This window comes from Paenibacillus pabuli NBRC 13638, assembly GCF_001514495.1.
Classification (GTDB): Bacteria; Bacillota; Bacilli; order Paenibacillales; family Paenibacillaceae; genus Paenibacillus; species Paenibacillus pabuli.
This window is the reverse complement of the sequence record NZ_BCNM01000015.1, coordinates 57,672-173,014: the sequence shown is the minus strand read 5'-3', so window position 1 is coordinate 173,014 and position 115,343 is coordinate 57,672. Positions and strand designations below refer to the sequence as shown.

The following is a 115,343-nucleotide window of genomic DNA, read 5'->3' as shown; positions in this document are numbered from 1 at the left end:
CTGTTTTTCAGCTTGCGATTAAACCAACCGCTTCAGCGCCTCATTGCAGCCCTTGACCGAACCACGGACGGTGGACCGGACAAATGGAGCAGTGTAAAGGAATTTGCCATGATTGGCGACCGTTTCAGCTCTATTCTGGAGAATAACCGCTACATTCAAAGTGATCTCGCACAGAAAAACTCTCTTGTACGCCAGTATGCCTATACCCATAAAGTGAAGAACATCCCGCTCAGCTCTTATCTTGCGGAGCTTGAGGAGGTTCGGCAGCCCGAGCAGCCCTACGTCTCCATCTTGTTCAAGGTTGGCTTCAAATCCCTGTCGGATGAATTCGGTCAGCATACCTTGTTATTATGGAAACTGATTCAGAGTCTGTTCACCAGCAGCCAAAACAACAGTGTTGCCCTTCAGCCCGAGCAGGATCAGCTGCTCCTGCTGCTATTCGATCCCGGTCCGCAGAGTGGTATACTGCAGGCGCTGGATACACTGAAAGAATTGCTCGCTACCGAAGAATCCCTCTACCTAACCATCGCAGTGAGTCCAGTATATTCCGGAGAAATCCCGTTTACCGATGCGTACAGAAATCTGTCCATTCTGTTGAAAGAGCGGAGACTCAATGGGGAAACGCAGATTATTGTAGAGCCGCGCGCTTCCTCCTCTAATGCCTTCCATGTGAAGGTAACCTATGGGGAGGAGCTGCACAATCTGCTGCAATCCGGTAATGAGGAGGCTGTTCTCGCTTGGCTGGATCGCCAGTTGGAACAACTGCTGCACAAGGATGCGGCCGCGGAAGACTTCCGCACATTTGCAATCGGCGCAGTCGAACAAATTGGCAAGACGGTGATGAAGCTGAATTTGACACACATCGAATCCGAGCTTCGCTCTTCTCCTCCGGGAGAGGCTTTTGCTGGTTTTCATTCCATGCAGCAGTACAGGGAATGGCTTCAGGCGTTGGCTCAACCGGTACTTGCGGCAGTACGCAGCCAGTTGGAAACGCGCGATCCGGTTATCACCTTTGTGCTGGACTACCTGGATCATCATTATGGGGAAGATATTAATTTGAATATTGTTGCCGACAAGTTGAATTTAACTTCGGGGTACCTTTCGAGTATTTTCAAAGAAAAGACCAGCATCAACTTCAGTGAATATCTGAATAATCTGCGGACGGAGCGAGCCAAGGAGCTGCTTGTGAATGTCGATCTGCGAATTCAGGATATCGCCACACAGGTTGGCTATCAGAATGTCAACTCGTTTATCCGCATGTTCAAGCGTCGGTACGGGATGACCCCCGGAGAATACCGCAAGCGTCATGCAGGTGATGAGCCATTCATCTCCTCCAGTCATGGCTAGAAGGCGTGAGCAGGTATTAAGCAAAGATGTTGTAAATACACAAACGCCCGCTCGGAAGCGGGCATTGTGTATGATCTACATTAGAATTTTGGACAGGTGCACATGAGCCATCGAAGGGATTCGTTGTTCTTGAGGAATATTCTCATAGAGAAGATGTCCTTTCCCTGCTTCAACCATTCGTTCTCGCATGGCAGCAATACGACCTTTACTCTGATCGATAAAACGGAAATCGACCTGTTGCAAACCTGGCATTTCAGTCAATCTTTCAAAAGCTTCTGCCTTGATTCCCTTATGTATCTCTTTGAATTCCAGCACCTCTAGTTGATCCGCTGTCCACAGATTGTCCAGCTCCTGTAACGATTTCATAAAATCCAGTTCAAGCTGCCTAAGATTCTTCATGAGTGAGAAGTCGCACAGACGCTCAATTTTGGGCAGGGACAGATGCAGAAAGACTAGATGATGTAACTTCCCCAATGCCTCGATCTCGGTCAGATTCTTTACGGACGACAACCTCAGCATGCGGATATTGGATTCAGCCAGTACTTCGAGTGAACCAGCCAATGTACAATGATCGATAGCCAAATACTCAATAAATGGCAGGTCTACAACAAAATCAAGCTGATCAATGTCACAGTTCAGGACGAGGGTACTCAATCGAATGCAGTCCTCAATCGGCGAGAGATCGGGAAATTTCCCACTAAGTGCGAGGTAATTCAAGTATTTGTAACTCCGAATGAAGTCCAAATTTTGCTTTTTGGGTGAGCGAATGTTTAGAAACTCCATCTTTTGCAGCGCACCTAATACACTCAAATCCTGTGGCTGCTTGATATCCAGCTGTAAAGCAGTGACATACTTTAAACCTGCCACTATCCCCAGAAACTCTTCTGAATACCGCCCCTTCACATCTATGTTGGATACATTTAAAATCAAATCTGGTCGTTTGGCAAACACATGTTCATCCAGTTTTCGCAGATCATGCATTTCGTCCAGCCCGACAACATAATCAATTGCAGCCCGATTCCGCAGCTGGTTGATCGCCTTGTCCATTTTGTCCTCATTCCAAGGAACTCCACCCATCGAAGCAGCCCACGGTTCGTTCATTATGGATCACCCTCCCTTTCTGTGATACTGATTCATGACTAGAATTCCTTTAATTGTAAATCATGAAGAGCACATTGAGAAGTCCGACGTTCTAATCGGCTTATTGCCCTCAAGAACGGATAACAGATACAGGTAACCCCTCTCCGCTTCTCCCTTCGAAAAGTAAACTCCCCCCACATGGCTTCATGCGGGGGTTCAGCATTTCAAGAAGAAGGCGCTTCATGCTTCATCTACTCTACATGGAAATAGTCGAAATCGACATAGTCTTCTCAACATCGCATTGCCTCCTGATCTTTCGGATCTAACCATAGATCACAAGGAATATTCCATATAATCTACATACGCATCCCATGTCCCATTATCCGTGGTTACAACCAGTTTGACCTCCTGCGGTCCAGTTGCATGGGTGATGTTGGACAAGGTTTGAACGGTTGGCTGAGTTCCTGTGAAATAAAAGGAACCATGTGTGACGCCGCCAATAACCAGATCCACTCTTGCTGTACTGCTGTTGTTGGAGGCACCCCGCACCGAGAATTGATGGGTTGGATTTCCAAAATACTGGTTATACGCCACAGCATCCTGATTGGCATATAAGGCTACTCCGTTGAAGGGGGAACTGATCGTTCCCGCATATGAACCACTTAGGGTCATACTCTCAGCTTCAACCTTGGTCACCGGGTTGCTGGATGTGTTGCTGCCAAACTGCCAATAATCCAGATTGAACAAGTTACTGCTGCCTGAGCCCGTGAACACCAGATATAACCGATGGACACCTGTCGCATTATTCACAGTGGTCTGGATTTCCTTCCAGTTCTGAGCCCCACTTGTCGAAGTCACATTAAGCGTACCAACAAGCGGACCTGTAGCGCTGTCGAGACATATTTCAATGTTGCCGCCCACCGTCGAGGCAACATTGGCTTTAAAGGTACTCGCACCTGCGGAACCAAAGTCCACGTTCCCCAAAGCAATCCAGTCGCCATTATGAATATTCGTGACATTCTGGTTGCTGTAAGGGCCACCGCCAGCCTGAGTCGGCTCGGTTGTGATGCCCGCTTGCCAACCAATCGTCTCCGCTTCCACCCGGTTGTACGGGTTCAGATTGGCGATCTGCGAGATGCCTGCCAGGTTCCCCTGCACTTCCTGAATCGTGCCATCAGCATTATGCACCAGCCTGTTAATATGCGGCGAACGGTATCCCTTGCCATCGCCTAGCTGAGCTTTACTTACCGTTTGAGCATGATACACGGTATACCATTGGTTGTTGAAATTAAATACAGCATGGTGATTGTTGCCACCGACACCGAAGAAGGCATAAGGATTTTTCAGAAAATGACCTTTGTACGTGAACGGACCCATCGGATTGTCACTTACCATGTAACCAATCTCTCCTGCCGGATAGGCAGCAGGGTGTGTGCCGGAAAAGTTAATGCAATATGAGTAATAGTACTTCCCATTGTACTTATGAATGCCCGAATCCTCGAACAAATAAGGCGCATCAATCATGGCTGCACTTCCGACAATGCTCGTCATATTGTCCCCCAGTCTGAGAACCCGGGCCGTTTTGGGATTCGCAATGGACGCCGGATCGGAATTATTCGGAATGCCTCCACCAACATACAGGTATCCTGTGCCGTTATCATCAACCAGCACAGCCGGGTCAAAAAGCCATGTCACGCCTGACATGCCAGGCGTACTGAGCGTTACCAGCGCCTTGCCGAGCGGGTCGCTCCAAGGTCCAATTGGTGAATCCGCCGTAAGCACACCAATGCCTGATGCACTGTTCGCAAAATAAAGGAAGAACTTGTCCTTTCCGGCTATGCTTTTTTTGGTAGCGACTGGAGCCCAGGACCCCCACGCCCACTTGGCAATGCCCTGACCGTTATTGGCATTATTGCTGCCTGCTACCGGAATGGCCCCGTGGTCTGTCCAGTTCACCATATCGGCAGAGGATATAACATGAACTTTGTTCAGCATGCTAAAGTCGTTCTCTTTAACCGTACCATTACCGTTGTAGGCATAAGCATCACTTGACATATAAACGTAAACTCTGCCGTTGTGCACCAGCACACTGGGGTCGGCTCCCAATTTATGATCCATGAGCGGGTTCGCGTTTCCAGGAAGCTTCGCGAGAGGCTGATTGGCAGCATGAGTGAATCCCATAGGCAAACCACTGAATAACAGAACAATTACCAGCAAAAATACCAATCGTTTTCGAATCATTCACTTTTCCTCCAATTTGATTTGAATTTGTGAAACATGAATCTGAATCACTCACCTCTTTTCTGTGCAGATTGCCTCCCGGAAAAGCGCTAGCATATATGGTTTCAGCCGAGCCACTTACAACCTGCTTTTGCGAGGTCAACATAGCTCGGACACCAACCCTAGATTGAACAGAAGTTAAGATTCAGACCAAGTCATATAATTACTCCGGTTGTTTATTGGAAACGCTTTCAATATGATGAACCAAGAAGTGTTCAGCCTGAAGCAGAGAGTATTTTATGTAATTATTTTCTATATATAGCATTATTTTCTTTATTTAAAGACATCATATCATACTTTATTCAATATTCAACTCATTTCTAGCTTTATCCTCAAATTTTGGATGTGTGTCAATGAAGATCCTCTCGCTCTCTTCTCATTTGTCCCTCCTCCATTTATGATAGAAAGAGACTACTGGCGAATCAGTTACGGAGGTTGTGTCACGATGAAATCTGCTAAACGTATGAATTATTTTAAAGAGGGGATTTTCACCCGCTTGCTGGAGATAAAGCGACAACGACTGGAGAATGGCGAGCCTGTCATTGATCTTAGTGTGGGCACACCCAATATTCCTCCAGCACAACATATTATTGACGCTTTGGTTGAAGCCGCAGTGGACACCCGGAACTATATTTACGCCATCAATGATCAAAGTGAGCTGCTGCAGGCGGTTAGCGAGTGGTACCAAACAAGGTACCAGGTGCAGCTGAACCCCATGACCGAAATCTGCTCCTTGCTCGGCTCCCAGGAAGGTTTGGCGCATATTTCGCTGTCCATTGTGGATGAAGGGGATATCGTTCTCGTTCCCGACCCCTGTTATCCGATTTTCGCGGATGGGCCCTTACTGGCGGGAGCTGAATTATACTACATGTCGCAAAAGGAAGAACATGGATATGTCATTCAACTTCAAGATATCCCTGAGGATGTCGCACAACGTGCCAAATTCATGCTGGTGTCCTATCCCAACAATCCCACGACCGCGATGGCACCGGACCAGTTCTACCTCGATCTGATTGCTTTTGCCAAGAAATATGATATTATCGTTCTCCATGACAATGCCTATAGTGAGCTTGTGTTTGATGGACGAGCGTGTGGAAGCTTCCTTTCGTTTCCCGGGGCGATGGATGTGGGCGTAGAATTCAACTCCTTGTCGAAAACCTACGGGCTCGCCGGCGCGCGGATCGGCTTCTGTGTGGGTAACCCGGATATTGTAGCGATGCTGAAAAAATTAAAGTCCAATATGGACTATGGGATGTTCCTGCCACTCCAAAAGGCTGCTATTGCTGCAATTACCGGAGATCAGACGGACGTTGATCGGGTGAGGGCCATCTACGAGGAGCGCAGAAACATTCTGTGCGAGGGTTTTAGCCGATTGGGATGGGAGATTGCCAAACCTGAAGCTACGATGTTCATCTGGACGCGAATTCCTGCTCATTATGACACATCCGAACAATTTGCCATGGATCTGGTCACCCAGGCAGGGATTATCGTAACCCCAGGAAGTGCCTTTGGACCTTCAGGCGAAGGATATGTACGATTGGCATTAGTTCAGGATGTTGAGATGCTCCACCGGGCTTTAACGTTTGTGGAAGACGCTGGTATTCTAAATTAGCAATTTATACAAACAAAATAACCTTATCATTACAATTTATTATACCGTTATAAAGGGAGCTATTAGGCTCTCTTCTTTTTTCGTGCCTTTATGCACTATAGTTTGAATTGTTCATTCTATCCTGCCCTCTCCATCTATCGAAAAGCAGCCCAAATTCCGACATATTACATAAGAGCTAATCAGCTCATTCATTACAGATTTCGGGGGGAGATGGCAACATGTCACAGCTTTCAAAAAAGAGGGGCTTCAGATTGTCAAGCATCGCCAACACTTTGTCCATGGTGTTGTTAGTCATTATCGTTGTCGTCTTTTCTATTCTGGGAACGTTTATGTTCTCCAGCACCCGAAGCATCCTGATCAAGCAGCAGGAATCTATGCTTCAGACCAAGACACAAGCCATCGTCAGTGAATTCGATGCACTATTTAAGGAAAAAGGTTCACTTGTTAAACAGATGTCTACAAATAATCTATTCAAACAATATATTGAAACGACGGAGCCTGGGACGGTAAAAACGTCAGAATATGCAGCAGAGACACAAGCCACGCTGGCAGCCATTGTTGCGGCCGAACCTTCCTTTGCAGATGCGTGGGTAGCCGGTGTATCCGGCAAAGGATTCTGGTTTCAGAATGACGGTGCATCTTCCGATTCCGCGTTTGTTATCCAGGATCGTCCGTATTACAAACCGGCTGTTGCAGCAAACGGCTTGTATTACTCCGATCCGTATGCAGATATTGCTTCGGGAAATGTACTCATGGGTATCTTCTATCCGGTTAAGAATGACAGCGGGGAGTTAATCGGATTTGTCGTGGCTGATATCGCCTTTAAAGACATTCCTGCCATTATGAAAAGCTACACGCTCGGAAGCACAGGTTATTCTATCCTCGCCTCCAAAACCGGAGAGTTGTTGTACCATCCGGATCAGAGTAAAGTGCTCAAAGGAAAAATAAATGAGAGTGCTGGGGACCTCGGCGACATCGGTAAAAAAATGATTGCCGGCCAATCAGGAGTACAGCTGATTAATGATAATGGAGAACGCCGCTATATCGGGTATGCCACCAGCAAGGATACCGGATGGTCGGTAGGCTTAACCATTTCGGAGAAAGAAGTCCTGGATGAATTAAAGACCTTTACCACGATTACACTTGGCGGCTTTATTATTGCGGCGATTGTGCTCGTTGTCATGGCGTATATCACCCTTCGTTACCTGCTAAGATCCATACCGAAGCTGCTGGAGAAAATCAAGTTGATTGAAAACGGGGATTTGACGGTTCCCTTTGATACGAAATCCAATAATGAAATCGGGCAAATTTCTCAGGGGATTCACCATATGGTGCAAAATATCCAGCGAATGCTGCAGATGGTTGGCAGCTCCGCTCAGGTCTTGAATCAGTCTTCTGACGACCTGCAATCGATATCTTCCAGAACGGCTATAACGATGAATGATACAGCAACCGCCGTCAATGAAATCGCTAATGCAACCAACTATCAGTCCATCGAAACCGAAAACATTTTACGCAAAACCGGAAACTTGTCTGGACAAATTGATGAAATCGCCAGCGATGCCCAAGCCATCGAGACAATGGTGCAGACTTCTGCCGAACAAAGCGGAATGGGGCTTCATGTAGTGGAACAGCTGTCTAGATGGGCCGCTGAAAATCATCATTCCACACAGACCATGTCCTCCATTATTCAGGATATTGATCTGAGCCGCAATGAAATATCCAGCTTTGTAGACACCGTGAAACAAATTGCTTCACAGACCAATCTGCTGGCGTTGAATGCCTCCATTGAAGCTGCACGTGCCGGTGAACATGGCAGAGGTTTCGCTGTTGTCGCCGAGGAGGTACGCAAGCTTGCTGAGCAGACTGCACAGGCGACTGAAGAAATTAACAAAAAGGTACATGTGATTGAAGAAAAGACTAACATATCCGTAGAGCATACCGCCCGCAGTTTGAACATTGCTGAAGAAAATGCCAAGTCTGTAGAGAACACCAAACAGGTCTTCTTTAACATTAACAAGGACTTGGAACATTTGAAATTGCGCATGATTCAAATCAGCAGCAACACCGCCAATATTCACAAGCATAAAGATGAGATTTTGCAGGCACTGGAGATCATTTCCTCCACAACAGAGCAGAACTCCGCTTCAACCGAAGAGGTAAGCGCGAGTACACAGGAGCAACTGGATAGCATCGAACAGGTTGCAGATCTCTCGAAACAATTGAATCAGTTGTCCACGAAGCTGCAGGACGAACTAAACGAATTCAAGGTCGAATAAAACCGTTGGTCAGACCTGCGCGTACGCCCGTTTGCCATTAATGGAGGACGAGAGCTGCTCCGCCAAGCGTTACTCATCACAATATATCCCCCAAGGTACAGTGCATGTGAGCTTCACGTTTATGAACGTGAACTTCACACACTGTAGCCCTTGGGGTTTTTAGTATGTTCCGACTACGTATTCGATGGTTTGACCTCACATACTCAGACATGCAAACAGGCAAAAACATAAAAAAGAGGGCTGTTCCCACGTCATAAGCATGACGGGGAACGCCCTTTGTTAGCAGTAATTTGATCTAATGAATCTGGCACACGTTATTTGCTGCCATTTGCACAGTGCTGAGATGTAACGAATCACTGAGACGTTATTTCGTCCATTTGGTCGCTTTATAGGCCCTGACAACCGTTTTGCACCGAAATAACGTCACTGAAGTTCGTTAGAAACTGCAATCCTTAAAACTCCACCCATCAGAGTACGGTAGATTCGTTAGCGCTTTGAAGCGAGAGGGAATCCCTTTGAAACAGCCCCCTGAATTAACATCGTTATACAGACTTGCGCCAGTTGGAACGATACATCAGATACAGGAAGTACGGCGTTCCAATAAGTGCAATGAGTATGCCGGATGGGATCTCTGTTGGCGCCATGACCGTTCTGCCGATCGTATCGGCCAATACCAGCATGACTGCCCCCGCCAATGCGGATAAAAACATGGATCGTCTTAATTTATGTCCGGTCAACAATCGAACCATATGTGGTGCAATCAGACCAATAAAACCAACAGTCCCTACACAAGCGACAGCACCTGCTGCCAGCAGCACACCCGTCGTCATGGCCAATAATCGTGTACGGCGCACATTCAGTCCAAGTCCTGATGCACTATTGTCATCGAATACCAACAGTTCGAATCTGCGAGCGAGCCACCAAGCCACCGGAACCAGGATAACTAAAAAGATACCGATTGTCCTCACCTGATCCCAGGTACGGGCATAGGTACTTCCGGTCAGCCAGATATATCCGCTGCTGCCATATACCGCACCACGTACAATCAGAATCTGAATACCTGCTCCAGCGATGGCAGACATCGCGATCCCCAGCAGCACAACCGCAGAAGGGTTCAGACCTTTCTTCCAAGAGAGGGAGAATACAACCACTGCGGCGATGGCTGCACCGATGATTGCCGCTATGGGCAGCAAATATATCGGAAGACCGGGCAGCAAGATGAGGACCATCATCGCTCCAAGCCCAGCGCCAGAGGACACACCTACGATTGAAGCATCCGCCAGCGGATTACGCACTGCCATCTGGATTAACACACCGCTGATCGCCAGTGCAGCACCTGCACCTGCAGCAACAAGCGTGCGCGGAATCCGAAGCTGAATCAGCGCAGAGAACAATCCATCCGATTGGAACAGACTCGGAAACAGATCCGCGAACGGAATTCGCATGCCGCCAAACATCGTACTGAGCAAAATCAGCATCACGGTTATGACCGAAAATAATACGGCCATCGGACCGAATGCCAAACGACGTGAAGGTGCCCCTGTACTCATTGAAGCGGACATGCCCGACCCGTTCGCTGCCTTCATGCGTGTCAGTACAAGCCAGATCAGCCACGGCGCACCAATGATCGCCATTACAGCCCCTGTTGGCAGCTCCATGCTGGAGTTATGCACCATCTTGGCAAGCACGTCTGCACCAACTAAGAGCGCCGCTCCCCATATAAAAACACCGGGTAACAGTAATCGATTGGAACGTACACCACTCAATCGAACCAGATGCGGTGCCACGAGTCCCACGAAGCCAATGGGCCCGATCACACTGACGATCACCGCTGCCAGCAATACCGCGATAATCAAACCACCGGCACGAGCGAGTCCAACCTTTTGACCCAAAGAGGAAGCCGTGGATTCATCCAGTTCCAGCATATCCCACTGTCTGGACAAGATCAGCGCGAGAATGGTAATACCAACCACCCAAGGCCAAGCATAAGTTACACCACTCCAGTCATTCTGGACAAGGGTTCCTGAACCCCAAAGAAACAGCCCCTGCGTTTCCATGGAGAAAAAAATATGCAGTGCGCTTGTAAATGAACCAAGCACCATCGATATAATCATACCGGATAACGCCAGTCGAACGGGGCTAGATCTTCGTCCACCGCCCATGAAATAAGCTGCGAATGCTGCAAGCAATCCCCCAAGAGCTGCGAATAGAAAAGGCGACTGACTGAGTACGCCCGGAAAGAGAATGGCTCCCAGCACCACGATAAAATATGCTCCTGCATTAATGCCCAGTGTGTCTGACGCAGCGAGTGGATTACGAGTAATCGTCTGCAGCAGCGCTCCCGCAACAGCGAGCCCCCCTCCTGCGATAATACCGATCACCGTACGTGGCATACGCAAATCCCAGATCATATTGTGTTCCAATGTATTCTGTTTTTCAGTAAGTGCGTCCCAAACGGTGTGTAATGAAATGGCTGCCTCTCCATAACAAAGGCTTACAAAAAAAAGCACGATGAGAGCGGAAAGACCGCCCCCATATATGCTTATTGTACGCCAGTTCATAGCTGGCCTAGTTCCCTGAACCGAACTCATTTGGTAATCGCCTCAACAACCCCGTCAACCAATACTTTGGAGGAGATCGGTCCACCAAATGTCCATGTTGTGCTATCGAGTTGATAAATACGTTTATCCTTCACAAAGTTCAGCCCGTTCCAAACCGAATTATCTTTCATCGCTGTTCCAAAAACATCATCGTCCGGCTGTGTAATATAAATGAAATTACTGTCCTGTACAGTCGACAGAGATTCAATGCCTACAGTGGAGAAGCCATACCCTTCAACCTTGTCCGGCTGCCAATCATTAATCATGCCGATCTTGTCCAATGTGCCAATGACAACCGAATTATCGGTAAACATACGCAGACTAGCTGCATTTTGATACGTGAATGCCTGTGTCAGTGCAAAGTGGAATTGATCTTTCCCTGCAGCAGCAAGCTTTTCTTTGGCTTCTACATAATGCTGATCCAGTTCATCCAGTACTTGCTTCGCTTTGTCCTCTTTACCAAGAGCGGTGGCAATGCTATTAAATATTTCTGTCATTTTGTCATAATTATAGCCATCACCATCATACGGATCGAATTCAATCGTTGGTGCAATCGCATTAAGCTGATCGTAAACGGCATTATTATTATCCGCATTAGCAATGATAAGATCTGGTTTCAATGCAGCAATAGCTTCCAGATTCGGCTCACTACGCGTTCCGATATCTGTCACACTGTCATCCAGCGCTGCTTCAGATGTTACATAGACTTTATAGTTAGCGTTGTCCGCATTACCTACTGGCTGAACACCCAGTGCAACCACGTCCTCCGTGTAGGTCCATTCCAGGGTAACCACTCGCTCTGCCGGCTTGTCCAGCTTAAGCTCCCCGCGTTTGTGCTTCACCGTTACAGGACCAGCTGTCTCTTCAGCCGGAGCACCGCCGGAATCGGCATCCTGACTTGGTTCTGTAGTACTATTGGTTTTACCGCAACCTGCCAGAACCAACACAAACGCCAGCATGATTAGAAGTCCGTTCAAGCTTTTTCTCATATCTCTTTTCTCCCCTGTTTATATGTATTTATATGATAACAATTATCATTATCACTTATGGATTATCCCGTAGGAATGCAATTTTGTCAATGCAAATTGCCTTTTGATTTAGATTTTTCGTTTGGAGGCAGTAATATAACGTTTGCCCGTAGATACAAGCCCAGCAGTCAAGAGAGGATCAATGCATTGACATGATTCTAAATAAAGTGAACGGGACTGCCTTCAGGCAATCCCGTTCACACACTGGCAAATCAAATCTACGTTTTAACCAAGCTGCATTGTTGTAATGCATGTATCATCATTGTTATATGTAGATAGCTGTGTCTCTGCGACCTTTCCATCATGCACCACACGAATGAGGTATGACTTATCTCTGGCTAACCAGAAATCCATAAAGCCGTTAGAACCGGCCTTTATCTCAGCATCCTTCATGAGCGTATTGCCTTCGGAGTCATGGATCGTCACCATGAACTTCTTATTTTTCATTTCGCCCTGACATCCGGTCAGGCTGTGAATTGCACAGGGATGAGTCTGTTCCACGTAAGGCGCAATGGAAAGGAAAAACTCATTTTCAGGTAAGTCGTAGGTTGTCGTTTGGTTCCCTTTATCCGTGACAATTAACTGGGTGGCATTAATGGAGGCTGATTCCGGTGTCTCCTTGCGTGTACTGATATCTTCTACCATTTTTTTGATATTGGGTGCTTCGGCATTACCTGCTTCTTCCTTCCCTACATTGCTTGCAATCAGATAGGCTCCCAACACGATTACAACGACAAAGCCGGCAATGATCCACATTGGTTTTTTCATCTGGAGTTCATCTCCTCGTCCGTTTTGGTTTATTATAATGGAGAACGAACCATTATGGACTTAAACCACATGGAATTCACCAGATATTCACATATTTGTATGATCCATTGACATCATGTTACTTGTATCATTGATAAGCAAAGGAGGATGTGTTTAATGCAAAAATCCCTATTCGTTTCTGACACGGATCGCAGAGTCTATAGATCCAAACAAGCCTTAAAGACCTCATTGTTAGAATGGATGTCGCGCAAGCCGTTTGAGAGTATTACCATCACCGATATCGTGAAATTGGCCGATGTGAACCGCAGTACCTTTTACAAACATTATGTATACAGAGAAGACTTGCTCAATGAAATTTTGAAAGACGTGATGGCAGATCTAATCTTCGCCTACCGTGCCCCTTACCAACACTACCGGGATTTCGGAATCATGGACCTGAGCGCTTCGGCTATCAAAATTTTTGACCATGTTCTTGGCTATGCCACCTTCTATGCCTTGCTGGTTAACACAAACATGCTTTCGGGTTTTCGGGATACACTCTATGAGACGCTCAAAACTCTGTATCTGGAGGATGTAACCGATATGTCGCCGGACCCCCGAGTGAACAAGGAGCTTCTTGCCTGTTATCAGGCTAATGCTGTTCTCGGATTAATTACAGACTGGGTGCAAAGCAACTTCAAATACAGTGCCTCCTATATGGCGGGGCAACTGTTGGAATTCACACGCATGAATCGGTCCAATGAAGTTTACCGTTCGAATCTGAATCCATCTTTGGATGAAACGGAAAGAGGCACCGTCTCTCATGACAATGAGAAACCAGTACCTCTTTGAATGTTTCCATCACTCTGCTGTTAGTTGCTGATCCAGCCACCATCCACTGGCAGCTCCACACCCGTGATGAATTTGGATTCATCGGAAGCTAAGAACAAGTAGGCATAAGCAATATCCATGGACTCTCCGGCATGCGGAGGCAGTGGGGCGAGATTTTTGTAATGCTCTCCCATCTCCACTTGGGATTTGATGCCCGCTTTTTCCACCATGCCGGTAAACACAGCCCCTGGATGTACAGAGTTCACACGGATGTTATCTTTGGCGAACCACTGTGCACCATGTTTGGTCAGTGAACGTACTGATCCCTTGGAAGCACTGTATGCTGCACCCTGAGCATCGGCAATTCCGCCAATGATGGCAGCGATGGAGGACGTATTTACGATGGAGCCTTTTCCATTTTTCTGCATATAAGGGATAACCGCCTTCATTCCCAACCATACACCTGTACCGTTAATCGACATGACCTTGTCCCAATCTTCCAATTCTGCTTCCAGAATGCCTTTGGCGATGTGAATGCCGGCATTGTTGACCAGAATATCAATTTTGCCATAGTTCGCAATGGTTTCTTCCACAACAGCATTCCATGATTCCGGACTGGATACATCCAGCCTTAACGCAATCGCTTCGCCTCCGTCAGCTACGATCTGTTTCACCTGTTCCTCCAAAGCTTCAACCGCTACATCGGTAGCAACAACCCTTGCTCCTTCTCTGGCAAACAATTGAGCCCCTGCTAATCCCATGCCGCTTGCCGCTCCAGTTATAATTGCAACTTTTCCAGTTAATCTACCCATGTCCAATCATCCTTTCCAAATGAAGATGGATGCCCCATAAAGACACATCCGACCTTGTTGACACCTTTAGTATACGGATCAAATGAAAGCTCTTACAATCAGCAAATGGGCAGGCTTTTGTGGGATAACCGATAGTTGAGCACAGCTCTGTTCATTATCTTCAAGTTATCCCACAGATGAAGGGTTATTTGTTGTTTTACATCGAGGAGCTAATTCTGCACGATGGTGACATTGTAAGCCTATCATGGCTTTGCCCTGTCCAATCCTATATAATCATTATAAATTCTGGAAATCTTTTTGAACAGTTAACACAACGATATGTGTAACCCATTCTAGCTTGAGGAACAGGAGGAATTTTCATGAAGCGGCACCGTGTACATAAAGAAAAAACGAATATTGAACATTCCATTGACTGGAACGGCTTGGTCCCGAAACATATCGCGATTATGATGGATGGAAACGGAAGATGGGCGACGAGACGAGGGTTGCCCCGAAGTGCCGGTCACTATGCAGGAATGCAGACGATGCGGGAAACCATAAGCATGTGCCACAAAAACGGGATCACCTCTCTCACGCTGTACGCCTTCTCTACGGAAAATTGGAAAAGGCCCAAGGAAGAGGTCGACTACATCATTAGTCTGGTGGTTGAATTTGTACAGGATGCGACAGTGCAGGAATTGAATCAAAATAATATCAAAGTTAATTTTATTGGTGATATCTCGAAATTTCCCGAAGAAACACAGGAAGCGATGCGTAAAGTGGTGGAACTAACCCAACCGAACAGCGGGATGGCTGTTTACTTTGCAATGAATTATGGAGGAAAGAACGATATTGTGCAAGCCATCAAATCGTACATCGAAGTAAACATCGAAGAAAACAAAGAAACCTCGGAAATCTCCGAGGCAGAATTTGAAACGTTTTTGTATACAGGATTAAATCCTGCCCCTGATTTGCTGATCCGAACAAGTGGAGAGAAGCGGTTAAGCAATTTTCTGTTATGGCAAGCCGCCTATTCGGAGCTATGGTTTACGGATGTGATGTGGCCTGATTTCAACGAACAGTTGTTATATGAATCCATCTGGGATTATCAGCAGCGAAAGCAAAGAGCATTAGACGATATAACAACATAAATCAACTTTGGTCCTGTCCTCGCCATTTTCAACTTAGATGAGCTTTTAACCAGGGTTGAATTAAAGGGAGAACGATACTGGGAAGCATGGCTTTGGTGTGATCCATATCCTCTCCCTGGATGATTTCGACGGTCCAACCGAAGTTTTCAAGCCTTTGTTTATTCTTTTGCAACCGTCCGGCGATATCCACTGTCACATCCCCAAACTTTTCACCATATACAATTGTATCTTTCTCACCTGCAAAAGTTAATCTCGGGATACTCAGCTGATTCTGAATGAGTTGGTCATCAAAATCCAATAAACTTTGGTACATGGTGACAAATTGTTTGGTTTGAGCTGGATCAATTTGGATCTGAATGTTGTCCCAATCCACTTCATCCGGGCACATCTGCTCCGAATTCATAGATGCTTGTCCTTTTTGTTCATGTTCCAATTTCCCATGCTGCTTCAATGCTGCTTCATACGTCCTTGCAGTAACTACGCGCATTTCTTCATACGGCCCCTCGTATGGCGGGAATCCTCCCATAATGAGACTTTCCATACGATCAGTCCGAATTGCGAGCTGCAATCCGACAAGGGCCAGCCAGGAGTATCCGTAATAACTGAATCGATTCACATTCATTTGATCCGCAATCCTTAATAAATCCTGGGTTATATACTCGAACGTAAAATGTTCCGGATGGGGATGTGCCATATAGTGGCCCTCATAATCAAAATGCAAGATCTGAAATCCATCCGAAAGTCCAGCAATAAACTTTGCACCCAGTTCAGGATCAACACCCCATAACTTTAGGGTTTCGGCTTCTTGTCCGGTTACGGACTTTTTGGCGATCGGCAGCATAATGACTTTGCGATCTGGATTTCCGGTTAATCCGACTTCCAGCTCTGAACCGTTTTTCATTTTAATCATTTTTTTCAACTGCACCACTCCTTTGGCAAGTAAAACATTCATAATATCGTTTTATTAGACTCTTCATCTTATAGCAACGACTTCCTCGTGCAAAAATATCTTGTCCAGCTTGAACGTGACGTAGGGCGTAATCTCAGTGATCTTCATACCTCCGGTAGATACCAGCACCGTGACCCTCTTACCAGACTTTGGGGGCTTGGCTTCGGAAACGAAAGAGAGCAGCGGCGATGTCTCTTAGCTTCATCGCCCCGCCGCTCTCCAGCCCCCGATAATTCAGTCTATCTTTTAGAATAAATAGACTTATTGACTGGATAAAAGACATAAACTTTTATTTTTATGCTGACATAAACTGTATTGAGAATCGGAATTAAGGAGTCAGTTTTAGAATTGTCACAGTGGTATTTAGATTGTTATGCAACTGTGCAGGAGTTGCATTCGCATTTACCAGTTGGATCGTCGTCGGAACTGTTGTGACCGTAATAATAACTTCAGCGGATATGGGCCCTCCTCCATTACCCGTGAAAGGCACTGGTGTTATGGGCGTTCCATTCACCGTAAGGTTGAAATCAGCATTGCCCTGATTATGAATGGTGAAAGAGATAAAGTAACTTCCTGTTTCATTAATGGTTATCGTCGAAGATGGAGGCACGAAGGTGAATGCTCCGCCTACATTAGCCAAAACTCCGGTTAAAGTTATTGGTGAGTTTCCTGGAACGGTATCAGTACCTGTACCGGGATCTGCTCGAAAAACACTCAGGAAATCGGATATCCCAGCCCCGGCCGGACCTGCTGGACCCGTTGCTCCGGCAGGGCCGGTTGCACCAACAGCACCTGCTGCACCTACTGGGCCGGCAGGGCCAACAGGACCCACTGGGCCAGCAGGGCCGACAGGTCCCACTGGGCCAGCAGGGCCAACTGCTCCGATCGCGCCAGCCGGACCTGCTGGTCCCGGTATACCAGGTACCCCTTGCAGTCCGGCTGGTCCCGGTATCCCCTGAGCTCCAGTCGCTCCTTTGGGACCTATCGGTCCAAGTGGGCCAGGAATCCCTGGAGCGCCTTGCGGTGCATTAACAACAACTTTAGGTCTAATCTTCAGCACCTTAACCTTAACTCCACAATGCACATGTTTTTTGAATTTACGTCTACAAATACGTTTCCCATGACGATTTATCAATTAACTCACCTCCGTGATATTTCTCCACATACTATGTGTAATGATCACGGGGGGCATAGACAATCAACTATAATTCAGAAAATTATAGTGCCTATTATGAGATAAGTTGTCTATTAAAACGATTAATTCACATCACATCCTTCTTCAGTTCAATGTCCAACTCCCCACCATTTCCGTTTTTTTGCATTTTAATTATTTTCTTTTTAGTGACTACTCCTTTGCTGTTTATACATTCAGTCTATAACATTGATGCAATATTCCGGTTTTTATTATAAAATGCGGATCAAATATGAACTTTGGCGCGTTATATGTTAGTGTAGCACTTGAAGGTTTTACTTGAAACATGAGGAGTAGAAGCAAATGAACTTTACATATACACCTGGACAGATTGCAACTGAACTGGCTATTAGTACAACCACGCTGAGACGCTATGAAAAGGAAGGCTTGATTCCCCATGTTCCACGGACCACAAGCAATCACAGGTACTACACGTCCATTCACTTCCAAGCATTCATCGCGATTCGTTCGTTATTAAAGGGTTATGAGATTCCGGCTGTATATGAAGTCATGAGGAAAGTTAAACGTGGTGAAGTCAACGACGCACTTTGGCTCGTGAACCAGCAGTTGTATAACAGCCAACTGGAGAAACAACGGGTTGATGAGATATGGGGCATGATTCAACAGACCGATTTTTCAGAATATAGGAATGTTAAAATTACGAATACCTTGACGATTGGGAAAGTCGCTGAAGTAGCGGGGGTCAACACCTCTGCCATCAGGCATTGGGAAAAAGAAGGGTTAATTCGTTCGGAACGGGACAAGCACAATGGTTATCGAATGTACACCAGAACTGAGCTGAGAAAGATATTGATCATTAGCAGTTTGCGAAAATCCGTCTACTATATTGAACATATGAAAGAACTTCTAAACACTGTCGGCACACAGGATTACACACAGATTAACAACGCATTCCAACTAGCCATGCACAAGCTGAACAACCAACTAACCCTGCAATTTGCAGGAATCAAGGAACTTATGAAATATATCGAATTACATCAGGAATTATAGGCAGCGCCTCACGTCAATGCTTATTCTATATTTCACTACCGACGCATTGGCTTGTTTGGAAAGATCCAAGATTAGTCTTCAAAAAAAGAGAACATGCAACAGCGTACACCAGGACTAGACGGTGCACGCTGTTAAATCACACAGATAAGTGTTCATATTTTCGAATCTGAATAGTATTGCTTTTATACATGTCCTAACAGCGTCAACCGTCTGATGTCTATAGTCCAGTTTAATTGTAGCAATGACTCGATCATGCTCCAAAACCTCAATCAGCATCCAGACTAGCCCATACTTGACTTTCTTTTAGATTGTCCGTGGAATGACGCTATAAGCTTACATGCTTTTGCGGTTGGCTGTTCTTCCTGCCATCCAGTATGCAAGTCCCCCGGATATCACAAAAGCAATACATACACCAATACAAGTATGCAACATATTGGAGGTCCCCTCTTCGATGTAGAACGGAATGTCAAACAGGCTGCCGGAACCACCTATGACCAATGTCTTTACAGATAGAAGACCGAAATACAATCCTCCAGCCGCACCACCCAGCATGGCTGCATAAAAAGACGCCCTCCTTCTTATATTGACTGCAAACATTGCAGGCTCTGTCACTCCGAATAATGCCGTTCCGCTTGCCCAGAATGCCAGTTTCCGGAACTCCGGCTGCTCGCTTCGCAGACCTGCAGCGAGTGCGGCACCCGCCTGCGCAACAAAGGCAACAAGCATGGCCGGAAGTACAATGGTGAAGCCATTCGTCATAAGCTCATTCATCAGGATGGGGAACAGCCAGTAATGTAGCCCCATGATCATAAGTAGCGACATGCTCGCTCCCAGCAGCATAATCAAAACAACGGGAGCATCATTCAGCAGCGATTCAATAACGCCAGACAGATGCTCGTCAACCCATGTACCTACTGGACCAAGCACCAACAGCACCATTGGTGCAATGACCATCAACGTTAACGCCGGAGCAAGAATTCCTTTCAGTGCGCCGGGGCTGATTCGCTCAACCCGCTTTTCAAGCCAGGAAGCTGCGCCTATTGCTGCAATTACCCAAAGGGCTGCCGAAAAAAAGGGCGCTTGTGATACGACGGGTACCCCCATAAAATGTACATCTTCTCCACTAGACATTAACGTAATCATTTGTGGGTATAACATCAATCCGCCAATGGCAGCTGCCACATACAGATTGCCTTTTAAGCGATAAGCTGTACTGATGGCGACCAGAATGGGCAGCAGATAAAATGCGCTGTCGCCGATCGACTTCCAGATCATCCAGGTTGGACTGTTGATCAGCGAAGCATCTTCCGAGCTGAGCGAGTTAATCACTGTAATCATACCGAGTATGATTTTGAGTATTGCTGCTCCCAGAAGGACGGGCATCAACGGCCTGAACACATCGGAAATAAAATACAGGGCGGAGCATGTCTTTTTACCTTTGATCGTTGTTTCCTGCATCGAATCTCCGTTCTGTTGCTCCACACCCATACCAAGCAGCGTATTGTAAATGAAGGCGTCTTCATCTCTAAACTTCATGCAATACGTGCCATGGGTTATGCAAATGTCAGTATCGAGGGCCGTTTCCGTTGGAACGGACAGATCCATATGGCTATGGTCATACAATGTCAGCGTTGTTATACTCCTGTCATGCTGCACATGACGAATATTCTCCTTTCCACCTGCGAGCTTTAATCGTTGTTCGATGAACCTGTCTTTCATATGTATCTTCTCCTTATGCTGCGGTAAACCCGAGTTTTGTGAATGTGCCTTTATCTATATAGCCATTTCCATAGAAAAACTTCAATAGGATAAAAAAACGATTTCTCCTTTTATTTCATGTTTTTTGCGTAAGGTATAATGACCTAGTAAAAGGAAAAGAAAAGGGGCATCCCCCAAAGTCATAAGCATGACAGAGGACGCCCCTTGTTCGTCTTTTTTAATTCTAAGGAACCTGGCACACGCATTTGCTCCGATTTGCACAGGTTTAAGATGTAACGAATCACAGAGACGTTATTTCGTCAATGGGGTCAATGTTATAGGTCCTGACGCCATGTTATGACGGAATAACGTTACTAAGGTTCTTTAAACGTTACAATCCTAGATTATCCACCTATTAGGATGCAGTAGGTTCGTTAGCGCTTGGAACGGAAGAACATGTCTTTCGGTACAGGACCTTCATCACGATCTTACGATAACGCCAGCATCGCGTTCATGTCTTCTTCTGCCGTTGTGATCAGCTTCAGACCAAACATGTCCACAAGTACATCCAACACACCAGCTGATATAAACTCTGGCGGTTTGGGCCCAATACGAATGTCCTGAATGCCGAGACTAAACAGGCCAAGCAGGATGGCGACTGCCTTTTGCTCAAACCAGGACAGGACAATGCTGACAGGCAGCTCGTTCACCGTACAGCCAAAAGCATCCGCCAAGGCCATCGCAATTTTTACCGTAGAACCGGAGTTGTTGCATTGCCCCAGATCGATATAACGCGGAATGCCTGTATCCCCAACTGTGCCATAATCCACATCATTGAAGCGGAATTTACCGCAGGATGTGGTCAGAATAACCGTGTCATTGGGCAGCGATGTAGCCAATTCACGATAGTAGTTCCCCCCTTTACCCGGTGCATCACAGCCTGCAATGACGAAGAAACGACGGATATGTCCATCCTTTACCGCCTGAATAATTTCTGGAGCGAGTCCAATAACCGTCTCATGATGATACCCTGTCGTTAACACTTTCTCAGACTGAATATTGGCCGCAGGCAGGGACAACGCACGCTCAATGAGAGGCGAGAAGTCATCATCCATAATCTTGGCAACCCCCTCCAAACCAGCCACTTCGTACGAGAAAAAGCGATCTGCATACGTTCCCTTAATCGGCATGACACAGTTGGTCGTTGCAAGAATGGCACCTGGAAACTGCTCGAACAGTCTGCGTTGATCGTACCAGGCTTTACCGATATTGCCTTTCAAATGAGCATATTTCTTCAGGGCCGGATATCCATGGGCGGGTAACATTTCCGAATGAGTATAAACGTTGATGCCCTTTCCTTCCGTTTGGCGTAACAGTTCTTCCAGTGCATAGAGATTATGTCCTGTTACCACAATGCACTGTCCTTCGATCCGGTTCTGGCTAACCGTTATCGGCTGAGGAATACCAAAACGGTCTGTATGCGCACGATCCAGTACATCCATAATACGAATCGCTGCATTCCCTACTTTCATAGCCATATCCAGATGTTCCTGCACATTAAAGTTGGAATTGGTTAACGTCATATACAAAGCCTCATGTGTAATGCGATCGACCTCAGGATCGTGATAGCCGAGCTGCCGCGCATGTGTTGCATAGGCAGCGATTCCTTTTAGCGCAAAAATCATCGTATCCTGCAAGCTGGCGATCGTTTCATTTTTGCCGCATACGCCAACTACGGTACACCCGCCGCTGGGCGTCTGTTCACACTGATAACAAAACATATGATTCCCCTCCTATTCGGATTAAACGATGTTCGTTATCAAATAGCGTAGCAGACCCATAAGTGACCAAGTGTGATGACGCACACAGTTTTCGATATCCTTTCAATATCTATTTCCATTCCTAAAAAGTGCAACCCACAGAAGATACAACTCGTAATCATAGCAAACGAATGAGATTCACCAGACACGGAGATTCTACCTATGAAGTTCATCAAAATGATGAAAATTCACTGATTCTTATACGTCTGCAAGGTTATATACACAAAGAAATATAATATCCGAAATCTATTATCCAAGGAGCTGTTCAACCATTGCAACATTACAGACACAGTGCAGAGGAAACACTTCAGGACGTACAGAGTTCCAATAACGGACTCACAACCTCTGAAGCTGAGAAGAGACTGGAGACAGAAGGATATAACGAGTTAAAAGGAAAAGCTGCAACACCCATCTGGAAGCTGTTTCTTGAAAATTTTAAAGATCCCATGGTCATCGTGCTGCTTATTGCTGCCGCTGTTCAAATTGTGCTTGGACACCTGATCGAATCGCTAATCATTTTTCTCGTCATTCTGTTAAATGCGGTAATCAGTGTTGTACAGACCAAAAAGGCCGAAAGTTCTCTGGATGCACTCCGGCAAATGTCTGCTCCCGAAGCCAAAGTCATTCGTGACGGACAGAAAAAAACGATTCCCGCGCGGAATCTCGTTCCAGGCGACATTGTCCTGCTCGATGCAGGTGATTATGTCCCGGCAGATGGCCGCATTTTGGAATCAGGCAGCTTGCGAATCAACGAGGGCATGCTGACAGGAGAATCCGAAGCAGCGGAGAAACACGCAGATGCCATCCCGGAAGAAGCTCCGATCGGCGATCGGCGCAATATGGCATTCAGTGGATCACTGGTGGTGTATGGTCGGGGTACGCTCGTCATTACGGGTACAGCACTGAAAACGGAAATCGGCAAGATTGCCGAATTGATTGAAAATGCAGAAGCAAAGGAAACCCCGCTGCAGCGCAAATTGGAATCGTTTAGCAAGAAGCTGGGCTTCTTTATCCTGGGCTTGTCGATTCTTATTTTCGCCATCGAAGCAGGACGTGTCTGGCTAACCGAAGGAACGGAAAATATCGGGCCATCCATTGTGAATGCCCTCATGTTCGCAGTTGCCGTCGCTGTCGCCGCCATTCCTGAAGCCCTTTCCTCGATTGTGACCATTGTATTGTCTCTGGGAACGAATAAAATGGCCAAGCAGCACGCCATCATCAGACGTCTTCCTGCCGTGGAAGCCTTGGGTTCTGCCAGCATTATCTGTACAGACAAAACAGGAACGCTTACTCAAAACAAGATGACTGTGGTTGACTATTATATTCCCCATGGCACCAAAGACCAATTCCCGGATGATCCCAAACAGTGGTCTGAAGAGGAGCGCCGTTTGTTACATATTGCAGTACTCTGCAATGATTCCAATATTAATCAGGAAGGCAAGGAGCTCGGTGACCCAACTGAGGTGGCGCTCATTGCTTTCAGCAACCGGGTGAACAAGGATTACAATGAAATCCGTGACCAGTTTCCGCGTGAAGCCGAGCTTCCTTTTGACTCGGATCGGAAACTGATGAGTACAGTGCACACATTTGAGGGACAGACGGCTTTGCTGACCAAAGGTGGCCCAGATGTTCTGTTCAGTCGCTGCAGTCATGTATTTATGAACGGAGAAGTCCAGCCATTGACGCCTGAGATTCGCACACAGTTTGAAGAGAAAAACGAAGCGTTCTCCAAACGCGCATTTCGTGTGCTGGCTTACGCCTACAAAAAGTTTGATGACAAAAATCAGGTCACGATAGAGGACGAACATGATCTAACGCTTGTTGGTCTGACCGCCATGATCGATCCACCGCGTGAAGCGGTATATGGTTCCATCGAAGAGTCCAAGAAGGCGGGCATTCGCACCATCATGATCACCGGCGACCACAAAACAACAGCCCAAGCGATCGGTATGGATATCGGACTTGCAGGTCCAGACGACCTGGCCCTCACTGGAGCAGAGCTGGACAAACTGTCGGATGAAGAACTCGATCAGCAGCTCGAACATATCTCGGTGTATGCACGCGTATCTCCTGAAAATAAAATCCGCATCGTGCGTGCATGGCAGCGCAAAGGCAAGATTGCAGCGATGACCGGAGACGGTGTCAACGACGCACCCGCATTGAAACAGGCCGACATCGGCGTAGCAATGGGCAGCGGGACAGATGTCGCCAAAGATGCGGCAGCCATGATTTTGACGGATGATAACTTTGTGTCTATCGTAAATGCCGTCAGTGTCGGGCGTATGGTATTTGACAATATCAAAAAAGCCATTGCATACCTGTTTGCAGGAAACCTCGGGGCGATTATCGCCATTTTGTTTGCACTTGTGGTCGGTTGGGTGAACCCTTTTACAGCCCTCCAACTGCTTTTCATCAATCTGGTGAATGACTCCCTGCCTGCCATTGCACTGGGTACCGAAAAAGCTGAACCGGACGTCATGCGGCGCAAACCGCGGGATATTAACGAAGGTATCTTTGCCGGCGGTACATTGCAGGCTGTCATTACGCGTGGTGTTCTAATCGGGGTGGCTGTCATCGTGTCCCAATATATTGGACTTGGGATCTCGGAGGAAATGAGTGTGGCGATGGCCTTCACAACCCTGATTCTGGCACGGAGTCTGCAAACTTTTGCAGCACGCTCCAACACACAGACGATTCTCCAGGTCGGCTTCACCACCAACAAATATGTTCTCGGCTCCATCCTGGTTTGTCTCTGCCTGTATGGAATCACGCTGATTCCAGGGGTTCGGAGCATCTTTGCCATCCCAGCAGCCTTCGGCTGGAATGAATTCCTCATCGCAGGGGGACTCGCTCTCGCCGCGGTCATTCTGATGGATGTCATCAAGTGGATTCGCAATCGCGGCTCACAAACCAGCGCAGCCTGACTGTAATAGGTGCCCTTAAAATTTAGGGCGCCTATTTTTTTATAACATCCATACAACACTTGACGATCCAGACCAAGGAAAAGGGAGTCACATTTTTCAAACCCACTGCAATTATGACATTATTGCCATATATGAAGATTGAGCGTAAAATGGTTTATTGATTCTGATATATTACCCTGTTTGAATCAAAAAACAGGTACATTTATCATTAGCTCCATTGAATTCATAGACAGGAATGGTTACGTGAAAGATAAAATTGTAATGCCTCTCTGGACTTGCTGCCTGTTCATCGTTGTGATGAATACCACCATGTTTAACGTCTCTTTACCCGTTATTATTCATGATCTTCAGATTACATCTGACCTGGGGTCCTGGGTCATCTCAAGCTACTCCATTGGTTATGCCTTGTCGACGGTGATTTACAGTCGATTGTCTGACCGTATTCCGGTACGCAAACTGCTGACGGTGGGATTGCTGATTCTGGGCTTATCTTCATTGCTGGGATTATTTGCGCATAGCTTTGCGATCCTTTTGCTAACACGCATTCTCCAATCTGCGGGTGCAGGGGTCATGGCCGGGCTTGGGCTTGTCATCGCGAGCCGCTATATCCCAGTGGAGCGACGTGGAGCTGCCATCGCACTGATCTCATCAGGCAGTGCCATGGCATTTGGACTTGGCCCCATTGTGGGTGGACTCATTAGTGAGTACTGGGGCTGGAATGGACTTTTTGCCATAACGGTGCTTGTCCTGCTTGCCCTGCCCGTACTGCTCTATTTTCTCCCGCGTGAAATGGCCAAACCGGAGAATCCTTTTGATATGATCGGTGCAGCATTAACCGTGATTAATGCAACCACCCTTCTGGTTGCCATCACCCAGCAGTCATGGTTATGGCTAGCCATCGGTGTCATTTCACTTGTTGTGCACATCGTGTATATTCGCAGGGCGAGCCTTCCTTTTGTGAATCCACATGTATTCCGAACACCCGGGTTTACCCGACTACTGATCATCGGCTTCTGTGTTCTGGTCGTAAATCTGGGCAATCTGTTCCTGATGCCGTTAGTACTCGCGGACCTGTATGGACGTTCGTCGCTGGCTATTGGTTTGCTGATTGCTCCTGGAGCCATCGTCTCGGCATTCTGTACCCGTTTTGTCGGTCGCTGGATCGACCGTTATGGCAATATGCGTTTTCTGATGATCGGACACGTATTGCTTGCCTCAGTACTTGCTCTGTTTGTGCTGGGGCTGGATCAGTCAGCCTTGATCATTACCGGCGGATATCTCTTTTTCTCCCCGGCACTCTCTGCCTCCATTGCTTCACTGAATAACGAAGCATCTCGGGTACTGCCCAGAGCGGAGATCGGTTCCGGTATGGGCCTTCTACAGCTGATCCAGTTTTTTGGCGGTTCGGTATCCGTAGCTATCTGCGGGTTACTGCTGCATGGCATTCCGGGCGTTCCAGTAGAGGATGCCTATCATGTTGTATATGGATGTCTGCTGCTGGTCTGTCTGGCATCGCTTGTGATCGTAGTCTGGCATAGCAAAGCTGCACGATCAACTTCCACGGTTACGATGACTGAGACTGGATAAGTGCAAGTTACAATGCGAGCTACATCGTTCAAAAAGCACTAAAAAAGCACTTATGTATTCGTTTGAGTAAAAGGCCCGCGCATCGCGCGAGCCTTTTGTCGTTCACTTCGTTTTTCAAACGATGAATCACTCCACTGGATCACTCAGTCTGACTTTTAAACAACATTTGAATGCATTGAAGATGGCAGCGATCTCTCGGACATTCTCCTCCAGCAGTTGCTGGGCTTCCTCCAGCGTCTCTGATTCACTCTCGGCATCTTCGCGCACCATCGCCTCTTCATGATCCATAACCAGTATGGCAGGAGATTCCGAATTCTCTCGGTAATCCAATAAGTAGTTGTTGCCGCTGCTGACACTCCAGGCAAATGGAATAATCCGGCCTGGATCAGGATTCACATCGTCTATCAGATTGATGTTGTTCGCAATGAACTGATCATCGAGAGCAAAGAACCGAATTTCCCAATCGATGACCTCACCATGTTCAATCACATCAAATGCTTGACCCCCAGCCTCCTGCTGAAACTCCAGATATGCGTGCGGAAATACGATACCGTAATAATTCTGAATGTTCTCGATTTGCATATTACTCATGCACACCCTCCCCATACAGTCCTGTCATAGCACTTCATTTCCCAGTCAATGCTGCCTTCCAGGCTTCCTCCAGTGCTACAGGGGCTTTGCTGCTGCTCTCGCCGCCGCCCTCCTCCGTCCAAAGTGGTGGATAATACGCAAATACCTGTCCTGTCTGAAGCTGTCCCATGTCGTTTTGCCAGCCTTTCCAGCGAAAGGTCTGATAGTACTGCTCCAGATCACCATTGGCTAACCAATTGATGAAACCTGAATAAGCCAGTTCTGTCGATTCCCATTCCAGCGTGTCGGGGGCAAAATAGTATACATGTCCTGTACGTCCATATTTGCCCATATCCATTCCGAAGAATCCACCTGCTGCATCGTAGGCGACAACCATCATTCCTTCCAGTTCCGGTACACACGGCTGCTCAGCCACGCCGTTCCAACTAGTCAGACTCCCGAAAATGTGGTCACCGCCCGATCCAAGCAGCGTAACCCAGCCATCATCCAGCAGGATGCCCGCCGTCTCATAAGCAACGGTTCCCAAATACGATTTGGTACTTACCTGAAGACGATAGAGTGCATCCTCTCCGATCTCCCGCTGTGCAGGAATGTAGGTGTATTTATTTTGTCCATGGTCCAACAGCTCCTTAAGCTCCTCCCAAGCGTGATGTTCCCGATCCACTAATTCGTTTGCGGATAGTTTATGCATGATCACTCGCCCCTCTCCAACTTTCAACATTACATATCGTTCATTTCCAATGGGTACTCGTGTTTATTCCGACTTGGCGAAACCCATCAACACTTCTGGGTTCATAATAACTATTTTTTGATTTTGCATTTGGATAACATCCTGCTGCTGCAAATCCTTTAACAATATGCTTACCGTTTCCCTCAGAGTTCCAACCATATCTGCCAGGTCCTGATGAGTCAGTCTCAAATTAATGATGCTCCTTTCCTCTTCCTGTGCACCGAATTTGGAATACAGTTTTTGCAGCGTCAGCATTAATCGTGTCTTGGCATCATTGATTTTCATCTCATGCAACTTCTCATTAGCCAGGATCAGACGATCAATCTGAAGCTGTAGCAAACGGTCTTTAACACCTGGATATTGGGCAATCAACTGTTTGAATACCTTACCGTCAATGGTACAGACCACACTGTCACGATGGGAAACCACGGATAACAGCCTCTCCTTGATGGGATCGACAAGTTCCATATCTCCAAAGACATCGCCCTGTCCCAGCAAATCGACTGTATGCTCTCTCCCCTGTGTCGTTCTATACACTTTGATGACTCCCGATAACACAATATAAGCATGATGGCTCGGTTCACCTTCATTAAAAATCCGCTTGCCTTTGGGGTAAGATATCGTTCGAAATAAAGGACGGATTCCTTCAAGTTCTTCCGGATACAAGTCTCTAAACAACGGAATATCTTGCCATAATGTCATGTTGTCCATAAGCTTCCTTTCTGTACCTCGGATGATCGTATGCTGGCATACAGCACCTCTTCACCAGCACTGTTATAGTAGGTTACAGCACACGATGCCACGATCAAACCACCTATTTTCCACAACCAGTATGTCCATTATTTTGTAAAACGAGGAGAGAATATCATGAGAATTAATCTGGATGGGCTGGGTTTAACCGAGACACCGGAACATGTATGGGATGCTGAAAATCTGCTTGAACTAAGCCTCTATAACAACCGGATCAACACAATTCCCGATCGGCTGTTCCAACATACTGAAATTGAAGTTTTAAATTATGCAGGTAATGAGATTGAGATTTTGCCAAGCCTTATCGGCCACCTTGCTCACTTGAGAATGCTGGATCTTGGGCATAATCGTCTGGAACAGTTGCCCAAAGAAATTGGACAATTAAGCTCGCTGGATACGTTCCTCTACCTGAGCAATAATCGATTTACAAGTCTTCCTGCAGAGCTGTGTAACCTCAAGTCACTTCGATATCTGAATGTTACAGACAATCAGCTTCGGGAGCTCCCAGCAGAACTAGGCAATCTGAAGAGCCTCATTGAACTTCGTTTATATTATAACAAACTGGAATTACTTCCTGAATCGCTCACCGAACTAAGCCAATTGAGAGAACTTCACGTATACGGTAATCTGCTTACTCACCTGCCTCAGGGACTAGGCCACCTTACTGAACTTCGCATATTGGATTGTAACAACAATCGGATTAATGAATTGCCTCACTCTATTCAGGACATGAAAAAATTGAGAAAGCTAAGCCTCAGAACAAACAGAATAACCCATTTGCCTTCAGAAATCGGTGCACTTAGCAGCCTGATTGAGCTTGATCTGAGAGATAACGATATTTCGGAGATTCCAGAATCGATCCTGGAGCTGGAGCATCTGGAGAAGCTTGATCTCAGGTGGAATAGCAATCTGAGACCTACTTCCTGCTTAACTACCCTCGAGCAAAGAGGCTGTGTGGTTTATAAATAAGCATTATAGCCTTCTGCATGAAAAGGTCGAATGAAGGATAGTACCATCCTGGGTTTCTCGATGTTACACTTCCTCGACATGCTTCATCCAGATATGCTTGTAGTCAATTTTCCCCCATGCATTTAAGGCAATGCCCTCAAGCATGGGGTGATGCTGGGCTCTCTGAAGACTGTGATACAGGAAGATGACATTCGATGAACTCTTGATCTTTTCCTGAATGTCCAATAGCTGCCTCATTCGCTCATCCGAGCTTGGTTCTCCCATGCATTGGGTTAACTTTTCATCCACATATGCGGTCAATTCCGGGCTGAGATGATTGCGCAGGAAACTGAAACGGGATTGATACAGCTCAAGCAAGGTCAGGTCTGGCTGCTCGCCAAGCACTTCTCCAGCCAAGACCAGATCCGCCTGTGCCAACACTTTCGGGTCAGCCAGATGTTCAATCGTGAGCTTCACCACATTCAGCCGAATCCCCATCTCCGTGCATTGTCTGCTAATCCATGCGGCCGTTTTTTCATTTTCCAACCATTCATACGTATACAAGTTCAGAGATTGCCCTTCATAACCGGATGCCTGTATCCGTCGTTTTGCTTCATCCAGATCGAAGCTCGGTGTGTAATCCTGCTCCGCTCCACTGAGCACAAAACCTTTTGATGCATACTGCCTGAGACCGCCCAGCTCCTTAATCATTCGTTCTCGATCCAATCCCAGATCCAGAGCCTGACGAAATAGAATATTGTGCTGAATCCCTGCTTTGTTCAGGTTAAAAGTCATATAGGTGCTGCCATTCTCCAACTGACTGAGAGAAGGTTCACTCGTTGCCTCCCTGCTCGCACCCGAATATAACAGCTGCATGTCCCTGCCTGTCCAATGTGATCCAGGCTGTCCTTCATAGTCCGGCCACACCCACATCTCAATCCGATCCAAATGAGGACGCCCTTCAAAATAATGATCATTCGCTTCCAACACAAGCAGGGATTCATTATTTTTGATCATACGGAAAGGACCCGTGCCAATCGGCAGTGCTGAGAAACAGGCTTTTTTGTCGGGTCCACCCCAATGTTCAGGCACGATCGAACAGCGATCCGTACAGAGAAAGGCAGGAAACACCGCATTGGGCTGGGCAAAATAAAAATCAATACAATATCTCCCATGCGTCTGTATATCTGTGATTAGAGAAAACATCCATTCCGAGGATGTCCTTCCTGACATGCGTGTAAATGTAAATCTCACATCCTGTGCAGTCATTTCCTGACCGTGGTGGAACCGTACCCCCTTACGTAAATAGAATCGCCAGCGGGATGATGATTCGTCCCATTCCCAATGGTGGGCTAGTCCCGGAAGAATGCGTTTTTCCTCCGGATCGAAGATCAGGAGTGTATCAAAGATCTGTCTTACCCAATGAGATTCCGTACGCCGCTGAACCCACGCCGGGTCCAGATGAAGGACGGGTCTATAAAAGGGGAAACGCAGCACTTCCCGTTCCCCCCCCTCGGTGCGCAAGATGCCCAGCTGTCGTTCCAGCCAATCGGCGAAATCGTCCTTCAATCGCTGCGTACCGGAAGATTCAATCAGACGCCATGCTTCATTCAGCTGCTCATTCTCCACAAGCTGCTTCGCTTTGGCTGCAAGCAGATCCGACACCGATGCGAGAAAAGTGATGCGGGATAGGTTCCCCCGTCCACGACCGGGTGTCCATGTCAAATAACCGGATTCCATCAATTTATTCAGCACAAGCTGTGCATTGCGCCTTGAACAATCCAGCAGTTGAGTGATCTGATCCATCGTGACTTCAATCATTTCCTGCACAGGCACCGCCTCAAAGTGGGTGCGCAAGATCAGGTAATGCTCTTCTGCGTCCATGTTCACTCTCCTAAAAGGCGAAGTCGAATTCCTGAATGCTTCGCTTTTTCTTCCTCTTTTGCAAAAGTATAATGGACCTCATTACCACACGTAAAGAGGAGATTGTTATCCATGTCTGAAATCAACGTACACGCCACTTCTGTCACCACGCCCGCCCCATCGGTATGGAGAAATCTAAATTTCATCATTCTGTTTGCTGCCAGCGGCATCATTGCACTGGGTAACCAAATCTATGAATTGGCCCTGCCCCTAATCTTATATGAACTCACAAAGTCTCCTGTAGCAATGTCAACCATGCGTGGCATTGAATTTCTGCCCAATCTGTTTCTTGCCATGTTTATCGGTGTACTGATGGATCGGGTTCATAAGAAATGGTGGTCTATTGGCTCCATCGTCTTACAGGTTTTCCTTCTGCTCGCGCTGTTTCTGTTTTTTCAATACGGTCAACCTTCCATTTATGTACTCTACGGATGCGGCTTTATTCTGATGACTCTGAGTTATGCCTTTCGTAATGCTTCAGCTGGCATGATCAAACAATCGGTTCCTACGCCACTGCTAACGTCAGCCAACGCGGCGCTGGGCTTCACTACCACATTCATTTCCATTATGGGTGCCGCCCTATCCGGAATGCTGTTGATGTTATCCAGCCTGTACACGGGTCTCTTGATCACTGCCATTCTGCTTGCAGTCTCCTGTATCATTCTTCTACCACTGCATTCTGCACCTGTAGCCAGAGAAACATCCCCTCAGGGCTTCTGGCTAGACTTTAAAGAAGGCTGGATCGAGCTGCGTCGCAATCATATGTTACTGGTCATCAGCATTACGGTCATTTTTCTCAATGCCACCTCGGGTATGGTGGATGCAACCGTCATCTTTTATGCCAAAGATACATTGCAGCTCCGCAATCTGGAACTTGGACTTGTATTATCTGCTGCTGGAGTAGGTGGTTTGATTGGCAGTCTGGTGGTTAGTCCTCTGCGCCGCAAATATTCAGCTGGCGTGCTCATTGTGGTGACCACACTGCTCCAAGGCTTCGCCTTCCTAATGCTTTACTTGTTCCACTCTGCTTACGGCCTCGCTGCGGGTCTATTTTTATCGGGTATTTTCCAAACCATCAGTACGATCTGCATCTGGACATTCCGCCAGGAGTCCACACCACATCACATGATTGGCCGAATCAGCGGGATTACCGGATCTCTGTTTAAGCTCGGCATGCCCCTGGCTATATGGGGGAGCGGCTGGATCTCTAAGCTGTCTAACCCTGCGTTGGTGTTCGGCATAGCCGCAGCAGCCAATGTCCTCATTTTTGTCTGCTGCCGCTATAGTGTGCTCTGGGAAAGAGAACGAAAATAACTGTCAGCATATACAAACAGGTGGAGAGATTACACTCACACCTGTTTCGCTGTTTCTGAGTACCCCTCCCCATTCTGAAATTCGATGGGCTCTCGTTCCTTATTTCACCATTCAAATCTGCTATAATCAAACTTTATAGCAAATTCATAAGGAGGAATCATCATCTTGTATCGTATAGCTGCCATTGCCCTCCTGGCCCTGATTTTGTTCGCAACCGGTTGTCAGAAGGATGAGGCCTCATCCGTTCATTCTCCCGATGCTGTGCAGGTACCGGATACCCAGAAGATGTATTACATATCACCACAAGGAAACGATTCGAACAAAGGAACCATTCAATCTCCCTGGAAAACGTTGCAGCATGCTGCCGACCATGCCACTCCGGGAAGCACTGTTTATTTGCGGGAAGGTGTCTATCACCAAAAGGTCAAAATCACTCGGAGCGGTAATTCCTCGGGCAATCCAACCCTGTTTTCCAGCTATCCACAAGAGAAGGCCATCATTGATGGTGAAGGTCTGTCGGTACGCGGCATAGAGGGCTTGATTGAAGTCGAACATGCCAGCTATATTACGATTCAAAATCTCGAAATCCGCAACTTTACAACCTCACTTCGGGGACAAGTGCCTACTGGAATATATGTTCACGGGGCAGGAGAGCATATTCAAATCCTGGGCAACACCGTTCATTCCATTTCAAATGATACCAAGCCTTCAGGACCTGATTTACAGGGTAGAGATGCCCATGGAATCGCGATTTATGGGACGGAGCATCCACAAGCATTGCGGGATATCATCATCAAGGATAATGAACTATATAATCTCGTGCTCGGTTCAAGTGAGTCACTCGCCGTCAACGGGAATGTGGATACGTTTGCCATACTGGATAATACGATCCATGATACGGACAACATCGGCATTGATCTGATTGGGTATGAAGGAACTTCGGAGGACGACACTTACGATCAGGCACGAAACGGGATTGTACGGGGAAATGAGGTCTATAATATCTCTTCCAATCTTAATCCGTCCTATGGAACGAATCTCCCCAATGACAGCAATTCAGCAGGAGGAATCTACGTGGATGGAGGCAAAAATCATATCATCGACCACAATCGAGTATATCGCAGCGATATTGGGATTGAGATTGCTTCGGAGCATTCTGGACGTTCGACGAGCAACATTACGTTGCAGGATAATCTGATTTTTCATAACAGGCTTACAGGCATCGCCATGGGCGGATATGATGAGGGACGCGGCTCCACCGAGGACAGTACGATCATGTACAATACGTTAGTCCAGAATGACAGCCTGGGTACAGGCAATGGGCAGCTCTTCATGCAAGCCAGAACGAAGAACAATACATTTAAGCGAAACATTCTCGTATCGGGCAGCTCTAACGTGCTCATTTACAATGAATACACCAGTAATTCAGAGAATGTGTTTGATCATAACGTATACTACTCCCCTTCACCAGAAGATGCGCTGTGGGTCTGGAAGGACATGGAGTATTCAGGCTTCACCTCCTACATGGAGGGATCAGGAAATGACGAACATTCATTGGTTGTGAACCCCCAATTTGTGAATGAGGCCAACGAAGACTTCACTCTCCAAGCTGGTTCTTTCTCCGAAGGATACGGCTACCTTGCACCGCGATAATGAATACGGAGGAAGAACAACCAATTCAAGTCAGCTTGTCCCGTTTCACAAAATAAAAGAGCTTGCGCCTAAGGGCATTTCCCTTATGATGCAGTCTCCTTAATGTTTTCCTGTTTAACTGTTTAACCCAGCCTTTAATTTCTTACAAGCTCTGCTGCATGGGTCACCCGATTTCGCCCACCCGTTTTCGAGGCATAGAGCGCCTTGTCCGCTTTTTGAAACAAAGACTGATCTGTATCCTCCTGCGAAACCGTAGCCGCGCCAATGCTCACTGTAATGTTATACTCGCCCCAATCGGCAGAGGCGACCTGTAAACGATATCTCTCCGCTGTAGCCGCAGCTTGCTCTCGATCACAATCCGTAAGAATAATGACAAATTCCTCGCCGCCATAACGCGCCACCACGTCCATGCTCCGTGACACCGATTGCAGCAGGCCTGCCAGATTGCCCAGTACCAGATCTCCAATCGGATGTCCATACGTATCATTAATATTCTTGAAATGATCAATATCAACGACGAGAAGGGAGAAAACACACTGAGTGTCCCGGAAGAGTGCCAGACTTTCCTGCATTTTTTCCTGAAAAAACCTGCGGTTCTTGAGTCCGGTAAGCAGATCCGTCGAAGCCATCGTCTCCAACTGATCATTCACTTTGATTAGCGCCTGCTGCTTCACCTTGTATTCCTCGTGCAGTCGTTCAAGCTCTTTGTTCGCCTCATTTGTAGCTTGATACAGTTCCTGAAGTTTGGTTTTGGTATTCATAATATCCTTTTCATGCTCAATTCGTTTGCGCATCACAACCACGACACAGTCGATGACACTTTCTCCATTGCGAGTCTGGCGAACCCCGTTCAGAAGTACCGGAACATCCTGCTGATCACTGGTGCGGAATGAGAAGTACATCTCGTCCACATGTCCATATAACTGAATGTAGGGGTAGAAATACGTATGAAAAAACAGCTTGTTGGTCACCGACATGGTGGACTCGATATGCCGCCCCAACATCTCATTACGTTCATACCCCAGCATGGTCAGCAGGGTTTGATTAACCGTTTTTATGATGCCCGAGTCAGAAATGGAGAAGTATCCACAGGGTGCCATATCTAATTGTATATCCATGGATGAACTGCCTTTCTTCCGAGTTTTATGCAATCGTTAAATAATTCTTGATTAATCGGATCGTTTCTTCCGGTTGACTCAAATGCGGGTAATGCCCTTTCGCGGTCATCTGCTGAAGCCTGCTGTTTTTCAGATGAGCATGCAGGTAATTTCCCACTTCAACTGGAGCAATGCTATCATCGGAGCACTGCAGAATCAATGTGGGTACCGATGCCTCATCCAGATCAACACGACAGTCGGATAAAAACGTTACTTCTGCAAATTGTCTCGCAATGTGCGGATCTCTCGAACAGAAGCTCTTTTCCAACTCTTCCGTCAGATCTTTCCGTTCCGGATTCTGCATAACAATTGGAGCAAGATAACTCGCCCAACCAATAAAGTTCATCTGCATCATCTCCAGCAACTCATCAATGTCACGTCGATCGAAACCGCCATAATAACTCGGTAAATCATTTACATAACGCGGCGAAGGCCCCAGCATGACGATTTGCTTGAAATATGTGGGTTCATGAATGGAGGCAAGCATGCCAATCATGCTGCTGACCGAGTGTCCAACAAATATGACATCTCTCAAGTTGAGCGCTTCCATAATCTCCAGTACATCCTGGGCATATCCTTGAAGATTACTGTATTTGTCTGCATCATAATAGTTAATTTGAGATTCACCCGAGCCTACATAATCAAATAAAATAACCCGGTAGCTCTCCGTAAAACTCGGAACAATATAGCGCCACATATCCTGATCACACCCAAACCCATGTGCAAACATAATCGTTTGGCTGCCTGTTCCCAACACATTCACATTGTTACGCACGAGGACGTCAATCGTCATCCAAATCACCTCTCTGAGGTAGTATCCTTTTGCTTTGATCCATCTGGTTATTATATCGGAAATTTTTGGGTTATGGATAGGAAATATTAATTTTCATTACTTTGGATACATAAATAATCATCCATGCAATATGCCAAAAGGCCCTCTCATCACGAAAGGGCTCTTTGTTCTTATTTTATTCATCCTTAGCTATTTTACAGTGAGAATCACACGTTGATAATGCTTCAACTGATGCTCTCCATCATCCTGTACTTCGGCTACGATATGAATTGTATCACCGGATTTGGCATCATCAGGCACGGTGAACGTTACAGCATCGGTGTCGCTGCCCGCTAATTGAATTGTATCCAGCTTCTCACCCTTCGCCAGTTCACGATGCAATCCAAGCTGCAGGTCACCCGCCATCTCAGGCTGGACCTTCTCCTCCTGGACATTGGAATCTTTGTACGTATCTGCTTCAAAATATCTCCACCATTTGTAGGTCAGTTGATCCCCATCCGGGTCCTGGCCTTCTGCATGAAGGGTTACTTTCTCGCCCGGGCTGACGGCAAGGTCTAATCCTTCCTTAATGGTGAGTGTCGGATTATGGTTGGCTCCTTCAAAGGTATCCGCGACGGCCCAATCGGCACGAGCCGCAAAATCATTCTGAATATCGTCAAACCATCTCATCAGAGAGTATTCAGCCTCATATCGTTTGGTATACGGATCGTAGTCAAGAACGTTGTTCCTGAACAGCTTGTCATTTACCACACCGAAGCGCCCACCCCATCCACCGTAGGAAGGGTCTTCCATACTGCGCAGGCCATTGTCGATTAGATAGAAGAAGGATGGCGAATCACCCTCGGATATAAAATCGTATTTGTCATATTGCGGATTTTTCTTCAGATATTCAGCACTACCGCGCTGTTCTTCGTCCAGCTCGCCTTCAATCATTTTGCCATCACCCATGGATGCATACATATCCAACAACTTGCCATGACCATCTAGAATGTTTTTGATCATCCAGTCGCCATGCAGCTTGCTGTTGACTTCCTCTGTATGAAATTTCCACGCATAGGCAAAATGCCAGAAGTTCGATTGGTCGTTCAGAATGCGAATGTCTGGCCAATTTTTTGCAATATAGTCGTTATAGCTGTCATCCTGATCGAGGATGATGTATAGCACCAGTTTATCACTGACCTTTTTGCGAATCGTTTCCCACTCCGCCGTGTCCTTGTACTGTTCTTCAATCGATTTCAGTGCTCTGGCTGTTGTATTCGTACCGCCCCAGGTCTGCACAATCAAATCTCTGGAATCATCGTCGAGGAAAAGCGTTTGGAGAAATTTGGAACCTTCCGTTTCTTTCACCATCTCCCCTTTGTCGGAGATATTACCGATTTTGGTCATCTTGCGAAGCTGTTCAGGCTCCGGATATCCCTCTGCATGTTTGGACAAGTTGGGATAGATCTCACCATAGGCATCAATCATATCGTACACCCACTGTGTACCTGTCCAGCGGAAAGGTTTGATTCCTGCTTCCTCGTCGCCTGCATAATGATACACTGAACTGGTCAGCACGATGCCCGCCAGATCCATTTCATTGGAATATAACAGAAAACGAATGACCGAGTTCATATCATCCACTTCACCATCAGTTGTAATTACTGTTCTGGCTTTGGTTGCGGAATGATCTGCCGTTTCTGCAGGTTCATGTTGTTCCTGTTCTGTCGTCTTGTTCGACGTTTCAGTAGCCGTTTGCGGAGTTTTGGATGCGCATCCACTGACAATCAGAACCATACTGAGGCAGCCAGCCGCCAAAACGTTTAACCATTTTCCTGTACTCATGTTCGTGATGCTCCCCTTTCTTGTGTTCCACGCGATGTGTTTTGGGAATGTCTGCGATGTCGGCCTGCTGCTTAATATGGACCGTAAAATGCAAAAAAACCCAAACATCAATATGAGCTGGACGGAGTCCACGCATATTGACATTCAGGTTTTGCCTGCCAAAGCAGTAACAATCCTCATTTGAGAAAAAGTATAGCATGTTCACAGTTTAATGTAAACGTATTCAATACTATATAACTACAGGGTGTAAGCTTTTCCCATTTTGATATATGATAATGCTTATGGCCATGAATGAATGTAACTGCTTGAAAATAAGCCTAACACAAGGAGGAATCCGACACCGATGGAACAGCTGAATGCCGCCTTAACCCGGTTTGTGGAACAACAAGATTTGTATAATGCAGCTTATGGACTTTTCAAAAATCATGATCTTCGTCCTCGTGAACAACCTTGTCAGCCGGAAGTGGACGAACGAATTCCCCTTTCTCCGGAGCTCCAATATCTGTACAGTCATTATGAGATGATGGATGAACAGGCCAAAGGCACACTCAAAATGAAAAGTGCAGCCGTCGAGATCGGTGATGCGGCCCTACTCTCCTTTGTTGCACCTGAACATCTCCATCGTCAGCAACTAGGTTACCGCTGGATCGGCATGAGCGAACCCTATCAAGAAGCACCATCATGGAAAACAAACCATGTGGTCATCGCGAATTTTAACGATGATCCCTTAATTGTGGATACAGCTGCGCCGAACTCGCCGGTATATGCGGCCTTTACAGGTGAAGAACCGCAGCTAATCGCTAATTCATTGTCTGACTTTTTCAATGCACTGGCTATCCTGATAGAAGCTGCACGGGCCTATAGCGGGGAATTGATGGACGAGGAAACCTATGAAACCAAGCCCGAATATCTGGAGCATGTGGAACCTGTATTGAATGAGTTACTGGGAGAAGAGCATACTGCACATTTATTTGAGTATTTGTCATTTCGGTAAACATAAAGGATAACAGAGGGTACGGAGGGTGAATCATGATCTATGTTGCTTTGCTTCGGGGCATTAATGTGGGCGGAAATAACAAAATCAATATGAAACAGTTAAAAGAAACATTTGAACAAGCGGGCTTGCTGGATGTGGTGACGTATATCAACTCAGGCAATATTATCTTTGCCGATCATCAGGAACGCTTGGAGGCAAACGCGGAATTGGCCCAAATTCTTGAACAAGCCATTGCTGTTGATTTTGGCTTACAGATCAAGGTGATGGTACGTAATCTGGATGAAGTCCGAACGGTTATTCAGGCACTGCCGGAGGAATGGACCAATGATGCAATGGCCAAAAGTGATGTCATGTTTCTCTGGGATGAGGTAAATGACGTTTCCGTTCTGGACAAACTGCCCATCAAACCGGAAGTCGGCACACTGCTATATGTCCCTGGAGCCATTTTGTATTCCGTCAGTAAAGATCTTGTCACCAAAAGTGGCATGAACAAGCTCATTGGCTCCAAGGTCTACAAATATATGACGGTCCGGAACGTGAACACGACCCGCCAGATTTATAAGCTGATGCAGGCTGCAGCAGAGAAGTAATATGAATCAGCCGGGATCATGCCACGCGGCTTGTGATGAAACTGAGGTCTTCCAGTGACCAAGAAATGGACTGTACATGTTCAAGCAGACTAGTTAAATGGAGATGCAAAAAATCCCCAGGCGGGCGCCCCGGGGATTTTCATCATGAACGTTTCCTGCTTGCTGCCTGCCATGAGGGAAGAATAACGCTCCTGTATTTACATGTGTCAGTCAATCTGGATGCGTTTGCGGCTGTGATCTTCGCCCGGACGTTTCGGAATGTCGAGCTTCAGCACGCCATTTTCCAATCTGGCCTTGATGTTTTCCTCATCAATATGCTCCACATAGAAACGTCGGATAAATTCACCTGAACGTCGCTCCTGCCGAATGATTCGATTCGTATCATCCTTCTGCTCAGTCGTTTCATTCCGTTTGGCACGGATGATCAGTTCATTACCTTCGACCTGGATGTCTATATCCTCTTTGGCGATGCCGGGAAGCTCTGCTTCTACCAGGTATTTGTTTTCTTCCTCACGAATATCGGTCCGAAATGGCTGTAACCCGGTTCCGAATGGTGAGAGGAATGGAGACTCAACCATGTCATTGAAGGATTTCAGCATGTGTCCGAACATGTCTTCATTTCGTTTGCGAAACGGAATCAGATCAAACATCAAAATCAGCTCCTTATGTGTGGTTGGTTTAGTGGTTGCTTACATGTCTTATTATAATACCGGTGCCAAGAAGGCTCAAAGTCCGTAAAAGGCGAAGAAAATCGATTTTCCCCCACCATAGTTCAACATTTTAAAATAGATTCTTTTTCCTTTTGTTTTGATCTTATTTGACTTTCTGACTTTATCTGACTATAACGAACGAACAGATTCTACTACAGAATTGGATTGATTTTTCTTCATCCCCAGCATGATGATACTCGTGACAACCACCAGTATGGCTACAAGCATAAACGGAATATGTTTATCCACCTGATACAGCGTCGTTGTTAGCAGAGGGGTAATAACGGCAGATATCCCCTGAATGGCTGCAACCAGTCCTGCGGCACCTCCCTGCTGCTCCCTACTAACCGCCAGTGAAGCACCTCCCATAAACCCCGGCATCATTAGTCCCGAACCCATGCCGAACAGGAAAAACGAGAAATAATAGACGGGCAACTGACTGGAAACCAGAAACAGAACCATGCTTGCGAGCAGAAAAAGTGAACCGAGCAAGATCATGGGACGCGGCTGCCATTTCAGCCACTTCATCTGGATCACCTGCATGATCAGCATTGCTGCTCCTGAAAACATAAGTCCAAACGAAACCATTCTGGCCGTAGCCGCTGGGGATAAAGCGAGTTGATCCTGAAAATAAAACCCGCCAATGACCTGTAACGTCATAATGCCAACCATCGTGACCAATCCCGCGGCCAGGTACATTCGTAATCCGCGTTGGAACGGATTTACCTTGGGCGGTTTCTCCTGAATGACGGGTTTGGCTGAGGGAATTAGCAACAAGGCGATGATAAATGCAGCTACAGCAATAAAGATTCCAAAATAAAGCGGCCACAGCAACCCGATCATGGTGAAAGCTCCTGCAATAGCGGGCCCAAATACGAGGCCAAGTCCGTTCGCTGCACTAATAATCGCCATTCCACTTCCCCGCTCCTCACCCTTTGTAACATCCCCCATATAAGCCTGGGCAGAAGACAGCACGGCCGGGATGAACATGCCGATCAGACTTCGCGTCACAATCAGAAGGGATAGCAACATCCCCCCTCCAATCCATTCATTCAATCCACCATACAATGCCAATGCAAATAATCCACAACTCATGGACATGCCTATGAATCCAATCAATATGATGGGTTTTCTGCCTCTCAGATCACTGAACCTGCCCCACACCGGAGCCATCACTGCCATGGCAATCGACCCCAACGAAATAATAAGACCGGAATGACTTTCTTTCATCCCGAGCTCACGAATAAGCGGCGGCATAATGGGAGCAATAAGCATCAAACCCAACATGGCTGCAAATACACTGAAAAAAATACTTCCTCTGATTCTGTTCATGCTCATACACTCCTCTATATTTCAGTACAGTATCCACTGTACCTGGAGTATACAAGGCTTCATAAGTTCCGACTGCCTCCATACGGAACAATTCACGGCAAGACGGATTATTAATATATTTTCTTGATCTCAGAGGGCTTCACCCCGAATTTGCGGTAGAATTGCTGTGAAAAGGCACTGATATTGCTGTATCCGACGGTGATCGCTGCCTCGGTGACGTTATTCCCCTGATTGCGCAGCAATTTCATTGCGTTATCCAGGCGGACCTGGCGCAGATATTCAAATACAGTGCTTCCGAAAAGCGCCTTAAAACCTTTTTTCAACTTAAAATCATTGAGACCCACCTGTTTGGACAATGACAGCAAAGATGGGGGATCCACCATGCAAGCCTCCATAATCTCCCGGGCAATATGTAGTTTCCGTATATCCTCTCTGGAGAAACCCGCAGGAATCGGCGCAAGATCAAACAGCTGGATCATAAACCGGTTCAGTATCTCCAATGCTGTGGCTTCCATCATTAAGGATGATCTGTAATTGTTGTTCAATTCCGCAATCAGACTGTCAATCATCGTACGTATTCTGTTGTCCAGTTGAAACACGATGGGCTTGAACAGCTTACGTCCCAACACCTGATTAAACGAAATGGACTTGAAAGTGCCCAGTTGCGCAGCCGCATAATTGAACAGAGAAACCGGAATGCCCAGTGAAAAAGAAGTATACAGCTCCCTGGCCGGAGGATGAAACCAGGCTTCGAAATCATGCATGAAAATGAGGGCACCTTGCCCAATCGATAGTGAATAGTCCTGACCGGATATATCTACATGTCGTTCACCCGACAGAGCAAATTGCAACTCCACGATGGGTGTCTCGGACGCAAAGTACGTAGGGTAAGGTTGATGGTATTCGACCTGAGAAAATAAAATTTCAATCCCACTGTAAGTGGTCACTCTTTTGATATTGCCACTGCCCGCCTTGGCTGAGAGCAGATACGTATGTTCATCTTGCTGTCTGTATGGATCCTGGGTTAAATAATGCTGGTATACTACGGCTAACGCATCAGAGCCCATGAGTTTTCACCTCGCCTATATGGATCATGATCCTCGAAAAGAAAATGGATTTAAACTTATTGAGAACTATTCTCAATTAATTTTACCGCAATTTCCCCTTTTCGACCAGTCCCATGACGAGATCGTTACCCTTCATACTGAAGCGGTTGTCCCAAGGGGGCAGTTTTACATTCTTTTCGCGTAATAATTGAACAGGAAGAGGCCCAGCCCAATTTGAAAAATGAAAACACTCGCCAGTACAGTCACGACAATCGGTTCTACACCGATTAGACTAAATAGCACGGTTACGGCCATCAGAATATAAAAAATAGTAATGTTTGTTTTCCAGCCTGCTTTTTCCTTCAACCGAATGGTGCGTTCATCTTGAACATCGATCTCCTTCTGTCTCAATCGCTCAGCATACATTGCCTGATTAGAAGACTTGTTCATCCATATGGAACGCACCGTATTGCCAAGCCCCAGAACCAGAAGCACCGAACCTGAACCGATCAACAAACCCGAGACTCCGCTTAATGCTTCACCTCTCAGAGCAAATCCACCAATACATGTCATAACCAGACCTGCCAATGCCAGTAGTACATGCACCCACTTATTGGTTGCTTTCATCATCCTGCTCCTCCTCGTAAATGAAAATTTCTTCGATACTCATGTCAAAATAACGGGCAATTTTGAATGCAAGAATAATGGAAGGATTGTAACGACCGTTCTCCAATGATCCGATGGTCTGTCTGGAAACCTCCAATCTGTCGGCGAGCTCCTCCTGCTTGATTCCATTTTTCTTTCGAATTTCTTCCAGTCTGTTTTTCAATATAATAGCTCCTCCAAAAATGGAAAGTTAACTTTCCGTAAATATATCAATATCGATTTAAAATGTCAAGCAAGCTTTCCATTCTGGGGATTTGTTGATTTGCGGCTATCTCAGCTGTTATTCGGTGGAAAATCATTCCTGTTTACGATTTTACACAACTCACTTTGTGTTTTTACCCTTCCGTAACATTTCATCCCTATACTAAAACAATTGTACATACCATCACACACGAAACGGTAAAGGGGATCTGGAACATTGAAAAAGAGAAATCAATGGCTCGCCGTTATGTCCATGACAGCCATATTAACGACAGGAGCAACAAGCTACACCCCGATGGCCAATGCGGCTAACGCACTTGAACCTGCTAACGATCATGTCGTACTGCGAACAGCGATACAAAATATGCAGGGAAACGTCACTTGGGACGGAAGCAAGCAAAGGGTCGACATTCAGCTAGGAGGCATACAGGCACAGCTCCCGGTCGGAACGGCCACAGCCACCATTAACGGTGTGAAAACTCCCCTGGACAGCAAAAGCTATATCGCCAATGGAACAACGTATGTATCTCCCAAAACGCTAAAGCTAATCACGAATCAATTGATCCTGAACCAAAATAAAACCGGATTTGAACAGACTGCGGCCTTCCAGATGCCCGGAGGCAAAGCTGAAATATCAGCCTCTACTCCTGATGGTCAACGTCTGTTGGTAACCGAAGCGGACAATGGCAGCATTTCCGTGCTGGATATTGCAGACCTGAATAACATCAACGTTTTGAAGACCGTCAGCTTCCATGACCTCTCCGCCAAAGCGGAAGTAACGAGCGTAACGGTATCCAAGGATGGCAAATACGGGCTTGCCGTGATTCGTACAGGCGATACGGACACTGAAGCCAATAAGGGATTGCTGGCGATTGTTGACCTCACAACCTACAAAACCGTGAAGACGTATGAACTTGGCATCGGGCCAGACTCCATCGCGTTGTCACCTGATGGCCTGCATGCAGTTATTGCCATTGAGGATGAAGAACTTAACAAAGCCGCCGATGAGATTGATTATGCCAATGCGAAGCGTCCAGGCAGCATCATGATTGTATCTTTTGCTGGCGGAAACGTACTTGAAGGTGAGATCACCAACTTGCCGGTAGACCTGGACAATGTAGCTGGAGCAAGCTATCCGCATGATCCACAACCAGAGTATGTTGCCATGAGTCCTGACAGCAAAACAGCAGCCGTAACGTTGCAGGAGAACAATGCCATTGCTGTTGTTGATCTGGAGACGAAGAAGATCAGCTCGATCTTTTCGCTAGGAACCACTTCACATCAAGCCGATCTGAAAGATGACGGCATTGTCCAATTTACTGAGAGTTTAACCGCTCGTTATGAGCCGGATGGTATTGCTTTCTCTGCTGATGGCAAATACCTGCTGACCGCCAATGAAGGTGATTTGGGCAAGGATGAATTTGACGATGGTGTAAAAGCAGGCGGACGCAATATTGCGGTCTGGGATCTGCAGGGCAAGCGGATGTACGACAGCCAGAACCTCATTGACGAAGCAACGGCCAAGGTTGGCTTGTACCCGGATGACCGCAGTCCAAACAAAGGCAGTGAAGTCGAGAATTTGACGGTAGCAACGATCGAAGGCAAAACTTACGCTGCCGTGGCTTCCGAAAGGGCAGATGCCATTTTGTTCTTCGATCTTGCTGATCCGGTAAGTCCGGCTTACCTCGGGCTTATTCCCACTGCTGGTGAATCACCGGAAGGCATCCATCGGGTTAATGGGCGCAGCCTGTTTGTAAGTGCGGACGAGAGCACAGGAACACTTAGTTTTTTTTCAAAAAAATAAATCAAGTGTCCTCGGCATGCAAAGACTGAAATGAATGGTTTCACACTGAATTTGAGTAGGAAGGGGTGCCAAGCCCCTGTCCCCTCAAATATTCTTTGACAGTCCACAAGATACACCTGTAATCCCCGCAAGACTTACAGGCCCACTCATAATTTATGTTTCTCTCCTTGTTCCTTCCTGCTGCTTGCCAAGCAATTCCTTACCTGCTGCTCACCTTTTTAAATAGGACAACGGCAACAAGGAAAGCTACGCTTACAGCGGCAAAACCCACCCAATTCAAATACAGGACAGAGGTCTGGCTGATAGCAAACCCACCCAATCCAGATCCCAGTGCAAAACCAAATTGGATAAACGACGTATTTACGCTAAGGGCAATGTCCGGATTTCGAGGCGCCAGAGTAACCAGATATAGTTGCTGGGCCGGGGAAATACTCCACGTTGCTAACATAAAAATCATCAATATCAAAATTAATACCACGAGATTGACTCCCGCTAGAGCGAATAACAGCAGGGTCGTCCCTTGTAACAAGAGTCCCAGAAAAATAGTAAATTTCGATCCCTTTGCATCTGCCAATTGTCCGCCCAATTTTGAACCAACAAAGCTGCAAACCCCCGCCAGAAATAGAACTCCGCTTATTTCCGTCATGGAAAGAGAGGAGGTTGCCTGCAAAAACGGCGTAATATAAGTGAACAGTGTAGCGTAGCCTCCAACATAAAATAACGTAATAACTAAAGCCATCAGAATAGTTGGATTTTTGAGAATAGAAAGCTGCATGCTGAGTGTAACCTTTTCTTCTTCTTTGATTGCCGGAATCTTTTTATAGATAATAAGTAATGGAAGCACACTTAATGCACCGATTAAAACAAACAGAACCCTCCATCCAAACATCTCACTAAAAAATGTACCCAGAGGAACACCAAGCACTAGCGAACTACTAAGCCCCATTAAAATGATACCGATGGCATTGCCTCTTTTTTCTTTCTCAACAAGTCTTGTCGCTACGGCCATGGCTACAACGGTAGCGATTCCTCCGCTGGCCCCTTGAATAATTCTTATCCATATTACCGTTTCATAAGTAAGATCTGCAAACATAAGTCCGTTGCTGGCAATAAACACACTAAGAGTGGTCATCAGCAGTTTCTTACGATCCGTATTGATTGTGAGTGTAATCAAAATAGGCGCAACAATGGCCGCTGCAAGAGCAAACACCGTCACCAGTAATCCAGCTTCGGAAGTTGATACTCCGAGGTCCACAGCGATTATTTCAATGACTCCTGTAATAATATATTCAATGGTCCCGATCAGAAAAACGGCCAGTGCCAGGACGTAGATGATTCCTTTATTTTTCATTTTACTCTACTCCACCTTTTTCAATTATCTATTTTGTATTGGAATTTGTATTTCGATGAATTGTGCATCTTGTTCTAGAGATAACGGTAAATAGAGTTCCCTGCCCAATTCGTTTTCCTTGATCTGATAGTTATTTTTCTCAATCCATTTTGCTAAATGAACACAGGCGGCACCATCAAACTTGGAACTCGAATGAAAAGCCATGGTGGCCATCATCGGTTCAGGAGGAAGAGTCCGCAGCTGAAATGACTCTGGAGATGCTTGCAGCTCACAGGTTAAAAAGTACCCGACTTCGAACTCAAACTCATCCTCTTTTCCTTCAATATCTTTCCACAAAACAACCTGAGGTCCTTGGATGAGCTGGCGAATTTCCGTTGTTAATAATAGATCCAATTGACGGAATAACGCTGGAATGTCGTCTTCTCTTCCGATGGCTTTTTGAAACAGAAATGTTTGAGCAGCTTCTGCTTTGACTCGGATCTCTTGGCCCGTTTCGAATTGTCCCTCTTTTTCGATAAGATGCATACGTTCCTCAATCCTGACGAGTTTGGCACGTTCCGTATCAATAATCTGCTGGATTTCACTTCTTTTCAGCTTAAACATGCCTTGAATATTTTCGAGCGTAATATCTTCTTGGAGCAGCTGTGTGATTTGGGGCAATGTAAAACCCAATTCCTTATACATTAAAATTCGGTTAAGCTCAAGAAGCTGATCTGCGGCATAGTACCGATAACCTGTATCGTGATCTACCTTTCTCGGCTTGAGTATGCCGATCTGGTCGTAATAACGCAGTGTTTTTAAGGAAACCTTACTTAATCTGGAAAACGCACTGATTTTGAACAAAACATCATCTCCAATCCATAACATAATCCGAGTATACAGCTTCCCGTGCAGGGGAAAGTCAAGAGTCTATCTAACACAATAACAATAAACCACAGCAAAAGAGGACATGAGAATGCAATCTCCTGTCCTCTTCATTATCATTTTAGGCTAAATCACTCTGAATTTCATTATTCCCAGAAGAAACGACCTGCGAACACTTTTTCCGTCAACAGTTTGTACGTTTCTTCAGGTAATTCCTTTTTCATCTTTGCCATCACGGCTTCTTTGCCCTGATTATATTGGGTGGACATGCCAACCTCAGCTGTAGTGTTGCTGGCATCCAGACGCATGATCGGAGTTTTGGCATCTTTCGTCCAAGGTGTCCATGCCGCCAGTTCAGTCGAGCCACCATTGCCCGGGTTACCCGTGTACAGGAACTGTTTCAGATAAGCTGCCATGGCTTCAGACAATTGCTCACGACCAGGTTTGTTCGTTTCACTGAAATAACCTTCCGGGAAATAGGCTGCTATACCGTCCGCATGCCCTGTATAAAAGTCCATATCCGCTCCATGTGGTGCGCCAAGCAACGTTTGCAACCGTTCGGAGATGACACCAGGTTGGGTGCCCCATGCAAAACGGTATGCATATACCGGAGGTTGTCCCTCCTCACTGGTCAAACGTTCAGCCACACGCTCTGCATTAAAACCTGCATAAACCTCGCTGCCGTATTTCAGGGCTGCAGCATACTGCTCCGCCTTGGTCTTATCGGTAAACAGGGTTCCATCATCAATCGATGGAACAAAGTTCGAATCACCAAAGGCAAATCCGGAGAATTCGGTTTCCAGACTGCCCAGCAGTACAGGCACTTGTGCATAATTACCGCTGCTGATGGCGTCAAAACCTTCTTTTGGAATGACTGTACCATCACGGAACAGGTGTGGAAACGGCTCCATGCGGATCGCCGTGGAACCGAATGCAGTGACCAGCTTGTCCGCGGGCAGCTCGCGCAGATAGGTCTCCAGCTGTGCCTGAGATTGCTTGCCAATCCATGTTTTCGCTTCTTCATCCGTAGTCGCTTTGCCCTCTTCCACGAGCAATTTTACGAGCGCATCCCCGGACTTTTTCTCTCCATCTTCCGGTGCCGCTGTGGTCAAGCCTCCACTGAAAGCGACGGCTTTCTGGAATAGCCCTTTGCTGAGTGGAGATATGAGGGTTGCCAGAACATCACGGGCTCCTGCAGATTGTCCCGCCAAAGTCACATTGCTCCTGTCTCCGCCGAAACCTTCGATATTATCCTGTACCCACTGCAATGCACGGAATGCATCCAGCAAACCGTAGTTGCCGGAATCATCCAGAGCATTGCCGGTTTTCAGCGCCGCATTTTGAAAGAATCCAAGTGCTCCCAGTCTGTAGTTCACGGAAATGATGATGCTGTTCGTTTTACGCGCAAGCTGTTCACCCTGAAAATCCTTGCCTGATCCGGTCATATTCCCGCCGCCGTGCAGAAATACCATCACCGGAAGTTTCGAGCTGGTTGTATCGGGACGCCAGATGTTGAGGTACAACGAATCCTCGCTGCCGACTGTATTTTTACCGGATAACTGCAAGCTGTTTGCAGCAAATTCTTTCGCTGGTCTGGTTTCCGTCCATGCCTTCGGTTCACGCGGGGCTTTCCAGCGCAGTTCACCTACCGGGGGTGCGGCATAAGGAACGCCGAGCCAGCCGAGCGTACCGTATTGTTCATAGGTTTTGCCATCAATGGCGCCATATTTCGTCTGCTGCAACGTTTGAGGTTTGAATGCCTGAACCTGTTTATGTTTCATCCAGTGCTGCTCCAAGGTCCCGCTACCATTCTTGAGCTCTGCCTGTAATGCCTGTGCGGTTGCCTCCGCCATCTGGCGATTGGTAAGTTCGCTCGTACCCTCACCTTGAAGCGCCTTCACCCCCTTAACGGATACATAAGTGGAAGCTTCTCCTTGATTGTAGTCTGTACCCACTTCATATCCAAGTACCTTCAGCAGCATTTCGGCATATCCTTCCGTTGTCAACGATGCATTGGGTTCAAAACATTCGCTTCCTGCTGCAATTCCAGCCAGATACGGATGCAGCTTCAAATACCCAACCACCGGTTGCAGGAGCTTACCTGCTTGTGCAGCATCTTCATACGTATCCGTGCCATTGTAGGCGAGTGCCTCCTGCTCCAAACCTGACAGACGCAAGTAGAGCACAGCAGCCTGTATACGGGTTGCCTTTTTGTTCAGATAAGCTTCAGTAACGCCCTGACCATTGCCACGAATCAGTTGGGATTGAATCAGTTTCTTCATGGCTGTGGAAGAAGCGGAACCTGACATTCCGGCCGCATACGCAGGCAGGCCTGATACACATAAACCCATAATAGTTGCTACGGCAATCGTACGTTTGATGGTTTTCATGTCATAAATCTCCTCGCTGTCTAATAGTGTGTGATGGAATGAGTCATTGGAAACAAGCACCTGACATACAATATTCCAATGTTTGGGTGATCATATCTCTCTGTCTGGCAAGCCGGGGATACACTCCTTTCCGATATGAATTTCTGCTTCGACGAGTCGTTCGGTCTTGTCATCAGGCATTTTTTCATATAAAAAAACCTGAATCAAAGGCAAACAGACATCGCTTAACGCGGTCTTCTGCCCTTAATCCAGGTTTTGCCTGCAATCAGTAACAACCCTGAGGATCAATGAGGTTAAATCCATTTTTTAGTTGTAAACGCAATTAATAGTTTGATTATGAAATCATAAACGAATGAACCGGTACAGGTATTGCCCGAGAGATCGGTTACAACCCTGTTGTTATGGAGATGTTAGCACAAAATGAAAGCGCTCGCAATACCTTTTTAGTCATTCTCATTATGAACTCCCCTAAGGACCCGAAGCAAAGAGCCACCCATGACTAGGGAGTGATCCCTACATGGATGGCTCTTTTGAATGAAGTACACTTAATCCAGCGATCGCGCCAATCTCTCCAGCAGTTCCACGGCCGGAGCCAATACCGCTTCATCGATATCGAATTCCGGGTGGTGATGTGGGGCAGGCAGTTCGCTGCCAACGATCATATACGTGGCCTTTCCCCCTTGCTCCTGCACCCGCCGGATCATATAACTGGCATCCTCACTGCCAAGTGCGGCACTATCGGAAATGACCTCGGCACAGGTGAACCCGGCGATGCCTTCCGCTTCCCGTACCGCAAGCTCTGCAAGTTCCATATCACACCGGATGGGGATTGCGCCGCCGATCACCTCCACCGTTGAGCTTAACTCATGCATTGCAGCGCTGTGCTCAATGATCTGCCGCACCCGCCGCTCCAGTTCCCGGTTGGTCTCATCTTTCACGGGGCTGTCCAATGTATAAACGGCTTGGAGCATTGCTTTATATAAACTGGCCCCTGTAGGCGGACAGTAGATGGCATGTTCTTTTTCATGCAACACGGCTTGGGCTGTCAGATAGGGAATCGGACCCGTAAACACCCACCCGTGTACATTCTCTCGGTTCCTGGTAATAATGTCCCCCGTTTCCCTGGCGTGTTCATACGGGTATAGCTCAAAACTCGCCCCCAGATTCTGCTCGTGCAAAGCACGCTTGGTACGCTCGATGGACGGCTTCGGCCCAACAATTCCGATACGGTAATACATTCGCACACCTCCTTGTCCACACTCCGCTTCTTCAGACACATATTTCAATACAAAAATCATACCGAACTGAAGTTCCGCTGTAAACCTCTCCATAAACAACCAGTGTAAACCTTAATATACAGAACGGTTCCAACCTTACTCCTCTTCATTTTTTTGATTCGATTTCTTCTCCCTAATCGTAAACTTTACATTTAGTTAATCCAGTGCATACGCTCACTTATCATTCATTGTATACACTGGGTTTTGGATACCAAACTATACATATTATTAGGAGGATGTGTTCATGTTAAACCGATTCAATACCCGTGCGGCCAAAATGATGCTCGCGGTAACGACGATAGTTACGGCTACGCTGGGAGGCAGTAGTGCAGCTTGGGCTGTGGAAGACACCATCTCAACACCTTCTAGTTCACCAATCAAAAATGTCATCATACTCATTCCTGACGGTATGGCTAACGATGCCACCGCTCTGGCCCGTTGGTACAAGGGTTCCTCTCTTACCTTGGACTCCATGGCTAGCGGCATGGTTCGTACTCACTCTGCAGATGCGGCGATTGCGGACTCAGCCCCTGCGGGAACAGCCTTTGCCACAGGTCACAAATCACATACAGGATATGTCGGAGTGCTGCCGGATAAAGCGACAATGCCTGGACAAAAGGCCATCGCCCCGGGAGATGCCAAGAAACCGGTCGCTTCTATCCTCGAAGCATCCAGACTGGCAGGCAAAGCAACTGGCATTATTGCGACATCCGAAATTATGCACGCTACACCGGCTGACTTCTCGGCCCATTATCCGGATCGTAAAAACTATGATGCGCTGAGCAAACAGCAGGTCTATAACGGTATGGACGTTGTTCTCGGTGGAGGAAGCAGTTATCTGGAGCCTGCGGGACGCAAAGATGGCGAAAATCTGGTCTCTTCCATTAAAGCACTGGGCTATGACTATGTGACTACTCCGTCAGCGATGAAAGCTTCCACTTCAGGAAAGCTGTGGGGCATGTTTGCCCCGGCAGGCATGGCCTATAACATGGATCGTGATCCAGCAAAACAGCCAAGCCTCGCCGAGATGACTTCTAAAGCCATTGAAGTGCTCTCCAAAGATGAAGACGGCTTCTTCCTGATGGTCGAAGGCAGCAAAGTGGACTGGGCAGCCCATGCCAACGATCCAATCGGCATTATCAGTGATGTGCTGGCATTTGACGATGCTGTGAAAGTAGCCATGGACTTTGCCAAAAAAGATCAAGAAACCGTCGTTGTCGCTGTAACGGATCACCAGAACGGTGGATTGACTATCGGTAACGCCTCCACTACAGGCACTTACGATAAAGAGCCGTTGTCCACATTTATCGGACCTTTGAAAAAGGCCAAGCTGACAGGCGAAGGTGTTGAGTCCAAGCTCAATGCCAAACGTACCAATATCAAAGCTGTGATGAAGCAATACTATGGGATTACCGACCTGACTTCCGAGGAAATCGCGGCCATCAAAGCGGCCAGCCCAGGAAGCCTCAATTATGCGGTTGGACCGATGATCAGCAAACGTTCGGGCATCGGCTGGACCACTGGCGGTCATACGGGCGGAGATGTTGTACTGTATACGTATGCTCCGAACAATGATCGACCTTTTGGTGTCATCGACAACACGGATGTGGCCAAATACATGGCACGCGTGCTGGACCTTGACCTCGACAGCGTAAGCAAACAATTGTTTGTGCCCGCCAAACAGGCTTTTACTGCCAAAGGAGCAACGTACAAGCTCGATCTGACGGATGCCAAAAATCCGAAGATCCTCGTAACCAAGGGCAACACCAAGCTGGAACTGCAAATCTACAAAAACGTAGCACTCGTGAACGGCAAAAAGACAACCCTGGATGGCGTGATTGTCTACAATGGCGTAGAAGCCTTTGTGCCACAGGATGCAATTGATCTGATTCAATAAAAAAAGTGCCCGTTCACTGTGAACGGCACTCTTAGCCAAGCTGCCCGAGAATATTCTCGGGCAGTTTTTTTGAATTCAATTTTAAACTGCTGGGCAAGAGCCTGAATTCCAATAAACACCTCAACAGCACGTCACCACTTTCGCAAGCTGCTCTTGTCACTGCTCAAACCTTTCGTTGTCTTGGTAGGCCCACGCACAGGCTTATCGTATAATAAGTATAACGTTTATGAATATTGACGCCATAAAGGAGAGGTTCACCTATGTTGATCAGACTAAACTGGATCACACTACGGGTACGCGATCTGGAAGCTTCGCTCCAGTTCTACCACGGTATGCTGGGGCTGCCGATTCAGCGCAGATTTGAAAGCCGTGGACGGCAGATTGCCATGCTGGGCCCCGAAAACGAAACGAAACTGGAACTGATTGAAGGCAGCGAAACCATCCTTAAGCCAGAGGCCGGTGTGTCGATCGGCTATGAGGTAAGATCGCTGGACGAAGCCATGGAGCAGCTCGCCGCATTAGGCATCCCGATTGTACGAGGCCCTGTTCAACCCAATCCGCATCTGCAGTTTATTTACATAGCCGACCCCGATGGCTTCGAAGTGCAGCTGGCCGAACATACTTGATCAGGCATGATTATGTATGGAGGCGAGTGTCGTGTGCTAATTGTACATGCTTACAGCTTCATCCGACGCATTAGCGGCACACCCACGCGGTTCAGAAGCCGATCAAGCAGCAGCCAGCACCAGCGTCTGCCCAAGGGCAGATGCCGCTCATACACGGCGGAATACTCGAAATCCGCCACAGCCCCGCGGTTGCGCTTGAACTGCGCCGCACCAGCACTCTCATGCAGCAGATGACCATTTTCGCGAGCCTGTCCAATCAGGCAGGCCGATAGCATGCGGTACAGCCCGGTAAACTGGGGCAGCGCCGTATCGTAACCGAACAGCGGCGTTGTCATCACCCCATTCCGGGAGAAGTATCCCATAACCGCATCGATACGTCCTTCCTTCCGCAGACCATACAGGGTCAGCGCTCCAGAAGCTTTTGCTGTGGCAATGAAATGTTCACTGAATTGTGGATTGTCATAAGAGTATTTTTCAAGGTACAACAGTCTGTACAGCTCCGCGATTCGTGAAATATCCGCATCCGTCAGATTCGCTTGTGAAACGATTTCATATCCGTGCTTGGCGAACAATTCGTAATCCCGTTTCAGCAGCCATCGCGACTTCGCATTGCCGAAACTTGGATCATTCGCCCGATACAAGTAGATTTGCCGGCTCGGAATCAGTTGACAGCCTGCTTGCTTCAGCTTGCTCGTCAGATCGGAGTGAAGCTCTGGGCACAAAGAGCGAAATACGACAGCATGCTCAGGATAACGTTCCCTTACTGCTGCAAGCAGACAAACCGCCTGCTCACCGGACATCGCCGGATACAAGTTCGTTGATAACAGCCAGTTGTTGACGTGTACAACCTTGTTTATTTGTGATCGCTGCATTCCCCACCCCACCACACTGAGCAGCGCGGAAAGCCCTTTTTCCAGCAATGGTTTCCGAAGCAGCATCAACTCCTGCTTGGCATACCGCACATAATGCGTATAAGGCGAACAAACGTAAGAATTTTCATACTCTGCCTCATTTACCGTCAACGGAAGAACAAGATCGTCGATCCGGGCAATGAGCAGGGTTGTGTTTACGTTTACAATGAAGTCCCGTGTTCCTTGCAACATCATGGGTTCCAAGTAGGCTCTTGCATACCTGCCATCCTTCGTATTGGGCCAGTCTATGTCTTCTAGCGAGTTCCGATCATAGATACGAACGCGATGATCACGTTCCTCACACTTCGCTGTATCTATACGAACGCAGCGCTCGAGCTCCTTTTCCTTTACTGCATTATTCACGTTCTGCTCCCCCAATTACCCAAACTTCCTGCCAGTACTCTTTTATACAAATTCTTATTCTTCCATTATAGTGGGCCCGGATGAACATCCACAATTGTTTCGTTGTAAACGGGCAGCGCGGTAACCCATCTAAAACAACCAAGCCTACCTCCGCATCATGATTGGAGACAGGCTCAGTAGATTGAAATTCGAATGTAGCATAGGTAGGTATGTTAGGTGACTCGGATGCAGCAGGCCGGTTTCAGCCCTGCTTTATTTTTACAGGGTACCGGTTGTAGAACGTACTTCGTTTTCGTCCGACACCAATTCGTTCAGGTCCACAATCAGTTGCTCCAGTTCTCCGAAGCTATCCACCATCTTCTGGGTCAGATTGCGCTGTTCTTCCATACTGGCAAGAATTTCTTCCGTAGCGGCACTCGATTCCTGGGTCACACTTGAAATTTCCGATACCTCATTAACCACTTTCGTAGAAGAATCCCTCATGGTGACGGAACTGCTCTCCATATCGGCCGCCTGATTCAACACTTGCTGAGAGTTACTATTGATTGTACGGAAGACCTCTTCTGCCGTTTGCACACTATCTTTACCTGCTTTTAAAGCGAGGCGAATCCGCTCGAATCGATCCGTCAACGCCTGAGTCTGTCCTTTCAATCGGAACAAAATGGTTCCAATCTCATTGGCTGATTGACCAGAGTGTTCTGCCAGCTTGCGAACTTCCTCCGACACGACTGCAAACCCGCGTCCATGTTCACCTGCACGCGCTGCTTCGATCGCTGCATTGAGCGCAAGCAGATTCGTCTGGTTCGCAATATCCGAGATACTGTTCAGCATTAGCGACATGGACTCACTTTCCTCGTTAAACTTACTCATATCATCGGCTGTGGTATTAATCGTTTCATACAGCTCCTGCATCTGAACATTCAGTTGATCCATCTGCGCACTGCCTGTTTCCGTGCTCGTTGCCATGCTGGCTGACAGTTCTTTCATCTGAAGTGAGTAGGAAGCAACATCGCGAATATGCTGATCCGACAAGGACAAGGACTCTGAAATTTCAGCCACACTGGTGGCCTGAAATTCAACGCCTTTGGCGACTTCGCTGAATCCAAGCGTTACTTCATGGGTGATGGAGCCGGTATCGGTTACTTTTTGCTTCAGTTGGTCCGTATAACGAGAGAGGCCCTCTACGGATTCTTTGACCCTTACTAGCATCGTTTCCACTCTCATTTTGGAATGCTCCACCTCTTGCCAACGCGCTTCGCTATCCCAAAAGAGTCTTTGATTCAACTGGGAAACCAGCATCAGAATAGCTCCGGTAAGTGCAAACAATCCCACATCCACAATATGGCCAATAAACTCCTCGGAGCTCTTTGTTTCCAGTAGAACAACCTGAAGAATACTAATAGCAAGCAACACGAGAAATCCGGTTGTGAACAGTTTTTTGTCGGGATAGAGCAATAACACTGAAGTGATCACCAGACTTAAAGTGATGTTAACACTTCCCCAGCCTGCATAGACGCCACAGATTGTAATCAGGAGTGTACACAACCACGGGATCACATGAATATACTTCTTTTTGATATTGGCGTACGTTACCCAACCAGTGAATAAAATAGCTACTCCACTCGAAACAAGTAGCTTGGGTTCCAGAAAGGCCATACCAAAACCGATGGCAACAATAACCCACAGGATGATACAGATCAGTTTGTTCCTTTTCCAGATGATTTCATCATAACGATTCATGAATTTCCCGTCCTTTTTATGAGATAAATATGGATGTGAAACATTTCTGTACTATGCTTTATCAGTCTATGGTCCTTGCTTATGGTTAAATCGCAAAATCCTAGGGCTTTATTCTAGTACATTAGGTCTTCACAAACATGAAAACATACGTTATGTATATCGGAATTTAATGATCAAATTTTAATATATGAAAGAATATAATATGTACTACTATTTTATGAATCTAATATAGTTTGCTCAATGCCTAAGAACCCGCATCAGAAGATACGGGCTTTTGACGTTCAAACCTACTTTCCAAATACAAGTGTGGTGTTAGACGAACCTGCATACTTGATGACAAATTCGCGTGCGTAACTGGCTGTTTGAACTTCATAGCTATAGTTGGAGCTCGGTCACTGCCGCCGAAGTTATAACTGTGGCCAGAGAACGTCACGTGATCGATCCAGTAGTTGGAGCCTGAAGTTTTGCAACGGCAGTCCCTGTATAAGAAAAATGAAAAGACGACACGATGTCATCTGCAAAAGACATGACGTTGTATCGTCCTTCCTCTAATCCTATTTGATTTTCAGTTCCAGCATATGTTTCTCGGCTTCCTGCAAATCATCGTAAACTTTGCCCGGTTCACCACGGAGCTTCAATACCAGGGACTGTGGGTCATCCAGAAGATTGCTGCTGAAGGAATAGATCATCCCATCTTCCGTCCCATTACCTGATACACCGGACAATTTGGTCTTCTGCCCGTCCTTGGACATGGATACAATCTCGATAGGGTTAACCACATCACTGACGGAGAGTTTAGTTTTATAATCAATTTTTTGATTAGGTTCATAGATAAATCTTACCCGTGTCATAAGTGGTGATACCTCTGCTTCAGATAACAATACCTCATGACCCCCAATCGTAAATAACTGATTAAGTTCGATCTTCTCTGTCTTGGGTACCGAAAATTTAGGGTCCAGATCGAAGCTCACTTCCATCGGTTTCGAAAATTGGTATTTGGTATCTTTTTTAACCTTATTCGTGTCAGCCAGCAGGTCAGGAACTACAGATGAAATGCGAAAATTGAACTTCACTTGTCCAGGAAGCGGTGTATTCCCATCCATTTCAACGGTGCTGCGTCCATAAAGTGTATACTTTCCATTGGAGCTATACAGGCTGCTTATACCGCTATAGCCAAGCGATTGGTTCGTCATGCCATTGACCATACTCGTTTTGGGAACCGAATATATTTCCTGGGAAGCATCCGTCTGGGCTGTGTACAATACGATCATCTTGTTTTCATCCGCCATCACTGCATTGACGGTTAACTGATATATTCCTGACTTCACAGAACGATTCACGAGCTGCACATAACCATTGTTAATTGCGGATGAAATCGTGTTGCCGTCTACATCTTTTCCAGCCAACTCCCGAAAAGGTTCAAGTACTCCCCAATACTGTGTAGGTGCGCTATAGGTTGCCTGTTGTGGTGTGGAACTGCCAAGCGGACCCAGCAGCAGCCAACCGGCTGCCAAAGCGGTTACGAGCACCGCCGTAATCCACTTTAATTGCACATGACTTGTCATTCGCCGGGTTCTTGCCTTTGCCAGACCTCGTTGAATGGCAAAGGCCGTGTCCGCTGGGTTCAATTGCTGTCTCTCCAGCTTAGCCTGAGAAGCATCTGCGAAAAGTGCCCGTTTCTCCGGACTAGTTGTCATGCCAATCCCCCCTGTTCTTCATCTGTTTCCGTAACAGTTCCAACCCTTTATGCTGCCAGGTCTTGATGGTGCCCTCCGGTTTGCCGAGAATGGAGGCAATCTCAATCGACGTCATGTCGTTATAGTATTTCAGCAGTAATACGTGGCGGTATTTGGGTTTGATTTTCTCAAGCATGGACCACATCGCAAGTCTGTTATCACTGCATCCTGCAATGGCAGGCTCGGATATCGCCTCCTCCAACCCTTCGCTCGGCAGTGGTGTGGCCCGTTTGCGACGCCTTTGTTCATCAATGCACACGTAGATCAGAATACGAATAATCCACGATTTGAACGCCTTCTCATTTTTCAGAGAGCGACGCTTGATCCAGGCCCGGCATGTCATCTCCTGCACCGCTTCAAGTGCATCGTGACGATTACGCAGGTAACTGTAGGCAATGGAGATCAGCGTGTCCTGATGCTCCATGATGGATTGGACAAACACCGTCTCATCTTCGTTCTGTACAAATAGCATCTTTTTCATCTCGGCTTTGGTTTCCACCCCGCACCCCCTCCTTCTCTCTCTTTCTGTGGTTTAAGACGGATGAACAAGCCAAACCGTTTTTTATTTATTTCCCATCACAAAAAAGCCCCGCCTAATCCTGAGGAGGAAGCTCTTGTATTGATTGCCGCATCAATATTTAAAGTTCAAACCAATCCAGCTCAGTGTCATCCTGATTCGTAGCTGCTCCCATCTGCTTTAAAGTTAGCTAAAAGCTACTACTCCTGCTCATTCAATTCATTGATCGAGCGGTCCAGCCATAATTCATACCAATCCAGAAAACCCAGCCGCTCCGTGTTGCCCATATAATGATCCGGATAAATTCCATTACTGTTCGCCCGATCATCGGTCCAAATCTCTCCATAGGAAGATCCCTTCACGATCAGATTGAGTGACACGCCACAGCCAAAGTCACTGATTCGCAGCATCCCTGCCGACCATTTCGGATCATAATAGTCATGTTCAAGCGCTGCCCACTCGTCCTCTTCCTTACTGTCATCGTACCAGTCCACATCCCAATTCCAGGATTCCACATGTGGGAACGGCTCGGAAATGGCATTCAACTCATCCTCATAATCCATCACCAGATACACACCGTTCTCAGGTTTTTCCAGCCCATAATAAGGACCTGTTCCGCCACTTCCAATTACAAGCAAAAAAGCTTGATACGCTTCAGGCAGTTCTATCTTCCATTCCCGTTCAAATGCCTTAATCTTGTCCAATGTCCATACTGGAGCCATTTCATATTGATGATTTTCCGCACCAAACAGATTCCGCTCCGGGTCCATAATTTTGATTTTCTCCAATTTTTTCCGTATGCGTTCCAATTGGGATATATACATGTCCGGATGCCTCCTTCAATCTGCTCCTAAAAGGGATCATGTCCCGCCCTTGGTGACCTGTCTCTATTTCATAATTCGCAAATGAATCTTGTTCACTCACGTACCTATAGTGTTAGATTCGAATCAAGTCACTCAAACGATTCTCACTTTGCAGACTGGCCTTCATGGAAATCGAAATTTGATTATTCTCCTTCGTTACCCTGCACGCATAATTTCCGGGTTCCAACTGGAGCAACATACCCCCGCACGACTCATCCGGCTCCAGTTCACCACCAGTGACATCCTCTGCCGCCCCCAAATATACATTACCGGAAGGAACTCGGATATAGTACACCTCTGCCGTCCCCACTTCCTTAACCGAATCATCCAGACTCCATTGCACCTCATACTGTCCATCGTCACCCAGGTTCAGAAACAAAACGTTACCTGCATTTACCTCAGTCAGTTCATCCTCTGCAATAGACCACCAGTCTGGTGTGTCTTCCATCCGATGCTTAAGCGCCGCCAGATCATACAGGCACAGTGCTGCCGTATCCGTAAAGACTTCAAATTTCCCGTTCATTCTACGTCTCCCCTTCCTTATTTAAATAATATCTGCTCCCTTCCCCTCTGATCCGCATGAGATAATCAGAACCCTATCCAACCATTATATCAAGCCCGGCAAACGGCTTAAAGGAACACAAGAGCTATCTCAGTTCATGTTGTATATGAGGTTAATAGAAGGTGTTTGCAAACAAGAACTCACCTCTTCATTTTAATAGCAAAATGGACGATATAATCATAACTGACTTTTTTTGATTTTGTGGAGGAAACTATGTCAATCAACCTTAGAAGAGAACCTTTCCGCTATACTTTAAAAGAACCCATAACGTTTGAAATCTTTATACTCAGCATTAACGGAGTATCTGCACCATCCAAACCCATTCAGGCGGAATTATGCGATATCAGCCGATCCGGCTGCCAGCTTTCGTTTCCGTTAAACCTGCATGTCGAGTCCAATGAAATTCGGATCGGCATGAATTTGCTGCTTTTTGAAGACCCCTTATATTTGGAAGGGACATTGCGCTGGGGCAAAGAAGAGAATAACCAATGGCATTACGGTGTACAGCTTGAGATTCCGGAAGGTAATCACGAGCGTTTATCCAGAGAGATGAGAATGCTTGCCGGACAAGGCAAAATTATGGTGAAGTAAGCTTCGGCAGACCTAAAAAAACAGCCCATATATGGACTGTTTCAATAAATAACGTTTAAGCAGCTTTACCGGCCTCAGCCGTGTGCTCCATTTTGGACCAGTTCACCGTGATTTCAAGCAAAAGTGACACCACGACCCCGATGACGAGTCCATTGCTAATGATCGGTACAAGATACATAGGCAACGCCTGAAAGGCTTCCGCAGGAATGTTCATTACAGCAACACCCGTGAGAACGGGCAATGCTACACGATAGATGGTTTTGGAGTTAAAAGTTGTTCCCTCCAGTGTTCTTAACGCTGTCCCGAACATTTGCAGATAAGCTACAAACAGTACCGCACTGCCCACACTGGGGGGAATTTGTGCAAAAAAGGCTGTCACTGAAGGTGTAAGACCCAAAATACATAACAGGCCTGCCCCCACTACAAATGCAGCCCGACGCAGAATGCGAGTGCTCTCCAGAAATCCGATAGACGAAGCAAACAGACCAAAGGGCAGTACACCTACACATGCGGATAACATGGTAAACACGCCAGTCAGCATATACGAACGTTTATACTGTTGATCTGACGTCTGCGCCTTGTATATTTTTTCCACTGAACTTAACGTTGTGATTGAGTTGGTCATATTGACGAGCCCGACAAAAAAAGCGGTAATTACAATCCCCGGCTCCCACGCAGGTTTTCCCCAAGGAAATAGAGAAATCGAGCTGCCTCCAGTATGACTCGATAACCCGGCATGCTGTCCAGGGAACACAAAGTTATAAGCAATCCATCCCGTGACGATGCCAATCAGAATGGAGTAGTTGCCGAGATTGCCTTTTCCCTTAAGCTGAATCAAAGCTACAAGAAAAGCAATGGCAACGGATAAAGCCGCTACAGGCAAGTTAAATGTGCCAAACTCGGTGTATCCAATCATGCCTTTGAAGAAATTCATGGTCAACTGAATCGTCATCAGAAATAACATTGCACTCTTGACCATAGGGGTAAACAGCTTCTGAAGCACATGCGCCGCGCCTAGCCCACCAAGGATCATCATTGTCAGACCAGCTAACAGAAAACCCGCAGCCAGCCCTCCCCCAATACGCTCCAAACTCATGCCTGCCGATGAAGCCGAGGCCGTTAAGCTTAGGGTCAGCCCCCACCATAACCCCGAGGGACCATCCATCACGGCATAACGATGTCCAAAGAACGCCTGTAGTATACACACAGCTCCGGTAAGCAAAAAGGCATGCTGCATCGACGCAGCAATGGCCTCCGGTGATAGCTGAAAATTATGTCCGATAGATAACGGTACCACCACTGTGTTGGTAAACAGGAAGAAAAACCACTGAATGCCTGCCAATGCAAGCGATGACGCACCCTTGATATTATTTTGCAAAGATTGCTCTTGATGTCTGTTCATGATTGAGTTAGGATTCGCTCCATTTCTTTATAATTGTGCTTGCGAGCATGCTCAAGTGCTGTAACTCCATCCCGGTCAACGATAAAAGGATCAGCACCATATTGTAAAAGTAATGCAATGATCTGCTGATGGCGAGTCCCGCCATCCCCCAGAATGACCGCTTCCAGCAAAGCTGTCCAGCCCAGATGGTTGATATGATTCACGTTCACATCCGTGCACCTCAGAAGGATCTCAACAATCTCGACATGGCCTCGATCTGAAGCAGGAATCAAAGCTGTGCCTCCAAATCGGTTCGTAAGCCGAGGATCGGCACCTGCTTTTATAGCCAGTTCGACCATTTTACGCAAACCTTCCGCACTGGCATACAGCAGCATGTTGTCCAGTCGTTGATCCTGAATGTTCACGTCCGCTCCAGCTTCAAGTAGAGCACTTGCCGTCTCTGGCTTGTTTCCATGTACTGCGGCCATCAGAGGCGTCCGTCCTCGCGCATCCCGGTCATTCACTCCAGTCCCTTGTGCGATAAACCGCAGCACATCATCCGTATGCCCAGCTTCAGCAGCTGCATGTATTGTTTTCAGCATCGCACCTTCACTCTCCACTTCGTCGCCATCCTTACGGCATATATTCGATAGATGATAATCCACATATATGATTTGCAGTGTTTAAACCTTATGTATGTTAACATAGAATAATCGTATATTAAAAATACATGTTTTATTGGTTTCCCATATGAAAAACATATCGCTGTAAATAAGGAGAACACACTTGGATATCAAACAATGTCGCTATTTCATCGCGATTGCCGAGGAGAGACAGATCACGGCGGCAGCGCGCAGACTACACATGGCTCAGCCTCCTCTAAGCCAACAGCTCAAACTGATGGAAGACGAGCTCGGCGTGGCTTTGTTTGAACGCAAAGGACGCAGCATGGAGCTGACACAGGCGGGTCGAAGCTTCTATGATTATGCGGTCACAATGACCAAATACATGGAGGAAGCTGTCATGGAAATGCAGAGCTTTCGCTACGGCATTCGGGGCAAGCTGTCGCTTGGCATTAATACCATATCAGATCGTTTGATCCCGCAAGCGCTTCAGCAGTTTCGAACAACACACCCCCAGGTGACCTATAAAATTCAGCAAAATGAATCTGCACAGCTCTGCCAGCTCTTGGGGGAAGGCAAAATCGAGCTTGCCTGTGTGCGAATGCCTGTCAAAACAGAACAATATGAAGTGCTGCATCTACCGCAGGAAGCACTCTTCTATATTTCCTCTACACCGATGGGTTCAGCGGATGAGAGCGGGATTTATTTTCAAAAGCTAGCCGACATCCCTCTCTTGCTTCCCAGTACCGAAGGACTCGGGATGTTCGAACTGATATTGCAGAAATTCCGTGAGCATCACGTGAATCCTTCCATTGCTGGCGAATGCTCGGATATTAACATGTTGCTGGAACTTGTGCGACTCGGTTTTGCAAGCTCTATCGTGCCCCATACGGTTTTGCAGCTTTATCATGAGCATCCTTTTCATGTCTATCGTATTCAAGATGCGCAATCCGCCGTAGATTCTGCGCTTGTGTGGCATCGCAATCGCCATCTGTCCAAGCCCGCACAGCATTTTGTGCAATTGGTTCAGGAGCTCCTGCCTTCTCGCTCGGTTTAGCCTCCAGCAAATATCAGCCATGAAGAATATCGTCCATATACAAAAAACAGCAGCCTTGGCGGAATTCCATCCGCAAAGACTGCTGCTTTTTGATGTTCGTCTAAGCTTTTGCCGTAAACAACAATTCTTGTTCTTTAACCGTTGTACGTCCTGAAGACTCAATTGAATGATATTGATGCATATTTGTAATGATGACTGGCGTAATCGTTGTGTAACCGGCTTTTTCAATCTCTTCCCGGTCGAATTCCATCAGTACATCACCAACGGCAACCTTCGCTCCTGCTTGGACTTTAGGGGAGAAGAATTGACCTTTCAATTTCACGGTATCAATCCCGATGTGAATTAGCATCTCAGCGCCATTGTCGCTCACCAAACCGATAGCGTGTCCACTCTTCGACAGGGAGAATACCGTTCCGTTGATCGGAGAAACGACACGGCCTTCAGACGGCTGGATCGCAAAACCTTTACCCATAATCTCTTCGGAGAATGCAGGGTCTGGAACTTCGCTCAATGGTTTAACTTCACCTGTAATCGGGCTGAATACGTCTTGATTCTGTACTTTAGCTTCTTCAGTTACTTTGGAAGCAGAAGTCGTTGCTGCTGGTGCTGTAGGTTCAACAGCTGGTGTTGCTGCAGCGGCTGATACTGCTTCAGGAACATCTTCAAATCCAATGATGTACGTCAGAACTGCTGAAACTACAACAGCAATAATAATTCCGATCAGTGCATAAACAAATGTAGGGCCGATAATCATCGGAATACCAGACAGGCCCGCCAGACCACCCATTACATAAGCTTTAGTTTGGAAGAAACTGATGAACGCTCCACTAATTGCTGCACCAATCAGGGCTGCGACAAATGGTTTCTTGAAGCGCATGTTAACCCCGTACATTGCCGGTTCTGTAATTCCCATAAGCGCAGTAACACCCGTTGATGCAGACAGGGACTTGATTTGTTTGTTCTTGGATTTTAGAGAAACACCCAGAGCACTACCTGCTTGTGCAAAGTTTGCCATCATCATAAGCGGAATCAAGTAATCATATCCCAATGTTGCAATGGAACCGATCATGATCGGAACCAGTGCATAGTGCATACCTGTAATAATGAGGAGTGAGAATGCACCGCCCACAAGCAAACCTGCAAACAAACCTGCGTTGTTGAACAACCAGTTAATACCGTCTGTTAAACCGTTACCGATAATAACGCCAAGTGGTCCTACAGCGATCATCATCACAGGAACAATAATAAGCAAAGTAACTGTAGGTACAACAATTAACTTAAGAGATGCATGTGTAACTTTATCAATGGCTTTCTCTACATAAGAAGCCAGCCAGATCGCAATCAGAATCGGAATAACCGATGATGCATATGTCGCTGCTACAACTGGCAAACCGATGAATGATACATTCTCCCCAGGTGCGAGCAATGCCGTAATCGTCGGGTGCATAACAGATGCACCAATCGCCGCGCCAATGTACATGTTGCTGCCCAGCTTACGTGCTGTACTGATCCCCAGTATGATTGGGAGGAAGTAGAATGCACCATCACCAATCGCCGACAAAATGATATACGTAGAACTTGTAGCATCAATCCATCCAAAGGTAAGCAGCAATGCCACAATACCTTTGAGCATCCCCGCACCGGTGATCGCTGGTAGGATTGGTGTAAACACGCCTGAGATGAAGTCAAATACAGCACTCAGCGGATTTTTCTTTTTACTTGTTTCACTTGAAGCAGCTGGTTTGGCATCAGGGGATTTGGACATGTTGCCCACAAGTGCGTTATACACGACAGGTACATCGTTCCCGATGATGACCTGGAACTGTCCGCCATTCTCCATCACGCCCATCACGCCAGGTGTATTTTTCAGCGTCGCTTTGTCCGCTTTTTTGTTGTCATTCAGGTTAAACCGGAGTCTTGTCATACAGTGCGTAACTTGATCGATGTTCTCTTCGCCACCAACAAGCTTCAAAATATCCTTGGACAATTGTTGTTTATCCATTGTGTTTTGCTCCTTTTATGTGTAATGAAGGGTAAAAAAAAACCTAAACACTGAATAATGACAAAGCAGTTTCAGCTTATCATTATTCAACGTTTAGGTTTCGCCTTTTTTGTAGTAACAATCCTAAATTATTCAATTGTTTGTTCATTTCTGACAACACGCTCAATGTGAATGGTCAGATAAAGAACTTCTTCTTTGGATAAAACCCGGTTGTAAATCTTGCGGGTATAGTCATTAATCTTAACAGCACATGCATGTGCTTCAGGATATTGCTTACTCACCAAGTCATGAAGCGGATTATCTTCTTCCTTATCTTCAATGGCTGTTCCTTGCAGTACCCGTTGAGCAAAAAACTTCAGATGAGTTAAAAACCGATAATAACTCAGCGAATCTTCATCCAGCTCAATCACGAAACTCCGTCTTACAATGTTGAGAATATCCTTAACAATATTCGTGATACTGATCGTTTCCCTCATCTCACCGTTCATCTGGGCATTAACCAGATGCATGGCGATGAATGCGCATTCGTCTTCGGGCAGCAGTACGCCAAGTGTTTCTTCAATAATCTGCAGCGCCTTAAGGCCGATCGCATATTCCTTGCGGTACATGCGTTTAATCTCCCAGAACAGTGCATTTCGGATCTGCAATCCTTGACGATGCCGATCAATGGCAAAATGAATATGATCCGTCAGTGAAATGTAGATGCTCTCATGTAATTTCTCACCTAACACGGTCTCTGCGTAACGGATAATTTCATCCGAGCATTCGACATATTCAACTGGAATATCGGACAGAAGCGTTTTCAGTTTCTGCGATACTTCCTTGCTTTCGAGCGAGAATATTTTTTCGACGAGACTCTCGTCAATGGTTTCACCAGTATGCTTTTTGAAGGCAATTCCTCGTCCCATGACGACCAGTTCGTTTCCTCCCGGATCAATCACAGTAACTACGTTGTTGTTCAGCACCTTCTCAATTTTCATTTCTTCACATCACCTTGCACCGTCAAAGTAGTAAAAGGCAAAACCAAAGCTGGTCATGAAACACATGCCCCGCTTCTGGTTTTGCCTGATTGAACAGTAACAATCCAGTATTCATTAGCCTTAGGCCCATCTTACCATATAATTATTCATCTGACAATGTTTTTGTGAAAGCGTTTTATGTGCTCAAATATATACGAGAAGATGCAGATCAACTAAGTCTATGGACCCATCAATTAATAGTTATCGTTCTTTAGACTCGCTCCGTTCGATTCAATTACTTCTTTGTACCAATGGAATGATTTTTTCTTATAACGATCAAGGGTACCTGATCCATCATTGTTACGATCCACATATATGAAGCCATAACGCTTCTTCATTTCTGCTGTAGATGCACTCACCAGATCGATGCAGCCCCATGATGTGTAGCCCATGACTTCGACTCCATCTTCAATCGCTTCACCGACTTGTACCAAATGATCATTCAGATATTGAATACGATAGTCGTCATTCACTGTTTTATTGCCATTTTCGTCTGTAATCAGCTCATCGACTGCACCCAAACCATTTTCGACAATAAACAATGGTTTTTGATACCGGTCCCAGTATTTGTTCAAGGTTACGCGCAGCCCTTGCGGATCAATCTGCCATCCCCAATCGCTTGCTTTAAGATACGGGTTTGGCACGCCTGCGAACAGATTCCCTTTGCCTTCGATCCGTTTTTCGCGATCACCTGTCTCGCAGACACTTACATAGTAACTAAATGAGATAAAATCTACTGTATGCTTCAGAATTTCAGCATCGCCATCTTCGAACTTGATATTGATATTGTTCGCTTTAAAGTAACGATTGATGTATTTCGGATAATAGCCACGTGCATGAATATCGGCAAAGATGTCATTGCGCTGTTCTGCATGCATTGCAGCCACCACATCATCCGGGTTTGGTGTCAGCGGGTACGTAGGCATGCTCAGAACCATACAGCCAATTTTTGCTTCAGGCATAATTTCATGACCCAGTTTCACCGCGAGCGCACTTGCTACCAGTTCATGGTGGATCGCTTGGTACAGGTCCTGTTTGGACAATTCTGCTTTTGGCGTATAAATTCCACCGCTCATGAACGGTTCTTCCAAAATGGAGTTAATTTCATTGAACGTCAGCCAGTACTTCACTTTACCTTTAAAACGGTTGAACAAGACGGTTACATAACGCTCATAGAACTCGATCATTTTACGGTTAACCCAGCCATCATAGGTTTTGGACAAGTGCAGCGGTGTTTCATAATGGGAGATGGTTACAAGGGGTTCAATGCCGTACTTGTGGCACTCATCGAACAGGTCATCATAGAATTGCAGACCTTTTTCATTCGGCTCCAATTCATCCCCTTTAGGGAAAATACGAGACCATGCGATCGATGTACGGAACACTTTGAAGCCCATTTCAGCAAACAATTTGACATCCTCTTTGTAGCGGTTATAGAAATCGATCCCGATCAATTTCAGATTATCCTCTGTAGGTCCTTCCGTTCTTGGCGTCGTAATCCCGTGCGGCATTACATCCTGAACAGATAGGCCTTTGCCATCTGTATTGTAGGCTCCTTCTAGCTGATTGGCTGCGACTGCGCCGCCCCATAGAAAATCCTTCGGAAATGGTGTTGTCATATCTGTCATTCCTCTCTGGTTACGTTATATTCATTCTTTGTTAAAACAGTTGACCCTATCCCGTGAGCACATCAAAAAGCGGACAACGCGCCAACGAAAGGGGCTTCAGATGAGATGATCACCGATGGCCTGCTTTATGTTGGGTTTTGCCCGCTTTATGCGGTAACAATCCGCGAATAGCCTAATTACTTAAAGCGATCCGGGTTTAAGATACAGGAATCAGACCAAATTATAGTTGCTCACCATTGCTGGCAATGACGTTTTTGTACCAGTCAAACGAATCTTTCTTCGAACGTTTAAGTGTTCCGTTACCTTCGTCGTCCAAATCCACGTAGATGAAACCATAACGTTTGGACATTTCAGACGTGGACATGCTCACGAGGTCAATCGGGCCCCATGCTGTAAATCCAATCAGATCCACACCGTCTTTGATCGCTTCTTTCATTTGTTCGATGTGTTTCTTCAAGTAGTCCACACGATAGGAGTCATGGATTGAACCGTCTTCTTCAACACGGTCATATGCACCCAGGCCATTTTCTACGATGAACAAAGGCTTCTGGTAGCGATCCCAGAAGTTATTCAACGTTACGCGCAGACCGATTGGATCGATCTCCCAGCCCCAGTCGGAAGCTTCCAGATAAGGGTTTTTCACGCCGCCAGTCAGGTTACCTGTTGTTTCTTCTTTGTCTGCGGATGCAGATTTAGTTACGGACATGTAGTAACTGAAGGAAATGAAATCAACGGTATTGTTCAGCAAGATCTCATCATCGCCTGCTTCTTTCTGAATCACAATGTTGTTTTCTTCAAAATAACGAGCCATGTAGTTCGGGTATTGACCACGAGCATGCATATCCGTGAAGAAGAGGTTAATCTGATTCTCATGTTGCGCCAGACGAACATCTACCGGATTACAAGTCGCCGGGTACGTTTCCATCCGAGCGAGCATACAGCCCACTTGGGAACCAGGAATAATCTCATGTGCAAGCTTGGTTACCAGTGCACTAGCTACAAATTGGTGATGCAGCGCTTGATATGTCGTTTGCAATTGGTTGTCCACTTTATCGATCAGGATACCGCCGCCAGTGTATGGGCTAAACAGCATCACGTTGATTTCATTGAACGTCAACCAGTATTTCACTTTATTTTTATAACGGTTGAACACAGTCTCTGCATATCTCACATAGTGCCCAATCACTTCACGACCTGCCCAACCGTTGTATTTCTGTGTCAGACCTAGCGGAGTTTCATAGTGAGACAAGGTTACCAGCGGTTCAATGCCGTATTTCAACAATTCGTCGAAGACATCGTCATAGAATTTCAAGCCAGCTTCGTTCGGCTCTTGATCGTAACCATTCGGGAAAATACGTGCCCAGTGAATGGACAAACGGAACACTTTGAAGCCCATTTCAGCAAATAATGCGATATCTTCTTTATAGTGATGATAGAAATCAATACCAAAACGTTTAGGAAAACGTTCCTCAATTTTGCCGGAGAGGATCTCTTCAATTCGGGTAGAGGAGATTTCCATGGCATGTCCACCTGTACGCTTCTCTTTGGGAACATGCGCAATCATATCTGCAGTTGAGAGACCTTTGCCGTCCTTATCGAATGCACCTTCCAATTGGTTGGCAGCTGTAGCGCCTCCCCACAGGAAGTTTTCGGGGAATCCTTTTTTTGCCGTGGTCATAACGAACTACCTCTTTTCGAATTTTATTTGGGTTTTTCCCGAATACAGCGGCTGTATTTCAGGCCAAAAAACAAGAAAAACCTAAACTCAAGGTAAAATAGCTCGCAAAAAAAGAGCCTTCATTTCACCATCAGTTTAGGTTTTGCCTGTCTGCACAGTTACAATCCATCAAAAGATGTCATTGCGTATTCGGTTGTTTTTCTCTTGTAATGTAAGCGTAACATATCTATTTTGCAAAATCAACTTCCATGCGAAAGAGCTCAACACATCCACGTTTGGCGTTATCGAGACTTCAATTAGGCTGAAAACTGAGTTTCATAGGGAAAAGGATTATGTCTATTCTCTTTCCTTGAAAGCATTAGATGAGTAAAAACAAACATGGAGTATTGATGAGGCAAACTTAAGCTGCCTGGTGAAGGCTTATTCAAGTTAATCTCTGGCCTTCCCATGTCTTTTTAAACAGTTGTTGGTAATGGTATTGCAAAAGGACCCTGTCCAATGCAATTCGTTGTGGCGCTGGATTCAATTGTCGGCAATGGAAGCCGTTGATTCTTTATCATTTATTTCAAGGTAAACCTTTGAGGTTCAATGAATTAAAAAGATTGCTTCCTGATATCACGCAAAGGATGCAAAAAGGATCAACCAGAAAGAAATGGTTGATCTCATCACACGATCGGGCAGTATAGTTTAATGTCATTCTTTAGAAAACGTATCATCCAACAAGGGCGCGCTTTGACCGTTGGCTTTTCGTTCATAATTTTTCTTCACAGGAATTTCGAAGCTCCAGTCTCCGGTGAGCAGATCCTGCTGAGCCGGGTCATTGGACAGGTCTAACTGGTTTACGTTGACTTTCAATAGGAACTGGTCTGGAGGTGGCAAGGTCTCGATAAAATGAAAATTGAGGGTGCCATTTTTGGACAACACTACACCTGGATCCGTGGCGATGCCGGGAACCGCCTTTATTGTTGAAGGATCCAACATAAAAGTTGGCTTGACCGATTGTTTCGCCCACTGCAACTCCGATATCTGGTTAGAATGTTTCATGGAGTATTGGATAATTAGGCTCTGGCCGTCGAAAAGATATTTATTAATGAGCAGTGTATAGCCTTTGTCTGTTTTACCGGTGATTAAAGTCATCTCATTACTCCCGCCTGTTGGCATCAGCGTTGGAGCGTCATTTTCAGAGAAGATGGAAGGCAGCTTTACCACGAGATTGGAGGTAAATGAATTCTTCACGCTGAATAGTACCACCGCGCAGATGAGCAACAAGATCACTGGTACAGCAGCTATCCTGGAGTGAGACAGGCGTCGAAGCCAAGGAGATGTTCTTTGTTTCGGTGCAAGGCCTTGTTCCGGGAGCACGGTCGGTATCCGCTTGATTTCGTTATGAACTTCTTCCGTAACAGCCACTTGCGTCTGATTTGGTCCCAACATCGATAACCGTGTCTCAAACCAGGTTGCCTTTTTGCTGCTGTGCGCAGTGATGCCCCCTCCGTGTACCTCGATAATACTTTTCGTGATGGCCAGACCTAGACCGGTGCCCCCGGTCTGTTTCGACCTGGAGTTCTCTACCCGGTAAAAACGATCGAAAATAAAAGGCAAATCCCGTTCTGGAATGGGGGGACCATAATTTTGGATCCGCACAACCAGCATATCTTCATCCTGTGCGATATCAATATCGATATATTTGCCTGTTCGCCCGTACTGGATGGCATTCGCGATTATATTTTCATACGCCCGTACCAACAATCCTCCATCCGCCTGGGTCTTGAATTCTCCTTCTTGGATATTCAGTCTAATTTCCATACCTGCGTTCTCCGTGATCGGCACGAATTCCTCGGCAAGCTGACCGATTAACCCGGCGATATCGAGCTCGCCCAGTTCCAGAGGCATACCGTTGTTGATACGTGTATATTCGAACAGTTCGTCGATTAATCGCCGAAGGGACAAAGATTTCTCATACGCGATGTTGACGAAATAACGCATCTCCACTTCATCCTGATACCGGTCGTTCTCGATCACTTCGAGAAAGCCGAGAATTGAGGTCAGTGGAGTACGCAGGTCATGCGATACACCTGTAATCAAATCGTTTTTGGTCTTTTCCGCCTTGCGTTCCTCCGCAATTGAATGCTTCAACTGCATACTCATCTGGTTAATGCTGAGCGCGACCTCGCCCAATTTATTATCGGCAATTACCGGAATTTGATGGTCGAACTGGCCGCTCGCAATCTCCTCCAAACCACATGTAATTTCCGTCAGATAATGATCCCATTCGCTGCTCAATTGATTCATACTCTCTGCGATCACGCTTAACTCATCCTTGCCCTTGACCGTTACTGCATGTCCGAACCGACCTGCCGATATTTCCTGCAACCCTTCGCCTATCTCGCGCAAATCCCGAACCAAACGGAGGCTGGCAAGGAAGAAAGTGACGGGAAACAGAACGATACCGGTTAGGATCATCACGCGAATAGACCCGGCATGCTCAATGATCCAATTGATCGGGGCAGCCACGTATTCGATTTTTTGCAGTGCTCCCGCCATGACATACCCCAAAAAAATAGCTGCGCCTGTTAACGCCAGGCTTGCAACCATGATCAGCATTAATCTCCAACGAATCGTATACAGCCACTGTGGTTGCATCCTACTCACTCCTTGCTTTTTGGATCGCTTTCGATTTTGTATCCAATCCCCCATACAGTTTTGATGATCCGCGGTTCGCGCGGGTTAAGTTCTATCTTTTCGCGGAGCTTTCGGATATGTACCATGACGCTATTTTTTGACTCCATAAAGGGCTCGTTCCAAACCTCTTCGTAGATGCGATCCATACTCAGCACCGTACCTCTATTAACTGCCAGCATGTGAAGAAGTGCGAACTGGCGGGGAGTCAATTTGATTTCCTGCTGATCGACCGTTACTGTATGGGATGCAATATTAATGACTACGTTTTCGATATGTATTTCGTTCGCGTTAGCCGCGACGGCGTTGAATTGATTCATTCTTCGAAGCTGTGACTTAATGCGTGCGATCAGCTCGAGCGGGTTGAATGGTTTGGTTACGTAGTCATCGGCGCCGATACTGAGGCCTGATATTTTATCGATATCTTGGCCTTTAGCTGAGAGCATGATGATGGGTATAGAATTCGTTTCTCGTATTTTCATACATGCTTGCAACCCGTCCATCTTGGGCATCATTAGATCAAGTACAATTAAATCGATTGGTTGGGACTGCAGAACCTTCAGCGCTTCCAGGCCATTCGACGCTTGCAGGAGCTTGTAGCCTTCGTTATTAAAATAAATACTCATTAATTGGATGATTTCCGCTTCGTCATCCACCATCAAAATCGTGCTTTCTGCCATAGATCCTCCCTGAATTCCTGTATCTTTCTTGCATTAAAGAGCAGCATGATAATTATAAGCGATATTTCTTATGCATTGAATAACGTCAGCATTATTTAAGGAAATGATAAGAAGTTCGGTAGTTAGATGATAAGCTTTCGCCTCTATACTTAGTACAACACAAGCGAATAATCGTTTGAACAACAAATGGGTGGAGGTTTTATTTTTGAAGCACAATGTATTACAGAAGGCCATGCTTGTTAGTCTTAGTGTTATGTTAATTGGTATTTCAGCAGTTCTTAGCCCAGGCAAACAAGTTTCCGCAAATGCGGACAGCGAGGGAGATGCGAAACGTACTTTAAAAGTATTGTACTGGAACGAAGACGATTTCAACATGACGTATGGAGATTTGTTTAGTAAGAAGTACCCAAATACAAATATTGAAGTAGTTGCACCTTCAGGTATGGAAGCAATTAAGGATTACAACGGGGCTATCCAAAAGTATTCACCGGATCTGGTTATGCTGCCCCCATACCATTACCAACAACTGTCTAAAGATAAAAAGCTGGTTGATTTAGAACCGTTAATTAAGCGAGATACGTATGACACGACAACATTATATCCTGGCTTGCTTGATGAATTGAAGGAACAAGGCGGTGGCAAACTTTATGGCTTAAGCCCAAAAACAGATTCGTACGCTCTTCTGTATAATGCTGATTTATTTAAAAAGTACAATGTTAAAGTACCAAGTGACGGAATGACGTGGGAAGAGATATTGAATCTTGCTAAGAAATTCCCTACTAAAGGAGATAAGAACTCCCGTATTTGGGGCCTAAGCTCCTTTGGATCCAGCAATTTGGTTATGGATATCGCCAGAACAGAAGGGTTAACGTACATGGATCCAAATACGCTAAAGGCTACTGCGAATACAACTGCGTGGAAAAATGTCTATCGTCTGGCGAGCGAGGCAACGAAGTCCGGGGTGCTTGACGAATGGATCAGTCTGTCAGGTAAAAATTACTTGGAAAGTAGCTCTTTCATTATGGGACGATCAGCTATGAAAGTTGCCTCTATTAGTCAGCTGCAGTCCTTACAAGCAGCAAAAAGTGGTGTGAAGAATTATAAACCTTTCACGCTTGGTATTGCTGCCGGCCCTGCGGCTAAAGATCGAGAGTCAACAGGGAACTTTTTCATTAATGAGATATTCGCAATTCCAGCAGACGCAGCTCATGTTGATGCCGCTTGGGATTTCATCAAATATTTCAATGGAGATGACTACGCTGCCGAGTACTATAAGCCCAATAACTCGAATAATAGTATCGGTGCTCCTCTATCTCGCATGATTAAAGAGTACTCTGGTTACAAGTTGGATGCGTTCTATAAATTAAAACCTAATCTGGATTCATCGATAACAAATTATGCTCTCATGAACAAGTCACCAAATTTTGAATTGAGATTTCGGTCAGTTGTATTGAAAGAATTGACACAGGTAATAAACGGGAAGAAAACATTAGACAAAGCAACTGCTGCTATTCAATCCAGCACTCAAGCTGCTGCTGATAAATTGAAAAAGGCTCAGGCGCCAAAGAAATAGAATATGAAGACTCATTTAAGAGTATGAAAAGAGAGGAGAATGAGGACGTCTGACCCCGACCTGGTTCTGATTGGATCGCCTCAGACAACGGCTCCAGAAGATCATGTCGCTGGAAGAAGGCAGCGGCACAGGCGGTTTCAATAGAGGGAAAACAACAAAGTGCGACCTACCCTTTTCACGAGGGGCTGGGTTGCATTTTTTGGCGCAAGGCTTTTATTGAGGACTTTTCGTTTGTCATAAAGGACCTGCAACCTACGTTTACATTCTTGGGGCGATATTTGAGTTCATTCCTCATCTTCGCAAATTTGGGTTAAGGAGCGCCATTAGATTTTTTAAACACAACATTTCTAAGCCGTGGCTGACACATTTAGCATCTGATAAATATATATCAGAAAAACAATATTATGAACTTTACGAAAAGTTGTTGCCTCATTGTTAATTTCAAAGAATGGGCTGAGCAATGGGTGTTGTATGGGAAAAATATGCTTATACCAAATAATCAAATATCGGTGAACTTCTAACACAATGCTAAAACCATTGATCTGAACACATGATCGACTTTTTTTGATTTTCTGAACATTGGTATTCTTGCTCTGGAGGTAGCTGGCAGGACTTTAGTCGCCCAATGGAGGAACGTTCATGTCTATCCACCGCAGCGCATATCCACCCATTTCACATAAAAGAACTTTGCTAATATCCGCCGGAATCCCCGTTGTTCTGTACATTCAACCCAGATTGAATCCACATTCAAATATGCTTCTTCAAAGATCATCACCAATGAGTCCCAACTGCCTTGATTGAACTCTGCCCGATATAAATCTTTCATACTCATGTAAATTTCCTCCCTGAAATCGTCTGTGTATCCCCCAAGTCCTACGTTAAGCAATTCATCCTAAAGCCGCTTGAAACGGATTCTGGAAAAGGTAAACTTAATTTTAAATGTTTTTTTGGGAAATGGATCCCCAAGGAGGAACATAACAATGACTGAAGAAACAAACACATCCGGTTGGGATGCCATTGATACAGCAGTTGCTGAATTATATGAAGATCAGGAACCACTTCACTATGGCACAGCCATTCCTTATCTGCTCGGCGGACCTGATCCGCTAAATGGGATTAGCGTCTACAAAGTAGATACACCGATGCCTCACTGGCATTTTATAACCTATGGTTTTTCGGAGCTGTATGAGAAGGAAACGGACGATCTGGATCATAGCGGTTATGGATTTGAAATGACGTTTCGACTTACCCGAAGTGAGGAAGAGACCACACCCCCGGCTTGGGCACTGAATCTCTTACAAAACGTTGCACGATACGTTTTTAATAGCGGGAACGCATTTCATGCAGGAGATTATATGGATGCAAATGGCCCCATTTGTCTCGGCTCAGATACGTTACTGACAGCACTTTCTTTTATAGAAGATCCTGATCTGGCAGAGATATCCACACCTAATGGAACGGTGAAATTCATACAGATGGTAGGAATTACGGGTCTGGAACTCGAAACGATGCAGACATGGAATACACGCGGATTATTAGCAGCTTTTGTTGAATTCATGCCGAAATACGTTACGGATCTCATGAGGAATTCTTATTTGGATATCCCCTCGGTGATTCAGGCTGTAGAACGCGGAATTGAACAGGAAGGTTCCAGTACAGCATTTTTATTTATCCAACAACTGGCTTGGACATCGCCGCGCAAGAGAATACTGCAAAAAAGTGTACCCGCTGAACTCCAGATCGGAGCTAAACAAGCGCAAATCATCGGAAAAATACTCCACAGCCGTTTTTCAAAAGGCGCTCCACTGTCCCTAATCGGATCAGGGGTAAACATTACGTTTAAAGCCGGAGGAACACCTTCATTTTCTGAAGATGGCCACCAAATTACGGTGATTGTACATGAACAAGCCGTAATGGATTTGGTTGCAAAGCTTCGCCCCGTAGAACAAGCATTTGAGATTACTTCATTGCCTGGCATTCTGTTTCGAATTGCCCGCACCGAAATTACCGATCAGGATGGTCATGTGATCGAAACCATTGGTTGATCAGCAAGGAGGAAACCATATGTCAAGTACATCTGCCTTACGGAAGAGCTGGTCCGAGAACGACATATATGCTCCCGGTACAGCCGGTATCAAGTATGTGACCCAAGCACATCTGGACAGGGTTAGCAAAATCAATCATTTTTTAATTAGCGCTTTCCAGCATTGCCTCTCGGATATTAAAGAGAATTTGTCCAGTACGTATCTCTTTCTGCTTACAGATACGGACGGGGTTCTGCTCGCCATGGAGTATAGCCTTGATCTGGAACAAAAGATGAAGCAATCACCCATCCGTCCAGGCATCGTCTTTACGGCCAAAAGCTGTGGTGTGAATGCTATATCGGAAACGATGGACAAAAATGAACCCGTTCTGCTGCCACCGGAGCAGCATGAAAATCCTTTTTTCCAAAGCTGGCACTGTTACGCTGCACCATTGTCTGTCGGCCATCAAACTGCAGGCTACCTGGACGTTTCCACCATTAATGCCGACATGCAAAGCGAACTGATTGCAATCGCCAAACTGATTCCCGCCCATATGCAAAATGGTTATCAGACTCGCCTAGCCTCACCGGAAACAGAGCAACCATCCATTGAGTTTACCAAGCGCCAGTTAACCATTTTGAAGATGATTTCCAAAGGATTGACAGTGAAAGCAATTGCATTGAAGTTGAAAATTAAGGAATGTACTGTGAATCATCATAAAAAAGTGATTTTCAACAAATTAAATGTGCAATCCAGCGCGGAAGCTGTTTCAATTGCCAGCCGTCTGTCTTATCTATAAAGGGTACCCCTATAGATTCCTATAGGTGGTCAACACGAACATCTGTGCTAGACTTTTCTGGTACACAAGTTAGAGAGAGATTAAAAACACACATTTCAGGAGGGTAATATGTCTATTCCAAAAAAAGCTTCATTATTTGCCATGTTAATTATGATTTTGCTGGTTGCATCTGCTTGCGGTGACAAGTCGGATAACACTGCCAAAACGGATGAATCCACTCCGACCGAAACTACTGCCGGCACAGATACAGACACTGCCAAGACGGAAGATACAGATAAAACGGAAAGCACAGAAGCATCAACTTCGGAGTCCAAGGAAGCCGATAACTCCAAAGATGTTGAACTGGGAACTACAACAAAAGGCTCTTATACCAATGACTATTTCGGAGTATCACTCAATTTCCCGGAAGCTTGGGAGTTCCAGGATGCCGAAGGCATGAACGAACTGACTAGTGCTTCATCCGAAGCAATCGCTGGCGACGACGAAACGAAGAAAAAGCAAATCGAACTCTCCCAGACCAAAACACTGAACCTGCTGATGGCTTCAAAATATCCTTTGGACGGAGGTAAAGTCGGACCTTCCGCTATGGCGATTGCTGAGAAAGTCAGCTTGCTGCAAGGGATTCGTACAGGTAAAGATTATCTGGAAGCAACTAAGAAATTCATGGTGGACAGTCAGTTCCCGTATGAATATAAGGAGTTCACAACCGAAACCATCGGTGGCAAAGAGATGGATCTGATGCAGATCACCATGGATGCAGGCGATGGTTCAACCATTACCCAGGAGTACTACAGCACTATTATAGAAGGTTATGCGTTCAATTTCATCTTCACCTATTTGGATGATAAGACCAAGTCCGAAATCGATACGATTAAAAAATCCGTTCAGTTCAAATAATACAATCACTGTGCCTTCTGGGCATGGAATAGAACCCCGCGCAATGATCATCCATAGATCACTGCCGGGGTTCTTTTGTTGAGTACAATGAATGTTTCACCTTATCCGGAAATGGCCACCCAATGCCCCTCTTTTACTTCCACCCATCGGGACTGTTCCAGATTATAGCGGTCTTCCACATCTAGTGTCTCTCTTGGCGCTTTGTTCAAATCATGACGTTTTTTCTTCGCTTCCACAGCCGGGTCCGGAACCGGAATGGCCGATAACAAGGCCTTTGTGTATGCATGCTGAGGGTTCGAATATAGCTCTTCACTTTCTGCTAACTCCACAATCTTCCCGTTATACATGACAGCTACACGATCACTGATATGTTTAACCATAGACAGGTCATGCGCGATGAACAGGTATGTCAGACCGAGTCGCTGCTGCAATTCTTCAAGCAGCTGTACGATCTGAGCCTGAATGGACACATCCAGCGCAGACAAAGGCTCGTCACATACAATAAATTCAGGTTCCACGGCCAGCGCACGAGCAATTCCAATCCGCTGCCGTTGTCCACCCGAAAATTCATGAGGATATCGCTGGGCATGAGCCGGATCAAGACCCACCATCTCCAGCAATTCCTCTACACGCTTTTCCCGTTCAATGGGGCTGCCGGCAAGATCGTGAATATCCAGGGCTTCCCCAATGATGTCCATGATTCTAAATTTGGGATTAAGCGAGGCATACGGATCCTGAAAAATAATCTGCATATGCCGCCTCATCGTTTTCATCTCTGAGGCAGAAAGGCGATTGAGCGGTACTCCCTTGAACAGTACATCCCCACCTGTAGGCTCATGCAATCGGAGAATGGCTCGACCTGTAGTTGATTTCCCACTGCCCGATTCGCCTACGACTCCCAGCGTCTCCCCCTGACGAATCTCGAAACTGATATCGTTCACCGCTTTTAAGGTGTTACCTTTACCCAGATTAAAATGTTGTCTGAGGGACTTCACTTCCAGTAAAGGCTGATCATCCTCCAAATCGCGTGGCACCAACGAAACGAGTTTCGGCTTTTTTTTCTCGTCTAATCGAGGCAATGCATTCAGCAGCCTGGACGTGTATGGATGCTTCGGATTAGCAAAAATCTCTGCTGTTGTGCCAGATTCCACAATCTGCCCGTCTTTCATGACCACAACCCGATCACACATGCCAGCCACCACTCCGAGATCATGGGTAATCAAAATAATGGAAGTGCCCAGCTGTGCCTGCATATCTTTCATCAAATTAAGGATTTGGGCCTGAATGGTAACATCGAGTGCAGTTGTAGGTTCATCCGCAATCAGCAATTCAGGACGGCAGGCGAGAGCTATGGCAATCATCACCCGCTGGCGCATGCCTCCAGAGAATTCATGCGGGTACTGATTGAAACGTATTTCACTCCGGGTGATACCAACGAGCTCCAGCATGGCAATCGCCTGCTTCTTCGCCTCCCCTCTGGAAAGCTTCTGATGTTTGATCAGACTTTCGGTGATCTGTTTTCCGATTTTCACGGTCGGATTAAGAGAGCTCATAGGGTCCTGAAAGATCATACCGATGTCACGGCCACGGATACTCTCCATTTCTTTTTGCGTTTTATGGACCAGATCGCCCCCTTTAAACAGGATCTCACCTTTTTTCATCTGTGAAGGAGGAGAGGCAAGCAGCCTCATAATGGAACGTGCCGTCACACTCTTCCCACTGCCGGATTCCCCTAAGATGCCAAGTGTTTCCCCTTTCCGCACTTCAAAACTGACTTCCTTCACCGCCTGAAATTCACTTTCTCCGGAATGAAAAGAAACGGATAACTCATTTACTTTCAACAAAGGTTGCATGTGATCACCAGCCCTCATCCATATTTTCACATGTGCTCTTATGTATGCTCTTCCATACCTTGACAATTGAATAGACTCTAAATAATATATACTATATCAATCGGAATAATGCAATTTAAAATGAGATGAAAGGAGGCTCGCATGGTTTGAATCTTGCAAAAGGCAGCAAAATGTCACAGCTTGTTTACACCTTAGGATTTATTTATGGCAAAATGCTGCTTCATCCCTCCTATCGATATGTTCTATTTATTCTCGGACTGCCCGTTAATCTGGTTGTGCTTCTGATCTGGCAATCTAGACGAAAAAGGGATGGCTGGGCCGTGGTTCAACAAGCTGTTGAGCGCGATATGCTCTCCACTTCTTACCGGGATAAACTTCGGACAGACGTTGAAGAACAGTTGAGGCGTAAACATCGTTTCTTTCGGCAGCAAGTTAGTGAGGCAGAGTTTAAGCGTCAGACGGAGGAGTGGCTGGAGGAATCCGTTCAGAAGGAGTTAAAGGAACGAACGTTCAGCAAGCTTCAGGAGCAGGGGAAACAGCGCCTGACGATGGCTGATACATTCCAATCGATGATTGATAAACCGTGGTTTCTTGCGATATCGGTTATTCCTGGCTGTCTGATGTACGCCATAATGTTTTTGTATGGAAATCCTTATCTGAAGTACATATTCGAAAGAATTCTGATGACGGTATTCGTCATTCTTGGCGTAGCTACACTTGTATTCACCATCTTGTACCTGTCTCCATTCAATCCGGCGGCCAACATTCTCGGAGAGACAGCGACACAGGAACAGATCGCAGCTTTTAACCATGTGTATGGCCTGGATCAGCCTTATCTTGTCCAGCTCTGGAACAATATCAAGGGCATAGCGCTATTTGATCTCGGCAAGTCTTTTTCAGGGAATGAAGATGTCACGGCTACGATCGCCAGAAAGTTTCCAATCACGTTAACACTGGCCGTTATCTCCTTGCTGCTTGCCCTAGTCATTGCGTTGCCAATCGGCATCATCTCGGCGATCAAGCCCAATTCACTATTTGATTACACGTTCATGTTTATTGCATTGATTGGATTATCGATTCCGAATTTCTGGCAAGGACTTATTTTCATCCTTAATTTTTCGATCAAGCTGCAGTGGCTTCCCGCTACCTTTAATCCACAGAACTGGCTATCTATTATAATGCCAACGATTGTTCTCGGAACGGGATTAACCGCTGCGGTGGCCCGTATGACCCGGTCTTCCACACTGGAAGTCATTCATGAGGATTACGTGATGACTGCTCGTGCCAAAGGATTAAGCGAACGACAGGTTCTGCTGAAACATGCTGTGCGTAATGCGCTAATTCCAATTGTGACGGTGGTTGGTTTGCAATTTGGAGGCATGCTGGGCGGGGCGGCAGTAACGGAGAAAGTGTTTAATATCAGCGGTCTTGGCAGCTACATTGTGGATAAACAATTTATACCCGATATTCCGAGTATTATGGGCGGAGTAGTTTACACGGCGATCACGATCTCCATTATTAATGTGGTGGTAGATCTTCTCTACGCTTTTATTGATCCGCGGGTTCGTTCCAAGATGAAACAATATTAAAGCAGGTGCACTATGACAAAATCGGGTTCACTTACACAAGAAATGCGTTTTCGACTTAAGTCTTCACAGGAGTACAGTCAGGCGAGCTTCGCCTGGGTCACTTCCCTTCTCTTGTCGGTATTACTGTTGTTCAACAGTTATGACTGGAGCCTTCAGGTGTTCAGACCATTTCTGCTGACTGCGCTGGGAATCTACCTATTTTTCACGCTGGTCCAAAGTGTGCTGACGCTCCGGATTCGAAGAGACCTGATTCAGCAGGAGACAATCTCTGTGCTGACTCGCAGACTCGCCTGGGTCCAGCTGTTGGGTATCGTTTCAGGCAATATCTTTATCGTGACGGCCGCTTTTCATCTGATCAAGAAAACAAAGAGCATTGAGTATACATTTGCGGTGTATATGCTGCTCACCCAGTTGTTCGTTATTGGGGTCTCGGCACTCAATATGTTTAAACCGTACGTTGCGGATACGTTTTTGCCAGCCATGGCTGTGCTCGTACTTATGCTTGTTATTGATTTGGTTGTACTGTTTATCGTATCCCGGTATACCTCAGCCTCGATCATCCCGCGCTGGATGCTGGGCGTGAGTACGATACTGATCCTGACATCGGTCACAGGGAATGCATTCGCACTGCTGTTGGGTATTTCCATCATTGGACGAATCCGCAGACAGGGTAAACAAAAATCAAACTTCTGGAATGATCTGTGGGAGCGTCTTGCTCCGAATGTCACGGCAATGTCCGGTTTGTTTTTTATCATTTTCCTGTTCTCGATATCGATTTGCAGCTTCTTTACTTTTGATTACAGCATGGCTGTAGAAAATAACTACTCGACCTTGCTTCAGTCCCCATCACTCGCCTATCCCTTGGGAACAGATGACTTTGGACGATGTTTATTTTCCCGAATTGTATTCGGAGCCCGTATATCGTTGATTGTGGGATTCATGTCCACTCTGATTCCGGTATTGATTGGGGGTATTCTGGGAGCATTCTCGGGATTCTACGGAAGACACACGGACAATATCATCATGCGACTGCTGGATATTCTCTACGCCATTCCGGGTATTCTGCTCGCCATCGCCGTCATTGCAGCGTTCGGGGCCAATACGGTCAATCTGATTCTGGCACTCAGCCTGGGCTCGATCCCCACTTATGCACGAACCATGAGGGCCAGTGTGCTCTATGTATCTACGTTTGAATTTGTTGAAGCTGCACGCGCACTGGGTTACAACAATCGGTCCATTATCTTCAAACATATTATTCCGAACTCGCTCGCACCCATGATTATCAAGTCTACACTCACGATCGGTGGGGCGGTCATTGCCACCAGCAGTTTAAGCTATCTGGGGCTAGGCGTGGAGCCACATATTCCCGAGTGGGGCAACATTCTCAAGCTGGGAAGCACGTATCTGGAAACCCATTCGTATCTGGCCATCTATCCAGGTCTGGCGATCATTCTGCTCGTACTCTCGTTCAACTTTCTGGGTGACGGACTGCGTGATGCGCTTGATCCGAAGCTGGAAAAGGTTTAACCGATTCTACAATACTAGATTAAGTGTAAAGTTATCGATTATATCCATTTGAATTCCATTGATTATGAACTTATCTGGAGGTATTTTCATGAAAAAACGTATGCTGATTACACTACTATTAATTCTTGTCCTTGTAGTCTCCGGTTGCAATGTGAAGACCAAAACGGAATCCCAGTCGGAAACTGCACCGTCAGATACAACAGAAAACACGCAAAACCAAAAACCGGTAGACATCGAATTATTAGCTCAGAGCTCCTCCGAAAATGACGTAAACATTATCCGGGATCAACTCACCAAGAATGGCTTCAATGTTAAACTGAACCTGCAGCCGGATTACGGCAGCTACAAATCCCAGCAGGATGCAGGCAATTATGACATTGCGCTGTCCAGTTGGACAACGGTAACCGGGAATCCGGATTATGCAGTTCGTTCACTCTTCAAAACAGGCGGAGATTACAGCATTCTGGCTGATGAGGAAATCGATAAACTTATTGACCAGGCCGCTACTCAGACTCCGGACGAATACAAGGATACGTACAAACAATTGGAGGACCGCTTGGTAACCGATCAAGCCTATATCGCTCCGCTGTACATTTCCCTGAAAAGTCAGGCTGTGAACAAAGACATTCTGAATGCAGACACCGTTCGCTTGTCTAAATCCCGCGCCATGGCATGGGAACCTATTGAATTCAAAGACAGCTCCAAAAATACAAAAGAACCATTAATTCTGACACAAAGCGCTTCCGTCCTGACTTCCCTTGACCCGATCAAAGGAAATGACGGTTCCATCAACCAATTGAACACCAACATGTATGTACGTCTCGTTAACCTGACAGATGACGATCAGCTCACAGCAGAGGGATCACTCTCCCACAATTTCAGCATTGCTGAGGGGAACTCGGAATATTATTTCATTCTCAGAGACGATATCAACTTTGCCAAGATTGATAATAAAAAAGCGGTAGATACGGGAGAACGTGTCGGTGCAGATGACGTTATCTTCTCTCTCGATCGGGCCAAAAACAAAGATTCTGTACCAGATCACCGGACATACAGCCTTCACGAACATATCAAGAAAGCCGAGTTGGTAACGGATCTGGGCGCATTGGAATCCATTCAGCAATCCAGTGGCAGCGGTACGGTTAAAGAAGCATTGGAAGAAGGGCTTGGCACCAAAATTTCCGAACTGGTCACGGACAAAAGCAAAGCCGATAATGCTGCCGGGAAGTATCAAGTTGTTAAACTCACAACTACGGAACCTTTCCCGCAAGTATTGAACTATCTGGCTCACCAATCTGCTGGCATTGTATCCAAAAAGCAGGTCGAGAGCATCAATACGTATGATGTAGCTTCGTTTGACGTGAATAAAGACATTCCTTACGGGGATCAGAATACCGTAACTGAAGGTACTGCGTACAACAACACCCTGTATGCCAGCGGCCCATATATTTTGGCATATAAAAATGATTATGAAGGTGTATTCTATCAGAATCCCGGCTACCGTAAAGGCTCTGAATATGCACCCAAGATTTCTCAGGTGAATGTTAGGTTCATCTCCGATGCCGACAGTGCGTTGTCTGCTCTTCGCAGCAGTGAAATCCACCTGTACTACGGAGTATCCGAAACCAAGTATGACATCATCAAAAATGACAGCAAATTGCAATTGCAGAGCATTCCGAGCAATGCGGTTTCCTATCTGTTGTTCAACACAGCCAATCGGGACGTTGCCAAGAGCAGTGACCTGAGAAAAGCCGTACTGTACTCCATCAATCAGGATGACATTTTGCAGTTCTACAAAAACAATAAACTTAAGGCGTACTCTACAGTAAGTCCACTCGTGCAGACCGGAAATGAATTGAAGTCCGATCCGGCAAAAGTGAAGGAATTCTTGAGCGCCTATCAGGCTTCCAGGTAACAATAATGATTAACGGCTGTCACCCGGGATCACTCCAAGATCCGGACGACAGCCGTTTATCTTTATAGAAAGAATAGATTATGATGAGCAGTCCGCCTGATACCTTCGCTGTACGCCAGGCAGCAGAGTCACGATCTGGATCCCCACTCCCCAAGCAAAATAGACCAGATGAATGACTGATACATGCTGTATCCAGTATACCTGTACCATAATCCAGATGATCAGAGCAAATCCCGTGTACAAGGAGAATGTCCATCCCCAGTATTGATTCGGGTAGAGATTCAGTTTTTCACCTATTTTCCAGTGAGTGCGACGAAGGAGTGAAATGGCAATGATCATCGGCATAACACCAAGAACCAACAATAGTATAATACCCGGGATCAAAAAACTGCCAAACGGGGAATGCTCCAACAATGAACCCGGCATATGGACGGAATTTCCCGATGGATCGATAATGAGTGCTCCTCCTCCAATGATCGCACCAATGGCAAGTAACGCCTGCATAATAATGAGCGCCCAAGACCTTCCCAATCCACTCTCACGCTTCATTCCACCACCATCACTAGTCCTCATCCCTCACCCTCCAGACATGTTATAGATTTACTGAAAGTTCTATTCCATTTTCACATATGGAGAAGACTGAATCCTGTGCTCTTTCTCACTAAAATCGACCCAAAAAATTCGATTATGGTAAAACTTGATAAAAGAACGTACGTTCGGTATAATGAAGTTATACTTAATGAGTGAGAGGCAGATATGGACGACAAATTTATTAAGGAACTACGCGAGATTAGTCGGGATGACAGACGAAGATCCGAATTCATGATTCAAGGCCTGAAGGAAACACTCCAGGAAAGAAAAGAAGAAGGTATGTTCAAGCGCTGGATTCGGCGTAAGAAGACAGAGAAGAAAATTTCACAACGATTCAATCAGGATCCCTCTTCGGATCAAAAGTAACCACATAAAAAGGAGGCGATATCCGCCTCCTTTATTATTTACATGAATGCCTATTCGTCTAACGTTGTATGGATCAGAATGCTTTTTCCTGTCCATATTCTCTCCTCTGGAGCAGGTAACCGGAATTACGCAAAATAAATGATGCTCTATTTCGCACCAGCCCGGACCAAAATCGCTTCGATTTCCTTGAAGCCTTTATTCTTAGCGTGAATAAGCGGTGATACACCATCACGATCTGAAAGGTTTACGTCTGCTCCATGATCAATAAGTAATTGAATCGTCTCCTGCTGACGTGTACTGCCATCGTTTAAAATGATCGCTTCCAACAGTGCTGTCCATCCCAACTGATTCACATGATCCACATTCACTGAAGTTTGAGTCAAAAGTTCCCGAACCACATCTACATATCCATGCTCCGAAGCAGGAATAAGTGCTGTCCCACCATATCGATTGGTTATCCCCGGGTCCGCTCCCGCGTCAATCGTCAGCTTCAAAATATCCAAATATCCTTCAGCACCAGCATACAAAAACGGGTTATTCTTCATATCATCCTGTACATTAACATCAGCACCCGCTTCAATCAACGTTCGGGCTGATGCCAGATCATTGTTGTATGTTGCAATCATCGTAGCCGTTCTTCCACTCTGATCCTGAGCATTGATATTGGCGCCCTCTTGAATCGATTTTTTAATACTTTCGGTGTTTCTTCCTTCAGCTGCCTTTAACAGAAGCTCATCCGGTGAAATCAATGACTTCTCCTCCACCCTCAAGTCGTTTCTCACTTCAGGCACGCAGCCTTGAACGACGAACATACTGCTTATTAGGATAATCATCATCAGCGACTTATTCATACTGCCTCCCTTACTACAGTGTCACGGTTACCGAAGAAGCGACACTCCAATCCCCAACTGGACTTATCGTATAGGTAGTGCCTGGGATCAACTTGCCGTCATTAACAAGGTCGAATACGCTCGTTGCACCTTTCCGGCTTGAATATTTATATGTCGCTGTCAGAACATTACCGTTAGGCGATGTTAATGTTACACTCCGACCGGAGAACAGTTCATCCCCAGGATCTTGAGCCAACGTAACTTCAATAGAGGTTTCACTTACAGCTTGAGCACTCGCAACCTCCAGCGGATCAAACGATCTCGCAGTGAATGAAGCGTTATTGATGTGCGCCCAGTCAGATGAAACGGTATAGGTAACACCAGATTGGAGTATTTGTCCTTCAGGCAAACGGAACTTCGGTTCTTGTTTGCCATCTGTCGATTGCGTGAACGGAACATATTTCGCAATAATAGGCTCGCCGCCTTCTGGTGTAATCACGACTTGTCTTGCCTGCATGGAGGAGATAATTTGATACGTTTTGCCACCTGCTTGTTCTTGGTCATTCAACACAAACGCATTAGCCCCTCGACCACCGCTGTATGCCGAAATGATATAACCGTAATCCACCACTCCGTTCTCTTGAAGCGCTTCAATCTCGAACGTATCATTCGTTATTTGACTGGCCGTTGTCATGTTTAATTTCGTGCCACTGCCTTCAAAGGAACCGGCATCTCGTCCTTTATAAGTGAGGCTGTATACTTCACCTGCATGTTGAACGGATGTTGGAACGATGTAGGTCGCGATGGACCCTGTTTTCAGACGGGGCATATTGGTTAACTTCAATCCACCACTGAATACGAAATCCGTCTGAGCCTTGGCAAATACTTCATCCGCTGCTGTCAGCGGCTTGTCGAACGTAACGATGAGGGTAATAGCATTCAGCGATCTAACACTCTGGATTTGTGCCTGCTCCGAAGGAATTGCCTGGCGGGCGGTTTGCAGCAGCACTGCTGTTTCACCGCGTGTGGTCGAATCGTTCTCGGAGTAGAATGTGCTCATCCAATGATGAATGGATTTCACGTCACGCTGCATCGCTTTGGATACGATTTGTTCGAGCTCTGCACCCGTCACTTGGCTTTGAGGATTGAACTGCCCGTTGCTCGCCTGCATGATATCAAGTTCCACGAGCTTTGATGCATAAGGTGCATACCACGCATTAGGATTAACGTCCGTTAATTCAACGCTTTCTCCTTTCTTCTCCTCCAGATTAAACGTTTTGAATACCAGTGATGCTAATTCCGCGCGGGTGATCGCTCTCTGTTCACCCATGGATTGATCGGCATAACCGTTCATGATTCCCAAGCTGTTCAGTTCCTTGATGGCAGCCGCGATCTGCGGGTTGGTAAGCTGTGTCGTCTTATCTGCAACGTTAGTAACGTATGTAGCTGCATGTACTTGATTAGCAGTTAGCGGGAATACTGCTGCACCTAATGCAGTTATGGTTAAAAATGTAGCTATTTTTCGGGTTGTAGGATTCATGTTTGAATTCCTCCTCTATAGGGTGAAGTTGCCTGTATCTATAGCTTAGAGGACAAAAAGAAACTCCAAAGGGCAAAAATATTAACAAATTATAAACTGAATCTAATTTTTCCCGAAACTTATACCGTGAACCGGTAACCCGCGCCCCAGACGGTTTCAATGTACTCCGGATTTTTGGGATCTGTCTCCAGCTTCCCACGCAGTTTGCGAATATGGACGGTAACCGTTGCAATATCTCCGCTGGAATCCATGCTCCAGATCCGCTCGAACAGATCGGATTTGCTGAATACCCGGTTGGGGTGACTCGCAAGAAATACAAGCAGATCGAATTCCTTCGTTGTAATCGCCACCTCTTCGCCATTAGCAAAAACGCGGCGCGCTCCCTTGTCGATATGAAGCCCGCGAATGTGGATTTCATCCTGCTCAGCTGGTTTGCTTTTGCCAAGCAGTCTCTCATAACGGGTCAAATGAGCCTTCGCTCTTGCAACCAACTCACTTGGGCTGAACGGTTTAGTAATAAAATCATCGACACCCAAATTAAAAGTCCTGATCTTATCGATCTCCTCCTTCCTTGCCGAGACAACAAGGATCGGCACCTCCTTCACCTCACGAATGCGCCTGCACAGTTCGAAGCCGTCCAGTCCCGGAAGCATCAGATCCACAATGATCAGATGGTAACTCCCCTCCAGAGCCAGCTTCAGCCCTTCATCTCCGGTATGACAGAGCTCCACAGAAAACCCGTTGAGTTCAAAATAGTCCCGTTCCAGTTCCGCAATCGTTGTTTCATCCTCGATGATCAAAATGTTCGTCATTACCCATTAGCTCCTCCGCTTCATTCAGCCGTTTCAGTTGAATATAAATGATCGTGCCTTGATTGGGTTTACTCTCCGCCCAGATGAAACCTCCGTGTCCATCGATGATTTGGCGGGCAATCGCCAGCCCCAATCCACTTCCGCCTGTAGAGGAATTGCGGGATTGCTCTGCCCGATAGAAACGTTCAAATATATGAGGCAGTGCTTCTTCCGGTACTCCTCTGCCATTATCCTTAAACGCTATCGTAGTCCATTCGTCATCTGCTTGAAGTGTAATGCCGAATCGTTTATGTTCATTCTCCATATATTTGAGTGCATTATCCACGACATTGACAACGGTGCGTTTTAATTTGTCCAGATCCACAGAAGCCATGACCGGACCAGATGTCCGGTTATCCCAATCCAAAGCCACACCTTTGTCCTCCAGATCGTATCTCAGCTCTTCAATACTGTCTTCCAGGAAATCGACGAGGTCAACCACCTTAAACAGAAAAGGTTCCTGATTCAAGTCGAGCTTTGAATACAGAAACAGTTCATCCACCAACTTGTCCATGCTAACTGCTTTGGCGTGAATGATATTGACGTATGTCTCCATTTTCTCCGGCGTATTGGCCACTCCATCACGAATCCCTTCAATATACCCTTTAATATTGGTAATCGGCGTGCGAAGGTCATGCGAAATGTTGGAGATGAGCTCTCTGCGGTTCGCCTCGTCTTGCTGTCTTAATTCATTCGAACGTTGCAATTGATTTCGCATACTCTCAAACGCTTCGCTGAGTTGACCAACCTCGTCATTGGATCTAAGCTCAAGCTTGAAGGACAAATTTCCATCCTTAATATGTTCGGCTGAACTCCGTAGTTGATTCAACGGCTTAATGAAGCTGCGTGTGATCCAGCGGAACAAGAGCAGGTTTGCAATGATCAGCACGCCGATAAGCAGAAGTGACATTACAGGCAGCAGCTTGCGGGTAAGTTCAGCAAAAGGACTTCTCTCACGAATGACAAAGATACTTCCGCGTTCTCCGTCGGAATAGTGAAAATCAAATTTGGCATACGCATAGAATCGCTCACTAATGTTAAAGGTACTCCGGATCTGATTATTATTAAGATCATAGGCAGGCAGTGCTTGCTTCAGTTCTGGCTGGTTGAAGGTCAGGGATTCGAAGATCTGGCTATTCTCCCGTCTGACGTAGAGCCCTGACTTCTCGGCTCGAAGCTTCATGTCGTACTCTCGTAGCAAAACCTTGTTCTGCAGCTCGTCCGGATCATTTTTGGCCAGAAACTTCATCTCCTGAAAGATCGTTTCTCCCTGTTCAGTGAGTGGGTTGACCTGATAATGTACTTTATAAATATCGCGAAAACTCTGTAGATCGCCTGTAGCCGCAATGGTATACAGACTTGCTGTAAGCAGGATGAACAGCAGACTTATGACGAGCATGCCCGTGAAGGACAGCAACATTTTTATTCGAATGGACATGGGGTTCCCCTTCTTCATCATGCTATTGGGTTAGTTAGTGCACATGTTAACACAAGATTGATCCAAATGCCCCTATTTCTCATTTTCTTATCAGCTCTGCCTGAACACAAGAAAAACCCAGGTCGTAAACACGGCCTGGGTTTCTCGAGAATCAGAGGACGAATACGCCTCCCTTGTTATGTACATATGCGATCATTCGGAAAGAACTTGTGTGAGTCAATTCCGATATACCTGTACTCAACTTTGTTTTACGGTAAAATGGCAAACGAGCGCACTGGAAAGCCTGACGCCTTTTCGGCCTTGGGTACGATATTGAAGATCACCGCACCTTTAGCGGGAACCTGATCCAGATTCGTTAACAGTTCTACCTGATATGTATCCTGGGCAAGGACATAATATTCTGCCAGAAGTGCCCCGTTCTTTTGATAATCCACGGCTGAATCGGTGTCAAAAGTCTCGTGGCCAATGGCTTTTATTTTTCTCTCCTCAAACAAAAACATAAGTGCACTGACCGACCATCCCGGTGTATGACTGTTGCCCTCAGCATCCTTGTTGTCGAATGCTTCATGACTGGGCCAGCGTTTGCTCCAATCGGTACGCAGGGCTACAAAGCTGCCTGCTTCGATAACACCATGCTCTTTCTCAAACTCAAGAATATGCTCAACATCCAGCGTAAAGTCCGGATTGCTCTCCACAGCCTCAGATTGATCAATGACAACAAGCGGCAGCACAAGTTCCTTCAACCCCAGTTCATCCAGATACCGTGTATCACGCACAAAGTGAATCGGCGCATCAAGATGTGTCCCATATTGACCGGGAAACCTGAAACTCTGGGCAAAGAAACCTTGATCGTGATTAAACAACGTATCGAATTGTGCTGCATCAAAAGCCGAGAAATGGGGAGATTTCGGGCCAAACGTATGGGTCAGATCCACCCACTTCTTTTCTTTTAATAATTGAATCGCTTGAATGAGCTCATTGGACATCCGAATCACCTCATACATAGAATGGAATAAATTCCTCCTATTATATCTTATTCCACTCCATGCGAAAATATCGAAATGTCATCTATTGGATAGAATTCATTAACTCCAAGAAGTATTTCGGTTCATGAGTCTGATACAGATTGAACCATGCATCCAAAGTCTCCGTTGTAAATACATCTAGCACCTTCAATACATGCATCGCAAATTCCAACGGAGCTATGCCTGATGCAGTAACTAAATTATCATCCGTTACGACAGGTACCATTTCATAATATTTTTCTCCAATGTAATGAGGACATATCATTTTCAAGTATTCCAGATCATTGCTTGTATGCCTTCTGGAGTCCAGCAATCCCACCCTCGCAAGTCCAACGGTTGCACCACATATTGCCGCAACAACATGACCTTTTTCCAAAGATATCGAAGCTTTTTTCAAAATAGGCTCGTGAATGGATTCCATCCAAGTATTTCCCCCTGGAAGAATCAACACATCCGTACTTTCCAACTTACACTCATCCACTGAAATGCGAGGTAGTATTTCCAATCCCCCCATAGTAGTTACTGGACTTTTATCAACACCCACGGCAACCACCTCTATCGGCGCCAGTTCTTTCTTAAAATACCTCCCCGAGTTTAGTTCAGCAATTAAATAACCTGCCTCCCAGTCTGACATCGTATCAAATACATAAAGATAGGCTTTTTTTGTATGCATAGTGCACTCTCCTTCTATAATGAGTTAATCGAACTACCCTATTATAAAAAAACTTTACTGACATCTTCCGTCAGTAAAGTTTTTAAACTTGATAATAATCAATTAGCTCATTCTCATATCTTCATTTTCGAGTATTCACTTTTAGTCATACCATAGAGATATTCATCGTAATGCTGTCCATTAGTGAATACCATATTTCTGAGTTTCCCTTCTTGGACAAATCCAAGACGCTCATGAAGTTCTAGTGAACCTTCATTAAAAACATAAACATGTGCGGTAACTTTCTGATAGCGTAATTCCTCAAAGTAATATCGCAACAATATTTTAATAGCTTCTGAAGCATAACCATTGCGCCAGAATTCTCTGAAGATAGCAACACCGTACGTAAAAGTTCCATTTCGGGTATCACAGTTATTCGAACTTATACTTCCCACTAATACTGCATCTAAAGTCTCGACCGCGAGCATAATTTTATCCCCATCAGGACCACGGGATGCCTGGTATTCAGCCCAAGCCTTTGTACCCTCTTCCGATCTTGGGAAATTTATTACATCGCAAAGTCTAGCACAGTCAGAATCAGAATCATTATTGTGGAACTTATCCCAATCAGTTGGGAGAATTGCACGTAATCTTACTTTATGACCTGTCCAAATATTATTTTTCATTTTAGATCCTCCTAAGGTTTATTTACTCTTACCTCACTCATATCTGAATTAAGGCGGAGATCTGGCCTTGGGATCTAAGTCTTCAAAGACTACATCGTTCTCATTCCTTTCAACACTTAAGACGTATCATTTGACTTCTGCGTTATTAAACTATACATAGGACTGGAAAAAGCTCATTATCCAGTATATACCGTAATATTCCATTCCTTCAAATTATATTATTCCTGTGCTCTCTTTTCTGCATAAAAAATACACCTCCTAAAATATCAACGGGTCCCCATCTGGGTATGTCCAATGTCAATTTTAGGAGATGTACGTTAGAGCAAATTCTACTTAAACATTCAGCGGTAATCCTGATCTACTCTACTCGAATGACCAGTTTTCCGCGTGTATGATGGGTTTCGCTTTTTTCATGCGCTTCACGCAGCCCTTGTTCACTCAAGGGGTATGTCTCATCAATGATGGGTCTCAGTTTACCCTCAGCAGCCAGCTCAGCCAACTGATCGAGTTGGTCTCCTTTGGGTTCCATCATGAATACATTGGCCGTTACACCTGCTTCCTTGGCAAGCGATTCATCCGGTTGTTCCACAAGGGATACCAGATGCCCACCGGCTTTTAATACCTTGAAGCTATCACGCTGAATGTCGCCACCCATCGTATCCAGCACGACATCATACCCGGAGAGAATCTCCGAGAAGTCTTCTTTTTTATAGTTGATAAAATGATCTACACCCAACGAACGAAGCAATTCCTCATTCGATTCACTTGCGGTAGAAGCCACTTCAGCACCTAGATATTTGGCAATCTGGATCGCATACGTTCCTACACCGCCCGCTCCTGCGTGAATGAGAACTTTCTGACCTTTGGCGAGTCGCCCATGATCAACAAGTGCCTGCCAGGCCGTCATGGCTGCTAGTGGTATGGCAGCTGCTTCCTCGAAGCTCAGATTCTCCGGAATACGAGCGATGATATCTGCATCTACAGCCACATACTCTGCATAAGTCCCAAAATGACGTGGACGGGCAAATACGCGATCTCCCTCTCTGAACCGCGTGACATTGGGGCCAGCTTCAGTCACCGTCCCGGCAACATCACCGCCCAATATCAAGGGAAAAGAATCTGCCGCCTCCTTCATGTGACCTTGTCTGACTTTAAAATCTACTGGGTTCACAGAAGTGGCATGAATCCGGATCAGCACCTGATTCACTCCACATGCTGGCTTGGTCATTTCCTTTTCCTTCAATTGTTCCGCTCCACCGAATTTTTCGATCACAATTGCTTTCACTAGAGATCCCAGCCTTTCCATTGGATTATCGTTGTGCTTTCCTTCTTCATTACCCTTCCCGGAGGTTCACTTGACCTCTATTCTTGAATTCGCTGCTGGTTTGGGTTCCCAATCCTGTTCAGGAGACTTGGGGGAAACCCCGCAGGAGTTGTTTTACAAGCAGAACACTTATCCGACTCCCAAATGCAGGAGATTGCCAGACAGGTCGGATTTTCAGAAACCGCATTTGTTATGCCATCGGATCAGGCTGATTTCAAAGTTCGTTACTTCACCCCCAGTGATGAAGTGGATCTATGTGGGCATGCAACGATTGCTTTATTTTATTTAATGAAAGCGCAGCATCTCGTTGAGGTAGGTATCTACACACTGGAGACCCTGGCCGGAATCCTTGAAGTGGTTGTCGAGGCAAGTGGTGAAATCTATCTGTCTCAGACGTTGCCGAAGTTTGGGAAGATTGTGGACCGACAGCAGATTGCCCATTCGTTGCATATTCCTTTACATGATTTACACGCCGAATTACCTGTACAGATCGTGTCTACCGGATTGCGCGATATCTTGATTGCGGTTAACCATGTTGATGTTCTGGCCAAAATCGTTCCTGACTTTCAGCTTATCGCCGAAATATGCAAGGCTCATCAGGTCATAGGTTATCATGTGTTTGCACTCGAATCAGATGCTAAGGTCGCTCTGGCAGAATGCCGGAATTTTGCTCCCCTTTACGATATCCCGGAAGAGAGCGCAACAGGTACATCTAACGGTGCTTTACTCTGTTATTTACATAAATACAACCAACTTTCAGATCCTCACGATACAACCTATACGATTAAACAAGGATACACCATGAACCGCCCCTCGGAGATCCGAGCGAGATTAACGCTGGGCATTTCCAATGAAACTACAAAGATTCAAGTGGGCGGAGTCGCGGTTCATATAGAGAACATTCGTATCCAACTTTCATGAATTCCCCGGTACAATAAACGCCACACCAAGGAGAGACTTACTACTCCAAGCAGTGTGGCGTGTACAGTTCATCAGTGATTAGGAATTCAATATGTGTTTGCATCCGTGTGCTATACTACGCTGTAAAAACGTGGCAAACAGATGCACAATTCATCCCGTCTCTTTTCCTCGCAATCGATTCCTCAAGCGAATATATTGCCCATAGATCCATGGGGATTCTTTCGTCAGGATAGGCCCGAGTACGGCCAGAATCAACACATACAATACGGCAAAAGACTGAATGGACGCCATCAGCCCACCTGCCTTACCAATGTTCGCCATAATGATGGAGAATTCCCCCCTGGAAACGAGCGTGAAGCCCACATTGAGAGAAGCCTTTGGTGTCATCCCGGCCAATCGGCCCGCAATCATTCCCGCACCATAGTTGCTGGCAATGGTGAGAATAACAGCAATGAAGGTCATTCCAACCGCACCGCCCAGGGTCGAGGGTTCAATGGTCAGGCCAAAGCTGAAAAAGAAAATGGCGCCAAAAAAATCTTTGAATGGCATGATTTGATGCTCAATTCGGCTGACATGTCTGGATTCCCCCAGTACAAGCCCCATCATCAAAGCTCCGATTGCCTCGGCAACATGCAGCGTTTCCGAGAAACCCGCCACCAGAAAGAGCAGTGTCATGACGGTAAGCAGAAACAACTCCGATGACTTGATGTTGAGCCCCTTGTCAATATACTTGATGCATTTCCTGCCAATAATCAGAAACAGTACAATAAACAGCAGCGCTGACAAGGATACGAGCAGGACGCTAACGAATGAAGTAGCTCCACTTAGCACAAGTCCCGTCAGGATCGAAATATGAATGGCAATGAACAAGTCATCAAACATGATCATCCCCATAATAATCTCTGTCTCCGGGTTCGCCGTGCGCTTCAGATCCACGAGTACTTTAGCCACAATGGCTGTGGAGGAACTCGTCATAATTCCGCAGACAACCAGCGTTTCTTTGAGTGGTAATTCCATAAACCATCCCAGCAGCAGACCGGAAGCAAAGTTAAGGCCAACATAGAACATGCCTCCGGTCAGAATGGCTTTGCCAGACTTCATCAGGCGGGAGACCGAAAATTCCAGCCCCAGATAAAAGAGTAAAAACAAAATACCCAGCCTGCCCATAAATTCAATAAATGACGAGCTTTCGATAAAACGCAAATCCACAATACCGATCTGTGGTGCATGCGGTCCAACGGCCATACCGATCAGAATATAAAAAGGAATGACCGAAAATCGTAATCGTGCAGATATAAGCCCCGTAAGTGTAATCAGCGCAACGGCAATTCCCACTTCGAATATGAGCATATCCATAGGCTAAAGCCTTCCATCTGACAACAACCGTTTTAACAGTCTGATCTGGTCCCGTTCTCCAGCGACAACAACGGTGGCTCCCGCGGTAAACGAATAATCCGGACCCGGATTAAACTGCTTCGTCCTGTTCTTCTCCACCACAGCCAGAATGACCGCACCTGTCGCCTGGCGAATATTCAACTCTCCGATCGTTCTGCCTATACTCTCTGAATGCGGCTCAATGCGGAGCCATTCAATTAACAACCCTTCCAGCATGACCTCACGCTCATCCTGAAATGTTGGTTTGTATGTCATGCCGCCGACAATAGCTGCAACTGCACGTGCCTCATCATCATCCAAGGTGACCAGAGACACCATATCCCCCAGTTCCTCAGGTGTATCCCCTGATTCCATATGGAACAGATCACGCCGCTCATCATTATGGATCACGATGACCAAATGCTCACCACTGCGTGTATGCAACCAATATTTGCGCCCAATCCCCGGTAAATCCGTCTCTTTAAAGTGCATGATCCGAACCCCCAGTTGGCATCCGGTTCAAGGATTCATTGTTCAAAGCAATATCCGTAATACGTACTCGCATAGAGCCGGCTGGTATATTAATCGACCTCACTTCTCCCTTGTGACCAAGCAGTAGTTGCCGACCTACAGGGGAAAGGAAAGAAATACATCCCGCATCAGGATCCGCGTCATCCGGCATAACAATCGTGAACGAATCGGATGTGTGGAAGTCAACGTATTCAAAACGAATCAGACTGCCAATCAGTACCACAGAGTCCAGATTTTCATCCGTTCCGAGGAGCAGTTGCTCCACACATGCCGTATAAGTCGCAAGCAACCGCTCCATCTGGGAACGTTCCGGATCACGCACGTCAAAATAGGCGTCGAGAAATGTTCTTTTCTCTTCACCCAATATAATCAGCTGGTTCACCAGCTTTTCTCTGCAGTTTTGGCGAGTAGACCTATGGTTCATAATAGATCTCACCTCCTATATAAGCCCTGTTCTCCATGTTGATTCGCATGTTTTTCTTCATCATGTTGTACTCCTCCTTCATATAGATAAAAAAACCACGGATACCGAGGTCTTACTACCATCTTACCAAAACAAATTTTTTAATCCAGTCTATTCGTCTAACTTCAAGTTATATAGCTATAAATAATCACTCCCATACATCTTAATCCTCTAACCTTTACATCTTATGACAGATCCATAGAACATTTTAATAACGTCATAAAAAACATTTTATGGATTTTTATCTCGTATTTTTATTTGGTTTCATGTATATTTAACTACAAACTTTTATTCAATTTATACAAACAGGTAATCAAAGACTTTAACACAATAAAGGAGTGCATCGAAAAAGTGTCTACGATAACGACTAAAACTACAGAAGCAACTCAGGGAACTGCAGCACAATATGTTCATTCTGTCTACGAATCGGTTATTGCCAGAAATCCTCAGGAAAATGAATTCCATCAGGCTGTCAAAGAGATTCTGGATTCACTCATTCCTGTTATTGAAACGCATCCAAAATATATGGAGAACGGCTTGCTTGAACAGCTTGTTGAACCTGAACGTGTCATTACATTCCGTGTACCTTGGGTAGATGATCAGGGCAAGGTGCAGGTAAACCGTGGGTTCCGGGTCCAGTTCAACAGTGCCATTGGGCCATACAAAGGCGGACTTCGTTTTCATCCTTCCGTTTACTCGGGAATCGTTAAGTTCCTGGGATTCGAGCAAATTTTCAAAAATGCACTCACTGGCCTGCCCATCGGCGGTGGTAAAGGTGGCTCCGACTTCGATCCAAAAGGAAAATCCGATCTGGAAGTCATGCGTTTCACCCAAAGCTTCATGACGGAGCTGTACAAATATATCGGTTCCGATGCGGACGTACCTGCCGGCGATATCGGTGTAGGTGCACGCGAAATCGGTTACATGTTCGGACAGTATAAACGCATCAGCGGCGGGCATGAAGCTGGCGTACTCACAGGTAAAGGTCTGCTGTATGGAGGAAGTCTTGCACGTAAAGAAGCGACCGGATTTGGATGTGTGTACTTTGTGAAAGAGATGCTTGCCTCCAAAGGCCTAAGCTTCAAGGACAGCACAGTGGTTGTCTCCGGTTCCGGAAATGTATCCATTTATGCTATTCAGAAGGCTCAGGAACTCGGTGCCCATGTTGTGGCATGCAGTGACTCTGGAGGTTACATCTACGATCCTCAAGGAATCAATCTGGATACCGTGAAAAGATTAAAAGAGGTTGATCGTCTGCGGATCAGCCAATATGTTAAAGAGCATCCGCATGCCGTTTATACCGAAGGCTGTGAAGGCATCTGGTCTATCCCTTGTGATATCGCGCTGCCTTGTGCTACGCAAAATGAAATTGATGAACAGTCTGCTGCATTGCTCGTGCAAGGCGGAGTTAAAGCCATCGGTGAAGGAGCGAATATGCCTTCCACGCTGGCTGCGATTGACCTTTTCCATAAGGAAGGCGTTCTGTTTGGACCAGCCAAAGCAGCTAACGCTGGTGGAGTAGCCGTGTCCGCACTTGAAATGTCACAGAACAGCATGCGGTTGTCCTGGTCATTTGAAGAAGTGGACGCCAAGCTGCATGACATTATGTCGAACATCTACAACAGCTGTGTTCAGGCAGCGGATGAATATGGCTGTGCAGGAAACCTGGTAGCCGGAGCAAACATCGCTGGGTTCCTGAAGGTGGCAGACGCCATGCTTGCGCAAGGTATCGTCTGATTTTGAATTTTTGCCATCCCTTTTGAAGAAAATAATGAATGCTGTACAACACTTTGATCATGATCATAAAGGGCAGTTCTCCCCATGGAGAGCTGTCCTTTTGCTACTTTTACACATGCAGAACCGCGGCATACGGGCTAACCCAAAAAGCCGCCAAAATGGCGGCTCCTAACGACAATATGGCTTATGAACGAATGGTCTTCAACGCGCCGCTCCAGGACAACACTTGATCCAGCATGCCGTTAAGATTGGTCAAGTGCAGATCAGCCGGTTTGAAGGTGCCATTTTCGAAATCGGTAAACAGTGACAGTGCCGGATGAACACGAACATCAGCAACCGACAGTTCACCGAGAATGCCACGCAGATGTTCTGCAGCACGTGCACCACCTACCGAGCCGTAGCTGACAATACCTGCAGCTTTGTTGTTCCATGCCTCCCGGGCATAATCCAGCGCATTTTTCAGCGAAGCAGAGATGCTGTGGTTATATTCCTGTACAATAAATACGAATCCGTCCAGGCTTGCCAGCTTCGTATTCCATGCAGTTGCCTGCTCCGTTGCGTCTGCTTCTCCCAAGAGCGGCAGCTTGTAATCGGCTATATCCACAATTTCGTAGTTGGCGTCTCCGCGCGCATCTGCAATCTGTTTCACCCATTCTCCGACCTGCGGACTCAACCGACCTTCCCGTGTGCTCCCAAGAATAATCCCAATGTTCAGTTTAGACATCTTTTGTTCCTCCTCATGTGTGTTGTTATTTGTTTTTCCGAATAACTTATCCATAAATCCCATATTTACACCATCCTGCATCCGTGTGGTTTAATTGATTTGCTAATATTGATAATAAGTAAATAAGTTTATTTAGTCAAGTAACTTACATAAAGTTCGTTAATATTTTTTTGAATTATATCTATCATACCAATGTGGCTTCACATTTATGCTACGTATTTAGATACGGCAACCCATTAAAAAAGGACAGTTCCCTTTGAGCTTGGGAACTGTCCTTCCTATTGCTTTTGCATAACATATCTGTTTGACTTCTTTTTATTTTACAGTAATTAAAGCATCACCTTGCACGATACTTCCCTGTTCTTTTGCCTGAATATCCGTATATACGGCTGTATTCGATACAATAACAGAGGTCGTTGTATCCAAACCTGCGGCTGTGATGCCTTCGAGATCAAACTCGACCAGTTTGTCTCCTTTACGAACCGTATCGCCATCGGAGACAAAGGAAGTAAAATGTTTTCCCTTGAGACTGACGGTATTAATGCCCACATGAATCAAAATCTCTACGCCATCCTCGGACAGCAGGCCAATGGCATGTTTCGTCTTGAAGATCGTAACCACCACACCATCGAACGGTGCATATGCCACGCCTTTCGTCGGTACGATTGCCGCTCCCTGACCCATAGCACCGCTGGAGAAAGCCTCATCGCCCACCTCTGTCAAAGGAATCAGTTTACCAGTAAGCGGGCTAAACACGGTTTTCTCCTCTTGCGCTTCTGTAACCGGCTGGACCGGAGAAATGGCAGAAACGCCAGCATATCCATTTGAATCAGAAGTCACAAGGGATGGCTGCGCCTGCTCCACTTTTTCCTGCTTCGATGAAGCGGATGGGGACGCATTTTTATAACCAAACATGTAGGTTAGGATAAAGCCCAATACAAAAGCAATAAGAACAGACAGGATGAACCCAATGAATCCGGTATCCATTCCTTTCGGATTAATGAAGATCGGAATACCGAATACACCACCAGCCGCAAAACCATACGCAGTCGAACCCATGAAACCAGCCAAAGCCCCGGCGATACCACTTGCAATTGAAGCCATAATAAATGCCTTTTTGGCCGGCAATGTGACGCCATAGATTGCTGGTTCCGTTACCCCCATCAACCCAGCAATAGTTGCTGATGTCGCAATCGGTTTCAGTCGCTTATCGCGTGTTTTGATCGCAATGGCAAGCGACGCCCCAGTCAGAGAAAACGTGGTACAGAACAGCATGCCGTTAATTGGATCGAAGCCGTTCGTGGTGAGGTTGTTGATCAGGATCGGAATAAAAGCCCAATGCAACCCAAAGATAATGACGGCCTGCCAGATCCCTGCCATAATCAATCCTGCGATAATCGGGCTAAGCTTGTAAATCCACATTGCACCCGCAGCCAGATAATCACTCACAAGTGTTGACACAGGACCAACAGCCAGGAAAACAATAGGTGTAATGATAGCCAGTGTAACAAGCGGTACAAAAAACATTTTAATGGAGGAAGGCGCAATCTTGCTGAGCCACTTCTCGAAAGTCGCGGCCAGGTAGGAAGCGATAATAATAGGAATGACGGATTGTGTATAATTCATCAGAACGACCGGAATACCAAGAAATGACATGGCCGTGCCCTCTGTGAATGCCGCTGTCATGGTTGGATAGACGAGCACTGCACCAATGGTTGCCGAGATAAATGGATTACCTCCGAATTTCTTGCCTGCTGAGAATCCAAGCAGAATCGGGAAGAAATAAAACAGGGCATCTGCTATTGCAAACAAAATCTTGTACGTACTCATCTCTTCGGTAAGCCAGTTCAGCGTAATGAACAGTGCAAGTAGTCCTTTCAAGATACCTACAGCTGACAGTACACCAACGACGGGCATGAACACACCCGAAATGACATCAACAAAACGGTTAAACAATCCTTTTTTCTCGCCTTGAACGGCGTTATCCGAAGATGTTGTTTCCGGACTTCTCCCCATCGTTTTCAACAGGGAGTCGTATACTTTGGGTACTTCATTCCCGATGACGATCTGAAACTGTCCTCCACTCTCCACGACGGTAAGTACACCATCAATCTGTTTGATCTCTTCCTTGTTCGGAGCCTGCATGTCTTTCAGGGTAAATCTGAGACGGGTCACACAATGAATGACGTTATTGATATTATCATTGCCACCGACTGCGCTGAGAATTTCCTTCGCTGTTTTGTCGTGATTCATGTCATATACTCCTTTACATGGATGCCATAGTATCTTGTTATAAACGCATACATAACCAAGCAGAACAAATAACGTTATTCCATTGTTAAGAGATTTTATTGCTGATTTTGTCCTTGACTGGTGTAGCCCATGCAGCCACGATCGCCGCACTGATGCCACCCGCCAGCTTGCCCACAATCATGGCGGTCACCATGGATTTGTCCATGCCGGCAACGAAACCCAAATGTCCTCCAAGTACAAAGGAGCCACTGACCGCAAAAGCAATGCTGATGACCTTTCCCCTTGGATTCATATCGCTGACCAACCGAAAGGTCGGAATGTTGTGGGCGAGTGAAGCGACAAGTCCGGCAGTGGTTGGCGCATCCAGGTTCAGCAATTGGCCTGCACGTTCAAGCGGTGTTTTACAGATTTTGTTGATCACAGCAACCATGGGGAAAGCCCCGGCCAGCACAATGGCAATCGTGCCCACGGTCGTGATGCCTTCCGAGAGCGGTGCCATATTCGGGATCATCGCCCAGCCTGTGAGAGTCTTTACGGATACAGCCACGAGCCCGATCAGGGATATTAGGGTGATACCGCTTCCAAATATTTTAAACAACCTCACGGTCTGATTCGTAAAAAAACGCAAGCCTATCATAATGACTACAGATAAAAGGATGGGAATGATCAGATTTGCTCCGATGACCATAATATCAATGCCGGCCACCAGCCCTCCGATCAAACAGCCGACTGGAATTGTACTGATGCCGATGAGGACACCTTTGGCAAAGTACGGATGATCTTCCCGATCCAGAATGCCCAGCGCAACGGGGATGGTGAACACGAGGGTTGGTCCAAACATCGTCCCGAGGAATACCCATGAAAAGAGTCCCGCCTGTACACTCTGTGCCATCTGTCCCGCCAAAGCGTATCCTCCCATATCGACCGCAAGGATGGTATTCGCGAACGATGCCGGATCGGCACCGATCGCTTCATACAGCGGAGAGATGAGCGGAATGAGCATACTCGCGAGAAAAGGCGCAAGTGATACAATCCCCACCATAACCAGCGCGAGTGTGCCCATCGCCATGATGCCTTCCGTGAACGGTGTTCCCAGTCCCATTCGGTTGCCGAGAGCTTTGTCCACGGCGCCAAGCACCAGGAAGAACGCAATGATGATCATGACGATATCATTAATAGACATTATTTCCCCTCTTCATACCGTTGAACTTTATGGCTGGCCGCACTCTCGTAGGTATCGAATACAAGGCGGAGTGTTTTAAGATTATCCGAACCACTGGTCTGGAATTCCGCGCCTGTATTCAAACATTCAATGAAGTGGGATTGGAGTTTACGATGACTGTCCTCGTAATTCAACTCCGTATGTTCGGCGTACACCGTCTCCACACCAGCATTATCAATGATGGACAATCTCCCGTCCTTATATAGCTTGATGGTCGCTTTATCACCTTCAATGATGAGCTGCTCCTTGTGATCCGGGAGTACCTGCTCCGATAAAGGTTCATTCAGCTCACGACGCGTCGCCCAGCTCATATCCATCAGTCCCACATAATCCCCGTATCCCAGCATAACCATGCCGCTGTCTTCGCCGAGCGTATAGTTGCTTACCTTCCTTGTCTCTGCATACAGACGCTCAGGCTCTCCGAACAGGAAACGCCAGGTATCGAACCAGTGCACACCCATCTCATAAAATAACAATTGTGGCATGTCCCTGAAAAAAGGCTGCGGCAGCTTCTGTTCAGGAGCAAATCTTGGGGAATAAAAATCCGTATGAATGTAACGAATCGTATTCAGATGACCCACTGTATTTTCCTGCAGCAGCTTTTTGATCAATTGAAAAGGTTCCAGCCAGCGCCAGTTTTCCGTCACCATCAGACGTACGCCTGCCTCTTCCGCAATCCGTACCATTTCTTCGGCTTCTTCAATGGAGCGTGCAAACGGCTTTTGACACATGATATGTTTGCCCGCCGCTGCAGCCAGCTTCACCAGCTCCAGATGTGTATCCGGTGGCGTGATGATATCGAGCACATCCACATCCGCTTTTTCAAGCATGATTGCCACATCCGAGTATCGGAATGCTGCCGGGATGTTGAACCTGTCGGATTTTTCATTCAGCGTTGCTGCATGGCGATCACAAATTCCTGTTATTTCGGCGTCAGCAATGAATTGCCAAGCCTTAATGTGTTTTTCTGACCAGTACCCTGTACCTACGATACCGATGTTCCACATACCTTCACCCCATCTATAATGTAAATCTTCCTATCCAGGCCTTAGCACGAAGCTGATGCCACCATTACTTTCGTGTACCAATGACCACCGCATCATGTTCAAAGGCATGCATTGGAATAACCCCGTAATCGTTCTCGCGAACTGCCTCGGTATGGGCAAATCGGCGATGCACCAGATCAATGGTTGTAAAATCGTAATCCTCAACGGGTAAATCCAGTCGCACTTTGGTGTTCACCGGAACGTACAGCACGACGGTATCCTCATTGCCTGCCGCCCTGATTTCCTTGGTCTTGTTTAATACAATATCCAGCGGCTTCACGCCGACCAGCTTGTACTGGTCAAAGAGGTATTTCATAAATGAATAATCCCAGGCTCCTTCGAAGCGAAGAGCCGATCTCCAGTCATAGGGACTATCGAAGCCTTCCCCTTCCACAATGCCAAAGGACTTGCCTTTCTTGTGCCAGCTCCAGATGCCGTGTGCCCCGTAAGTGACTCCAGCTCCGCCTCCGGCAAGCAAACTCTGCCATGCAGCCTTGCGGGCATCGAATGCAGAGTAGCGCCCATATACGTTGCGGCTATAACTAATCTGTTCATAACAGGGTTCACCATTGATCACCGGACGTACAGGCGACTGGTTATAAAAATGTTCTGCAATCTCATGGGCAAAAGCTTGGAATTCCGAGTTATGCCCTGATTGATACATATAAAAATCGAGACCTTCATGATTCGCAAACATCTCCGGAATGTCCCGCAGTCTCCCTTGAATGTGCAGGGTTGTCAGACTGGATGGGCTGATCCGCTTGACTGTCTCCAGTGCCGTCTGATAATAGGCATTCGCTTCATCGGACGGAAAATCCGTATCACCACTGGCGAGATATATCGGATCAAACTTGGCGAAGCGATTGACAGCATAAGTGACGTAAGGCTCAACAGCCTCCAACGGCATTTTGCTGTTCTTCTGAAACTTTGTAGCCCATGTATCCGGCACATAATTGCACCACAGGAGCACAAGCGCGGGCGTGAATCCACGTTCTGCGGCCATACGAACCATCTCTTCAGCACGGTCGAAATAGGATTCGTTATAGACGGAATAATCGGTTGTCCCGTCATCCTGCTGGGCAAAGGGCTCCAGCTCCAGATCAGATCCACTGGCATCCCACTGACGCAGGATGTTGATTTGCAATACGTTAAATCCCTGCATTTGGCGATAATCCAAATACTCTTCCCATTCTTCGAGCGTGGCGTTGGTAAACGCACTCCACACGGTATCCGCCAAATAAAATAAAGGCTTTCCCTGCTTTTCTAACGTCCGGCGGTTGGCAGCGACTTGAACAGCCATCTTTTCACCTCATCCTTTTCAACTAAACTAAATAAATTATTTTAGTTAATTTAATATAATTTCAGTTTAATTCTATGCAATGAATGCGTTTCACAATTGAATATTAGCACCCGTTTCATAAACAGTCAATCATAAATTTTAGTTTTTATATATTTGTTTTAGTTAAGTTTAGTTTAGTAGACAACTGAAATTTTAGCTTAATTCATGGTATACTGATCATATGCAGTCCATTTAGGAGGTTGTATCTTGAAGATTGATGATATTGCGAGGCTTGCTGGTGTGTCCAAAGCAGCTGTCTCTCTTGCATTTAACAATAAACCTGGTGTCAGCGAACAGACACGGGAACATATATTGAACATTGCACAGACCTACGGATATAAACCGAGAACGTCTAAACCTGGAAGGGAAATCCAGAAATCCAATGCGATTATTCGTTTTGTTGCCTGTAAAAATACGGATATCGTAACCGAACATTATGATACACTCCCATTTTTCAATGAGTTGATTCACCATATCACGGAGCAGGTCAAGCAGCATGGAAATACACTTATCATTTCATCTATTGATGTTCAGGAATTACAGCACGAACTTGAAGTTTTGGAAAAGGAACAACCTTCGGCGGGTATTTTGTTATTGGGGACCAATCTGACCCCACCGATGATTAAACACATTCAATCCATTCATGCCAACGTTGTCATTTTGGATACATGCTTCGAACATGTGGACGCCAACTTTGTTTCCATTAATAATAGTTTGGGCGGATATCAGGCGGGTAAACATCTGGTTAACCTGGGACACCGCACCATTGGCTATGTAAAATCCAGCACCCGCATTCCGAATTTTATCAAGCGGGAAGAAGGATTCCGTGCTGCACTGGCTGAGCACGATCTGACCGTGGATGACTCTTTAACGTTTGATCTGCATCCCATGCGGGTTATGCCGCAAGAACGTTTCCAGCAGGCCATCCGGCAGCTTCAGGAGGTGCCTACGGCCATTTTTTGTGAGAATGATTATATGGCAATCAGTGCGATCAAATCGTTGCAAACTATCGGTATTCGCGTCCCCGAAGATATTTCGGTAATGGGATTTGATAATATTTTCGAAGCCAAAGTCATCAGTCCCGAGCTAACCACTGTGCATGTAAAAAAGGACATCCTTGCCAAAACTGCCGTGAAGCTGATTATTGATCATCTGGATAATCGGGAGAATAGCAGTGCCCATATCTATGTCAATACCGAAGTTGTGGAACGCAGATCCTGTATTCCTGTCGTCAGCTCACCCGAAGAATAATTCAGTCCTTTACCAGGTTGAACGAAAATAAACCGACTTCCTCTGATGGAAGTCGGTTATTTAAATTCATATTGTCGTTCATGGATTAATGAAGCATCTGTTGCATCCGAAGTAGCATCATGACCGCCTCAGCCCGTGTAAGCACATCCTGTGGAGCAAATGCATGATCTGCTTTCCCTTTCACAATACCGAGCTGTTGCAGGGTCATCACATAGGGACGGGCCCACAGGGCCACCTGATCCATATCGTTGAATGGCGTTACTGCGGATTCCTCAGATTCGGGCTGCAGCTGAAAGGCTCTAACCATAATGGCTGACATCTCTGCCCGGGTCACGCCATGATCAGGTCCATACTGCCCATCCGGGTAGCCCTGGATAATGCCTGCTTCTCTCATCGCAGATGCAGCCTCAAGCCCCCAGGCGGGGATGTCTGTCTGATCAGTGAAGCCGCTCTCCGTTGTACCTTTTTCACTCACGGGCAACTGCAGCATACGCTGAAGCATAACGGTGTATTCCAGCCGTGTAAGCGTTCCTTGCGGTTGATGGCTGCCATCCCCATATCCCTGGATGATGCCCATCTGAGCAGCAAGCGCCATCGCCCGGTCGGCCCAATCCGGCTGGCCTTCAATGGCAGACAGATCCACACCAGAAGCAGAACCTTCCGGTTCAGCAGTCACCGTCTCACCTCGAACGATATCAATGTAATATTCCTTGGCCTCTCCATCCAGGCCTTTGACCCCGATCGTTACCGGGTTACTGCCAGGCTTCAGGTTCACCAGCGTAATGTTACCCTGTTGTGCTGGTAAACCATTCACCGTAATATTCTGTCCGATCACAGGCCATTGCAAGGTTACAGATGAAGTCTCTGCTGGCAATGTAAGCTGGTAGCGAAACAGATCAGGGGAAAACGCAGGTTCAAGTTTGCCTTGTGAAACGTTCAGTCCTGTTAAGTTGGACGAGACCACAGGTGCGACATGAGCAACCTGCTGCCCCGATGGAGAAGAGGGTGCACTTGGACCCGATGGCCCAGAAGGGTTCCCTGGCTGTGGAGTACCTGGATTTCCTGGATTCCCCGGATTCCCTGGATTCTCAGGGTTTTCCGGGTTTTCCGGGTTTTCCGGCTCCCCTGTCCCCGGATCAGTCTCTTGAACAAGATGTAGAGTATAGTTCCGTTGATTGATTCTGTCCGCCGCCGTAACTTCAATATCGATATCTTGCATTGGCGAAGCTACAGCCACATTTACGTCCTGGCCCGATAGTGCAGACTGTCCATCAATAAGCAGACTAGCAGCGGGTTCATACGTGCTGGCCGTTACTGTAAGGGAGGATGTATCCTTCGGAACTTGAATCGTATACTCTTCAAGCGCTGGATCGAATCCAGTCAAGGGCACTCCATCGATGTCCAGCTTATATAACCGGGCATCAGCTACATTGGCTGTGAATTGTAGAACCCGGACTTGGCCCGCACCGTAACCTTGCCCCCTGTCTTTCCGATATCTCACCCACACCTCTTCATTCCCGGGAAAAGTCGGTGATGGTTCATCGGCAAAGGAAGTATAGTTCCCGCCCGCATTGGTTGAAAACTCCATATCGGGTGTTGCGCCTACAATCCGATTGGCTTGATCATCCGCGGTAATCTGCTCAGGTGCAGCAACCCGAAGTGTATACCGCCCGCCATTGTCGTCCCCGCCCAGGAAAGAGTAACTTCCGTCCGGATTTTGTTTAGTGCCTGAACCTGATCCTTTTTCGGAGAGCTTGTGGACCCACTGCATATTGCCCAGTTCATCGGTCTTCATTACAAGCATGTTCAGATCGCTATCCATGCCCGATACCACATATCCCCCTTCAACAGCCAACCTCACGTCCACGCCATGGTTGCCTACAGGATATGTCCTCATCCACTCCTGATCCAGGTTCTCATCCAGTTTAAGCAGCATGATCTCCTGTGTAGATCCAATGACCACATTTCCCGTCAGAATATACCCAAAATCGTTTACCGGTGCCATAGCCTCAATCGTTTCGCTTGCGTCCGGTGTACCATATGTTCTCTGATTGACCTGCAAGCCTGCCAAATTTATTTCTGTCAGAAGCGCATCGGTATACCAGTTGACTCCATCCTGTTGCGTCGAACCGCCAAGCAGGTGGGTGCCCTTAAAGGATCGAAGGCTGGCATGTATAAATTGATCATAGGGCTGTACATAGGTTGTATTAAATATCTGACTACTTCCTGGATTCAGCATGATGGCCATCGGGTCCAGATCACCGTTTGCAGAGCGCCGATGACCGGTTAAGAGGATCAGTTCATGATCTGTCTTGAGCAAGGAGCCTACACTGCCCTCCACCGCTACAGTGAAGGCAATCTCCTGATCTGCATTCAATTTGCCAATAACGGACTGATTCAGATCCATATTGTCGGACCCTGCATACATGTACTCATTGTCCCGCAGCGGGATAACTGTTTTCACATCGTATCTCGGCTCCGCTCCCACGGTCAGCTGCTTGCGCCATAATTCCTTTCCTTCCGCATCCGTCCTCAGGAGTGCACTCTGATTCCCGCTCTTGCCTGCCAGAATAGTTCCGCCATCCTCCGTTGGCTTCGCATCATATACCGAAAATCCGCTATACCTTGTCACATCCACATTCCACGTTCTGCCGCCTGCATCTGCATGGGCGGTCGGTCCATAGCCATACAACATGCTTGTCACAAGTAAACAGATTAGCAAGCTTATTCTCATCTTTCTTCTTCGCATTCATTCTCCCCCACATAATTAGCAGCGCACTTACCTGCAATTCGAATAACCCTATTTTAAATTCAAAATGCAAATCCGGCGTCTACCCCCCGGTAGAGAAAACAGGAACCCATATAGGAATTGATTGAATTCCAGTGTAATGGTAAAGTGGTACTGACATTCTTATAGCCAGTTTTTTATATTAAAGGAAGTGTGCACATTGTCTAACCAACCATTCAGTAGCAACCAGGCTAATCCTCATTTAAGCGCAGACTGCGAGCAATGTTTTGGCCTATGCTGCGTTGCCTTGCCTTATGGCAAATCATCGGACTTTGCTTTTGATAAATCCAGTGGTACGCCATGCCCCAATCTCCGTACCGATAACCGCTGCGGCATCCATACACAGCTTCGGCAGAAAGGGTTCAAGGGCTGCACGGTGTATGACTGTTTTGGAGCCGGGCAAAAACTATCGCAAGTGACGTATGCGGGCAGAGATTGGCGGGATTATCCCGAGTCGGCTGCAGAGATGTTTGATTGTTTGCCAGTCATGAAGCAGCTTCATGAAATGTTGAGTTATCTAAACGAAATGTTACAGCTGCCGGAAACACAATCGATCCATTCCGCTATGCAGAAAGCGTACGGAGAGACGGAACGGCTTACCGATCTGGAGCCAGCTGCCATTATACGTCTGGACATTCCCGGTCATCGGGCGGTCGTGAACGAACTCTTGATACAGGCAAGCGAAATGGTCCGTTCCAAGGTCCCAGCATCGGACAAGCAGCCCTCCAAATCGAAGACCAAAAAGCTTACCGGAAGAGACTTTCTGGGTGCCAATCTAAGAGGGGCTGACCTACGGGGCGCGAGCTTCAGAGGTGCCTTAATGATTGCTGCTGACCTCCGAAATGCTGACATGAGAAAGGCTGATCTGATTGGGGCCGACTTGCGGGATGCGGATCTGGGGGGAGCGGATCTGACCGGCAGCATCTTTCTGACACAATCACAGCTCCATTCGGCAAAGGGCAGCGCAAGCACCAAATTGCCGGTTCATCTAAGCATTCCCGAACACTGGCTGAAGGGAAGTACAGCCTGACCTGAATATGCACGGTTGTACAGCAATCAGCCCGTCCTTTTTTGAAGACGGGCTGATTCTTTTATATCTATTTTGAGTTACGATGGATGGATTATAACAGGTCGCGGCGAAGTTCCTCAGCCGATTTCGGAGACAGGTGACCGAGTGGAATATCGAATACCGTCTTAGCACCCTTATGTCCTTCCACGCTCAAACGCTGCGCAGCTCTTGCATAAGCCACAAGCACGCTGGCTGTAAATTCAGGATTGCTGTCCAATTTCAAGCCAAATTCAACAATTTGCTTCTGTCCGTTGCCTGTAACACCACTGCGAATGACAAATCCGCCGTGCGGCATGCCTTCATGCTCCGACTTTAACTGCTCTTCGGTAATGAACGTCACCGTTGTATCGTAATCGGCAAAATAGTTCGGCATGGACACAATGGTTTCACGAATCTCATCCTGATTGGCGCCATCTTCAGCCACAACAAAACATTGACGCAAATGTTTCTCACGTGTGGACAGTTCTGGTGTCTCCCCAGCACGAATGCGGTTGATTACTTCTTCAACAGGTACGGTGTATTGTACACCAGCTTTCACGCCCGGAACACGACGGATGGCATCCGAGTGGCCTTGGCTGACCCCTTTACCCCAGAACGTATACTCTTTGCCTTCTGGCAGGATCGATTGAGCAAGCAGTCGGTTCATCGAGAACAAGCCCGGGTCCCAACCTGTGGAAATGACGCTCACGTGGCCACCTTGCTCTGCCGCAGCGTTAACTTCCGTATAGAATTCAGGGATTTTCGCATGTGTATCGAAGCTATCCACCGTATTGAACCATTTTGCAATTGCAGGTGTCTGCTCCGGAAGATCGGTTGCCGAACCTCCACACAGAATCATCACATCAATTTTGCCTATGTATTGCTCAGCAGCAGAGATATGCTCGAAACGAACCTCCGTACCTTCTGCAACCATCTGCTCCGGGTTACGACGTGTAAATACAGCAACAAGCTCCATATCCGGGTTTTGAGTAATCGCTTTCTCTACACCTTTGCCCAGATTTCCGTAACCTACGATACCAACTTTGACCATGTTCAATCCTCTCCTGTCTCCATCTATAGTTGCCTACTCTATCTAGTATAATGATATAACATAACATGTAAACTGTCAGGTTTCCAGTTTGAAATAAAAATACCTTGCATTTGGACAGCATCAGTGCCACTTTTCATGCAAGGTAAGGTAACTTCATTCATTATTTAGTAAAAATGAATGGAAAGCATATTCCAATATCCCATATACGCTGTGAAGGTCAAAGCCACCACGGCCAATGCACTTCTTCCAATCGATCCGCCGTTACCTCTTACGGCATCTCGGGCATTTTGCAGAAGCAGAATCAACCCAAGCAATGCTGCAATCCATGGAAGAGAGCACAATCCCCATCGATACCAGAATGGAAATCCTGTACTCATATGAGTCAATCCATACACGATCTGTAGTGGCACAGCGGTTGCATAGATTGCCGCCATCACCCCGATCATTCTGGAGACCGGCCGCCGATTACTGCTGAACCAACGAATAATGTAACGAATGAGCCATGTCATAGCTATGAAAATCCAAAATAAAATGAAGCACACAAACACACCCAACAGAAATGACGGGGTATTCCACCGGGATGTTTGGGACATGGTCACCCCGTTCAAACCAGTTGCCTTCCACAGTCCGTCCTGTTCATGAAACCATATGGACTGGTCTGTACCTTCTTCTTGAAAAATGCCTTCCTGAATGGGCACAAAGCGCTTATACTGCTCTTCTCCTTCTTCTTCTGGAAACGTTCCACTAACGATCAGATTGACTCCATCCGCCCGAATCGTATAACTCGCTTTCTCAAAAAAGGTAACCCATCTGCCCCAACCATACTGTGGACTGAGCCGGAACATGTAATGACCCTCATAGTTCTGCATTTGTTCTGCACTCAGCGACGTTATTACAACCTGTGAGGTGTCTGTGTTTACTGGACCCAGCAGGTCCGTGATGGACTCTACAACCTGATTATGAAGCTGTACATCGGACTGCCCTGCATTGATGACAACATATATCCCGATCTGTCTGGAAGGGATCAGCACCATCTTGGATATGAATCCTTCCACTTCTCCCGTATGGTAGACCATCGGTATGGCATTAGAAAGTTTGCCGAGAAAAAATCCATATCCAACCCCGGCAAGTTCCGGGTGATCCGTATACTGTTCATGCTGCATGGTGTGTACGGTCTCCGGCTTCAGCACGGCCTTTCCCTTGTACATCCCTTCATTCAACTGAGCGATCATGAAGTGTGCAAACTCATTCGGCGTTACACTAAGTCCTCCCGCTCCCGGAATATTAAAATGCTCATAGGGGATGGAATGGTAATTTCCTTCTTCATCCACATCATAGGATAACGGAAGATCCGGACTCCCATCTGGCATATCCAACGCGGCTGTAGACATGCCAAGTGGCTGAAAGAGATGTTCCTTCATATACTCATCCAGCGATTGCCCACTGACCTGTTCAATAAGATTGCCGACCAGACCCAGCCCGGCATTGTTGTACTCATACTCGGTACCGGGTTCTCTGACGGGAGGCTGGTCTTTTACATATTGCTGCAAGAAAGATTCCGCTCCAACCAACTCGTCTTGTGATGCTGCCACAGTACGATACATGACCTGATCCAGTCCAGCCGTATGCGTAAGCAAATGGTGAAGCGTAATCGGCTGCTGATTGAATGTATCCAGCTGATACGAGGTCAGATAATCATTCACATCTGTCCCCGTCTCGATCTT

General features: G+C 46.4%; 94 protein-coding genes and 1 pseudogene (2 of these 95 cut by a window edge). 32 read left to right on the top strand and 63 right to left on the bottom strand.

The genetic code is table 11. The features are described 5' to 3' along the window. On the top strand, positions 1–1,347 hold the 3' portion of the coding sequence (locus tag PPA03S_RS20565) for a helix-turn-helix domain-containing protein (RefSeq protein WP_062325747.1). It extends 939 nt beyond the left edge of the window; the window shows 1,347 of its 2,286 coding nt (coding positions 940–2,286); the start codon falls outside the window, past its left edge; it ends in the stop codon at positions 1,345–1,347. A gap of 75 nt (positions 1,348–1,422) precedes the next feature. On the opposite strand, the gene PPA03S_RS20560 is transcribed toward PPA03S_RS20565, so the two are convergent. Beyond that, positions 1,423–2,448 (bottom strand): leucine-rich repeat domain-containing protein, encoded by a 1,026-nt coding sequence (locus PPA03S_RS20560; protein ID WP_062325745.1) that lies wholly within the window; start codon positions 2,446–2,448, stop codon positions 1,423–1,425. Positions 2,449–2,760: 312 nt separating this feature from the next. Continuing rightward, positions 2,761–4,668: a carbohydrate-binding protein gene (locus tag PPA03S_RS20555; RefSeq protein ID WP_062325743.1), complete on the bottom strand. Its 1,908-nt coding sequence runs from the start codon at positions 4,666–4,668 to the stop codon at positions 2,761–2,763. Positions 4,669–5,152: 484 nt separating this feature from the next. Here PPA03S_RS20555 and PPA03S_RS20550 point away from each other — a divergent pair, with 484 nt between their 5' ends. Continuing rightward, the gene (locus PPA03S_RS20550; RefSeq protein WP_062325741.1) at positions 5,153–6,319 is read left to right on the top strand and encodes an aminotransferase class I/II-fold pyridoxal phosphate-dependent enzyme; all 1,167 of its coding nucleotides are present in this window, start codon (positions 5,153–5,155) and stop codon (positions 6,317–6,319) included. 218 nt (positions 6,320–6,537) lie between these two features. Further along, a complete protein-coding gene (locus PPA03S_RS20545) occupies positions 6,538–8,598 on the top strand; it encodes a methyl-accepting chemotaxis protein (RefSeq protein WP_062325739.1) in 2,061 nt (686 codons plus the stop codon). Between the two features lie 542 nt (positions 8,599–9,140). Here the strand turns inward: PPA03S_RS20545 and PPA03S_RS20540 are convergent. From PPA03S_RS20540 to PPA03S_RS20530, 3 genes are all read right to left on the bottom strand, one after another. Further along, positions 9,141–11,189: an iron ABC transporter permease gene (locus tag PPA03S_RS20540; RefSeq protein ID WP_062325737.1), complete on the bottom strand. Its 2,049-nt coding sequence runs from the start codon at positions 11,187–11,189 to the stop codon at positions 9,141–9,143. Beyond that, the gene (locus tag PPA03S_RS20535) at positions 11,186–12,187 is read right to left on the bottom strand and encodes an ABC transporter substrate-binding protein (protein ID WP_062325736.1); all 1,002 of its coding nucleotides are present in this window, start codon (positions 12,185–12,187) and stop codon (positions 11,186–11,188) included. Before PPA03S_RS20535 ends, PPA03S_RS20540 begins: the two co-directional genes overlap by 4 nt. 264 nt (positions 12,188–12,451) lie before the next feature. Then, positions 12,452–12,994 (bottom strand): CueP family metal-binding protein, encoded by a 543-nt coding sequence (locus PPA03S_RS20530; RefSeq protein WP_062325734.1) that lies wholly within the window; start codon positions 12,992–12,994, stop codon positions 12,452–12,454. Positions 12,995–13,150: 156 nt separating this feature from the next. Here PPA03S_RS20530 and PPA03S_RS20525 point away from each other — a divergent pair, with 156 nt between their 5' ends. Then, positions 13,151–13,825, top strand: a complete 675-nt coding sequence (locus PPA03S_RS20525) for a TetR/AcrR family transcriptional regulator (RefSeq protein WP_062325733.1) — start codon at positions 13,151–13,153, stop codon at positions 13,823–13,825. Positions 13,826–13,845: 20 nt separating this feature from the next. Here the strand turns inward: PPA03S_RS20525 and PPA03S_RS20520 are convergent, their stop codons facing one another. Continuing rightward, a complete protein-coding gene (locus tag PPA03S_RS20520) occupies positions 13,846–14,616 on the bottom strand; it encodes an SDR family NAD(P)-dependent oxidoreductase (protein WP_062325731.1) in 771 nt (256 codons plus the stop codon). Positions 14,617–14,975: 359 nt separating this feature from the next. On the opposite strand from PPA03S_RS20520, the gene uppS reads away from it, so the two are divergent. Then, complete coding sequence (gene uppS / locus PPA03S_RS20515; protein WP_062325729.1) at positions 14,976–15,746, top strand: undecaprenyl pyrophosphate synthase; 771 nt, start codon at positions 14,976–14,978, stop codon at positions 15,744–15,746. 28 nt (positions 15,747–15,774) lie between these two features. On the opposite strand, the gene PPA03S_RS20510 is transcribed toward uppS, so the two are convergent. Next, positions 15,775–16,656, bottom strand: a complete 882-nt coding sequence (locus PPA03S_RS20510) for an alpha/beta fold hydrolase (RefSeq protein WP_411835304.1) — start codon at positions 16,654–16,656, stop codon at positions 15,775–15,777. A 367-nt stretch (positions 16,657–17,023) separates the two neighbouring features. Then, on the bottom strand, positions 17,024–17,755 hold the full coding sequence (locus PPA03S_RS20505; RefSeq protein WP_245683683.1) for a collagen-like domain-containing protein: 732 nt from the start codon (positions 17,753–17,755) through the stop codon (positions 17,024–17,026). Positions 17,756–18,190: 435 nt separating this feature from the next. Between PPA03S_RS20505 and PPA03S_RS20500 the strand changes: the two genes are divergently transcribed. Next, a complete protein-coding gene (locus PPA03S_RS20500) occupies positions 18,191–18,898 on the top strand; it encodes a MerR family DNA-binding transcriptional regulator (RefSeq protein WP_062325723.1) in 708 nt (235 codons plus the stop codon). Positions 18,899–19,231: 333 nt separating this feature from the next. Here the strand turns inward: PPA03S_RS20500 and PPA03S_RS20495 are convergent, their stop codons facing one another. Then, positions 19,232–20,617: a PTS sugar transporter subunit IIC gene (locus tag PPA03S_RS20495; RefSeq protein WP_062325721.1), complete on the bottom strand. Its 1,386-nt coding sequence runs from the start codon at positions 20,615–20,617 to the stop codon at positions 19,232–19,234. 467 nt (positions 20,618–21,084) lie between these two features. Then, positions 21,085–22,377: a hydroxylamine reductase gene (hcp, locus tag PPA03S_RS20490; RefSeq protein WP_062325719.1), complete on the bottom strand. Its 1,293-nt coding sequence runs from the start codon at positions 22,375–22,377 to the stop codon at positions 21,085–21,087. Between the two features lie 311 nt (positions 22,378–22,688). Here hcp and PPA03S_RS20485 point away from each other — a divergent pair, with 311 nt between their 5' ends. Further along, complete coding sequence (locus PPA03S_RS20485) at positions 22,689–25,340, top strand: cation-translocating P-type ATPase (protein ID WP_062325717.1); 2,652 nt, start codon at positions 22,689–22,691, stop codon at positions 25,338–25,340. A gap of 180 nt (positions 25,341–25,520) precedes the next feature. After that, entirely contained in the window at positions 25,521–26,927 is a 1,407-nt protein-coding gene (locus PPA03S_RS20480) for an MFS transporter (RefSeq protein ID WP_245683682.1), read from the top strand. A 126-nt stretch (positions 26,928–27,053) separates the two neighbouring features. On the opposite strand, the gene PPA03S_RS20475 is transcribed toward PPA03S_RS20480, so the two are convergent. The 3 genes from PPA03S_RS20475 to PPA03S_RS20465 all read right to left on the bottom strand — a co-directional run bounded on the left by PPA03S_RS20475 (position 27,054) and on the right by PPA03S_RS20465 (position 28,950). Further along, positions 27,054–27,518 carry an SMI1/KNR4 family protein gene (locus PPA03S_RS20475; protein WP_062325713.1) on the bottom strand — a complete coding sequence of 155 codons (465 nt, stop codon included), beginning with the start codon at positions 27,516–27,518 and terminating at the stop codon, positions 27,054–27,056. Between the two features lie 34 nt (positions 27,519–27,552). Beyond that, entirely contained in the window at positions 27,553–28,209 is a 657-nt protein-coding gene (locus tag PPA03S_RS20470; protein WP_062325807.1) for a DUF2625 domain-containing protein, read from the bottom strand. A 63-nt stretch (positions 28,210–28,272) separates the two neighbouring features. Beyond that, positions 28,273–28,950, bottom strand: coding sequence for a Crp/Fnr family transcriptional regulator (locus PPA03S_RS20465; protein ID WP_062325711.1), 678 nt, complete (start codon positions 28,948–28,950; stop codon positions 28,273–28,275). Positions 28,951–29,115: 165 nt separating this feature from the next. On the opposite strand from PPA03S_RS20465, the gene PPA03S_RS20460 reads away from it, so the two are divergent. After that, positions 29,116–29,967 carry a leucine-rich repeat domain-containing protein gene (locus PPA03S_RS20460; RefSeq protein WP_062325709.1) on the top strand — a complete coding sequence of 284 codons (852 nt, stop codon included), beginning with the start codon at positions 29,116–29,118 and terminating at the stop codon, positions 29,965–29,967. A gap of 63 nt (positions 29,968–30,030) precedes the next feature. Here PPA03S_RS20460 and PPA03S_RS20455 read toward each other — a convergent pair whose 3' ends face one another. Then, the gene (locus tag PPA03S_RS20455; protein WP_062325708.1) at positions 30,031–31,830 is read right to left on the bottom strand and encodes an SgrR family transcriptional regulator; all 1,800 of its coding nucleotides are present in this window, start codon (positions 31,828–31,830) and stop codon (positions 30,031–30,033) included. Positions 31,831–31,941: 111 nt separating this feature from the next. Here PPA03S_RS20455 and PPA03S_RS20450 point away from each other — a divergent pair, with 111 nt between their 5' ends. Both PPA03S_RS20450 and PPA03S_RS20445 read left to right on the top strand, forming a co-directional pair. After that, the gene (locus tag PPA03S_RS20450; RefSeq protein WP_062325706.1) at positions 31,942–33,183 is read left to right on the top strand and encodes an MFS transporter; all 1,242 of its coding nucleotides are present in this window, start codon (positions 31,942–31,944) and stop codon (positions 33,181–33,183) included. A 165-nt stretch (positions 33,184–33,348) separates the two neighbouring features. Next, on the top strand, positions 33,349–34,836 hold the full coding sequence (locus PPA03S_RS20445; RefSeq protein WP_062325703.1) for a right-handed parallel beta-helix repeat-containing protein: 1,488 nt from the start codon (positions 33,349–33,351) through the stop codon (positions 34,834–34,836). 134 nt (positions 34,837–34,970) lie between these two features. Here the strand turns inward: PPA03S_RS20445 and PPA03S_RS20440 are convergent, their stop codons facing one another. The 3 genes from PPA03S_RS20440 to PPA03S_RS20430 form a co-directional block, all read right to left on the bottom strand. Beyond that, positions 34,971–35,954 carry a sensor domain-containing diguanylate cyclase gene (locus tag PPA03S_RS20440; RefSeq protein WP_062325701.1) on the bottom strand — a complete coding sequence of 328 codons (984 nt, stop codon included), beginning with the start codon at positions 35,952–35,954 and terminating at the stop codon, positions 34,971–34,973. A 25-nt stretch (positions 35,955–35,979) separates the two neighbouring features. Next, positions 35,980–36,786, bottom strand: coding sequence for an alpha/beta fold hydrolase (locus tag PPA03S_RS20435; RefSeq protein ID WP_062325699.1), 807 nt, complete (start codon positions 36,784–36,786; stop codon positions 35,980–35,982). 189 nt (positions 36,787–36,975) lie between these two features. After that, on the bottom strand, positions 36,976–38,610 hold the full coding sequence (locus tag PPA03S_RS20430; protein ID WP_062325698.1) for a DUF1593 domain-containing protein: 1,635 nt from the start codon (positions 38,608–38,610) through the stop codon (positions 36,976–36,978). Between PPA03S_RS20430 and PPA03S_RS33725 the strand changes: the two genes are divergently transcribed. From PPA03S_RS33725 to PPA03S_RS20420, 3 genes are all read left to right on the top strand, one after another. After that, positions 38,609–38,794 carry a hypothetical protein gene (locus PPA03S_RS33725; protein ID WP_217998959.1) on the top strand — a complete coding sequence of 62 codons (186 nt, stop codon included), beginning with the start codon at positions 38,609–38,611 and terminating at the stop codon, positions 38,792–38,794. The two genes, PPA03S_RS20430 and PPA03S_RS33725, sit on opposite strands and share 2 nt — an antisense overlap. A gap of 159 nt (positions 38,795–38,953) precedes the next feature. Then, complete coding sequence (locus PPA03S_RS20425) at positions 38,954–39,604, top strand: hypothetical protein (protein WP_062325696.1); 651 nt, start codon at positions 38,954–38,956, stop codon at positions 39,602–39,604. A 35-nt stretch (positions 39,605–39,639) separates the two neighbouring features. Beyond that, the gene (locus PPA03S_RS20420) at positions 39,640–40,197 is read left to right on the top strand and encodes a DUF1697 domain-containing protein (protein WP_062325694.1); all 558 of its coding nucleotides are present in this window, start codon (positions 39,640–39,642) and stop codon (positions 40,195–40,197) included. 206 nt (positions 40,198–40,403) lie between these two features. Here the strand turns inward: PPA03S_RS20420 and PPA03S_RS20415 are convergent, their stop codons facing one another. From PPA03S_RS20415 to PPA03S_RS20395, 5 genes are all read right to left on the bottom strand, one after another. Beyond that, entirely contained in the window at positions 40,404–40,847 is a 444-nt protein-coding gene (locus PPA03S_RS20415; RefSeq protein WP_062325692.1) for an Hsp20/alpha crystallin family protein, read from the bottom strand. 189 nt (positions 40,848–41,036) lie between these two features. Beyond that, a complete protein-coding gene (locus PPA03S_RS20410; protein WP_062325690.1) occupies positions 41,037–42,239 on the bottom strand; it encodes an MFS transporter in 1,203 nt (400 codons plus the stop codon). Between the two features lie 110 nt (positions 42,240–42,349). Beyond that, positions 42,350–43,306, bottom strand: coding sequence for a helix-turn-helix transcriptional regulator (locus PPA03S_RS20405; protein ID WP_062325688.1), 957 nt, complete (start codon positions 43,304–43,306; stop codon positions 42,350–42,352). Between the two features lie 165 nt (positions 43,307–43,471). Then, positions 43,472–43,915 (bottom strand): hypothetical protein, encoded by a 444-nt coding sequence (locus PPA03S_RS20400; RefSeq protein ID WP_157284284.1) that lies wholly within the window; start codon positions 43,913–43,915, stop codon positions 43,472–43,474. Beyond that, positions 43,896–44,114: a helix-turn-helix transcriptional regulator gene (locus tag PPA03S_RS20395; RefSeq protein ID WP_062325685.1), complete on the bottom strand. Its 219-nt coding sequence runs from the start codon at positions 44,112–44,114 to the stop codon at positions 43,896–43,898. The genes PPA03S_RS20400 and PPA03S_RS20395 overlap by 20 nt, the downstream gene beginning before the upstream one ends. 255 nt (positions 44,115–44,369) lie before the next feature. Between PPA03S_RS20395 and PPA03S_RS20390 the strand changes: the two genes are divergently transcribed. Continuing rightward, on the top strand, positions 44,370–45,956 hold the full coding sequence (locus PPA03S_RS20390) for a choice-of-anchor I domain-containing protein (RefSeq protein WP_082704238.1): 1,587 nt from the start codon (positions 44,370–44,372) through the stop codon (positions 45,954–45,956). 199 nt (positions 45,957–46,155) lie between these two features. Here the strand turns inward: PPA03S_RS20390 and PPA03S_RS20385 are convergent, their stop codons facing one another. The 4 genes from PPA03S_RS20385 to PPA03S_RS20370 form a co-directional block, all read right to left on the bottom strand. Next, entirely contained in the window at positions 46,156–47,307 is a 1,152-nt protein-coding gene (locus PPA03S_RS20385; RefSeq protein ID WP_062325683.1) for an MFS transporter, read from the bottom strand. A gap of 24 nt (positions 47,308–47,331) precedes the next feature. Further along, complete coding sequence (locus tag PPA03S_RS20380) at positions 47,332–48,150, bottom strand: MerR family transcriptional regulator (RefSeq protein WP_062325803.1); 819 nt, start codon at positions 48,148–48,150, stop codon at positions 47,332–47,334. 167 nt (positions 48,151–48,317) lie between these two features. Continuing rightward, positions 48,318–50,561, bottom strand: a complete 2,244-nt coding sequence (locus PPA03S_RS20375) for a carboxylesterase/lipase family protein (RefSeq protein WP_062325681.1) — start codon at positions 50,559–50,561, stop codon at positions 48,318–48,320. Positions 50,562–51,106: 545 nt separating this feature from the next. After that, complete coding sequence (locus PPA03S_RS20370; RefSeq protein ID WP_157284282.1) at positions 51,107–51,892, bottom strand: M20/M25/M40 family metallo-hydrolase; 786 nt, start codon at positions 51,890–51,892, stop codon at positions 51,107–51,109. A gap of 190 nt (positions 51,893–52,082) precedes the next feature. Between PPA03S_RS20370 and PPA03S_RS20365 the strand changes: the two genes are divergently transcribed. Both PPA03S_RS20365 and PPA03S_RS20360 read left to right on the top strand, forming a co-directional pair. Next, positions 52,083–53,735: an alkaline phosphatase gene (locus tag PPA03S_RS20365; RefSeq protein WP_062325678.1), complete on the top strand. Its 1,653-nt coding sequence runs from the start codon at positions 52,083–52,085 to the stop codon at positions 53,733–53,735. 260 nt (positions 53,736–53,995) lie between these two features. Next, positions 53,996–54,361, top strand: coding sequence for a VOC family protein (locus PPA03S_RS20360; RefSeq protein ID WP_062325676.1), 366 nt, complete (start codon positions 53,996–53,998; stop codon positions 54,359–54,361). A gap of 50 nt (positions 54,362–54,411) precedes the next feature. On the opposite strand, the gene PPA03S_RS20355 is transcribed toward PPA03S_RS20360, so the two are convergent. The 7 genes and pseudogenes from PPA03S_RS20355 to PPA03S_RS20330 form a co-directional block, all read right to left on the bottom strand. After that, a complete protein-coding gene (locus PPA03S_RS20355) occupies positions 54,412–55,635 on the bottom strand; it encodes a GNAT family N-acetyltransferase (protein WP_082704244.1) in 1,224 nt (407 codons plus the stop codon). 258 nt (positions 55,636–55,893) lie between these two features. After that, entirely contained in the window at positions 55,894–57,375 is a 1,482-nt protein-coding gene (locus PPA03S_RS20350) for a methyl-accepting chemotaxis protein (protein ID WP_062325674.1), read from the bottom strand. A 391-nt stretch (positions 57,376–57,766) separates the two neighbouring features. Continuing rightward, positions 57,767–57,835: pseudogene (locus PPA03S_RS34515) on the bottom strand (hypothetical protein); the annotation flags it as partial. A 94-nt stretch (positions 57,836–57,929) separates the two neighbouring features. Continuing rightward, the gene (locus PPA03S_RS20345) at positions 57,930–59,072 is read right to left on the bottom strand and encodes a DUF4179 domain-containing protein (protein ID WP_062325672.1); all 1,143 of its coding nucleotides are present in this window, start codon (positions 59,070–59,072) and stop codon (positions 57,930–57,932) included. Continuing rightward, on the bottom strand, positions 59,062–59,610 hold the full coding sequence (locus PPA03S_RS20340; RefSeq protein ID WP_245683681.1) for an RNA polymerase sigma factor: 549 nt from the start codon (positions 59,608–59,610) through the stop codon (positions 59,062–59,064). Before PPA03S_RS20340 ends, PPA03S_RS20345 begins: the two co-directional genes overlap by 11 nt. A gap of 218 nt (positions 59,611–59,828) precedes the next feature. Next, the gene (locus tag PPA03S_RS20335) at positions 59,829–60,452 is read right to left on the bottom strand and encodes an SMI1/KNR4 family protein (protein WP_062325671.1); all 624 of its coding nucleotides are present in this window, start codon (positions 60,450–60,452) and stop codon (positions 59,829–59,831) included. Between the two features lie 112 nt (positions 60,453–60,564). Then, entirely contained in the window at positions 60,565–61,014 is a 450-nt protein-coding gene (locus PPA03S_RS20330) for a DUF6386 family protein (protein WP_062325668.1), read from the bottom strand. Positions 61,015–61,266: 252 nt separating this feature from the next. Between PPA03S_RS20330 and PPA03S_RS20325 the strand changes: the two genes are divergently transcribed. Continuing rightward, the gene (locus tag PPA03S_RS20325) at positions 61,267–61,644 is read left to right on the top strand and encodes a PilZ domain-containing protein (RefSeq protein ID WP_062325667.1); all 378 of its coding nucleotides are present in this window, start codon (positions 61,267–61,269) and stop codon (positions 61,642–61,644) included. 55 nt (positions 61,645–61,699) lie between these two features. On the opposite strand, the gene PPA03S_RS20320 is transcribed toward PPA03S_RS20325, so the two are convergent. Together PPA03S_RS20320 and PPA03S_RS20315 are read right to left on the bottom strand one after the other, a co-directional pair. After that, a complete protein-coding gene (locus PPA03S_RS20320) occupies positions 61,700–63,046 on the bottom strand; it encodes a uracil/xanthine transporter (protein ID WP_062325665.1) in 1,347 nt (448 codons plus the stop codon). After that, positions 63,043–63,645: an ankyrin repeat domain-containing protein gene (locus PPA03S_RS20315; protein WP_369691091.1), complete on the bottom strand. Its 603-nt coding sequence runs from the start codon at positions 63,643–63,645 to the stop codon at positions 63,043–63,045. Before PPA03S_RS20315 ends, PPA03S_RS20320 begins: the two co-directional genes overlap by 4 nt. Positions 63,646–63,811: 166 nt before the next feature. On the opposite strand from PPA03S_RS20315, the gene PPA03S_RS20310 reads away from it, so the two are divergent. Further along, a complete protein-coding gene (locus tag PPA03S_RS20310; protein ID WP_062325663.1) occupies positions 63,812–64,705 on the top strand; it encodes a LysR family transcriptional regulator in 894 nt (297 codons plus the stop codon). Between the two features lie 100 nt (positions 64,706–64,805). On the opposite strand, the gene PPA03S_RS20305 is transcribed toward PPA03S_RS20310, so the two are convergent. The 4 genes from PPA03S_RS20305 to PPA03S_RS20290 all read right to left on the bottom strand — a co-directional run bounded on the left by PPA03S_RS20305 (position 64,806) and on the right by PPA03S_RS20290 (position 71,032). Next, entirely contained in the window at positions 64,806–66,707 is a 1,902-nt protein-coding gene (locus tag PPA03S_RS20305; RefSeq protein ID WP_062325661.1) for a beta-glucoside-specific PTS transporter subunit IIABC, read from the bottom strand. Between the two features lie 128 nt (positions 66,708–66,835). Continuing rightward, complete coding sequence (gene licT, locus PPA03S_RS20300; RefSeq protein WP_062325659.1) at positions 66,836–67,687, bottom strand: BglG family transcription antiterminator LicT; 852 nt, start codon at positions 67,685–67,687, stop codon at positions 66,836–66,838. Positions 67,688–67,920: 233 nt separating this feature from the next. Then, the gene (locus PPA03S_RS20295) at positions 67,921–69,345 is read right to left on the bottom strand and encodes a glycoside hydrolase family 1 protein (protein ID WP_062325656.1); all 1,425 of its coding nucleotides are present in this window, start codon (positions 69,343–69,345) and stop codon (positions 67,921–67,923) included. A gap of 229 nt (positions 69,346–69,574) precedes the next feature. Beyond that, the gene (locus tag PPA03S_RS20290) at positions 69,575–71,032 is read right to left on the bottom strand and encodes a glycoside hydrolase family 1 protein (protein WP_062325655.1); all 1,458 of its coding nucleotides are present in this window, start codon (positions 71,030–71,032) and stop codon (positions 69,575–69,577) included. Between the two features lie 545 nt (positions 71,033–71,577). Between PPA03S_RS20290 and PPA03S_RS34510 the strand changes: the two genes are divergently transcribed. Further along, positions 71,578–71,718, top strand: coding sequence for a winged helix-turn-helix transcriptional regulator (locus PPA03S_RS34510; RefSeq protein WP_439955832.1), 141 nt, complete (start codon positions 71,578–71,580; stop codon positions 71,716–71,718). A gap of 7 nt (positions 71,719–71,725) precedes the next feature. On the opposite strand, the gene PPA03S_RS34415 is transcribed toward PPA03S_RS34510, so the two are convergent. Both PPA03S_RS34415 and PPA03S_RS20280 read right to left on the bottom strand, forming a co-directional pair. Beyond that, complete coding sequence (locus PPA03S_RS34415) at positions 71,726–73,675, bottom strand: ATP-binding protein (RefSeq protein WP_068964178.1); 1,950 nt, start codon at positions 73,673–73,675, stop codon at positions 71,726–71,728. Between the two features lie 5 nt (positions 73,676–73,680). Then, entirely contained in the window at positions 73,681–74,391 is a 711-nt protein-coding gene (locus tag PPA03S_RS20280; protein ID WP_062325652.1) for a response regulator transcription factor, read from the bottom strand. Between the two features lie 205 nt (positions 74,392–74,596). Here PPA03S_RS20280 and PPA03S_RS20275 point away from each other — a divergent pair, with 205 nt between their 5' ends. After that, positions 74,597–75,964 (top strand): ABC transporter substrate-binding protein, encoded by a 1,368-nt coding sequence (locus PPA03S_RS20275; protein ID WP_062325650.1) that lies wholly within the window; start codon positions 74,597–74,599, stop codon positions 75,962–75,964. A 643-nt stretch (positions 75,965–76,607) separates the two neighbouring features. Here the strand turns inward: PPA03S_RS20275 and PPA03S_RS20270 are convergent. Continuing rightward, positions 76,608–76,796: a hypothetical protein gene (locus PPA03S_RS20270; RefSeq protein WP_062325647.1), complete on the bottom strand. Its 189-nt coding sequence runs from the start codon at positions 76,794–76,796 to the stop codon at positions 76,608–76,610. Between the two features lie 148 nt (positions 76,797–76,944). On the opposite strand from PPA03S_RS20270, the gene PPA03S_RS20265 reads away from it, so the two are divergent. The 3 genes from PPA03S_RS20265 (at position 76,945) to PPA03S_RS20255 (ending at position 79,684) form a co-directional block, all read left to right on the top strand. Next, entirely contained in the window at positions 76,945–78,009 is a 1,065-nt protein-coding gene (locus PPA03S_RS20265) for a suppressor of fused domain protein (protein ID WP_062325645.1), read from the top strand. Between the two features lie 19 nt (positions 78,010–78,028). Continuing rightward, positions 78,029–78,787 carry a LuxR C-terminal-related transcriptional regulator gene (locus tag PPA03S_RS20260; protein WP_062325643.1) on the top strand — a complete coding sequence of 253 codons (759 nt, stop codon included), beginning with the start codon at positions 78,029–78,031 and terminating at the stop codon, positions 78,785–78,787. 108 nt (positions 78,788–78,895) lie between these two features. Beyond that, positions 78,896–79,684 (top strand): hypothetical protein, encoded by a 789-nt coding sequence (locus PPA03S_RS20255; RefSeq protein ID WP_062325641.1) that lies wholly within the window; start codon positions 78,896–78,898, stop codon positions 79,682–79,684. 101 nt (positions 79,685–79,785) lie between these two features. Here PPA03S_RS20255 and PPA03S_RS20250 read toward each other — a convergent pair whose 3' ends face one another. Next, positions 79,786–81,537 carry an ABC transporter ATP-binding protein gene (locus tag PPA03S_RS20250; RefSeq protein WP_062325639.1) on the bottom strand — a complete coding sequence of 584 codons (1,752 nt, stop codon included), beginning with the start codon at positions 81,535–81,537 and terminating at the stop codon, positions 79,786–79,788. Positions 81,538–81,707: 170 nt separating this feature from the next. On the opposite strand from PPA03S_RS20250, the gene PPA03S_RS20245 reads away from it, so the two are divergent. The 3 genes from PPA03S_RS20245 to PPA03S_RS20235 all read left to right on the top strand — a co-directional run bounded on the left by PPA03S_RS20245 (position 81,708) and on the right by PPA03S_RS20235 (position 86,568). Then, on the top strand, positions 81,708–83,126 hold the full coding sequence (locus tag PPA03S_RS20245) for an ABC transporter permease (RefSeq protein ID WP_062325794.1): 1,419 nt from the start codon (positions 81,708–81,710) through the stop codon (positions 83,124–83,126). A gap of 12 nt (positions 83,127–83,138) precedes the next feature. Beyond that, positions 83,139–84,653 carry an ABC transporter permease gene (locus PPA03S_RS20240; protein WP_062325637.1) on the top strand — a complete coding sequence of 505 codons (1,515 nt, stop codon included), beginning with the start codon at positions 83,139–83,141 and terminating at the stop codon, positions 84,651–84,653. Positions 84,654–84,741: 88 nt separating this feature from the next. Further along, positions 84,742–86,568 (top strand): ABC transporter substrate-binding protein, encoded by a 1,827-nt coding sequence (locus PPA03S_RS20235; protein ID WP_062325635.1) that lies wholly within the window; start codon positions 84,742–84,744, stop codon positions 86,566–86,568. A gap of 78 nt (positions 86,569–86,646) precedes the next feature. Here PPA03S_RS20235 and PPA03S_RS20230 read toward each other — a convergent pair whose 3' ends face one another. Then, positions 86,647–87,141, bottom strand: a complete 495-nt coding sequence (locus PPA03S_RS20230) for a hypothetical protein (protein ID WP_245683680.1) — start codon at positions 87,139–87,141, stop codon at positions 86,647–86,649. A gap of 183 nt (positions 87,142–87,324) precedes the next feature. Here PPA03S_RS20230 and PPA03S_RS20225 point away from each other — a divergent pair, with 183 nt between their 5' ends. Next, positions 87,325–87,525: a hypothetical protein gene (locus PPA03S_RS20225; protein WP_062325633.1), complete on the top strand. Its 201-nt coding sequence runs from the start codon at positions 87,325–87,327 to the stop codon at positions 87,523–87,525. A gap of 146 nt (positions 87,526–87,671) precedes the next feature. Here the strand turns inward: PPA03S_RS20225 and PPA03S_RS20220 are convergent, their stop codons facing one another. The 8 genes from PPA03S_RS20220 to PPA03S_RS20185 all read right to left on the bottom strand — a co-directional run bounded on the left by PPA03S_RS20220 (position 87,672) and on the right by PPA03S_RS20185 (position 95,853). Beyond that, positions 87,672–88,376: an ankyrin repeat domain-containing protein gene (locus tag PPA03S_RS20220; RefSeq protein ID WP_157284278.1), complete on the bottom strand. Its 705-nt coding sequence runs from the start codon at positions 88,374–88,376 to the stop codon at positions 87,672–87,674. A 13-nt stretch (positions 88,377–88,389) separates the two neighbouring features. Further along, the gene (locus PPA03S_RS20215) at positions 88,390–89,895 is read right to left on the bottom strand and encodes an S-layer homology domain-containing protein (RefSeq protein WP_062325631.1); all 1,506 of its coding nucleotides are present in this window, start codon (positions 89,893–89,895) and stop codon (positions 88,390–88,392) included. A gap of 119 nt (positions 89,896–90,014) precedes the next feature. Continuing rightward, the gene (locus PPA03S_RS20210; RefSeq protein ID WP_062325629.1) at positions 90,015–90,707 is read right to left on the bottom strand and encodes a response regulator transcription factor; all 693 of its coding nucleotides are present in this window, start codon (positions 90,705–90,707) and stop codon (positions 90,015–90,017) included. Next, the gene (locus tag PPA03S_RS20205) at positions 90,679–92,184 is read right to left on the bottom strand and encodes a sensor histidine kinase (RefSeq protein WP_062325627.1); all 1,506 of its coding nucleotides are present in this window, start codon (positions 92,182–92,184) and stop codon (positions 90,679–90,681) included. The genes PPA03S_RS20210 and PPA03S_RS20205 overlap by 29 nt, the downstream gene beginning before the upstream one ends. A gap of 248 nt (positions 92,185–92,432) precedes the next feature. Further along, positions 92,433–93,170, bottom strand: a complete 738-nt coding sequence (locus tag PPA03S_RS20200) for a cyclase family protein (protein ID WP_062325788.1) — start codon at positions 93,168–93,170, stop codon at positions 92,433–92,435. A gap of 82 nt (positions 93,171–93,252) precedes the next feature. Continuing rightward, positions 93,253–93,882 carry a type 1 glutamine amidotransferase family protein gene (locus PPA03S_RS20195; RefSeq protein WP_062325626.1) on the bottom strand — a complete coding sequence of 210 codons (630 nt, stop codon included), beginning with the start codon at positions 93,880–93,882 and terminating at the stop codon, positions 93,253–93,255. Positions 93,883–93,995: 113 nt separating this feature from the next. Further along, entirely contained in the window at positions 93,996–94,547 is a 552-nt protein-coding gene (locus PPA03S_RS20190; RefSeq protein ID WP_062325624.1) for a GNAT family N-acetyltransferase, read from the bottom strand. Between the two features lie 358 nt (positions 94,548–94,905). Next, positions 94,906–95,853 carry an NADP-dependent oxidoreductase gene (locus PPA03S_RS20185; protein WP_326099690.1) on the bottom strand — a complete coding sequence of 316 codons (948 nt, stop codon included), beginning with the start codon at positions 95,851–95,853 and terminating at the stop codon, positions 94,906–94,908. A 66-nt stretch (positions 95,854–95,919) separates the two neighbouring features. On the opposite strand from PPA03S_RS20185, the gene PPA03S_RS20180 reads away from it, so the two are divergent. Beyond that, positions 95,920–96,792, top strand: a complete 873-nt coding sequence (locus tag PPA03S_RS20180; RefSeq protein WP_062325623.1) for a PhzF family phenazine biosynthesis protein — start codon at positions 95,920–95,922, stop codon at positions 96,790–96,792. Between the two features lie 150 nt (positions 96,793–96,942). On the opposite strand, the gene PPA03S_RS20175 is transcribed toward PPA03S_RS20180, so the two are convergent. From PPA03S_RS20175 to PPA03S_RS20165, 3 genes are read right to left on the bottom strand one after another with little or no spacing between them, the layout of a single operon-like run. Beyond that, the gene (locus PPA03S_RS20175) at positions 96,943–98,148 is read right to left on the bottom strand and encodes a cation:proton antiporter (RefSeq protein WP_062325621.1); all 1,206 of its coding nucleotides are present in this window, start codon (positions 98,146–98,148) and stop codon (positions 96,943–96,945) included. Between the two features lie 3 nt (positions 98,149–98,151). Further along, on the bottom strand, positions 98,152–98,658 hold the full coding sequence (locus tag PPA03S_RS20170) for a cation:proton antiporter regulatory subunit (protein ID WP_062325619.1): 507 nt from the start codon (positions 98,656–98,658) through the stop codon (positions 98,152–98,154). Further along, entirely contained in the window at positions 98,648–99,121 is a 474-nt protein-coding gene (locus PPA03S_RS20165; RefSeq protein ID WP_062325617.1) for a GreA/GreB family elongation factor, read from the bottom strand. The genes PPA03S_RS20170 and PPA03S_RS20165 overlap by 11 nt, the downstream gene beginning before the upstream one ends. 390 nt (positions 99,122–99,511) lie before the next feature. Between PPA03S_RS20165 and gdhA the strand changes: the two genes are divergently transcribed. Then, the gene (gene gdhA / locus PPA03S_RS20160; RefSeq protein WP_411835288.1) at positions 99,512–100,897 is read left to right on the top strand and encodes an NADP-specific glutamate dehydrogenase; all 1,386 of its coding nucleotides are present in this window, start codon (positions 99,512–99,514) and stop codon (positions 100,895–100,897) included. 184 nt (positions 100,898–101,081) lie between these two features. On the opposite strand, the gene PPA03S_RS20155 is transcribed toward gdhA, so the two are convergent. The 5 genes from PPA03S_RS20155 to PPA03S_RS20135 form a co-directional block, all read right to left on the bottom strand. Next, on the bottom strand, positions 101,082–101,621 hold the full coding sequence (locus PPA03S_RS20155) for an NADPH-dependent FMN reductase (RefSeq protein ID WP_062325782.1): 540 nt from the start codon (positions 101,619–101,621) through the stop codon (positions 101,082–101,084). Positions 101,622–101,936: 315 nt separating this feature from the next. Beyond that, positions 101,937–103,874: a beta-glucoside-specific PTS transporter subunit IIABC gene (locus PPA03S_RS20150; protein WP_062325616.1), complete on the bottom strand. Its 1,938-nt coding sequence runs from the start codon at positions 103,872–103,874 to the stop codon at positions 101,937–101,939. An 85-nt stretch (positions 103,875–103,959) separates the two neighbouring features. Then, the gene (gene eutH, locus PPA03S_RS20145) at positions 103,960–105,057 is read right to left on the bottom strand and encodes an ethanolamine utilization protein EutH (RefSeq protein WP_062325613.1); all 1,098 of its coding nucleotides are present in this window, start codon (positions 105,055–105,057) and stop codon (positions 103,960–103,962) included. Beyond that, the gene (locus tag PPA03S_RS20140; protein WP_062325611.1) at positions 105,057–106,103 is read right to left on the bottom strand and encodes a Gfo/Idh/MocA family protein; all 1,047 of its coding nucleotides are present in this window, start codon (positions 106,101–106,103) and stop codon (positions 105,057–105,059) included. Before PPA03S_RS20140 ends, eutH begins: the two co-directional genes overlap by 1 nt. Positions 106,104–106,167: 64 nt before the next feature. After that, positions 106,168–107,442, bottom strand: a complete 1,275-nt coding sequence (locus PPA03S_RS20135; protein ID WP_062325609.1) for a glycoside hydrolase family 140 protein — start codon at positions 107,440–107,442, stop codon at positions 106,168–106,170. 246 nt (positions 107,443–107,688) lie between these two features. Here PPA03S_RS20135 and PPA03S_RS20130 point away from each other — a divergent pair, with 246 nt between their 5' ends. After that, positions 107,689–108,732 (top strand): LacI family DNA-binding transcriptional regulator, encoded by a 1,044-nt coding sequence (locus tag PPA03S_RS20130; RefSeq protein ID WP_062325607.1) that lies wholly within the window; start codon positions 107,689–107,691, stop codon positions 108,730–108,732. Positions 108,733–108,817: 85 nt separating this feature from the next. Here PPA03S_RS20130 and PPA03S_RS20125 read toward each other — a convergent pair whose 3' ends face one another. Continuing rightward, positions 108,818–111,427 carry a DUF4073 domain-containing protein gene (locus tag PPA03S_RS20125; protein ID WP_245683687.1) on the bottom strand — a complete coding sequence of 870 codons (2,610 nt, stop codon included), beginning with the start codon at positions 111,425–111,427 and terminating at the stop codon, positions 108,818–108,820. A gap of 253 nt (positions 111,428–111,680) precedes the next feature. Here PPA03S_RS20125 and PPA03S_RS20120 point away from each other — a divergent pair, with 253 nt between their 5' ends. After that, positions 111,681–112,550 carry a pentapeptide repeat-containing protein gene (locus PPA03S_RS20120; protein WP_062325603.1) on the top strand — a complete coding sequence of 290 codons (870 nt, stop codon included), beginning with the start codon at positions 111,681–111,683 and terminating at the stop codon, positions 112,548–112,550. 91 nt (positions 112,551–112,641) lie between these two features. Here PPA03S_RS20120 and PPA03S_RS20115 read toward each other — a convergent pair whose 3' ends face one another. After that, positions 112,642–113,619, bottom strand: coding sequence for a diaminopimelate dehydrogenase (locus PPA03S_RS20115; protein ID WP_411835289.1), 978 nt, complete (start codon positions 113,617–113,619; stop codon positions 112,642–112,644). Between the two features lie 164 nt (positions 113,620–113,783). Beyond that, positions 113,784–115,343, bottom strand: partial view of a serine hydrolase domain-containing protein gene (locus PPA03S_RS20110; protein WP_062325600.1) — the 3' portion only. Its footprint extends 378 nt past the window's final position; 1,560 of the gene's 1,938 nt are visible here — the last part of the coding sequence; its start codon lies beyond the right edge, outside the window; its stop codon occupies positions 113,784–113,786.

Bases quoted from the DNA above. Each gene is read 5' to 3' on its own strand.
- PPA03S_RS20560 (WP_062325745.1), bottom strand. From the start codon at position 2,448: ATGAACGAACCGTGGGCTGCTTCGATGGGTGGAGTTCCTTGGAATGAG.
- PPA03S_RS20555 (WP_062325743.1), bottom strand. From the start codon at position 4,668: ATGATTCGAAAACGATTGGTATTTTTGCTGGTAATTGTTCTGTTATTC.
- PPA03S_RS20550 (WP_062325741.1), top strand. From the start codon at position 5,153: ATGAAATCTGCTAAACGTATGAATTATTTTAAAGAGGGGATTTTCACC.
- PPA03S_RS20545 (WP_062325739.1), top strand. From the start codon at position 6,538: ATGTCACAGCTTTCAAAAAAGAGGGGCTTCAGATTGTCAAGCATCGCC.
- PPA03S_RS20540 (WP_062325737.1), bottom strand. From the start codon at position 11,189: ATGAGTTCGGTTCAGGGAACTAGGCCAGCTATGAACTGGCGTACAATA.
- PPA03S_RS20535 (WP_062325736.1), bottom strand. From the start codon at position 12,187: ATGAGAAAAAGCTTGAACGGACTTCTAATCATGCTGGCGTTTGTGTTG.
- PPA03S_RS20530 (WP_062325734.1), bottom strand. From the start codon at position 12,994: ATGAAAAAACCAATGTGGATCATTGCCGGCTTTGTCGTTGTAATCGTG.
- PPA03S_RS20525 (WP_062325733.1), top strand. From the start codon at position 13,151: ATGCAAAAATCCCTATTCGTTTCTGACACGGATCGCAGAGTCTATAGA.
- PPA03S_RS20520 (WP_062325731.1), bottom strand. From the start codon at position 14,616: ATGGGTAGATTAACTGGAAAAGTTGCAATTATAACTGGAGCGGCAAGC.
- uppS (WP_062325729.1), top strand. From the start codon at position 14,976: ATGAAGCGGCACCGTGTACATAAAGAAAAAACGAATATTGAACATTCC.
- PPA03S_RS20510 (WP_411835304.1), bottom strand. From the start codon at position 16,656: ATGATTAAAATGAAAAACGGTTCAGAGCTGGAAGTCGGATTAACCGGA.
- PPA03S_RS20500 (WP_062325723.1), top strand. From the start codon at position 18,191: ATGAACTTTACATATACACCTGGACAGATTGCAACTGAACTGGCTATT.
- PPA03S_RS20495 (WP_062325721.1), bottom strand. From the start codon at position 20,617: ATGAAAGACAGGTTCATCGAACAACGATTAAAGCTCGCAGGTGGAAAG.
- hcp (WP_062325719.1), bottom strand. From the start codon at position 22,377: ATGTTTTGTTATCAGTGTGAACAGACGCCCAGCGGCGGGTGTACCGTA.
- PPA03S_RS20475 (WP_062325713.1), bottom strand. From the start codon at position 27,518: ATGAGTAATATGCAAATCGAGAACATTCAGAATTATTACGGTATCGTA.
- PPA03S_RS20470 (WP_062325807.1), bottom strand. From the start codon at position 28,209: ATGCATAAACTATCCGCAAACGAATTAGTGGATCGGGAACATCACGCT.
- PPA03S_RS20465 (WP_062325711.1), bottom strand. From the start codon at position 28,950: ATGACATTATGGCAAGATATTCCGTTGTTTAGAGACTTGTATCCGGAA.
- PPA03S_RS20460 (WP_062325709.1), top strand. From the start codon at position 29,116: ATGAGAATTAATCTGGATGGGCTGGGTTTAACCGAGACACCGGAACAT.
- PPA03S_RS20455 (WP_062325708.1), bottom strand. From the start codon at position 31,830: ATGGACGCAGAAGAGCATTACCTGATCTTGCGCACCCACTTTGAGGCG.
- PPA03S_RS20450 (WP_062325706.1), top strand. From the start codon at position 31,942: ATGTCTGAAATCAACGTACACGCCACTTCTGTCACCACGCCCGCCCCA.
- PPA03S_RS20440 (WP_062325701.1), bottom strand. From the start codon at position 35,954: ATGGATATACAATTAGATATGGCACCCTGTGGATACTTCTCCATTTCT.
- PPA03S_RS20435 (WP_062325699.1), bottom strand. From the start codon at position 36,786: ATGACGATTGACGTCCTCGTGCGTAACAATGTGAATGTGTTGGGAACA.
- PPA03S_RS33725 (WP_217998959.1), top strand. From the start codon at position 38,609: ATGTTCGTGATGCTCCCCTTTCTTGTGTTCCACGCGATGTGTTTTGGG.
- PPA03S_RS20430 (WP_062325698.1), bottom strand. From the start codon at position 38,610: ATGAGTACAGGAAAATGGTTAAACGTTTTGGCGGCTGGCTGCCTCAGT.
- PPA03S_RS20425 (WP_062325696.1), top strand. From the start codon at position 38,954: ATGGAACAGCTGAATGCCGCCTTAACCCGGTTTGTGGAACAACAAGAT.
- PPA03S_RS20420 (WP_062325694.1), top strand. From the start codon at position 39,640: ATGATCTATGTTGCTTTGCTTCGGGGCATTAATGTGGGCGGAAATAAC.
- PPA03S_RS20415 (WP_062325692.1), bottom strand. From the start codon at position 40,847: ATGTTTGATCTGATTCCGTTTCGCAAACGAAATGAAGACATGTTCGGA.
- PPA03S_RS20410 (WP_062325690.1), bottom strand. From the start codon at position 42,239: ATGAACAGAATCAGAGGAAGTATTTTTTTCAGTGTATTTGCAGCCATG.
- PPA03S_RS20405 (WP_062325688.1), bottom strand. From the start codon at position 43,306: ATGGGCTCTGATGCGTTAGCCGTAGTATACCAGCATTATTTAACCCAG.
- PPA03S_RS20400 (WP_157284284.1), bottom strand. From the start codon at position 43,915: ATGATGAAAGCAACCAATAAGTGGGTGCATGTACTACTGGCATTGGCA.
- PPA03S_RS20385 (WP_062325683.1), bottom strand. From the start codon at position 47,307: ATGAAAAATAAAGGAATCATCTACGTCCTGGCACTGGCCGTTTTTCTG.
- PPA03S_RS20375 (WP_062325681.1), bottom strand. From the start codon at position 50,561: ATGAAAACCATCAAACGTACGATTGCCGTAGCAACTATTATGGGTTTA.
- PPA03S_RS20370 (WP_157284282.1), bottom strand. From the start codon at position 51,892: ATGGAGAGGTTTACAGCGGAACTTCAGTTCGGTATGATTTTTGTATTG.
- PPA03S_RS20365 (WP_062325678.1), top strand. From the start codon at position 52,083: ATGTTAAACCGATTCAATACCCGTGCGGCCAAAATGATGCTCGCGGTA.
- PPA03S_RS20360 (WP_062325676.1), top strand. From the start codon at position 53,996: ATGTTGATCAGACTAAACTGGATCACACTACGGGTACGCGATCTGGAA.
- PPA03S_RS20350 (WP_062325674.1), bottom strand. From the start codon at position 57,375: ATGAATCGTTATGATGAAATCATCTGGAAAAGGAACAAACTGATCTGT.
- PPA03S_RS20345 (WP_062325672.1), bottom strand. From the start codon at position 59,072: ATGACAACTAGTCCGGAGAAACGGGCACTTTTCGCAGATGCTTCTCAG.
- PPA03S_RS20335 (WP_062325671.1), bottom strand. From the start codon at position 60,452: ATGTATATATCCCAATTGGAACGCATACGGAAAAAATTGGAGAAAATC.
- PPA03S_RS20330 (WP_062325668.1), bottom strand. From the start codon at position 61,014: ATGAACGGGAAATTTGAAGTCTTTACGGATACGGCAGCACTGTGCCTG.
- PPA03S_RS20325 (WP_062325667.1), top strand. From the start codon at position 61,267: ATGTCAATCAACCTTAGAAGAGAACCTTTCCGCTATACTTTAAAAGAA.
- PPA03S_RS20320 (WP_062325665.1), bottom strand. From the start codon at position 63,046: ATGAACAGACATCAAGAGCAATCTTTGCAAAATAATATCAAGGGTGCG.
- PPA03S_RS20305 (WP_062325661.1), bottom strand. From the start codon at position 66,707: ATGGATAAACAACAATTGTCCAAGGATATTTTGAAGCTTGTTGGTGGC.
- licT (WP_062325659.1), bottom strand. From the start codon at position 67,687: ATGAAAATTGAGAAGGTGCTGAACAACAACGTAGTTACTGTGATTGAT.
- PPA03S_RS20295 (WP_062325656.1), bottom strand. From the start codon at position 69,345: ATGACAACACCATTTCCGAAGGATTTTCTATGGGGCGGCGCAGTCGCA.
- PPA03S_RS20290 (WP_062325655.1), bottom strand. From the start codon at position 71,032: ATGACCACGGCAAAAAAAGGATTCCCCGAAAACTTCCTGTGGGGAGGC.
- PPA03S_RS34415 (WP_068964178.1), bottom strand. From the start codon at position 73,675: ATGCAACCACAGTGGCTGTATACGATTCGTTGGAGATTAATGCTGATC.
- PPA03S_RS20280 (WP_062325652.1), bottom strand. From the start codon at position 74,391: ATGGCAGAAAGCACGATTTTGATGGTGGATGACGAAGCGGAAATCATC.
- PPA03S_RS20270 (WP_062325647.1), bottom strand. From the start codon at position 76,796: ATGAGTATGAAAGATTTATATCGGGCAGAGTTCAATCAAGGCAGTTGG.
- PPA03S_RS20265 (WP_062325645.1), top strand. From the start codon at position 76,945: ATGACTGAAGAAACAAACACATCCGGTTGGGATGCCATTGATACAGCA.
- PPA03S_RS20260 (WP_062325643.1), top strand. From the start codon at position 78,029: ATGTCAAGTACATCTGCCTTACGGAAGAGCTGGTCCGAGAACGACATA.
- PPA03S_RS20255 (WP_062325641.1), top strand. From the start codon at position 78,896: ATGTCTATTCCAAAAAAAGCTTCATTATTTGCCATGTTAATTATGATT.
- PPA03S_RS20250 (WP_062325639.1), bottom strand. From the start codon at position 81,537: ATGCAACCTTTGTTGAAAGTAAATGAGTTATCCGTTTCTTTTCATTCC.
- PPA03S_RS20245 (WP_062325794.1), top strand. From the start codon at position 81,708: ATGTCACAGCTTGTTTACACCTTAGGATTTATTTATGGCAAAATGCTG.
- PPA03S_RS20240 (WP_062325637.1), top strand. From the start codon at position 83,139: ATGACAAAATCGGGTTCACTTACACAAGAAATGCGTTTTCGACTTAAG.
- PPA03S_RS20235 (WP_062325635.1), top strand. From the start codon at position 84,742: ATGAAAAAACGTATGCTGATTACACTACTATTAATTCTTGTCCTTGTA.
- PPA03S_RS20230 (WP_245683680.1), bottom strand. From the start codon at position 87,141: ATGAGGACTAGTGATGGTGGTGGAATGAAGCGTGAGAGTGGATTGGGA.
- PPA03S_RS20225 (WP_062325633.1), top strand. From the start codon at position 87,325: ATGGACGACAAATTTATTAAGGAACTACGCGAGATTAGTCGGGATGAC.
- PPA03S_RS20220 (WP_157284278.1), bottom strand. From the start codon at position 88,376: ATGAATAAGTCGCTGATGATGATTATCCTAATAAGCAGTATGTTCGTC.
- PPA03S_RS20215 (WP_062325631.1), bottom strand. From the start codon at position 89,895: ATGAATCCTACAACCCGAAAAATAGCTACATTTTTAACCATAACTGCA.
- PPA03S_RS20210 (WP_062325629.1), bottom strand. From the start codon at position 90,707: ATGACGAACATTTTGATCATCGAGGATGAAACAACGATTGCGGAACTG.
- PPA03S_RS20205 (WP_062325627.1), bottom strand. From the start codon at position 92,184: ATGTCCATTCGAATAAAAATGTTGCTGTCCTTCACGGGCATGCTCGTC.
- PPA03S_RS20200 (WP_062325788.1), bottom strand. From the start codon at position 93,170: ATGTCCAATGAGCTCATTCAAGCGATTCAATTATTAAAAGAAAAGAAG.
- PPA03S_RS20195 (WP_062325626.1), bottom strand. From the start codon at position 93,882: ATGCATACAAAAAAAGCCTATCTTTATGTATTTGATACGATGTCAGAC.
- PPA03S_RS20190 (WP_062325624.1), bottom strand. From the start codon at position 94,547: ATGAAAAATAATATTTGGACAGGTCATAAAGTAAGATTACGTGCAATT.
- PPA03S_RS20185 (WP_326099690.1), bottom strand. From the start codon at position 95,853: ATGGAAAGGCTGGGATCTCTAGTGAAAGCAATTGTGATCGAAAAATTC.
- PPA03S_RS20175 (WP_062325621.1), bottom strand. From the start codon at position 98,148: ATGGATATGCTCATATTCGAAGTGGGAATTGCCGTTGCGCTGATTACA.
- PPA03S_RS20170 (WP_062325619.1), bottom strand. From the start codon at position 98,658: ATGCACTTTAAAGAGACGGATTTACCGGGGATTGGGCGCAAATATTGG.
- PPA03S_RS20165 (WP_062325617.1), bottom strand. From the start codon at position 99,121: ATGAACCATAGGTCTACTCGCCAAAACTGCAGAGAAAAGCTGGTGAAC.
- PPA03S_RS20155 (WP_062325782.1), bottom strand. From the start codon at position 101,621: ATGTCTAAACTGAACATTGGGATTATTCTTGGGAGCACACGGGAAGGT.
- PPA03S_RS20150 (WP_062325616.1), bottom strand. From the start codon at position 103,874: ATGAATCACGACAAAACAGCGAAGGAAATTCTCAGCGCAGTCGGTGGC.
- eutH (WP_062325613.1), bottom strand. From the start codon at position 105,057: ATGTCTATTAATGATATCGTCATGATCATCATTGCGTTCTTCCTGGTG.
- PPA03S_RS20140 (WP_062325611.1), bottom strand. From the start codon at position 106,103: ATGTGGAACATCGGTATCGTAGGTACAGGGTACTGGTCAGAAAAACAC.
- PPA03S_RS20135 (WP_062325609.1), bottom strand. From the start codon at position 107,442: ATGGCTGTTCAAGTCGCTGCCAACCGCCGGACGTTAGAAAAGCAGGGA.
- PPA03S_RS20125 (WP_245683687.1), bottom strand. From the start codon at position 111,427: ATGTTGTATGGCTATGGACCGACCGCCCATGCAGATGCAGGCGGCAGA.
- PPA03S_RS20115 (WP_411835289.1), bottom strand. From the start codon at position 113,619: ATGGTCAAAGTTGGTATCGTAGGTTACGGAAATCTGGGCAAAGGTGTA.